Below are 111,918 nucleotides of genomic sequence, written 5' to 3'. Positions count from 1 at the left end.
GTGCCGGCGTCCACCCCGTCCTTCAGCAGCTTGGGGTAGGTCCCGGCCAGCGGGTCCACCGTGAAGACGATGTTCTTCAGGGACCGGTCGATCACATCGGCTTTGAGTTCGGCGCCGGCGGCGTCCTTCAGTGCGGCGTTGATGACGGTTGCCTTCTCATCCGCGGCGGCGCTGTTCAGCCACTCCACGGACTTCACGTGCCCCTGGAGCAGGGCTTTGACGGTGTCCGGGTGGTCCGCCGCGAACTTCCTGTTCACGATCAGGATGGTGGTGGGGAATTCGCCGGCCTTGCCGGCGAGCGAGCCGTCCCACAGTTCCTTTTCGTCCACCAGGACCTTGGCCCCGGCGGTCAGCACCAGGCGGGAGGCCCAGGGCTCAGGCAACCACGCGCCGTCGAGCTTTCCGTCCTGGAACAGTTTCAGGGTCTGGGCGTTTTCGGTCGGGTTGATGGAGACGTCGCCGCTGCCATCGACGTTGGTCCTGTAGCCCTGGGCAGCGAGCCAGGCGCGCAGTGCCACGTCCTGGGTTCCGCCGAGCTGCGGTGAGGCAAGCGTTTTGCCCAAAAGGCCCGCGGCGGAGGTGATTTCCGGCCGGACCACCAGCTGCGCACCGCCCGCGGCGGCGCCGGCGATGATGTTCACCGATTCGCCGCCACTCTTGACGAACGAGTTGATGGCCGGGTTCGGGCCGATGTACGTGGCGTCGATGGCGCCGGCGTTCAGGGCTTCGATCGCGGCGGGCCCGGCGTTGAAAACCTGTGTGCTGAGCCTGGTGTCGCCCAGTTCCTCCGCGATATAATCCTTGCTGATACCCACCAGGGCGGGAGCGTGGGTCACATTTCCGAAGTAGCCCAGCTTCAGCTCCGCCGCGGGGCTGCCGGCCGGGGCAGCGGCCTCGGCTGAGGTGCCTGCACTCGGAGAGTTGGCGGAGACGGCGGAGGCGACGGCGACGCCCCCGCCGACCAGGGCCAGGATGCCCGCCACGATTCCGACCTTCAGGCCGAGCGGGCGCTTGGGCGTGGCGGACTGGCCGGCCACGATGCGGGTGGAGCCTTGCGGGTTCTGCGGACCGTTGTCCTGCGGTGTTGCCATGGCGAATTCCTTTGTTGGGGCGGGTACTGCAGACGAGATTACGGACGGCCCCCAGGGGTCACAACGGCGCAGGACACGGGCGTTCACCGGACGTAGCGGACGCTCAACAGAACGTAGTCCGGCGTCCAATAACGTCGCAGGACGTCTTCTTTTCGTGGAGATGCACCATCGCGGCTTTCGCCATAGTCTGGCCAAGTGGATACAAGCACCGTGAAGCCAGGCGAACAGGGCGAACAGGTTGACAGGCAGTCGCGCATCCTCGAAGCGGCACTGGCACTGCTGTCCCGCCACGGCATCTCAGGTGTCAATATGCGCGCAGTGGCCCGCGAAGCCGGCGTCGCGCTCGGACTCGTGAACTACTACTTCGAAGACAAATCGAGCTTGATCCGTGCGGCCTTGAACCGAATTGACGAGAGCGACCTGAGGCTGGTCGCACCGGACCCGGGATCGCCCCCGGCCGAACAGCTCCAAAAGGCCCTACGGCGCGTTGCTGGCCCCGAATTCCTGACCACACAATATCTGTCCCTGCGCCTCCATCTTTGGGCGCTTGCGCAAGCCCACGAAGACTTTGCCGTGATTAATGCGGCAGCGTTCGACCGGTATCTCGATGGACTCGCGGCCCTGATAGGGAATGCCAAACCCGAGCTTTCCAGCGACGAATGCAGGGAGCGGGCAGCCGACATTGCCGTCGTGCAAAACGGGATGTGGCTCACGGCGCTCCTTGGCATAGACCAGGCGTCCATCCAGCGGAGCATCGCCCGCACTGAGCAGATCGCATTCGCCTCTTAGCGCGAATCCACCCCTTCCCGACCCTTTAGCGGGCGGCGGGCGACCATCCCGGCCACTGACGCACTACGGCGGCCGTCATTTACGCGGCCCGGCACCCCCAAAGTGCCCCGCGACGGCTCGCGTTGCAGTGGACGAAGCCGTGCGGAGCCGATGACCGAGGGAAAATCCGCGGCCTAAACTACAAGCATGAGTCACCCCCCGCTGGCTCGACGGAGGCAACACCTCAATGCCTTGGCCGCTTCGGCTGTCCTGCTGACGCTCCTGCCTTCACTTCAGGGCTGCAGCAGCGATGGCGCGCAGCCAGGGCCCGAAGTGAGCGATACTCCTGCTCTCACCGCCTCCATCAACCAGTTCAGGGACAACTACAACAAGCGGATCATCGAAATCCAGCTCACCAACAACACCCCGAATCCTGTGACGGTGCTGGACGCAGAGCTGGACAGCGCACTGTTTAGCTCTGGCATCAGCTGGCACACTCCCGCCGATGGCACCGTATTGCCGCCCAAGCAGCCAAAGAGCCTTCCCGCCCACCTGCCGGAGCCCCGTTGCATAGACGGAAGCATCGGCACCGGGACCGGCAGCAGCAGTGGAGACGCCCCTCCCACCGTACGGGTGAGCACCCGCCCCGACGGCCACGTGTCCGGGCCGCTCACCGTTGAGGACCCGTTTGGAGTCCTTGCCCGGAACAACAGCGAGATGTGCCTGGATAAGGCAGTTCGGGAGGTTGCCGCCTTCCAGCCCTCCCCGGAGCTGGCGGTCTCAGACGACGGGACAACCGCCGTCGTGCGTGTCCTTATCCTCCCCGGGCCAGCTCGCGGACGGCAGGAGGTGCTGACCATTGACCGGATCGACGGCACAACCCTGATAGCGGAAGACACAGCCCAGCCCTGGCCCAGTGGTGTTCAGGTATCCGCTGGCGGTCCACCGGTGGAGCTGCGTCTGGCCATCCGCCCGGCGCGCTGTGATCCGCACGCCGTGGCAGAGGACAAGATAGGAACGCTGCTGCCCTTCCACGTCAGGGCAGGCGGGCGAAATGGAGTCCTCAAGATAGACACCGGTGACGTGCTCAGGCACCGCATTTATGACTTCGTCACTGCGGCCTGCGGACCTGCCTCGCGATCATGACGTTGCACCGTGCGTGGGGTCAGAACGTAGGCCAGCGTCCCACGATGTCCTGCCCGTCCGGCGACCGGGGGCTTCACAGCGCAGGAAGAGCCGTCCACGCAATCCACGTAGACTGGCATGATGCGGTTGGTAGCAAGTGACATTGACGGAACGATCCTCGGACACGACGGAAAGATCAGCGACCGCACTGTCCGGGCCTTCCACGCCTGCCGGGAAGCCGGCGTCGAACTTGTCTTTGTCACCGGCCGCCCGCCGCGCTGGCTGCACCCGCTGGAAGAACGGCTGGGCCACACGGGCACCGTGATCTGCTCCAATGGCGCCGTTGTCTGGGACCTTGAGGACAACCGCCTGGTATCCGCCCGGGCGCTCAGCATCGATTCGGTCCTGGAGATACGCCGCGTCATCAAGGCACTGCGGCCCACAGCGCTTTTTGCCGCGGAAACCCTGACCGGCTTCCATCTCGAGCCCGGTTTCATCGAAAACGGCTCCAGCGAACTGCTGGCCGAATTCACGCCGGCGCCGCTGGCTGAGACGCTAACGCCGGATGACGCCGTCATTAAGTTCCTGACGATCGTCCGCGAAGGTACCCCGGACAGCTTCCTCGCTGAGGTGAAACCCGCCGTCCGGCACCTGGCCGCTGCCACGCACTCGTCACCGGGAGTGTCCATGCTGGAGCTCTCGCTGCCCGGCGTCAACAAAGCCGTGACCCTGGCCGAATACGCCAAATCCCTGGGCATCGACGCCGCGGACGTGGTGGCTTTCGGGGACATGCCCAACGACGTCGAGATGCTCCGCTGGGCAGGCCACGGATACGCGATGGCCAGCGGCCACCCGGAGGCCATCCGCGCGGCCGGACAACAGGCGCCCCATTTCGACGACGACGGCGTGGCCCAGGTTCTCGAGGCCAGGCTCGCGTCGCTTGGGGTAAAGCTTCCCTAAGTAAAGGGTTTCTTCACAGCTGGCGCTCACCTGCCGTTTACCTTGCCGCCCTACCGTTTGCAGTGGACACCGATCCACGGCTCAAGGGGACATCATGGCAAGGAACGTCAAGCACGATGCGGCCGAGGCACCGCTGCGTCCGGCTGTGCCGGCGGCCCACTGGAAGAAGCTCAAACAGGGCGACCGCGTCCTGGTCCGCCTGACGCCCGGTTTCGAGACGGGCGGCATCGTGGATGCCATCACCTGGGACCATGCCGCCATCTGGGTGGACCTCGACGGCGGCCGGGGCCGTACGCTGCTGCACTGCAGTGACGGCGTGGAGGTTGTCCTCCAGGAATAGGCGGCACCACTGGTCACTGCGCGGAGGGAAAGGCGCGTCGGCGGTACGCTCACACTGTGACTGCGCCCTTTCCGTTCCTGCACCCCGGACGTCCCGTGGCCATGGCCCACCGCGGCTTCTCGCGGGAGGGGCTGGAGAACTCCATGGCCGCGTTCCGCGCCGCCGTCGACCTCGGCTGCCGGTACCTGGAAACTGACGTGCACACGACTTCCGACGGTGTCCTGGTGCTCTTCCACGACGAGACGCTGGACCGGGTGACGGACGCCGTCGGCCGGATCTCCGAGCTCACCGCCGCCGAAGTGGCTGCGGCGCGGATCGCCGGGCGGGAGCCGGTGCCGCTGTTCGACGACCTGGTGCACGCCTTTCCCGGCACCAGGCTGAACCTGGACGTGAAGGACTGGAACTCTGTCCGCAGCCTCGCCGCGGGCATCGAGCGGCACAGCCTCCACGACCGCGTGCTCGTGGCAAGCTTTTCGGACCGCCGACGCCGGGCGGTGCTGAAACTGCTCAGCCGCCCGGTTGCGTCGTCGGGCGGGGTCGCCACGAATGCGCTCTTTGCGCTGCTGCGGCCGCTGCCCGTTGCCCTGCTGCGGCGGCTGCTCCAGGCTCCACTGAAGGACGTCCAGGCACTCCAGGTTCCGGTCAGGTACGGCAGGTTCCGGGTAGTCACGTCCGGCTACGTCAGTCGCGCGCACGCCATGGGCCTGAAGGTGCACGTGTGGACCATCAACGACCCCGCAGAAATGCACAGGTTGCTGGACCTCGGTGTGGACGGCATCGTGACCGACAGGGCCGACCTCCTGAAACAGGTCCTGCTGGAACGCGGGGAGTGGCCGGAAGGCTAAACCCTCCGGCCACTCGTTGAACCTTCCGGCCACTCCCTGAGGCAGAGTCAGCTGCGGCCCATGCCCGTGGACGGATCCTCGTCGCCCTCGCCGGGATCGGCGCGGAGGGCGTCGGGGTCGCCGTCGGGGAGGCCCGCCGGCCCGGGAACGTCCCGGGGCGCGTCCGGAGCGTCCCCGGCGTCTTCGACAGGGGCAGGGCCGGCGCCCTGTCCTGCGCTGCCGGCCGGGGCATCTGAGGCATTTGCCGGCTCTGCCGGCCGGGAGGACACCGGGCCGGTGGCCGAGCCGGTTTTCAGGCCGGGCGCCTTTTCCTTCTCCGCCTCCATCGCATTGGATCCTTCACTGATGGACGAGTGGACTTCAACATCGCTGTTCGGATCCGTCGGTTCCGGAACCTTGGCGCTCTCCGTGGGCGACGAGGTCCCCGCCAGGTCTTCCATGGCGTTTTCCGCTGCTTTGCCTATGCTGTCGCCGATGCCCATGTGGATACTCCTTCTGGTCGGGGGGACGGCCCGTTCTGCCATCCCGGCACCCTTCCAGAATTATCAGCATGCTTACAATTAGTCCAGAGCTGAGGGAGAGGCCGCAGCCCGTCCAGGAAGGAACCAGCACCATGAGCAGCTACCATCCGGAAAATGATCCCGCCAATCCGGACCAGCCCGGCAACCCGGACCAGCCAGCCAGGGAAACCGCCGACGCCGGCACGGGCCGGGCGCGCACGGCGAAGGACTCGGCAAGTACGGCCAATCCCGATCCGCAGGAGGGGAACATCACCGGCCTGGAGCCGGGCGGCGGTGTCCCGCCCGGGGAGACCCCGCCGGCCGAAGACCAGATGAGCGGCGACCAGGGGCACAGCGAATAGTTTGGATTGGTGGTTGGGCTTGTCGAAACCAGGCGGGCTCAGCCACCAGTGCGGTCAGTGGCTGTCAGCTGCACCCGGCGAGCCGTGGGCAGCATTCTCCACCTGGGGGAGCTGCCGGATGAGGCCGTCCGGATCTTTGGCCGTATTCCAGGCCGCCCAGTCCTCGGGCCTGACGGACGGACGGCCCAGGAGATAGCCTTGGCCGGCGCTGATGCCGAGGTCCGTCAGTACTTGGAGTTCCTGGCGCGTTTCCACACCCTCCGCCACCAGAGCTGAGCCGATCTGCTCGGCGAAGTCCACCATGCCGGCAGCCAGCGCCTGCTGGGTGGGATCTACGTCCACGCCGCTGATGATGTCGCGTCCCAGCTTGATGAAATCGGGGCGCAGATGCACCATCCGGCTCAGTGCGCCGGCTCCGGAGTAAGAATCATCGATGGCAATGCGCAGGCCGTGCTCGCGCAGCGGTGTAATTGCGGAAATGAAATGCGGATATTCATCATCCGGAATGCCCTCGGTCAATTCGAGCACAATACGGTTCACCGGCAGTTCGATGTGGTCGAACAATTCGGGTAGCCGCGGATCAATGCAGGACGTCGGCGAGACGTTCAGCGAAACATAGAGGTGCGGCGGGAGATTTGCGGCTGCGGCCGCGGCGGCGCCCAGCGCGGAGAATTCCAGGTTGGCTCCCAGTCCAACTGACGCAGCCTCGGCGAACCACAGTTCGGCACCGGCGCCGTCATCGCTGACGAACCGTGAGAGTGCCTCCACGCCCACCACGCTTTTGCTCGCCAGGCCGTAGATCGGCTGGAAGGCGGTCATCAGCATCTGGTTCTCCAGCAGGGCGCTGATCCTCGAAAGGCTGCGGATGGCGTCGAGGCGTTCAAGCAGCTGCGGCGGCATGGCATCCCGGGGAAACGGCACACGGGCGGTGTCCAGGGTTCCGCTGCCCAGGCTGTCCTCGTGCCGGCTTTCCAGCAGATGTTCCAGCAGGGCTCTTTCAGGTACTCCCGGATTTTCGTCGAGACGGTCACTAAGACGCTGACGCGTGGCTGCCTGGGCAGGGTCCGAACCCGCCAGCACAGCAGCAATTACTCCCCAAGCCTGTATCCGAACCGACATTAACTACGCCCCCAGTTGACGAAGTAATGACCCGTTGGCCCCGTAATTGTTCAATTTCCAGATACCTTCGGAATCAGCCACTTCTGATGAAGTCCGATCTCGCATGCAGTGTAATTACCACACCGCATGATGATCGTATATCGGGCACGGCAAAAGTACAGCCCTTTTCCGCACTAAGTGCCAACATTGCGGACCGGAAATGCCGCCTTGACCAGGCCGGGGATATCTTCTGCCGGCAGGGGTTTGCTGAAAAAGTAGCCCTGCGCACTGAGGCAGCCAAGGTTGCGGAGATGCTCAGCCTGTTCAGCCGTTTCCACGCCCTCCCACACGGCTTCCAGTCCGCACGCCCGCACAAGCTGAAGAACTGCGGCCACCAGGGCGGGCTGGCTGGGATCGGTGCCCAGCCCGACGATGAGGGAGCGATCAACCTTGACCCGGTCCACCGGGAGCCGGCGAAGGTAGCTGATGGACGAATAGCCCGTCCCGAAATCATCGATCTCGATCCCGACACCCAGGCCGCGCAGCCCGGCCAGCGAATAGCGGTCCAGTTCGTTGCCCTTCACGATGGCCACCTCGGTGAGTTCCAGGACAACCTGCTCGGGCCGGACGCCCGTTTCCTTAAGCACCTCCCGGACATCCTCGATGAACCTCAGGCTCTGCAGGTCGGTGGCCGAGATGTTGACCCGGACCGAGAACGTGCTGTCGACCGCGTCGTCATCGACCCAGCGGCGCAGCTGCTCCACGGCGGTAGTGAGGACCCAGCGGCCAAGCTCGGAGATCAGCCCGGCCTCTTCCGCCAGGGGAATGAACTCATCCGGCATGATCCGGCCGCGGGTGGGGTGGTTCCAGCGGATCAGTGCCTCCACGCCCTCGACCCGGCCGGTGGCCAGTTCCACTACGGGCTGGTAATTGAGAACCAGGCCCTCGCCCTTGAGCGCAGACCTGAGGTCATCCACCAGCTGGGTTCGGAGCCGGCGTATCAGCAACAGCCCTGGCTCGAAGACGTGCAGCCTGTTCTGGCCCTCGGCTTTGGACGCGTACATGGCGACATCGGCCTGCATCAGCATTTCTTCGGGCCCCTGCCCGGCATCCCCGACACTCAGCCCAATGCTTGCGCCGCAGCGGATGCTCTGGTCGGGCAGTTCGATGGGTTCCTTCAGAGCTGCCAGGATCCGTTGTCCGACGATGGCGGCCTGGTCGGCTCCGGTGGCCGGCATCACGATGGCAAACTCGTCACCGCCCAGCCGGGCAACAACGTCTGAGGCCCGGACGGCACCCCGGAGGCGTTCCGCCACTGTGATGAGGACCTGGTCCCCGGCGGTGTGGCCCTGGGTGTCGTTGATTGACTTGAAGGCGTCCAGGTCCAGCAGCAGGATGACGGGGGCCTCTCCCACGCCGTCGGACCGCGCAGACTCCAGCGCGGTCAGGAGCGCAGCGCGGTTGGCCAGCCCGGTGAGAGGGTCCTCCATGGCCATTTTTTGCATTTCCAGGTGTGCCTCGTGGAGGAGCTTCGTCCTGACTTCCACACGCTGTTCAAGTTCCTCGTAGATAATCTGCAGGTCTTCAGCAAGGAGGTTTGTGCCCATGATGATGGCGTCGAGCTCATCCCGCGCTGGGGACACTTCAATCCTGGAATTGAGGTCGCCGGAGGCCAGCCGGACGATGCCCTCCAGCAGCTGTGACACCCTCGGGTCATCGTCAGCGAACACCTGGATTGCTCCTTCCGGCGATCAGCTTGCCCGGGGCTCGCCGTTGCCCAGCGGCAGGGTCACGGTGACCGTGGTGCCTGCTCCGAGCTCCGAGGCAACATCTATGCGGCCGCCGTGCCTGCCCACGATGTCCTTCGTGATGGCCAGTCCCAGCCCGGTGCCCGGCACCGCCCCTGCCATCGCGTTGGAAGCGCGGTAGAAGCGGGTGAAGATGTGGGCGATCTCCTCGCTGGAAATACCGATCCCGGTATCCGTCACGCGGACGGTGGCCCAGCGCGCACCATCAGGGTCCGTGTGGGACCCACTGCCCACGTGGATCTTTCCCCCGCTCGGCGTGAACTTGATGGCATTCGAAACCAGGTTGGTGAAAACCTGCTGCAGCTGGACCTCATCCCCCATAAGTTCAGGATCCTCCTGCGCGGGTTCCAGCGCTATGGTGACATTCTGCAGGGTGGCCAACGGACGGAGGGCGCCGGCAACAATTTCCAGCGTGCTGCCCAACCTGACCGGCGTGAGGTGGAGCTGGCCATCGCCGCCGCCGCTGCGGGAAACGCTCAGCATGTCCTCGATGAGCATCCGGAGCCGTTCGGTGTTTCGAACCACGATGTCCAGCATCTGGTGGACCTCGGGCGACACGGGATTGGCGGTACTTTCCTGGATCATGTCGAGGTAGGCCATGATCGACGTCAGCGGTGTCCGCAGCTCATGGTTGACGGTGGCCAGGAAGTCGGTCTTGGCCTTGTCCAGCTCCTGCAACTGCTTGACCACCTGGAGCTGGCTGGTGATCAGGTGGCTCTGGATCAGTCCGTGGGCGGCGTTTCCGGCCACGTGCTGGATGAGCCCCAGTTCGGCACGCGACCAAACCCGGGGGCTGTCCAGCAGGGCGATCCACAAAATGCCGAGGGACGAGTTTCCTTCCCCCATGGGCACTACCACTGATGCCTTCGCGTGCAGGTCCTCCAGTGACTTGGGCAGCCTGACGGAGCCGTCTGAGCCGTCGGTCGTCAGGACTTCAGCCCTGGCCCACAGCTGGTCCGCCGTGGAGCGCGCCGCGGCTTCGTCCTCCAGCGGACCCGCCGCCAGCGGATCCAGCCCTGGCCGGCACCACTGGGCGGTGATCGGAGGTACGCGCTCATCCTCGAACGTGGTCAGCCACACGTGGTCGGCGCCGAATGTTTCGCCAAACCCGGTCACGACGTAGTCGGCGATCTCCTGTGGGTCATTGGTTCCGCGCACGGCGGCCGAAACAAGCCGGAGCTGTTCGCGCAGAGCCTCGGCCTCCTGCCGTGACCGGGTGCGCCGCTCCACGAGGCTGATGAGCGCCGTGGCCCGGTGCACCAGTTCCTTCGGCTCCGGCGGTTTGGCGATGCAGTCGCGGACGCCTGTTCCCTCGATGGCTTCGATCACGTCGCCGTCGTTCAGGTCCACCAGCACCAGCACTGGCACGCGGCTCTCCCGCGGCGAGAGGGAACTGTCGACTACCAGGACAGATGGCCTGCCGCCGTCGAGCACTGAGAAAAGGGTCTCGGCATCCTGTGCCGTACGGACCGCGTAACCGGCCGCGCGGAGAGCCGCGGCGCTGGATTCCAGCCTCGCGGCGTCGGGGTCGGCCACCACAGCTGTGCGTTGCATAGCTGCGACAAGGGGTATGTCCGCTGCCACCATGCTCCCTCCGCTCCTGATTGAGTACATTCTAGGGGGACGCGGCGCCGCTGTTCCTTCATCAATGCGTGCATCGATAAACCGCAGGTTGTAGGTGCCCGTGATCAGCCCACGGCCTGGCGGACGACAGTTACCCGGCAGTAACCGACGTCAACTGAGGATTTGTTGCCCGGGGGACATATATTTGGATCGTGTCGTCCCCACCGAAAACCCTGCGCTCCGCCTTGCGGAAGTACCTGATGATCCCCAAGCTCATCCGGCTGTCCCGCTCTGCGCCGAAGGACAGGACAGTGGCCTGGGACCTGTACTGGGCAGGAATAGCCCAAACCGGTGCGCAGAGTGAAGTGCTGTGGGACTCCGGAAGCGATCACGAGCTGCTTGGCTACGCCGATCTGCTGAAGCGCCATCTGGATCCGGCGCTGCCGGTGGTGGACGTAGGGTGCGGGCATGGCAGCTTCACGCGCGCCCTGGCGCCGTTTTTTCCGCGGGCCATAGGCGTGGACGTGTCCGCGCACGCCGTGGAGCGGGCCCGCAAAGAATCAGCCGGGACAGACAATGTCACCTTCCTGGCGTGCGACATGACCCAGCCCGGTGCCGGTGCCGGGCTGGCCGGCAGCACCGACGCCAACGTCTTCATCCGGGGAGTCCTGCATGTGCTGGAACCGGCCGACCAGGCGGCCCTCGTGGGCAACCTAAGGCAGCTGTTGGGCACGCGCGGCGCAGTGTTCCTGGCCGAAACCAACTTCCAGGGCAACCCGGTGGACTATGTGACCCACCTGGGCGCCACCACGGCGGCCATCCCGGCCCCGCTGGAACGGGCCATCCGCGAGCTGCCGATGCCCGGCCACTTCGGCCCTGCCGAGCGCAGCAAGGCGTTCCCGCCGGAAACCTGGGAACTGCTGGAGGACGGCCCGGCCACTATCGAAACGAACCCCATGACCGGGGAAAGTTCAGCCAGCCGCATCCCCGGGTATTTCGCCGTCCTGAAGCCCTGGAACGCCTGAAGCCCGGAGCTAGGCCCGGGAAGCGAGCAGCCGTTCGACGTCGGCCGTGCCGGGGTAGGCGGCCTGGGTCCCTTTACGCGTTGCCGCCAGCGCCGCCGCAACCGAGGCGAACGCGGCCGCCGCATCCAGGGGGTCTCCCGCGGCCAGGCGGGCCGCCACGGCGCCGGTGAACGCATCACCTGCGCCGGTGGTGTCCACGGCCTTGACAGTTGTGGGCGCAATCCTGGTGACCTTCCGGCCGGCGGCCTGTGAGTCCAGGACTACGGAACCCTGCGGGCCCAAGGTAACCAGGACCCGCTGCAGCCCGCGCTCGGCGAAGCGGACCCGGATCCGGTCCCAGTCGGCGTCGTCCGCCGCGGCGTCAGGCATCCCAGCGCCGGGCTCATCCCCTGAACCGTTCTCGCCTGAACCAAGGAACAGCGACGCCTCGTGGGAGTTGACCAGAAGGACGTCGGCCAGCTCCGCCAGCTGCCGGCTGATCCCGGCGTACGGCGAGAGATTCAGCAGGACTGTGGCGCCGGCGTCGTGCCCGCGGCGTGCCGCAGCCTCCACCGTTTCGGGGCTGACTTCGAGGCAGAGGCAGACCACGGCCGCGTCGTCGAACGCGTCAGCTGACGCGCCGACATCGGCGGGGGACAGTGTTCCATTGGCCCCCGCGGAGATGATGATGTTGTTTTCGCCGTGCTGGTCGACGGCGATGACGGCCACGCCAGTGGCCGCGGACCCGGACGTGCGGACCTGCGAGATGTCCACCCCGGCGCCGGCTGTGGAGGCCAGCAGCATCTCGCCGTTGGCGTCGTCCCCGACGGCGCCGACGAGGCTCACCGAGCCGCCCAGCAGGCTGGCAGCGACGGCCTGGTTGGCGCTCTTGCCGCCGGGATTGACGGTGAAGCCGGAGCCGTGGACGGTCTCGCCCGGCAGCGGGAGGCGCTCGCAGTAGATGGTCAGGTCCGCGTTCAGGGATCCGACGACGACGATCCGGCCGGTCTTTTCGACGGCGGTGCCTGCCGTTCCGGTGCTCATTCGGTCACCTCAGCCTCGACGGGCTTGGGAATCAGGAGCGAGGCGGCGAAGGCCGCCACGGTGATGACGAGGCCGGTGACCACAACGGTCAGGTAGGACGCCTTGGCGTCGCCAAGCCCCGACGTCGCCACCAGCACAGCGGGCAACACCAGGAAGCTGAGGCCCGCGCCGAGGTTGAAGGCGCCCGCGTTCATGCCGGGCAGGAAACCGGGGTTTCCGGCGGGGGAGAGGACTACACCGAGGCCGTTGAGCATGATGTTGACCGTACCGGCGTACATGATGCCCAGCAAGACTGTTCCGGCGATCATCAGCGGCAGGCTGCTGAGCCCGAAGAACGCGATGATGGCCAAAGCGGCGATGCTGCCCAGCATGCCGATGCGCAGCACCTTGGTGTAGCCGAGCACGGGGGCCAGCTTGCCGCTCAGGGGTCCCACCACCCAGCCCAGCAGGGCGTACGGGGTGAGGATGATCAGGGACATCTCGGTGGGGCCGACGCCGAAGCCGGGAGCTGCTGCCTGCACGTAGGCCGGGACGATGCCATTGATGACGGCGAAGATGCCCGTCATGGTCAGGGTGGTGGTGAGCAGCGGCGCCCACGTGGAGCGCTGGCGCAGGTGCACGGTCTCCACCATGGGCTGGCTGGCCCGCTTCTCGGTGCGCCAGAACAGGTAAAACGCGACGGAGGCAACGGCCACCAGCCCGATGGCCAGCGCCAGGGTGCCGGCCGAGAACGCGCCCACCAGCTTGGAGCCTTCGTTCAGGGCCGTGAGCAGGGCGCCGACGGCCACCACGATGAAGAACACGCCCAGCCAGTCCATGGTGGTTCCGGCAGCGGGCTTGCTCTCACCGGCCAGGAGGGCAATCAGGGCGGTGGCCACCAGGGCCAGGACCACCATGAGCCAGAAGATGCTGCGGAAGCCGAAGTGCTCGGCGAAATAGCCGCCCACGAAGGAGTCAACGCCGGCCACGCCGCCGTTGACTGCGGTGATGAGTCCCATGAGCGTGCCGTACTTGCGCGGGTTGGCGACGGCGGAACGCAGCATGATGAGGCACAGCGGCACGGTGGGGCCGCTGACGCCCTGGATGATGCGGCCCACAAAGAGCCAGGTGACGTCAGGGGCGAGGGCCGCGATGACGGAACCGACGGCCATCAGGAGCATCATGCCGATCAGGATCTTCCGCCGGCCGATGATGTCGCTCAGGCGCGGCAGGAAGAGCGAGAACAGGGCAGCGGCGGTGAAGAACCACGTCTGGGACAGCCCGATGACAGCCTGGTCCGTCTTGAGTTCGTTGCCCATGGTGACGAGGGCGGGGCTGAGCATGGAGGCGTTGAGCTGGAACGCGACGCAGGCGGCCAGCAGGGCGACCATCAGGGCGGTGACGTTGCCCCGGGAGGTCCTGGTGTCAGTGACCGTGGCAGTCATTTACTTCATCCCTCCGGCGGTGAGTACCGCGCCTTCGCGGCGGCCGCCGTCGGACGGTTCTCCAATCCGGACCAGCGCATCGGTGACGAGATCCCAGAACCTTTCGTGGTCCAGGTCAACGGCAACGCTGGTGTGGCAGTCCGCCGGCGCCGGGGCGCGGAAGTCCGCCACGGTCATGCCCAGCGTCAGGGTGCCGTGCAACTCGATGTTCACGGGCACTTTGCGGGTGCTGACGATGCTGGGGTCGATCACGTACGCCACGGCGCACGGATCATGCACGGGCGGGTAGTCGAATCCCTGGGCGTCCTTGTAGGTGTGGGCGAAGAAGTCCATCAGCTCCGTGACGAACTTCGCGGGCTTGGTGCCCACGGCGTCGATCTTCGCCACCACGTCCGGGGTGGCCAGTGCCTGGTGGGTGAGGTCCAGGCCCACCATCACCACGGGCCACTTCTCGTTGAACACTATGTGGGCGGCTTCGGGGTCGATGATGATGTTGAATTCAGCCACGGCGCTCCAGTTGCCCACGTGGTAGCCGCCGCCCATCAGGACCACTTCCTTGACGCGTTCCACAATGCGCGGTTCCTTGCGCGCCGCCATGGCGATGTTGGTGAGTCCGGCGGTGGGCACCAGCGTCACGGTGCCGGGTTCGTGCGCCATGACCGTGTTAATGATGAGGTCGACGGCGTGCCGGGGGTCCAGTTCAATGCCGGACTCGGGCTGGGCGGGGCCGTCCATGCCGCTGTCGCCGTGGATGTCCGGCGCGGTTTCGATGGTGCGCACCAGCGGCCGGTCGCAGCCTGCGGCGAAGGGGACACCGGTAATGCCTGCGATGGTGCCCACGGACAGGGCGTTGCGGGTGACCTTTTCGAGCGTCTGGTTGCCCACCACGGTGGTGACGGCCAGCAGTTCGATGTCAGGGTTGCCGTGCGCGAGCAGCAGCGCCACGGCGTCGTCATGCCCAGGGTCGCAGTCCAGGATGATCTTCTTGCGGTTTACGGGGTTGGGGTCCACGTCTGTCTCCACGTCATTGGGGTCTCCCCGGAGGGAGCCTGCTGTGCAGGGCGCCAGCAGGGTAGTCAAGCAATCAAGGGAGATCATGGCATCCTTCACGCATCCACGTCAAGCGCTTAACGCAAAATCCGTTAAGCGCTTGATGCCTAGGGGTGACAGGCGGCGGAGATTGGCGGGTCCGCGCCGACTACCATCGAGGTATGGAAACCGCGGAGCACACCCAGCAGCAGCCAGGCCGGGGACCGCGGGTCACGGCGGCCATGGTTGCGGCCCGGGCCGGGGGCTCCACGGCGACGGTTTCCCTGGTGGCCAACGGCAAAACCCAAGGACGGGTATCCGAGGACAACATCGCCCGGGTACGGGACGCCATCGCCGAACTCGGCTACGTGGTGGACAGCGTGGGCAGCTCGCTGGCCAGGGGAGTGAGCTCCATCGTGATCCTGGTGGCGCCGGACATCTCCAACCCATTTTTCGCCAAGGTGATCGCCGGCGTCAGGGAATCACTGGGATCTGATTACCAGCTCCTGCTGTCCGTGACGGACGCCGGTGAGTTCCCGCAGGCCCACGATGTCCGCAAGCTGCTGGCCCTGCGCCCGGCAGGCCTGCTTGTGGACGCCCCGAACCCGGACTTCCTCGAGGACCTCTCGGCTGCCGGGCCGCTGGTGCTGCTCGACGCCCCGGGGCTGGAATCGTACGCTCCCTCAGTGAACCTCGACGTGGCCTTCGGGGCGCGCCAACTGGCAGCTCACCTGGCCGGCGCCGGACACCGGACGGTGGCCTACGTGGACAGTGTGACAGGCACTGCCACGTTCGATGTGCGGCGCAACGCGTTCCTGGACGAAGCCGCAACACGCGGGATCTCCGTACCTTCGGACTGCATCATCAGCGCCACGATCGACGTGGGCGCTGCTGCTGCCGCCTTTACCCAGGCGTGGCCGAACTGGCAGCGGGCCGGGGTTACCGCCGTCGTCTGCGGCACGGACACCCACGCCTACGGCGTGCTGCAGGAGGCCCGAGTGGCCGGCGTACGGATCCCCGACCAGCTCGCCGTGGCCGGTTTTGATGACCTCCCGTACTCCGCGACCAGCAACCCAGGCCTGACGAGCGTGCATCTGCCGGCAACACCGCTCGGCCAGAAAGCGGGGGAGCAGTTGCGCGCCCTGATGGAGGGCCGTCCGCTCGAGCAGGCCCAGCTGACGCTGGAGAGCTCCCTCGTGGTGCGCGGGTCCACCGGCTGACCGCGCGGACCCAGGTGGCCCGTTGCAGTTGCTCCGGGTGGCCCCCAACTAGGTCGCAGCAGATGTCCTTATGGGCGCTCAGAACAACATCTGCTGCGACCTAGTTGGGCAAGCAGGCGCCAGATGCCTGTGTTACGGACCGGCAAGCGCTGTCCGGCGGCGGGCTGGCATGATGGAGCGCATGCGCATTCTCATTGCTCCGGACAAGTTCAAGGGCTCGCTGACCGCTGCCGAAGCGGCCGCCGCCATCGCCGAGGGTGCGCTCCGCGTCTACCCCGATGCTGTAGCCACCCAATTCCCCATTGCCGACGGCGGCGAAGGAACCTTGGAGGCAGCCGTTTCGGCAGGCTATGAGGAGCGCCTCAACGCAGTGGTTGGTCCCATCCTGGCTCCCGTCGGCGCAGCGTGGGCCATCCGCAAGACCGCCTTCGGCGGCGCCACAGCAGTGATCGAGACGGCGCAGGCTTCCGGGCTGGCCGAAATGGAGCCAACCCCGGAGAATGCGCTCCGCGCCCACAGCTACGGCTGTGGTCAGCTCGTGGCCGCGGCGCTCGACGCCGGAGCAACGGAGGTCGTGCTGGGCCTCGGCGGTTCGGCGATGACCGACGGCGGCAGCGGCGCCCTGCGCGCGCTCGGCCTCAAGCCGCTGGACGCCGCCGGTAACGTGGTGCCGCTGGGCGGCGGATCACTCGCCGATGTGGTGGCCCTGGATACGTCAGAACTGGATCCCCGGCTGTCCGCAGTGCAGTTCCGCATCGCCGTCGACGTCCGGAATCCGCTGTACGGACCCGAAGGTGCCGCCCATGTTTTCGGGCCGCAAAAGGGCGCCGACGCCGACGCCGTTGAACTGCTCGACGCGGGCCTGCGGAACTGGGCATCAGTGCTTCGGGAGGCCACCGGCCGGGACGTCAACATTCCGGGCGCCGGCGCGGCAGGCGGCTTCCCGGCGTCGTTCCTTGCCTTCACTGACTCCAAGCTGGAAGGCGGGTTCGCGCTTGTTGCCGGGCTCACCGGGCTGGCCGAGCAGCTGGCGGACTCGGACCTGGTCATCACCGGCGAGGGTTCCATGGATTCCCAATCCCTGACCGGGAAGGCGCCCATTGCGCTCGCTGACGCCGCCCGCGAACGCGGTATCCCCGTCATCGTGGTGGCCGGCCGCATCCTGGTCACTTCAGAGGACCTCGCCCGGCACGGCGTGGTGGCCGCCGCCCAGCTTTTGGATGTGGCGCCCAGCCCGGCCGAGGCGATCGCCAACGGCGCCAAATACGTCACCTGGGCCACCACGCAGGTGCTGGAAGGCGCCTAAGCGCCCCGGTCCACGCTCAGGGATAGGCTGCGCGGCAGGGGTGTGGCGCCACCACGCTGCTGCTCCTTGCGACTCCGCGTGGGAGCGGCCAACTCAGGCTGCGGGAGGGGCCGTGGAGTCCCGAAGAACCAACTGCGTGGCAAGTTCAACGCGATGGGAATCCAGCACTTCCCCCAGCGCCTGGCGCAGCAGTGCCCGCAGCGCAGCCCGCCCCATCTCCTCCAGCGGTTGGGCTATGGAGCTTAGTGGCGGGACGGATTCCTGGCCCAGGGTTGTCCCGTCAAAGCCGATGAGGCTCATGTCTTCTGGAACCCTGATACCTTGACGGCCGGCTTCGCTGAGAACACCCAGTGCAATGGTGTCACTTCCGGCAAAAACAGCCGTAGGGCGCTGGTCAAGCTGAAGCAGCGCCTTGAGCCCGGTTATCCCACTTTCCCTGCGGAAGCTGCCGCCGGAAATAATAAGCCGAGGATCCACCGGCACGCCTTGAGCCATCAGGGCAGCCATATACCCGTGCAGCCGCGCCTGGTTGCATTCAGCCGCAGGTGTCCCGCCAATGTAGGCGATGCGCCGATGCCCCAACTCCAGCAGGTGCTCCGTCGCGGCCTTGCCGCCGGCCCAGTTGGCCGCTCCTACGCTGACCACATCGGCTGAGGGCGGATTGAGGGGGTCGATGACGACGACGGGGATCCGGCGGCGGCGGAAAGCATGCAGTTGCGCCTCACTGAAGGCAGACGTGACCACAATCATCCCTGCCCTGCCTTCGTCCAGCATGCGCTGGGCGCGGCGCTCGGGACTGCGCAGACTCCCAGGGGCCGGGCCCGTGACGCTCAACAGAATTTCAACATCGGCGCCGGCAGCGAACTGCAGTACCCCGTTGAGGACCTCGACCATGTAGGCGGACTCAAGCACGTCAATGACCACTTCAACCACCGTGCCTGCCTCCGTCGGGGAGCGGCGCGGCGGGCGGGACTGGTACCCGGCCTGCTCCAGAGCGGCCAGAATGCGCGCCCGGGTTTCCGGCGCGACATCCTCACGGCCGTTCACCACCTTCGAGACGGTAGGCGCCGAGACACCGGCCTGGCGCGCCACAGTGGCGAGCGTCGGTCTGGCTCGCGCCGGCCTCTTCATTGCCATTCGCAACCTTTCGAAAGTTTTCGTAAGGTTCATTTTTCAGAAGCGGGCGGCATTGGTCAAGGGAAGACGAGGCGTACTGACGTACCCGCAAATAGAGGGGCTTGCTCTTGACCTCCACCGCTCCACGCCTTTAGTTTAGAGCGTGACCTAAATCAGCCGTTCGAAATGTTTCGACATCGTGGCGCCGAGCTCACACCGTTTGCAAAGAAGCAATTTTAGATGGAGAAGCAATGAAGGAACCCCGGACAGACCCTGTGGCGGCAAGCACCGTAAGTCCTCTTCGGGTCGGCATGGTCGGCTACGCCTTTATGGGTGGAGCCCATTCCCACGCCTGGCGCACGGCACCACGGTTTTTTGACCTGCCGCTGCAACCCAGGCTCACCGCCGTTGCCGGCCGGAACGCCGACGCCGCCAGGGCTGCAGCTGACAAGCTCGGCTGGGAATCGGTCGAGACGGACTGGCGCCGCCTGGTCGAGCGCGATGACATCGACCTGATCGACATCTGCACGCCCGGCGACACCCATGCCGAAATTGCCATCGCGGCCCTCGAAGCCGGAAAACATGTGCTGTGCGAAAAGCCGCTCGCGAACTCCGTGGAGGAAGCGGAAAGGATGACCCTCGCCGCGGAGACCGCCGCCAAGCAAGGCGTTTTCTCCATGTGCGGCTTCAGTTACCGCCGGACACCTGCGTTGGCACTGGCAAAACGGTTCGTGGATCAGGGGCGGCTCGGGGACCTCCGGCACGTCCGGGCGCAGTACTTGCAGGACTGGCTCACGGATGCCAATGCCCCCATGACCTGGCGGCTGGACAAGAACAAATCCGGGTCTGGCTCCCTCGGCGACATCGGGGCGCACATCATTGACGCCGCCCAGTGGGTCACCGGACAAAACATCACCGGCGTCTCTGCACTGCTCGAAACGTTTGTCAGGGAGCGCCCCCTTGCCGGTGAGCTGGTCGGCTTGGGCGGGCACGGTGACCTCAGCAGCAACGCACCCCGCGGGAACGTCACTGTGGATGACGCAGCCATCTTCAGTGCCCGGTTCGACGGCGGCGCTGCCTCCACGGGCGCGATCGGCGTCTTTGAAGCCACGCGTTACGCGCTGGGCCGGAAGAACGCCATGCGGCTTGAGCTGAACGGCACCAAGGGCTCCCTCGCGTTTGATTTCGAGAAAATGAACGAGCTGTCCTTCTACGACGCAGCGGAGTCCCCGGACGCCGGTTTCCGCCGGATTTTCGTTACAGAGCCAGAGCACCCGTACGTCGGCAACTGGTGGCCCACCGGCCACGGCCTGGGCTACGAACACGGCTTCACGCACCAGGTAGTGGATTTGGTGACAGCGATCGGCGAGGGCCGCCAGCCGGAACCATCTTTCTCTGATGCCCTGCAGGTCCAGCGGGTCCTCGCAGCCGTGGAGGCCAGCGCCACGAACTCCAGCCAGTGGCAAAAAGTCTAGGAAACGTGAACACAGGACAAGGAACCCCCATGACACGACCAATCACGCTTTTTACGGGCCAGTGGGCCGACCTGCCGTTTGAGGAGGTGGCCCGGCTCGCCGGCGAGTGGGGCTTCGACGGGCTCGAAATTGCCTGCTGGGGCGACCATCTGGACCCGCGCCGGGCTGCGGAGGACGATGGCTACCTCCAGGGCCGGCTGGACATCCTGGAGAAAAACCACCTCAAAGTCTTTGCGATCGCCAACCACCTCACCGGCCAGGCCGTCTGCGATGACCCCATCGATGAACGCCACCAGGGCATCCTGTCCGCGGAAATTTGGGGCAACGGTGAACCTGAAGGAGTACGACGCCGCGCCGCAGAGTCCATGAAGGACACCGCCCGGGCAGCTGCCCGCCTCGGTGTGAAGACCGTAACAGGGTTCACCGGCTCTTCCATCTGGAAGGCCGTCGCCATGTTCCCGCCTGCCTCCGAGGCAATGATCGACGCCGGCTACCAGGACTTCGCGGAACGCTGGCACCCCATCCTCGACGTCTTTGACGAGGTAGGCGTCCGTTTCGCCCTGGAGGTCCATCCTTCAGAGATCGCCTACGACTACTGGACCGCCAAGCGCACCCTGGAAGCCATCGGGCACCGCAAGAGCTTCGGACTGAACTTCGACCCGTCCCACTTCATCTGGCAGGACCTGGACCCGGTGATGTTCCTTCAGGACTTCGCAGAACACATCCTCCACGTCCATGTGAAGGAATCCGTCCGCCAGCTTGACGGCCGGAACGGACGCCTCGGCTCCCACCTGGCGTGGGCAGATCCCCGGCGCGGCTGGGACTTTGTCACTGCAGGGCACGGAGACGTCCAGTGGAACCGGATCTTCCGGACCCTGAACGCCATCGGCTACGACGGCCCCACCAGCATCGAATGGGAGGACGCCGGAATGGACCGGCTCATCGGCGCGCCACAGGCGCTGGCCATGGTCCAGGAGCTCGCCCGGATCGCCCCGCCCGCAGCCGCCTTCGATGCCGCTTTCGCCAGCCGCTGACCCGACTCCTGCCGGACGTAACGTGCCGGTAGCTAACCAAAGAAGGCCAAAATGACACAACGCAAGAATGCCCTGGTGGTCCGGGGCGGCTGGGACGGACACCAGCCCTACGAGGCCACCGAGCTCTTCATCCCCTTCCTCAAGGACAACGGCTACGACGTCCGGGTAGAGGAATCCCCCAAGGTTTATGCCGACGCCGACTACATGGCAGGGGTGGACCTGATCGTGCAGTGCATGACCATGAGCACCATTGAAAAGGACGAATTCGCCGGGCTGCGCACGGCTGTGGAAAATGGCACCGGGCTGGCAGGCTGGCACGGCGGGATCGCCGATTCGTACCGCAACAACTCCGATTACCTCCACCTGATCGGCGGCCAGTTCGCCTGCCATCCGGGCAAGCACCCGGACGAGTGCATCGGCGAGCAGTCTGACAACTACGTGCCCTACACCGTCAACATGCTCCCCGCGGCCGAGGAGCACCCCATCACCAAAGGCATCAAGGACTTTGACCTGGTCACCGAGCAGTACTGGGTGCTCTCGGACGACTACATCGACGTACTCGCCACCACTACCCAGAAGGTCCGGGAGTGGAACCCCTGGAACCGGGAAGTTACCTCACCGGCCATCTGGACCCGCCAATGGGGTAAGGGACGCATTTTCGCAGCCACCCCCGGCCACCGGGTGGAAATTCTCCAGGACACCAACGTCCGCACCATTATCGAAAGGGGCATGCTGTGGGCAAGCCGTTGAGGGTAGGAATCGTCGGCTGCGGAGCCATCATTGCCCAGTACCTCTCCAACTTCCGCAAACTCAACGACGTCGAACTGGTGGCGGTAGCGGACCTGGATCTGACGCGTGCCCAGGCCGTGGCGGAGCAGTATGAGGGTGTCCGCGCCGTGAGCGTGGAGGAACTCCTCGCGGCGGACGACGTGGAACTGGTCCTGAACCTGACCATCCCGGCTGCACACGCCGAGGTGGCGCTGAAGGCCATCGCTGCAGGCAAGAGCGTATACGGCGAAAAGCCCCTCGCTGCAACAACTGCCGAGGCGCGCCACGTGCTGGACGCCGCACGTGACGCAGGCGTGGCTGTCGGCTGTGCGCCTGACACCGTGCTGGGCACGGGCATCCAGACCGCCCGCAAAGCAATCGATGACGGACTGATCGGAGCAACAATTTCGGCATCCGCCACCATGGTGACGCCCGGCCATGAGCGCTGGCACCCGAATCCGGACTTCTACTACCAGCCCGGCGGTGGCCCCCTCCTGGACATGGGTCCGTACTACGTCACGGCCCTCGTCACGCTGCTGGGTCCGGTCGTCTCGGTGGTGGGCAGCGCGAGCCATACGCGCAATGAACGGACCATCGGCTCCGGACCCCGCCAGGGCGAAAAGGTCCCCGTAACCATCGACTCCCACGTCACAGGCGTCCTGACTCACGCCTCCGGTGCGCTTTCCACCCTTCTTATGAGCTTCGACGCCGTGGCGTCCAAGTCCCCGAATATCGAAATTCACGGCGAACGCGGATCGCTGGTGGTGCCGGACCCCAACCACTTTGATGGCGAAGTCCAGCTGTTTTCCCTCGGGGCTGACGCGTGGGAGACCCTTCCAGTGTCCGCCGGGTACGTCGACGCCGGGCGCGGCTTCGGCATCGCAGACCTCGCCTCCACCCCACAGGGCAACGAGCCCCGCGCGGGCGGCACTCTTGCCTATCACGCCCTGGAAGTCATGGAATCACTGCTCGAATCAGCCCGCAGCGGTACGGCAGTGCGCATCGACAGCACTGTGGAGCGGCCGGAGAGCGTCGAACTGACCGTCCTGACCGGAGGCGTGGACGCACTCCAGGCCCAGGGAACCGCCTCCTAGAAGCCAGCCGATTCAGGGGTGACGCGGCCGGAAGCTACACGATGGTGGTGTTCCGCCGCCGCCGCCAGATGAGGATCACCACCAAGGTGACCAGGGCGATGCCGCCGATCACCCACGGTGCGTAGTCCACCCGCGTTGCTTCTGCCTCGCCCGTTTCACCCGTTCCCGGGTTTGCCGGTCCAGTTGAAGCAGGATCCGTGGGCGAGGGGCTGGTGGTGGAAGCCGCCACCGCTGCCTGAGCCTCTATCGCCTGGCCGGCAACCGGCGCGGCGTAAGCAGCAGCCGCCAGCGGTGCAGCGGTCAGCAGCGCCAGCGCCGCGATGAGGGTCCCAAGTATTCTTCGCATTAAGTTCTCCAGCTCAATTCCGTTGATGGTGTCCTTGGATCTTCTGCCCGTGCTTGGATCATGCCTTGACTGCCGTCGTCCTGGCCCGGTGGTTCAGCCGAAGCGGGACATAGACCAGCAGCACCAGCAGGACGGCCAGCAGGATTCCGCCGGCGGTCAGGCCGGCGGTACGGCCCGCGGTGACGTCAAAGACCAGGGACGCCGTGCCTACGCTGAGCATGGCAATTCCTGCCAGGGCGATCTTGGTGGTGGTGTCGGCGCTGGAAACCAGCGTTGCCTTGAGTCGCTGGCGGAACAACCGCCGGTGCACACTGACCGGAAGCAGGATGAAGGCCGTGGTCAGGGTGGCGATAACTACGTTGACGAGGTAGAGGATGACCTGAAAATCGTCCAGTTCCTCGAAGCGGTCTTGGAAAGGTAGCGTCAAGAGGAAGCCTGCGAGGATCTGGACACCGGTCTGCAGCACGCGGAGCTCCTGCAGGAGTTCGGCCCAGTTCCGGTCCAGCTGCTCCTCCCGGGTTTCGTTGCGGCCCGTGTCCCCGGTGTAGTCCTCCACGCCCGCCATGCTTCTCCTCCTTCGCCCGGTTGCTGCCTGCCCGCGTAGTTCCATCCGCGGCGCCGGGTGCTCCAAAACTAGGCCGAAGTTGCGTCAAGATCAACGTTTGATAAGTTTACTGATTATTCAGCCTGAACGGTGGACTTTGCTTCGCCCGGCGGGATAGTTTCGAAGGGCCGGACGAAGGCACGGTCCTTGGAATTCCGACAGACAGTGAGTAGGTGGACTATGAGCGACACGCAGAAGCAGACCGACCCGCCCACAGACCCCCGGGGTGGCTACCACTCCGGGCCGTTCCCGGAACAGGAACAAAAGCAGCCTGGCCTGACCGCACCCATGGATCCGAAACCGGACCACGGCGAGCACAGTTATGAAGGGCACGGCGCGCTCCAGGGCAAGGCCGCGCTCATCACCGGCGGAGACTCCGGAATTGGCAAGGCGGCGGCCATCGCCTTTGCCCGCGAGGGGGCAGACGTCGCGATCTCCTACCTCCCGGAGGAGGAGGACGACGCCCAGGACACGGCCGGGTGGATCCGTAAAGCGGGGCAGCGGGCCCTTCTGCTGCCAGGCGACGGACGGGAAGAAGATTTCAGCACCCGGATCGTGGAAGATACCGTGGCCGAATTCGGCGGCCTGGACGTCGTGGTGCTCAACGCCGCCTACCAGAAGAACCGCGAGAGTCTTGAGTCGCTTCCCACTGAGGAATTCGACCGGGTGTTCCGGACCAACCTCTACTCGCTGCTCTGGACCGCGCGGGCAGCCGTTCCGCACCTGAAAGCGGGCGCTTCGATCATCACGACTGCCTCCATCCAGGCGTTCAACCCTTCGCCGGGGCTGATCGACTACGCCATGACCAAGGCGGCGCAGGTGGCTTTCACCAAGGCGCTCGCCCAGGAGTTGGGACCTAAGGGGATCCGTGTCAACGCCGTGGCCCCGGGGCCAATCTGGACGCCGCTGATCCCGGCCACCGAGTGGCCGGACAAACTGCCCAAGTTCGGGCAGGACACGCCTTTGCAGCGCGCGGGACAGCCTGCCGAACTTGCGGCGGCTTATGTGCTGCTGGCCTCCGACCAGGGGTCCTACATCTCTGGCGCCGTGCTGCCAGTGACGGGCGGAAAGGGCCTTTAGCCAGAAGTTTGCACGTCAGATTCATCCACATCCACAACAGGAGGAACCATGAGTCAGGACAACCAGCCGGAAGAAGAAGTCGGAGGGTACGGCACGCCGACCGCGGAGCAGGAGATGGGCGGCGCAGACAACAAGCAGTTCGCCCAGCCCCGCGAGGAGGAGGACTTCGACGCCGCGGGACTGAACCAGGACAGCTCCGCCGGCGAAACCTTCCCCACAGGCTCGCCCAACCTGAGCCACCTGGCCGAAGAGGACCAGGACAGCGCAGGGGAACCGGGGGCGGGGCGCTTCGGCGGCACTGACGAGCAGTACCATGCCGAGGCCGACACCAACGATCCCGGGTTCGAGCCCGGGGAACCGCCGGTCCCGCGCGATGCGGACCTCCCCTCCGCTGAGGCCGAGATCAACGAGTCCAACGCAGATGAGCAAGGTTCCGAAGCCTTCTCCTCCGAATCCGGCCAGGAAGCCGCCGGCCTGCCGGACGGCAGCGGCAACGACCTGCCCGCGGATAAGGCACCGAAGGACGACGACGAAGAGAGCTTCGACGCCGGCTGACCCCTGGGTACCGCCCGGCGTTGCGTGGGTGCCGTCCGGCTCCGTGCCGGGCGGCACCTTTTTGTGCCGCAAGAAAGGTACTTTAGGTCTGAACGTGGCCTCTACAGCCAGTTCCGGACGTATCCTGATAACAGGTTTTGAAGTGGGCCTGCGCGAAACGTAGCGAGGCGTGAACCATGGCCGCGGAGACCCCACAGGGCACGGGTTGGGAGTCAGTTCCAGCCCCCCAGGATGTGGTGTTCGACAGCAAGGAAGTGGAGAGCTTCCTTGGTGAGGTCACCTATGAGTTCATGCGGGACATCGACGGCCACCACCGCGGCATCAGCTGGGCCGCTACGTTCTTCCGCATCGGGAACGCCCACACCATCGCCGCAGGCAGCGACGTGGCGCTGGCCGCTGACCAGGAGCAGTGCTCGTTCGAAGACGGACCCGTGCTGGAGGCCATGCGTTCGGGCGAATTCGTCCACCTCGCCGACACAGCCCGCGACCGGAGATGGCCAGGCTACGCCGCCGCCGCCGCTGAGCACGGGGTAAGGTCGCTTCTCTCCATGCCGATAGTGACGACAGCCGGATCAAGTGCCGCCGTCAACCTCTACGCTTCCACTCCGCACGCCTTCACCAGCGAGGATATCGTCCGGACACGCGCGTACGCGCGCGAGGTAGCGAGGGCGCTTCGCGTGGTGCTGAGGGTGACCGAACGGGCCGAAGCCAGTGCTGAACTCGCGGTAGCCCAAAGCTCCATGGTGCTGATGGACCTTGCCGTCAGCGCCCTCATGGCCGACTACGGGCTCAGCCGTGAGGTGGCACTTCAATACCTCCGAACCGTCGCGAAGCACAACAACCAAGGCCTCCGCGACGCTGCCCTGAATATCGTGGCGGCCTCACGCCGGGACCCGGTAACTCCGGGCCGGGATGATGCAGGCTTCCCCGGACTCATGGCAGTGAAATCACCAGCCCTCAAAAAGGGACCCTACAAGACGGGGAGCACGGCATGAACGCCTGGAAGCAGCACCGGCCACCCCGGTACGCCTCTGCGGACCCTGCACCGCATCCTTGGCACCGGTTCGTCGCACTCGGTGACTCGTTCACGGAAGGCGTGGGGGACCCCAAGCCGCAGAGCCAGGGCGGTTTGCGGGGCTGGGCCGACCGGGTGGCGGAGGAACTCAGCGTGGGCCAGCCGGATTTCGCCTACGCCAATCTCGCTGTCCGGGGCCTGATGCTGCAGCAAATCCTCGATCAGCAGATCGGTCCGGCGCTGGCGGTCAAGCCTGACCTGGTTACACTGTCCGGCGGCGGCAACGACATCGTGTTTCGCCGCAGCGACCCGGACAAACTCGCGGCGAAGATCGACGCCGGGGTGGACCAACTCACGCGCTCCGGGGCCACCGTTGTCCTCTTCGCCGGCCCGGACTGGGGTGCCACCCCCGTCTTCAGCCAGATCCGCGGCAAGGTGGCCATCTTCAACGAAAACCTGCACGTTGTGGCTTCCCGGCACGACGCCGTCATGGTGGACCTGTGGTGCCTGCGCGACCTCACCAGACCTGGCATGTGGGATCCCGACCGCCTGCACTTCTCACCGCTGGGGCACCACACCATAGCCATCGCGGTGCTGAACGCCCTGGCCGTTACCCACACTCTCAGGCCGCTGCAGCCCAAGACGCTGCCGCCCCGCAGCTGGAAGGAAGCCCGGGCAGAGGACCTCGTCTGGGCCCGCGCGTACCTCGTTCCCTGGGTGCTCCGTCAGATAAGGCACGCCACCGAGGCTGAGCTGACCCCCAAAAGGCCCCGGCCCGGGCCGGTCTTCGGCACGGGACGTCCGCCGGGGCCATCTCCGGCGGACCTGCCCTCACCGCAGTTCTTCCTGAAGGGGGCCTAGCGCTTTTTCGGCGCGCGCTTCGCCGCAGCGTTGACCGCCGCCTTCACTGCCGGCGGCAGGTCAGACTGTTCCGTTTCCGGCTCTGCCGCCGTGCCCCGGGCCTGCGCGATCGATTTCATGCCGTGGTAGATCACCAGTGCGGCAGCCGAGCCGAGGGCGATGCCGGTGAATTTCAGTTCCCCGATGGTCCACGTGTAGTCGGCGATGCCGATGATCAGGGCCACTGCGGCGGTGGTCAGGTTCACCGGGTTGGAGAAGTTGACCTTGTTCTGCACCCAGATCTTGACGCCGAGGATGCCGATCATGCCGTAGAGCATGGTGGCTGCGCCGCCCAATACACCCGGCGGAACGGTGGCGATCAGTTCGCCGAATTTCGGCGAGAAGCTCAGCACGATGGCGAACGTCCCCGCAACCCAGTACGCCGCCGTCGAATAGACCTTCGTGGCGGCCATGACGCCGATGTTTTCCGCGTAAGTGGTGGTGCCCGAACCGCCGCCCAGGCCTGCCAGGACCGTGGCCGCACCGTCGGCCATCAGCGCCCGGCCGGAGACGCCGTCGAGGTTCTGGCCTGTCATTGCTGCCACGGACTTCACATGGCCGATGTTTTCCGCCACGAGCACAAGCACAACGGGCACAAAAAGGCCCAGTACTCCAAGATGGAACTCCGGCGTCTGGAACTGCGGCAGGCCCACCCAGGCAGCGGCATCCATCTTTTCGTAGTTCACTTCACCGCGCAGCATGGCCACCAGGTAGCCCACCACTACGCCCACCAGGATGCTGAGGCGGCCGATGATTCCGCGGAACAGCACACTGACCAGGATGATGGTGGCCAGCGTGATGACGGCGGTGATGGGGGCGGCGTCAAAGTTCATTTTGGCGGCGGGGGCAAGGTTCAGGCCGATCAGCGCCACGATGGCGCCGGTGACGATCGGAGGCATCAGCCGGTTGATCCAGCCGGCGCCGAACTTCTGCACTATCGCACCGATCAGGGCCAGTGCGACGCCGGCAAGCACCACTCCGCCCAGCGCACCGGGTACGCCGAACTGCTGCTGGGACGCCATGATCGGGGCGATGAACGCGAAGCTGGAGCCCAGGTAGCTGGGCACGCGGCCCTTGGTGATGACCAGGAACAGCAGCGTGCCGATGCCGGAGAAGAAAAGGGTGGTGGCCGGCGGCATGCCGGTGATGATGGGCACCAGGAACGTGGCCCCGAACATGGCCACCACATGCTGCATGCCAACGCCGATGGTCAGGGGCCAGGCCAACCGCTCATCGGGGGCCACCACATGGCCGGGCCGGATTGACTTGCCCGTGCCGTGGAGCTTCCATTTCATTCCGAGCATGCTCATTGGCGTGGGCCTTTCAAGGGGTTGCCGCAGGGGCAGGGATCTTCCGGAGCAAGGATACCGCGCAGCCCGGGTTCCTCAGCTTGTCCGCGGCTCCTAGCCGTCAAGGCGAGGGTCTGCGAACAACGTGCGGTCCGGGCGCCCGTGTTCCGCGAAGCCCAAGTTCCGCGGATGCCGAGGTTTGAGCGGGAGCAAGGCACAGGTGGTTGGCGACGTCCCGAAGTTCCTGGGCGCGAAAGGGCTTGGTCAGGTAGGCGGCGGCGCCGGAAGCCATGCCGGCGAGCAGGTCATCGTTTTCCGCCCGCGCAGTGATGAACAGCAGCGGCGCGGAGTTCAGCGCCCGCACTGCCCTGGCCACGACGTGGCCGTCCATGTCAGGCAGGCCCAGGTCCAGGGTGATCAGGGTGACGGCAGGATCCGCGGCGGCTGCAATGCCTTCGGCTCCGGTTGCCGCGGAACGGACCTCAAAACCGGCGCGGCCCAGTACAGTTCCTATCAGCGCGCGGATGTCGTCATTGTCCTCAATGACAAGGCAGATGCGTCGTTTTTCCATGGAACCCCCCGGCCCTAGCTAGGACAAGATGATAGACCGGATGGACCGGAAGCTCGGCCATCCCGCGCGGGATCCGCACGGCGACCCCATCCCCGGTGCCGACGGCCGGCCCAGCATGACCGAGGGAACCCAGCTCACGGCAACTGCGGCCGGAAACACGGTGGCCATTACGCGCATCTCGGATGCTGACCCGCAGATGCTGCGTTACTTTACTGAACTGGGCCTCGCGCCCAACACCAGGCTCACCGTCAGGGAACAGCGGCCGTATGCGGATGTGACCACCCTCCGGGTACATGAAGCTGAGCGGGACGTCGACCTGGGAGCATCAGCATCCGACGCCATCTGGGTGGTCGCAGTCTAGGGCCAGCACGCGGTGTACCGCGGGCCGCCCTCCGTAACTGCTTCCTAAGCGATGACGCCGTCCACCAGGGCCTTGGCCTCAGCCTGGACCTGCTTGAGGTGATCCTCGCCTTTGAAGGACTCGGCGTAGATCTTGTATACGTCCTCGGTTCCGGAGGGGCGCGCGGCGAACCAGGCATTTTCAGTGACTACCTTGAGGCCGCCGATGGACGCGCCGTTGCCGGGTGCCTCCGTCAGCTTGGCGGTGATCGCCTCGCCTGCCAGTTCGGTCGCCGTGACGTCCGACGGCGACAGCTTGCCGAGTGCCGCCTTCTGCTCCCGGGTGGCTGCGGCATCAATGCGGGCGTAGACCGGGGCGCCGAACTGGTCCGTCAGGCCCTTGTAGAGCTGGGAAGGGGATTTGCCGGTGACCGCGGTGATCTCTGAGGCGAGCAGCGCCAGCAGGATGCCGTCCTTGTCGGTGGTCCAGACGCTGCCGTCTTTCTTGTTGAAGGAGGCGCCGGCTGATTCCTCGCCGCCGAATGCGCCTTCGCCGGACAACAGCCCCGGCACAAACCACTTGAAGCCCACCGGAACCTCCACGAGTCTGCGGCCCAGGCTCTGGGCGACGCGGTCAATGATGGAGGAAGAGACCAGCGTCTTGCCGACCACGGAGTCCGGGTTCCAGCCGCCGCGGTTGCGGTAGAGGTAGTCGATGGCGACGGCGAGGTAGTGGTTGGGGTTCATCAGCCCGCCGTCCGGGGTGACGATGCCGTGGCGGTCGGCGTCGGCGTCATTGCCCGTGGCGACGTCGAACGCGGCTGAACTGCCGCCGTCGGACATTCTGCGGATGAGCGAGGCCATCGCGGACGGCGACGAGCAGTCCATCCGGATCTTCTCGTCCCAGTCCAGGGTCATGAAGGCCCACTGCGGATCCACGGTGGGGTTGACCACGGTGAGGTTCAGGTGGTGGCGTTCGCCGATTTCGCCCCAGTAATCCACTGCCGCGCCACCCATGGGGTCTGCGCCAATGCGGACGCCGGCGTCGCGGATGGCTTCCAGGTTCAGCACGGAGGGGAGGTCGTCGACGTAGCTGCTGAGGAAGTCGAACTTTCCGGTGCTGTCCGCGGCGAGGGCTTCAGCGACGGGAATGCGCTTCACGCCGCGGAGGTCGTTCTCGAGCAGTTCATTGGCCCGGTTGGCGATCCAGCCGGGGGCGTCGGAGTCGGCGGGGCCGCCGTGCGGAGGGTTGTACTTGAAGCCGCCGTCGGCCGGGGGATTGTGGCTGGGCGTGACCACGATGCCGTCCGCCTCGGGCGCGCCGGGCAGCCGTGCCTTGTTGTAGGTCAGGATGGCGTGGCTCAGGGCCGGCGTGGGCGTGTAGCCGTGACGGGCATCGATCAGGACGTGCACGCCGTTGGCGGCCAATACCTCAAGTGCCGAGTTCTGGGCCGGCTCGCTCAGGGCGTGGGTGTCCTTCGCAAGGAACAGGGGACCGGTGATGCCCTGGCCGGCGCGGTACTCCACGATCGCCTGGGTGATGGCAACGATGTGCTTTTCGTTGAACGACGCCTTGAGGCTGGATCCGCGGTGCCCGGAGGTGCCGAACGCCACGCGCTGGCCGGGATCACCCAGGTCCGGAGTGATGTCGTAATACGCGTCAAGGAGCGCAGTGATGTCAACAAGGTCCTGGGGTTGGGCAACTGTGCCCGCGCGGCTAGCCATGGCACCAGCATGCCAGACGTGGGCTGGAGTCAAAACGCAGGGTCCAAAATTCGGTCCCTATGACGCGGAAAGTCACCGGGGGACCCGAAGCAAGTAGTGGGCCTGAGTACTCAGGCCCAAAAGTACTTATATACCGGCCACCCGCGGCGCTGTTACTTTCAAAAAAGCTCGTAAGGACAAAGGACGACGGCGGGACTCGCCGCCGGCGTCGGACGGCGGAAGAGTGGGGGACCGGTCATGGCGGCAGGCGACGGCGCAGCCGAGCAGTCCAGGCTGGCTTCCGAACGGGTGGCACGCCTCAAACGACAGCTCGACCTTGCCGAGCGGGCCACTAAATCCTGGGACGCGGACGCGGTGGGCGGGAGAGTCGTTGCAGACAGGCTGAGCCAGCTCATCCCTCACGGCTGGTACGTGCTCCACGACGTGCACTGGCCCGGGCGGCCCAAAGCCATCCTGGACCACGTGCTCGTGGGGCCGGGCGGCATCGTGGTGGTTGATGCCAAGAACTGGACCGGTGAAGTCCGCGTGTCTTCGGGGGTTCTCTGGCAGGGGCGCTATTCGCGGACGCAATCCGTTGAGGGCGCGTTGGCCCAGTGCGCCGCGGTGGCCTCCGTGCTGGCGCCTCCGCACCGGCGTCTGGTCCGCCCGCTGATCTGCATGGCCGCACAGCCTGACCTCTTTGGCATCACCAGCTCGGACGTGGCAGTGGCCGGTGTGGACCGTGTCGTCGCGGCGGTTGCGGCGCTCCCTGCCATCCTTGACCAGCAGACGGTAGTTGGCCTCTATGCCCACCTGGGGCAGATGCTGACCCAGGAAGCGGAGGAGAGCGCGCTGCTGGGAATGCGCGCGGCGGCCGCAACTCAGGGAGCGGCAGCCGAAGGAAGCCCCCAGACTGGCCGGGCACAGGCCGGCCGCGGACAGGCGGGACGTGGCCAGGCCGGCAGAACCCCAAGCCGCCGGCCCATGGTTGCCCGGCAGGCAGGCCACGGCACTGCGACCAACACGGGCGGCCGGAAGTCCAAGGCCCACGATCACGCGGCCGGGAGCATGGCCAGGCTCGTTCTCCTGGGTGCCTTTGTGATCTTTGCCGTCTATGTCCTGCCCTACTGGGGCTGGTAGGCCCGGCAGCCGGTATACCCATCAACAGTGCCGGCGGTAGGCTGGGGGCAAAGACTTTTGAGGGGGAAATCATGAGTGACCAGCCATCGCAGCGCCCGGATTCACAGGGACCCGGTAGCCACGGTTCAGGCGATTCACCGGCGGGCTATGAACCGCCGCAGTTTGTGCCACCCCAGGGCTCGGAAATCCCCGCGCCGCCTGTCTATGGCCGTAACAACTTCGGACAGGACCAGTACGGCCAGACCCAGTATGGCCAGAACCAGTACGGCCAGAACCCGCAGGGACAGGATCAGGCCCATCAGGGGCAGGGCGCCTACGACCAGCCGCAGTTTGGCCAGAACCAGTTCAGCGCTGGCCAGTACGGCGCACCGTATGCGCAGCAGGCGGATGCGTATGGCCAGCCTCCCAGCCCCTATGCCCAACCCAGTCCGTACGGGCAGCCCGCATACTACGGCGCGCCGGCAGAGCCGAAGGGTCTGAGCATCGCCAGCATGGTGTGCGGGATCGCCTCCGTCATCCTCGGGTGGTTCCTGCTCCCGCAGGTCGCTGCGATCATCACAGGCCACCTGGCGCTCAAGCGTGAACCCTCAGGCAAGGGCCTGTCCATCACGGGGCTGGTCCTGGGCTACCTCTGCCTGCTGGGTTATGGCGCGTTCTGGCTGTTCGTCATGATCGCCGCGACGATGTACGCCACGTCGGGGTATTCGTACTAAGTCCGACCCGGGACTGAGCCGACCCGGGCTGAGCCGCCCCGGGACTGAGCCGACCCGGGGCGGCTTGCCGCAGGCCCGACCGCGCGGGAGTCCGGTCGGATCGGCCGGACCTTCTCCTACGTGGCGGCGATCCGGATCGCCTGTTCGCGCTCGGCGTCGCGCAGCACCGCGGCGTTGCTGCCCTGCAGCGACCAGCGCGTCGTCACTCCATCAGGGCCGGTGAGCGAACCCGACGCCAGGGCTATGCCTATCCGACGGCGGACTTCGCTTTCCAGGGCGGGTTCGGCGGCGAAGACGATCCGCAGTTCGACGCAGCGGCCGTTCCGTTCAGGGCTGGTGTGGTGCGGGGCCAGCGGGCAGGGAGGAACGTGGTCCCAGCTTCCGCATAATTCCAGGGTGACGGCGGCGCCGGGTGCTCCCAGGTCAGCATTCGGGTCCATGTGCACGGAGGCCGCGTGCACGTAGTGTCCTCGCATGCTGTCATTGTCCCAGCATGGTGGAATGGCGCAAGGCAAGCGGACCTGGGCAGCGGAAAGGCCTCCAAGGGAGGCCTTTCCTCGGGAACTTCCGGCCCTGCGGGTCAGACTTTCTCGTGGGCGCGGTCAGCAACCGGTTCTTCAGCTGCGGGCGTCTTCCGGCGATGCGGGAAGGCCCAGAACTTGAAGTCCTGCGCCGTGTAATGCGGCTCGGGACGGTCCGGCGGTGTTTCCTGGCGCGCTTCGGGTTTCCGGTCGGCTTCTTTCTTGTAGCCCCACCCGAAATCCTTGCTCGATGAATAGCACATCACAGACCTCCTCGTAGTGACTGCCCTTTAATCGTCCTCCGGTTGGGGCTTCCAGTCGACACCTGTTCGCCCGCATTTCAGCTCCGTGCCGGGGACTAGCGGCGGAGGATGTCGTCCGCCTCCTGCGGATTGTGGAATTCACACGGCCCGTGGTGCCTGAGCGGCAGCAGGCACGTCCGGCCGGTCGCGAGGTGGACGTTGGCGCAGCGGCCTGCGCGGGCAAGGTCTTCCCGGACATGGATGTTGCTCAGGTCCAGCCGGACCATGTCCGATTCCCAGGTACCCGCGACGGTGCGCTTAGAATTCATGTCCATTGCAGCTCCCCTTTGAGTGCCCACATCAGCGATCAGGGCTGGTGTGTGACTGTCTTCCAATTCTGCTCCTGTCCGGTTACGAATGGGTTACGCCGGCCCAAGGTTTTTTGGGCAATCACGGTCAGGTCCTTGGAAGCTCCCCGTCAGGTGCTTCCCTCTCAGAACCCCAGCTGCGCCGCGACCTGAAGGAGCACCCGTTCAGAACCCGTGGGGCCCACCAGTTGGATGCCCATCGGCAGGCCCTGTCCGTCGGCGCCGCCTGTCCAGTGCACGGGTATGGTGATGGCCGGCAGTCCGCAGACGTTGACCATGGAGGACCAGGGTGCGTATTCGCACTGTTTGCGGTAGTCGCCGTCGGCGTCCCCCGCCCATTCGGCGGCGGGCCAGCGGTCGTCGCCGTGGGAGGCGCCGGTGAACCAGCCCACCGGGCGGGGAGTCTGCGCCAGCGTGGGCATCAGCATAAGGTCCCACTGCCTGTACTGGGTGACGGTGTCGCGCTGGAACTGCCGGAGGAATGCCAGTGCTTCGTTGAGCTTGGCGGCGCTGCGCTGCTGGGCCCGGCGCCGGAACGTCCGCGTGAGCGGTGTCAGCAGCGCCTCCCGGTGGGGACTGATCCTTGCGCTGCCGACGGCGGCCGTCCAGGCGGTGGTGAACGCGTTGGGATAACGGTTGTCATAGCGGACGGCAGCGTCATAGATGCGGTGTCCGGCCCGCTCCAGCAGCCCGATCCCGGCCTGCAGCGCATCCAGGGCCTCAGGTTCGGGCGTGAACGGGAAGGTGGTGGACCAGGGGCTGTCCAGGGTCACGCCGATGCGCAGCGGGCCGGGTTCGTGCCTGACGGACTCGCTGTAGCTCTCTCCGGAAGGAGCCGCCAGCGCGTCCATCATCAGCGCCGCGTCCGCTGCGCTGTGTGCCAGCGGACCGGCCGCCACGAGCCGGGCCGGATCGCCCGAACTTTCCCCCGAGGCCACCACCCCGCGGCCGGGTTTCAGGCCCACCAGTCCGCAGGCCGCTGCCGGTATGCGGACTGAACCGCCGCCGTCGGTCCCGGGCGCGAACGGAAGCAGCCTCGCGGCCACCGCGGCGGCGCTGCCTCCCGAAGAACCGCCGGAACTTCGGCTGGGGGCATGCGGATTGCGCGACGGCGGCGCGACACGGTTTTCGCTGTACGCCGTCAGGCCGAACTCCGGAACCTGGGTCTTGCCCAGGGACACGACGCCGGCCGCCTTCAGTTCCATGACCAGGGCGCCGTCCATCAGCGCCGGTTTGTGCTCCAGAGCGGCGCTGCCGTGCGTGGTGACCACGCCCGCCACATCGGTCAGGTCCTTGAACGCCACCGGCATCCCGTGGAGCAACGGCAGGGTCTCGCCGCCGCCGTCGGCTGTTCCCGCCCCGGACGCCGCTGACGCCGACGTGGACGACGCGCGACGGAGCCGCGCAAACTTCGCATCCGCCGCGGCGGCATCGGTCATGGCCTGCTCGGCAGTGACGGTCACGAATGCGCCCAGGAGGCGGTTGCTGGCCTCGATCCGGGCCAGGAAGTGCGCCGTTGCCTCCCGCGCCGAAAGATCACCGGATCGGAGGCAGTCCCGCAGTTGGACGGCCGTCAGTTCGTGGATCTCAGCCAAGGAAACGTGGCTCCAGGCGCCTCTCGGAAGCGGCGGTGCGGCCGGCGGCATCGGTTTCCGCGGTGACGATATAGGCGCCCTTGCCGCGGACTTCGGCAACCGCCTCCACCAGTTCCGTGCCGTGATAAACCAGGCCCACGCCGTCGTCCGTGCAGTGTGTTTCGCCCAGCGTCCCGTCGGCCACCAGACGGTGGACCAGGGGCCGCCGCCTTTCCTCGGAGTCGTAATGGACGCCGTTGGCGTACGGGAGGAAGGCCAGGCCGTTGGTGACAGCGCGCAGCTCCGGCCCGAACGAGTCGGTGGTTCCGCCCCGGAACCAGCAGATGGACCCGGCCGAAACTCCCGCCAGCACCACACCGCTCTGCCACGCCCGGTGGAGGATTCCGTCCAGCCCGTGGGCACGCCAGACCGCGAGCAGGTTCACCACGGAGCCGCCGTTCACCCAGACCACGTCCTGCTCCAGAAGGTGTGCCTCCGGGTCGGCGTGGTTGGGCATGGTGAAGAGATTCAGGTGGCTGAAGTCGAAGCCGGCCAGCCGGGCGGCCTCGTCCATTTCGGCGTTGAACCACCGCTGGTCCCCTGAGGCCGTGCCCAGGTGGGCTACCCGAGGCGGCCTGCCACTGATGCCGGAAAGCTCCACGGCATGATGCATCAGCCGGTCAAACTCCAGACGTGTCCGGCCCCCCTGCCTGTAGCCTCCGGAGGTGGCCAGAATGGTGGGCTGCTCAGCGGGCAAAGGTCCTCCTAGGGTCATCAACAGCCTAACTTGTCCCTGGTTTCCGGCGTGGCGATCGGCAAGTACTAGGCTGGAAGGAGACCCGTGATTCTCCGAAAGAGGACTCCCATGAGCGATTTCGATTCTGTTCCAGTCAACGATGTCCCGGCCGACGCCGTCATCCTCGACGTCCGTGAAGACTACGAATGGGTAGCCGGACACGCTGAAGACGCGAAGCATATCCCCTTGGAACAGCTTCCGGCGCGGCTCGGCGAACTGGACCCCGACGAGGACCTGTACGTGATCTGCCGGACCGGGGGACGCTCCTTCCGGGCGGCCCAGTGGCTCACCGGCCAGGGCTACACCGCCATCAACGTGGCAGGCGGAATGGATCAGTGGCTTGAATCGGGCCGGCCCCTCGTGTCGGATAACGGCCTGAAGCCTTTGGTCCTCTAGCCAGTCCGCCGCCCTTCATCACCCTTAAGGAATATGCGATGTCCGCGTCCCCCGTTACGTATACCTTCCTGGGGCCGGAAGGTACCTTCACCGAGGCGGCGCTGATGCAGGTCCCGGGTGCTGACACGGCTGTCCGCATCCCCTCATCCACCGTGAATGCCGCCTTGGACAAGGTGCGGGAGGGATCCGCCGACGCCGCCATGGTGCCCATCGAAAATTCCGTGGAGGGCGGGGTGACCGCCACCCTGGATGCCATTGCCAGCGGCCATGAACTGCGCATTATTCGCGAAGTATTGGTGCCCATCAGCTTTGTGCTGGTCACCCGGCCCGGAGTCTCGCTCTCCGAGATCCGCCGGATATCCACGCACGGCCACGCCTGGGCGCAATGCCGGTTGTGGGTTGACGCCAATATTCCCGGAGCGGAATATGTCCCGGGATCGTCCACCGCGGCTTCCGCCGTGGGTCTGTTGGAAGGCGGCGTGCACTATGACGCCGCGATCTGCGCGCCGATCGTTGCCCGGGAACAGCCGCGGCTTTCCGTCCTCGCAGAAAACATCGGCGACAACCCCGGCGCGGTAACGCGGTTTGTCCTGGTCAGCAGGCCCGGGGTCCTGCCGGAGCGTACGGGCGCGGACAAGACCACGGTGGTAGTGCCCCTCCCGGAGGACCATCCCGGCGCGCTGATGGAGATCCTGGACCAGTTCGCTACCCGCGGCGTGAACCTCAGCAGGATCGAGTCCCGGCCCACCGGACAGTACCTGGGCCACTATTTCTTCAGCATCGACGCCGACGGCCACGTGGGCGACGCCCGCGTGGCCGACGCCCTGGCGGGGCTCCACCGGATCAGTCCGGCCACCCGCTTCCTGGGTTCCTATGAACGGGCTGACGCGCAGAGCGCAGATGTGGCCCCGCACACCTCCGACGCGGCTTTCCGGGCTGCCCATGAATGGGTGGGAGCCATCCTGCGCGGGGAAACCCACCCCCTCTGAAACCGCTTCCGGGGCTTCGCCCACAGCGTAGGTCCAAGTACTTCCATGCAGTTAACACTGTGCGTATGCTTACTTGATCCACATTGGGGGATGGCCCCTAACGAAGGGAGCGGGTCATGACTACCAGCAACACGGACAATGACGGCCAGGGAATGATTGTCAACCCCAAGCCGACTGCCGACAACCAGGACTGGGACGGCGACGATGCCGACCGCGCTGACCGCCTGCGCTTCGAAGAGGAGCAGGCGATGATCCGTGAACAGTCCGAAGCCCGGGCTGCTAAAGCTGCCGCCGAGGCCGCGAAGAAGGCGACCGCCTAAGGCTCGAACAACCGGCCGCCATCCGGGCGCAGCCCATCAGGCCGCCGGCTGGCCACTGACCCTGATCAGGAGGGACCGCGGCTCCACGCGAACGGTGAGTTTGGTGGCTTCCCCGGAGGTGTCGCCGTCGAGCTGCGTGGGCAGCGGCTCGGGGCACTTAATGACGACCTTCCCGGACCGGTACATGGTCATGATCGGCAGGTTGCCCCTGTGCTTGAACAGGACCTTGCCGTACATGATGATCCAGCCGATGGCGCTTCGCGGGCTCATCACCACCACGTCCAACATGCCGTCGTCGATCATGGCCTGCGGAATGAAATCGATGCCGCCGGGGACCAGCCCGCAGTTGGCAAACAGGACACTGCGGATATTCCGGGCCTGTTCCGGGCCGTCGTCCAGCGTGATGGATACTTTCCGGCGCCGTCCGGGCAGGTGCCGCATGCCTGCCTCGGTGTATGCGAGCCAGCCAACGGCTTTCTTGAGGCCGTCGTTGGTGTCTGCGAGGATTTCGGCGTCCAGGCCGATACCCGCGATCACCAGGAAGGCGTGTTCGGAGGAGTGCCCGGTGCGGGAGTTCTCGATTCCCATCCGCGCCGTGTCGATGTACCGCTGCTGGCCGAAGAGAGCAGTCTGGACGCTTGAGTGAAGGTCGTTGACGTCCAGGTGCACGTTGCGTGCCAGCAGGTTTCCGGTGCCCAGGGGGATGATTCCCATGGCAACATCCGTGCGCGCGAGGGACTCGGCCACGACCCGCACGGTGCCGTCCCCGCCGCCCACCAGGACGACGTCGGCCTTGTAGTCCAGCGCCGCCCGGGCTTGGGTGTAACCCGGGTCCTCCGCCGTCGTCTCGAGGAAAAGGGGATCATCCCAGCCTGCGGCCAGGCACGCCCGCTGGATGGCCGCTTTGGCCTCGGGGGCGCGGGCCTTCACCGGGTTGAGGATCACCGCCACCCGCTGATGGGTGAGGCCGGCCTCGTGCGCATCTTCGGCCACCGCGCTGCGGAAGTGCAGGGCTTTGAGTCTGCGCACGCCCCACCAACTGGAGACGGCGAAGGCAAGTGCCGCGGCACTCAGGAGGTAAAGCAGCCAGTCGCTCATGGTGCCTCAACACTATCCCGGCAGGAGTGCCCATAACCCCGCCCGCGTTTCCAGCCCGCGCCCGCCTCACTGCCGCCGCCTGATTCGATACTCTTGTCTGGTGATCGACGTAAAAGACCTCAGCGAAAACCCGGACAAGTTCCGTGCCAGCCAGCGCGCCCGCGGCGCGGACGAATCAGTGGTGGACGCGATCATCGCCGCAGACTCTGCCCGGCGTGCCGCCCTGATCCGGTACGAAAACCTCCGCGCCGAGCAGAACGTCTTCGGCAAAAAGGTGGCGCAGGCCAAGGGCGACGAGAAGAAGGCCCTGCTGGCAGAGGTCAAGGAGCTCGCCAACTCGGTCAAGGCTGCTTCGGCCGAAGCCGACGCTGCGCAGGCCAAGCAGGACGAGCTGCTGCGCGCCATCCCGAACCTCATTGAGGACGGCGTGCCCGAAGGCGGCGAGGACGACTACGTTGTGGTCAAAACTGTTGGCACTCCCCGTGAGTTCCCTGACTTCGAGCCCCGCGACCACCTTGAAATCGGTGAGCTGATCGGCGCCATCGACATGGAACGCGGTGCGAAGGTGTCCGGCTCCCGCTTCTACTTCCTGCGGGGAGTGGGGGCTCGGCTCGAGATGGCACTGCTGCAGATGGCGATGGACCAGGCCATTGAGGCAGGCTTTGTCCCCATGATTACGCCCACGCTGGTCCGCCCCGAAACCATGCAGGGCACCGGCTTTGACGTAAAGCACGACGCCGAGATCTACCGCCTCGCCGAAGACGACCTTTACCTCGTGGGAACCTCCGAGGTCTCCCTGGCCGGCTACCATGCCGACGAGATCCTCGACCTGACCGCAGGGCCCATCCGGTTCGCGGGCCAGAGCTCCTGCTACCGGCGCGAGGCCGGCTCGCACGGCAAGGACACCCGCGGCATCATCCGGGTCCACCAGTTCAACAAGGTGGAGATGTTCATCTACACCACGGTTGAAGAGGCGGCCGCCGAGCACGAGCGCCTGCTCGCGTGGGAAGAGGAAATGCTGGGCAAGTGCGAGCTGCCCTACCGGGTGATCGATACCGCCGCCGGCGACCTCGGCATGTCAGCGGCCCGCAAGTTCGACTGCGAAGCCTGGGTCCCCACTCAGGGCGCCTACCGCGAGCTGACCTCCACCTCCAACTGCACTACCTTCCAGGCGCGCCGCCTCAACATCCGCGAGCGGGTCCTGAACGAGGACGGCGCACCGAAGGGAACCCGCGCCGTCGCCACGCTGAACGGTACGCTGGCCACCACGCGCTGGATTGTGGCCATCCTGGAGCACCACCAGAACGCTGACGGCTCCGTCAACGTCCCACCGGCGCTGCAGAAGTACGTCGGCGGCCTCAAGGTCCTCCCGGTCCTCTAGCCCTTCGCCCAAGCTGGTTCGCATCCGCCGCGGATCGTCGGGGAGTCTGACGGGAAGACGAAGTACGTGGACGCTGCTGTCCGAGGCAAGATTACGGTGGAGGAAGCCGTCTATCAGGAAAAACTCCGCGAAGACCGGATCCGCGAACAAGGTTAGGAATTGCCGGTCCGGGCAGGCGCCTATGAACATTAACCAATTGTTCACGGGCGCTGTGGTGTGCGTCCTAGCAGGTGTCCGGGCCGTCTGCTCTACTGGATGAATGACAACATTGACTGAAAACACAGTCGCTGGCAACGATGACCAGCGAAACACCAGCCCGGATGCCGCCACCAAGTTCATGGTGGCCCTGGATGTTGACGGCACGCTCGTGGACCACGACGGCCATATGTCCCCCGGAGTCCGCGAAGCCGCCCGCGCGGTGGTTGCCGACGGCCACGACGTCCTGATCGCCACCGGGCGTTCGCTCAACGCCACCCTGCCCGTGATCGAGCAGATCGGCATGGACCGCGGCTACGCCGTGTGCTGCAACGGCGGCGTAACCCTCCGCCTGGACCCAGCCCTTCCCGACGGGTACGAGGTGATCCACAAGGCCACGTTTGACCCAGCCCCGGCTCTTCGCGCTCTTCGGGAAAAGCTCCCCACGGCCAAGTATGCGCTGGAGGACGAGGCCGGGAATTTCCTGTCCACCGAGCGCTTCCAGGATGCCAGCTTCGGGGTGGAGGCTGTCGGCGTCGACTTCCAGACCCTGCTGGAGTCCACCGCTGTCCGCCTGGTGGTGTTCAGCACCGAGAACACGCCCGAAGAGTTCTCCACCACCATCCGGCAGATCGGCCTGGCCGGCGTTACCTACTCCGTTGGCTGGACGGCGTGGCTGGACATCGCCGCCGCGGGCGTCACCAAAGCCAGCGCGCTTGAGAAGCTCCGCGGCAGGCTCGGCGCGCCGCAGCACCTCACCGTCGCTGTGGGGGACGGCCGGAACGACATCGAGATGCTCGGCTGGGCGGGGCGCGGCGTGGCCATGGGCCAGGCTCCGGAGGAAGTCGTCGCCGCCGCGGATGAGGTAACGCATTCGGTATACGACGACGGCGCTGCGCACGTGCTGCGCAGCCTCCTGTCGTAGGACGGCTTTCGCCCGCTTTCCGGGAGTTTTTGTCCAGATAATGCTGCCTCAGCGCCTGCCAAAGGGCATTATCTGGACAAAAACTCCTTCCCCGGGGTGGCGCAGCAGCGGGCTGGGCAGGCCTGGTTGGGGGGGCTTGGCCGGGGAGCGCAGTCAGTCTTCGCGCAGGACGGAGTGGAACGCGAAAGCGGCGTTGCTCCAGACCACAAACAGCAGCGGAGCCGGAGCCAGGGCCACACCCAGGACCGGCTGAAGCAGCGCTGCCGAGGCGATGATGCCGAGCAGGACCAGCATCGCAAGGCTGAGGTACCAGCGCTGGACGCACAGGTACAGTGACGCCCTGGCCAGGCTCCTGAGCCGGGCGCCAGGGAGAAGTACGACGCCGGCAATCACCAGCACTGCCACGCTCACCGTGGCCGCCGCGGCCACCACGATCACGGGGACCAGCACCGCTGCCGCCGGCATGGACTGGACAGCCACGAGGTCCATGCCGAGGAACAGCAGCAGAGCGACGGCCGCAACCCCCAGCGGCGCGGTGCGCCGGAAGCTGCGCACATAGCCGCGGAGGAAGGAGGCAAACGGCTTGACCGCACCGCCGTCGTCGTTCAGTGCCTGGAAGGCGGCGAACAGGCCGCCGAGCGAGGGCGGCACGGTCACCGAAAGCGCCAGGAAGAACGGCCACGAGGCCACGGGATCGGCCACCAGGGCCAGGCAGAGCACCAGCGGGGCGTTGGCCAGGGCCAGCATCACATTCCCGGCGAGGAACGTGTATATGAATCCGAAGATGCTGCCGAAGGTTTCGAACCCCGGCCCCGTCCAGTGACGCGGCTTCTGCCCGGCCACGGAGATCATCCCTTCATGCCGCTCGTCGCGATGCCCTGGATGAAGTAGCGCTGACCGAGCAGGAAGATGATCAGGATGGGTATCACCGAGATGACGGAACCGGTCATGATCATGGCGTATTCGGCGTCGAACTGGCCCACGAATGAACGCAGGCCGAGCTGCACGGTCCACAGCCTGTTGCTGGTGAGGTAGATGAACGGGCCCATGTAGTCGTTCCACGTGTTCACGAACGTCAGCAGTGCCAGGCTGGCGAGGGCCGGCTTGGACAGCGGCAGGATCACCCTGGCCCAGATGCCGTACTCGCTCAGGCCGTCGATGCGGGCGGCTTCGCAGAGCTCGTCCGGGATGGTCATGTAGTACTGGCGCATCAGGAACACGCCGAAGGCACCGAACGCCTGCAGCAGGATCAGGGCGTTGAAGCTGTTGGTCAGGCCCAGGTTCTGCATCATGATGTACTGCGGCACCATGTAGGCCTGCCACGGCACCGCGATGGTGCCGATGTAGGCCAGGAACAGCACGTCCCTGCCCGGGAACCGGACCTTCGAGAAGCCGTAAGCCGCAAGGGAACCGGTGAGGACCTGCAGGCAGGTGATGATCACCGCGAGGTAAAGCGAGTTCTGCAGGTACCCCATCATGGGGATCCGGGTCCAGATGTCCGTGTAGTTGCTCCACACGAACTCGCTCGGGATCCACTGGATGGGAACCGTGAGGACCTGGTTGTTCTCCTTCAGGGAGGAGGAGACCATCCAGATGAACGGCACCATGAGCGCCACGACCAGCACAACCAGCACGGCATAGATCACCACGTCCGTGGTGCGCTTCTTCCGTTCCCGCGGGGAACGGCTGCGCTGGGTACGACGCCGGTCTTCCGGAGCGGGTGCCAGGCTGGACCCGATGAACGGTGCCTCGGCCTTGAGGTCTTCGGCCATGTTGGTCATCAGCGTTCCCTCCGCTGTTGGATCTTGAACTGGAGGACGGTAACCGTCAGCACGATGATGAACAGCACCAGGGAGATGGCCGATGAATAGCCGAACTTCCCTTCGCCGATGCCCTCCTGGTAGATGAGCTGGGACAGCACCGTGGTGGACCGGCCCGGTCCGCCGTTGGTCATCACCACGATCAGGTCAAAGACCTTAAAGCTGGAGACCGTCAGCATCACCACAACAAAGAAGGTGGTGGGCCGCAGGGACGGGATGGTGACATTCCAGAAGCGCTGCCACGGGCTGGCGCCGTCCACCTCCGCGGCTTCGTAGAGTTCGGTGGGGATGGCCTGGAGCCCGGCCAGGTACAGGATCATGTAATAGCCCATGTCCCGCCACACACTGGTGATGATCACGGCGGGCATTGCCCAGTCGGAGCTGGAGGTCCAGCCCGGCGCCTCGGCGATGCCCACGGCGTGCAGGAACTGGTTGATGGGCCCGCTGTCCGGGCTGAAGAGCATGTTCCAGACGACGGCGACGGCCACCAGGGAGGTGATGTAGGGGAAGAAGATGGCAACCCGGAAGAAGCCAATGCCCTTGAGTTTGCGGTTGAGCAGCAGGGCCAGAACCAGTGCCAGCGCCATGGTCAGCGGGACGTGCCCCAGGGCGTAGACAACGGTGTTGCGCAGCGCTATCCAGAAGGTGTCGCTCTGGAACATCCGCTGGAAGTTCTCCAGGCCAACCCAGCGGGGCGCCGTGAACGAGGTCCACTCCATGAAGGACAGGGCGAAGGCGGCGAGGACGGGAATGAGGGTAAAGGCCAGGAAGCCCACGAAGTTCGGAAGGATGAAAGTCCAGCCGATCAGCGTGTTGCGCCGTGCCTGCTTGCGGTTGCCCCGGCTGTGGACAGCCGGGGCCCGCTTGAGTGTCTCTGTTGTCACTGGCCGAGAACTTCGCTCTTGACGCGCTTGCCCATTTCCGTGATGCCGTCGTTTACGGAGCGCTCGCCGACCATGATGAGGTCGTGTTCCTGGTTGAGGATCTTGTCCGTGGCTGCTGACTTATCGCTGACAGGCATTTCCAGCGCGGTCTCATCCGGAGTGAAGGCCTTCTTGGACAGGTCGTCGGCGGGGAGGCCCTCCAGCTTGAAGTAGGCGTCCGTCACGGCATCATTCTGCAGGGCAGGGACGACGCCGATCTTGGAGATGGCTTTGGCGCCCTCTTCGCCGGCTGCCCATTCGATGAACTTCTTCGCTTCCTCGGAGTGGGAGGCGTTCTTGTTGACGGCGAAGGCCGTGGGGGAGCCGAAGGTGGTGACGTCACCGCCGGACTTCTTCTGCGGCATCGGGGCCAGGCCCCAGTTGACGTTGGTCTTGCCGTCCTTCTTCGCCTGGAGGATGCCGGCGATGTACCAGGTACCCATCGGCATCATGGCGGCCTGGCCGGTTTCGAACATGGTGCGGTAGCTGGTCTTCTGGCTCTTGGCCGTTCCGAAGTCCAGGGTGGCGCCGCTCTTCTGCAGGTCCAGGGCGGTGTTGTACTGGTCCTCGAAGAAGCCGTAGTCGCCGCCGATCTGGTCGCCGTCGTTCTGGGCGGCGGCGATGGCCTGGACAATGGAGCGCCAGCTGTGGTGGTACGTGCCGTAGACGGCCTTGCCGTCGGCTCCCTTGGTGGTGAGCTTCTGGGCGAGGGCTGCGTACTCGTCCCAGGTGAGGTCGGCGGGATCCTCCACCCCGGCGGCCTTGAAGAGGTCCTTGTTGTAGTACAGGAGCCAGAAGTCCTGCCGGTACGGGGCAGCGAAGTACTTTCCGTCGACGTCGAACGCGTCCAGGCCGGCGAGGTTGTCCTTGTCCAGCGAGTCCACCACGCTGTTGATCTCCTGGAGCTGGCCGTTGCTGGCGTACCGGGAGTAGTCGATGACGTTCTTCATGGTCAGGACGTCGGTGGTATCGCCGCCTGCCAGCATGGTGGTGACCTTCTGCGGGTAGTCATCGGCCAGGATGTCCACCGGTTCGATGTCCACGTTGGGGTTGGCGGCCTCGTAGCCGTCGAAGAGCGCCTTGAACTCGGGCGTTCCTTCGTAGTTCCAGACGGACACCGTCAGGCGGGTTTTGCCTTCCTGTGCTTGCGGCTCGGCCGGGCCGGCGGCTCCTGCGCAACCGGTCATGCCAAGCCCGGCCGTTACGGCCAGGGCGATTGCGGCGAGGGTCGTGCGCTTCATTGCGTTCTCCTTAGGTGGGTGTTAAGTCTGCCGTATGGTGGCGTGTGTTCTGGGTCAGGCGCTGAGTGAGAGGTCTTCGGGGACCACTTGGGCGAGCAGTTGCTGCCCGGTCAGATACCGTTCAAGGTCATCCAGGGCGGCGTCGGACATCCTGCGGGTTTCCGTTCCGAGGGAGCCGGCGATGTGCGGGGTGATGGTCACGTTGGGGAGGTCATACAGCACGGAGGTTGCGGGCAGCGGCTCGGGCTCGGTGACGTCGAGGAGGGCGTTAATCCGGCCGGTGGCGCACTCGGCCTCCAATGCCGCGGTGTCCACCAGCGATCCGCGGGCCGTGTTGATAAGGGTTGCGTGGTCCTTCATGGCCAGAAGCTCGGCAGCTCCGATCATGTGCCGGGTTTCGGTCAGGGCCGGCGCATGGACGGTGACGATGTCCGACGCCGGGAGGAGTTCCTCGAGCGGAACGAGCCGGCCGCCGGCCGCCGTGACGGCGAGCGGGTCAGCGTGCGGATCGCACACGAGGACGGTGACGTCCTGCAGTTGCTGGGCGAGCTGGACCACCCGGCGTCCGATGCGGGAGAAGCCGATCACGCCGATGACCCGCCCGATGTTGCCGAGTTCGCCGCGCTGCGTGGTGTAGCTCCAGTCCTCCCGGTGTGCCCGGGCATCGTTGGCCAGGACGTGGGCCTTTTTTCCCGCCAGGACAATGGAGGCGAACGTGAACTCCGCGACGGGGATGGCATTCGCGTCGGCGCCGTTGGTGACCAGGATGCCACGTTCCCACAGGTCGTCGGTGGCGAAGCTGCGTACTGTGCCGGCGCAATGGAAAACTGCCCGCAGTTTGGGCATCCGCTCAAGCCGCTCCAAGGTGAGCCGCGGAACTCCCCAGCTGGTGAGCAGGATTTCCACCTCTGCCAGGCGCGCGGGAAGCTCCGGGGTATCCAGCGAATCCGTCCACGGCTGGCCACCCAAGTCAACGAGTCCAGCCAGCCGGCGCAGGCGCGTCGAATCAAATTGGTCTGCAAAGGTTCCGCTATTCATGACCAGCAGCGCCTTGGGCTTGGGTGACATCAGGGATCCTCCTTTCACATTTTCTTGGTGTTGCCCCAAGGGGCCGATCCATGTCTTGCATCACATCTAACAATCAGTAGATACTCATAAACAAGACGGATCAATCAGATCATCCAGGGTCGATCATAAATGATCAGACTCGAACAAAACGCGGAAGAGGTTCCCATTGAACGCAGCGCTGGCCTCAGGCGTGACTGCCCCAGCACCCGGTGCCGGGCCACTGGCCCATGCCTGGGGCAGCCCCGCGCGCTCCGGCCTCGGGGAGTTGCTGGCACACGGCCTTGAAGGCCTCAGCGTCCGGCCGGAAAGCGACGCCATCTGGGCCGCCGTCGACGATGCCGCGTTCCCCGGCCTGGCCGCCCAAGCGCGGAAGGAGCAGGGAACCGCGTGGCCGCAGCCCCTCGTCTCGCACTACGCCCGTTATTTTCGCGATGGCAACCGTACGGCCTACGAGGGCTTGGTGGCTGCACGGCAGGAGCGCCTGACGCGTGCGGCGGTGATGGCCCTGCTGGACGGCAGGGGCGCAGGCAGCGCCCGCCAGGGCATCGCCGCCCAGGGCGGCCCCGCTTCCGGCGCCGAAACGCACGCCTGGATCGACGAGGTGATCGACGGCGTCCTTCTCCTCTGTGAACAGAGCTCCTGGAGCTGGGCAGCGCACGACGACGTCTACAGCCGCAGCGGGGAGGTGGTGCCGGACAGGTCCAGGCCCTACCTGGACCTTGGCGCCGGCGAAGTCGCTGCTCAGCTTGCGTGGATTGACTACGTGCTCGGCAACTCCCTGGACGCCCGGGCACCAGGCCTGCGCCGCAGGATCCGGCAGGAAACAACGGAACGGGTCATCACGCCGTTTCTTGAACGGCTGGACTGGCACTGGCTCGGGCTCGACGGCGACGTCCACAACTGGAACCCCTGGATCCACACCAACCTCATTGCGGCGGCCCTGTTCCTCGTGGACGACCCCCAACTCCAGGCAGCCACGGTTGCCCGCTGCATTGAGGGCCTGGACCGGTTCCTCGCTTCCATTCCCGCGGATGGGGCCATCGATGAAGGCTTCGCCTACTGGTGGAACGGGGCAGGCAGGGCATTGGAAGGTCTGGCGCTGCTGGAGGAAGCCAGCGGCGGGGCGCTCGACGTCGACCTCCCCGTGGTCCGCCACCTCGTCGCCTTTCCGCACCGCATGCACCTGGGTGGCAGCTGGTTCCTCAACGTTGCAGACGGCCCGGCGCGGATGGACGGCGGCCTGCCATGGGACATGCTGCACCGCTGGGCAGTGCGCCTGGGGGACCGCGACGCCGCACGGCACGCCGCCGCATTTCTGCCGGACGGGCCGGAGGCGGCGGCGGGACTGGGCCGGGTTCTTCACACTCTCTCGGGCGGAGCTGAAGAAGCAGGAGGCCGTGCGCCGCTGGTGCCGTTCACCTACCTCGCGTCGGTGCAGATTATGGTCACCCGGGAAACCGCCGGCAGCACCCGGGGCCTGCTGCTCGCCGCAAAAGGCGGGCACAACGGGGAACACCACAACCACCGCGACGTCGGCTCCGTAGTGGTTGCTGTTGACGGCGTTCCGCTGCTGGTGGACGCAGGCCAGCCCACCTACACGGCCAAGACCTTCGGCCCGGACCGCTACGAAATCCGTGCCATGCAGAGTGCCTGGCACAGCGTCCCGGCACCGTTCGGGCTTGAACAGGGCACGGGCAAGGCATTCGCGGCGGATGTGCTGCATCCACCCACGCCTGAAGAACCAATGCTCCGGCTGGCACTCGGAGCGGCCTACGGCCTGCGCCCGGAGCAGTGGATCCGGACGTCCTCGCTGGACAGGGCAGCACGGCAGGTGGCCGTCACCGACCGGTGGGACCTGCCGGATCTGAGCGACCTGCGGGTTCCTCCGGGAACCGCAATTTCGCCGGAAAGCAGAACGCCCGACGTCGGCATCACCTACCTCGCGGCAGGCACCGTCAGCGTCGGCCCGGATGGTTCCGCGACCATCCTGCCCGCGGGCATACCGTCAGCCGACAAACAGCTGGGTGGGCACGGCAGGGGAGCGGTGCTGCGCTGGGAGCCGGCCGCCGCCGTCGTCCTGGTGGATGAGTGGCCGCTGGATGACCCCCTGCTCTCGGACGTGTGGGGCGCGCGGCTGACCCGCCTGCGCTTCCGGCTGCCCGAAGAATTCCGCGCCGCCGGCGCATTCACCCTCACAGTGGAGGCAACATCATGAGCCCCGAACAACCAGCCGAGGGCACAGGGAAATCCTTGTTCTCGCTCCAGCGCCGCGAGCGCCTGATGGAGGAATTACGGGCCCACGGAGCCATCACGGTCCGGGGCATCGCCGCGAAACTGGGCGTCAGCGAGCTGACCATCCGGCGGGACGTGAACCTCCTCGCCGACGAGGGCCTGGTGTCGCGGGTCCACGGCGGCGCCACGCTGCCCAGCCCGCTGGACCGGTCGGGTGCGGCGGGCCGGCCGCCGCAGCACAGCTACTCCATCGGCATGGTGGTTCCCTCGCTGGACTACTACTGGCCCCAGGTCATCAGCGGCGCCAGGGCCGAGGCCGAGGAACAGAACCTCCGGATCCTGGTCCGCGGCTCGGCCTATGACGCCGCCGACAACCGCCGGCAGGTCCAGGCCCTCCTCGACACCCAGAACATCGACGGGCTGATCGTCGCACCGGACATGACCGGCGAACGCGGGCAGGAGCTGCTCCGCTGGCTCAACGCCCTGCCCATTCCCGTGGTGCTGGCCGAGCGGCGCTCGCCGGTGGAAAACCCGGCCCACCGCCTCGAATGGGTGGCCACCGACCACGCATTCGGCGCCGGCATGGCCGTCCGGCACCTGTGGCAGGAAGGCCACCGGAAGATCGGCTGCCTGGCCGATTCGTCGAGCCCCACCACCCCCCACGTGGTCCGCGGGTGGCGGCAGGCCATGGCAGCCCTGAAGATCCCGGTGGAGGGTTCCGTCCATGAGGACTCGGCCAAGCTGGACAACGGCGACCGGGCCGCGCATTTTGACCACGTCCTGGAGCTCTGCAAAAAAACGGGAACCACGGCCCTGCTGGTCCACTCGGACACCCAGGCGGTGGCGTTTGTGCAGCACTGCGTGGACAAAGGCGTGCAGGTGCCTGGCGACATGGCGATCGTGGGCTACGACGATGAAGTGGCCTACCTTGCAGAGCCCGCCATTTCCGCCGTGCGGCCGCCCAAGCAGTATGTGGGGAAGGTGGCCGTCCAGTTGATGGCTGCCCGCCTCGCCGAGGGACGGATGCGGCCGGTGCACCGGGTCGAGCTGAACCCGGAATTGATCCTGCGCGAATCATCGATCGGTGCGCCGCGGGTTCCCGCGACGGGTGTGCTCCAGGAATCCCTGTGACGGCGGCAGGGTTGACGGCTCCAAGGGCACTGCTTCTGAGCGGCGTCGGGCGGTATGCGGACCCCTGGCACCCGTTCGCCGAGACATCCGCGGCGTTGGAGGGCCTCCTCCTGGAGGCGGGGTTCGGCGTCGACATGGCGGACGACGTCGATGCCGCCCTGGCGCGTCTGGCACCTGGCGGACCGGCCGGCGGGGCAGCACCCGGCGGTACGGCCGGCGGCGGCCTGCCGGACCTCTTGGTGGTGAACGTGGGACTGCCGCGCGATGACCGGCCCTCTCCCGGGACATCCGAGGCCTCCGCAGGGCTGCGGCGCTGGCTGGCTGACGGCCTGCCGCTGCTGGTAAGCCACGTCAGCTCCACCAGCTTCCTCGATTCCCGTGAGTGGGCGGAAGCGCTGGGCGGCCGCTGGATCCGCGGGACCTCCATGCATCCCGAGTACGGACCTGCGGCGATCCACGTCCTTCCTGAGTCCGGGGCCCTGGTTGAGGGCATCGCCGACTTTGAACTGATGGACGAGCGCTACAGCCACCTGCAGACAGCACCGGCCATCACCGTCCATGCGGCCCACACCCATGAGGGCCTGGAGCATCCGGTGATGTGGTCCCTGGACCGGCGGCCGGGACGCACGTTCTATGACGCCCTGGGTCACGACTCCGCCTCCTACCAATCTCCCGAACACCGCGAAATCCTGTTGCGGGCCATCACCTGGCTCACCGCCGGCTAGCCTCCCTGACCTCCAAGGAAACCCATGCCATCCACAGCGACTCCCCTTGCGTTGACCCTGCCCGCCCTGGACCGAAAGCTCTCGCCGTACACCGGCCTGACCCGCGGGCACTGGTGCGCCTACGCCGACCACCTCCTGCGATCAGCCCACCGTTACGGCACCGCGGATCACGCCAACATCCACCTTCCCGGTGCCAACAGTGCCTACGGCCCACGCAGCGACTCCCTCGAGGCATTCGCCAGGACGTTCCTGCTCGCCTCTTTCCGGATCGCCGGTGACCCCGAAGGCACGGGCTGGATCGCGGAATGGTACGCGAAAGGCCTCGACGCCGGTACTGATCCGGGCAACCCGGACCGCTGGCCCACTCCCGGCGAGCTGGGCCAAGCGAAGGTGGAAGCGGCGTCCCTCGCCGTGGGGCTGGCGCTGACCCGCGGCGTGCTGTGGGACAACCTGCCCCAGCGGGTCCAGGAGCAGCTGGTTGCCTGGTTCGAAACGGTGATCGGCGGGGAGTATCCGCCCATCAACTGGGTCTGGTTCCAGATTGTGGTGGAGAGCTTCCTGGCCAGCGTCGGCGGGCGCTACTCGGACGAGGACATCGACGCCGGATTGGCCATCCACGACTCGCTCTACCGCGGGCGCGGCTGGTTCGCCGACGGTCCGGAACGTGCCTACGACCACTACGTGGGCTGGGCCTTCCAGGTCTACCCGCAGCTCTGGGCGCTGATGGCGCCTGAGGATCCCCGGGTCCAGGCCCGCAAGGCCGTCGACGGCGAACGGCTCGCCGACTTCCTGGACGACGCCGCCCACCTCGTCGGCGGCAACGGGGCTCCGCTGATCCAGGGAAGAAGCCTCATCTACCGCTTCGCCGCGGCGGCGCCGTTCTGGGTGGGTGAGCTCTCCGGCCACACCAGGCTGGCTCCCGGAATGAGCCGGCGCGCCGCGTCCGGCATGCTGGACTATTTCACCCGGCACGGATCGGTGACCGATGACGGGCTGCTCTCGATCGGCTGGCATGGCGAGTTCGCCGGCATGAAGCAGTCGTACTCCGGCGCAGGCTCACCGTACTGGGCTGCCAAGGGGTTCCTGGGGCTGGCGCTGCCGGCGGACCATGGGGTGTGGACCGCCGTCGAAGAGCCCTTGCCGGTGGAAGCCGGCGACACCCGGCGGCTCATCGCCGCGCCCGGCTGGCAGGTGGAGGGAACAGCGGCCGACGGCGTTGTCCGGATCCGGAACCACGGGACGGACCACGCCAACGCCGGAGTTGCTGTGGCCGATTCCCCGCTCTACGCCCGGCTCGGCTACTCCACCCACACCTTCCCGGACCTTGAGCCGGAATCCCTGGACAACGGCGTCGTGATGGTCGACGCCGGGGGCCGGCTGACCCACCGCACGGGTTTTGAGTTCCTCGGCCAGAAGGACCTCGGCGGCGTGCAGGCGGGAGCCTCCCGGGCCACCGTGAACTGGATCGAGGTTGATCCCGACGGCGGCCCGGACCACGGCAGCGGGGCTACGGGCACCGCGACGCCAGGCCCGGAAGTCACTGTGGTGTCGCTGACGCGCGGCGCGGTGGAGCTGCGGCTGGTCCGGGTCCGGGGCACATCCCCTGGCGCGCCCGCGAGGCTGCGGATCGGCGGCTGGCCGGTGGATGCGGAGTCCGCGGTGGCGAGCGAAATCCGGCCGCTTTCCGGCTGGGGCGTACCCCTGGACGACGCCGGAACCTGGCGCCGCGAAGCCCCGCACCCGATGGGGGAGCGGCTCACGGTTCCCTGGATCGGCACGCCCGGCGCGGCCGACGACGGCGACTATGCCGCCGTCGTCGTCCTCGCGGGGGAGGGAAGCGCGGACGCTGCCGACGCCGTCCGGTTTGTCCCGGCCGGCGGCGGATGCTTCGAGTTCGCCGACGGAACCGCAGTCGACCTCGCCGCCGCCCTGGAGTTTTTGTCCAGATAATGCGCCCAAAACGCCTTCAAACGGGCATTATCTGGACAAAAACTCCTAGGCCTCCTCGAACCAGCCCCGGGCTGGGTTGCTCACGTCCGGGACCGCACGGTGGAGAGCGGGCTGGGCGGCCCAGCGCACGCCGTTCGCGAGGACCCGCTGGATCTGCGGGTGGTGGTACACCGGGTATTCCTGGTCGCCAGGACTGAAGTAGAAGATCCGTCCTTTGCCCCGGGTGAAAGTGACGCCGGAACGGAACACCTCGCCGCCCGCGAACGAGCTGATGAAGATCAGGTCGTCCGGGTCCGGGATGTCGAACAGCTCGCCGTACATCTCCTGCTCGGGGATGACGATGGGGCTGTCCACACCTTCGGCGATGGGGTGCGACGGCTTCACGGTCCACACCAGCTCGCGTTCGCCGTCGTTCCGCCACGCCAGGGAGCAGCTCGTGCCTAGCAGCCGGGTGAAGACCTTGGCGAAGTGCCCCGAATGGAGCACGATGAGCCCCATCCCGCCAAGGACGTGCCGGTGGACGCGTTCGACGACGGCCTCGCTCACCTCAGCGTGGGCCATGTGGCCCCACCAGAGCAGGACGTCTGTGTCGGCGAGGATCTCCTCGTCAAGGCCGTGTTCATCGTCGGTGGCCAGAACCGCCGTGGTGATTTCGGCGTCCGGGTAGTAGGAGCGCAGTCCTGCCGCGATGGCACCATGGATGCCGTCAGGGTAGATCTCCCCGATGTGGGACGGCTCGTTGAGGGCCTCGTGGACGCCCTCGTTCCAGACCAGGATTCTGAGCTTGTCGTTCATTAGAGACGGACCTCCCTCTGTTCGCGTGCCGACAGATAGCACGCATCAATGATTTGTGCGCGGTACAGCGCCAAGGATCCATCATGCTCACCCCAGACCTGCTCACCGCCCCGCACGGCTGTTACGAAGTCTTCGATCACTGCGTCGTGGGCGCGGCCCGGCACCACCGGCGGCACGTAATCGGCGCCTTCGCCGTCCTTTTCCGTGAAAACCCTGAGCTGGCCAACGGGCGGAAAAGGTGCGCCCTGCACCCTGAGCTCGGCCCCGCCGTCGGTCCCGTAGACCGTGAAGTCAAGCAGGTCGTCCGTCTCCCGGTACGTCGCCCAACTCGCCTCGATCAGCAGCGTTCCGCCGCCCTCAAGCCGGAGGAACGCGGACGCGAAGTCCTCCACCTCGAACGCGTGCTTCGAGGCCAAGGCAGAGTACTGGCTTCCGCCGCCCCGCCCCTGCGGGCCCAGCTCTGAATGTGTGGCGGCTGACACGGCCACCACTTTCGGTTCGCCGAGAAGGTGCAGGGCGTAGTCGAGTGCGTGGACGCCGATGTCCGCGAGCGGTCCGCCGCCTGCGAGCTCGGGATTGGTGAACCAGCTCCCGAGGGTGGGGATGCCCGAGCGGCGCAGCCACGATGCCTTGGCGTGATACGCCCGGCCCAGGCTGCCTCCGTCGATAACTTTCTTGAGTGCCTGGATGTCGCCGCGGCGGCGGTGGTTGAAGGCGACGTCCAGGACACGCCCCGCCTTGCGGGCCGCGTCAACCATGGCCTGGCCTTCGGTGGCGTTGCGCGCGATCGGCTTTTCACTCAGCACGTGCAGGCCCCGCTCCAGGGCGGCAACGGCGATGGGTGCGTGCAGGAAGGTGGGCACAGCCACGCTGATCGCATCCAGGCCGCCATGCTCCAGCATCTCTTCCCAGTCGGCAAAGCCGTTGGGAATGGAGTATTCGGCCTGCAGCGAGTCGCGGAGATCCCGCTCCATGCCTGCCAGCGACACGATCCTGACGCCCGGCAGTGAATCATAGGCCTTGAGGTGCTGCTGTCCGGCCCAGCCGATGCCGACGACGCCCACCCTCAGTTCTTCTATTGCCTCGCCTTCCAGCGGAACGGCGTGCTGTCCTGACGGCTGCTCGTTGTTCACAGATGTTTCCCTTTTCCTTGGGTTTTTCGTGACGGTTTGGATGCGTTTGGAATCGATTCCAAACGGCGATACGCTGCTGCCAAACATGTTGGAATCGATTCCAAAAAGTCTGGCACCGACACCTCAGGCTGTCAACCCTCGTACTAATTCCTTGTAGAGTCGCGAACCACGAGTTCGTGGGGGAGGAACGTGCGGCCGCGGCGGTGCACCCCAGGCACCGTCATCCGTGCGAAGAGGGCATCGAAGGCCAGCCGGCCCATGTCATACGCCGGCTGCCGGATCGTGGTCAGTTCGGGGACGCACATCTCCGCCTGTACCGAGTCGTCAAAACCTGCCACGGCGATGTCGTCCGGAACCCGCAGACCGGCGTCCGTGATTTCACGGACGCAGCCCGCGGCGACTGTGTCGCTGCCGCAGAACACGGCGTCCGGAAGGCGCTTTGCCTTCAGCAGTTCCCTGGTGAGGCTGCGCCCGGTGTGGAAGTCGAAGTCTCCTTCTGCGAACAGCATCTGGTCCGGCGACAGTTCCGCTTCGGCAACTGCCAGGCGAAAGCCTTCCTCGCGCAGCCGGCCGGAGCGGGCTGCCCGGTTGCCGATCATCGCCAGCCGGCGCCCTCCCGTCTCTATGAGGTGCCGCGTAATGTCGAAGGCGGCCTTACGGTCGTCGATGGATACGCCGAATGCTGCCTCGGCATCGCCGATCTCGCAGACCTGGACAACGCTGAGCAGCTCGGCCATTTCCTCGACATCGTCATCGGACATCGTTGGCGAAAACATGATCAGCCCGTCCACTGACCCGTTGCGCAGCATGTCAACCAGCTGCTGTTCGCGTTCGAGCTCCCCGGACGTCGGTGCGATGAGGCTGACATAGCCCGACAAGGCCGCGGCGTCGCCGACGCCCCGGAAGGCTTCGCTGATGACGGGCGAGTTCAGGTTCTTGGCGAGGGCCAGGATGCGCATGGTCCGGTCGCGGCGCAGGTCGCGGGCGGAGGCGAGGGGCCGGTAGTTGAGCTGGCGGATGGCCGCCGTGACCTTTTCCTTGCTCGACTCGCTGACGGCCGGACTCTTGTTCAGGACGCGTGACACCGTCCCCACTGACACTCCCGCTGTTTTAGCGACGTCCTGGACTGTCGCTCGCGCCATTCCGTTGTCCTTCCGCGACCAGCGTTGGTGGTCCTGGCCGTCATGCCTCTGCCGTGCCGTGCTGCGGCCGGTTTTCCTCAGCTTAGCCGCACGCCGACCCGCCGGTGCTGGCGGCCTGATGGCCCGCGGCTGTCAGGCGTGGGCGGTCTCCATGGTCGGCTCGCCGTTGAAGTACTCAAGCTGCCAGCCGTCAACGGTGTGGTGGTGGGCCAGGTTGAGCACCGCGTTGTCGACGCTCTGTAACGTGCGGCCGATGGCACGGCTGAGGCTCACGCGCAGGAGCGAGCCGTGGGCGACCACCAGGACGCGGCCGCCGCGGAACTCCTCGGCCAGTGCTTCCAGCGCGGACAGTCCACGGCTCGCTGCCTCATCCTCGCTTTCGGCGCCACGAAAGCCGCCCTCGATGCGCAGGGCGTCCAGTTCGGGGCCGTCCTGCAGGCCCTCGGCGGGCCCGAAGCTGCGCTCGCTGAGTTCGGACAGCCGCCGGGCCACGGTGAGCCCCAGTCCGGCGGCGATCAGGTCCGCGGTTTCCGCGGCACGGCTCAGCGGCGACGACACGATCGCGTCCCATTCGTAACCGGACACGACGGCGACGGCGTCACGCGCCTGGCCGCGGCCGACGTCGTTCAGTGGAATGTCAGTGGATCCCTGCAGCCTGCGCTGCGCATTCCAGTCGGTCTGGCCATGGCGGATGAGGGCGAAGGTCGTGAGGGTCATGCCCTTCATTGTCCCCGACAGTGGCCAGCCTCGGGAAACCGCGGGAGCCTGCACAGAAGGCACGGCCGCCGCAGCATCCGTTCATACCGGTGCTGCAACGGCCGTGCCTGTGGTTCCCGCTGACGGTACCGGCTGGACTGTTACCTTGAAGCGAAGTAGCTTACGCATGCCCCTTCATTGCGGAAGCCGGGCTCGATGTTGGTGCCCCAGCCTTCGTCTGAACACGCGGCCTTTCCGGTCGCGAACGCCACTGTGTAGTCCTTCGTGGTGCCATCGGGCGCGGTCACGGTGACCACCGCGGCCGGGGTGCCGGCTGTTGCCTGGACGATGGATACGTTGGCATTTGTGTCCAAGGGGTATGCCGCCACGGTTGGAAACGCCGTCGACGTCGTCAGCACCTTGTAGCCGGTGCCGTTGGACGGGAAGCCGGCCACTGATTTCTGGTCCACGAGCAGGCGGCCGAGGTCGGCAAGGCCAGCCTCGCCCAGCCGCGAACCGGCGATCGCCACCTCCGCCACCTTGGTGTATGAGCCCGGAGTTGCCAGCACCACCCGGATGCCGCGCGTGGTGACCGGGCTGAAGGACACCTTGGCCGGCGAAGCAGTAGTCAGGCCGGTGACGGTTCCGGCCGTCGTGTCTTTCCAGGTCCCGGTTGCATCCTGGTACTGGACCGTCAGGTTCTGCGCTGCTTTCTCAGCCAGGGTCACAGTCACCGAATCCACCGTGTAGTCCCGGCTGAAGGCGTAGCCCAGGGTGTCCCCGCCGCGGCCGCCGCTCACCCAGTTGGACCAGCGGGTTGAGGCGTTGCCGTCGCACGTGTTTTTCGCAATGTAGGACCCTTCCGTGTAGCTCGCCGTGACAGCGGTGGCGGTGTCGTCCTTGCAGATGTGGCTGCTGGGGACACGGTCCACCACAAGGACGGTCAGCCGGGCGTCGAGCGGCTTGTCGCCGTCAACGCCGGTGGCTGCTTTGCCCTGCACGGTGGCGGTTCCGGGGGCCTGCAGCACGGCCTGGTCAAGGGTGCTCCAGTCCCAGGTGACAGCCAGGCTGTTCCTCGCAGTGCCGGCGCCGATCTGCCCCGGTACGGTAGCCGGTGCCGCGGCCTGGACCTCGGCGAGTGTTGCGCCGGTGCCCACGGTGGCGGACACGGGATCCGTGGCCGTGTACTTTCCGACGGTTACGGTGGCCTTGGCGTTGTTGAAGGCCTGTCCGTACACGTCGGTGCCGGAACCGGTGACGGTCACCTCGCCGCGCTTCTTCCAGACGGCCGGGTCAACCGCGTCCCACTGGACCGGCACGGGCCGGCCTTCACCGTTTTCGTAGAGCGGGGTGACGGTGGCGGGAAGGGGAGGCGCGACGCCGATGGGCGTGCTCAGTTCCACGGGCTTGGTACCGAGCAGCACCAGGTCCGCAAGGTCAGTGAATCCCCAGGACTGGTGGGTGCTGCCGGTGGCTGTGGCGGTGGTGCCGGTGGAGGAGGCGAGGGCAACGGCCGTTCCTGCCGCAGCCTGGTTCCCGGAAACCTGCAGGGCGAGGGCGGCCGCGGCGTTGAGCAGGGACCACTGCCTGCCGTTCTCGGTGGTGACGATCCATTGAGCGGACGGTCTGGCCTTTGCTTGCTCCAGGCCCATGGCGGCCAGGGATGCGGCTCCGGACTGGCTCGCGTTCAGCACTCCGCCGCTGCCGGTCAGGACGCGTCCGTCCTTGTTGGTGAGCACCCAGCGGCGGTCATTGGCGAACTCGTCGTCGCTGTTCACGGCGTGGAAGGTCCACAGCTGGGGGGTGACCTCCGCCGCCGTCGTTCCCGGCTCCTGGATTGAGGCTGCCCCGTCAGGCCGCGCCGTGAGGTACTTGCCGCTGGCATCGCCGGTGAGGTGGTAGCTGTGGCCGTCCTGAACCGGTGCGGCGTCTTCCGCGACCCCACTGACGCCGTCGACGACGAACGTCACCACGGAGGCGGCGGGAACCTCCAGCGTCGCGGACTTCGCCGATGCGTCGACGGCGGCCGGGGCACCCTTGACGAGCGCGTTGCGTTCGATGTCATCCAGCGGCGACTTGGTGGTCACCACAGGTGTAACTGTGGCGCCCGGCGCGATGGCCCCGAAGCGGCTGAGGTCCAGGGTGACCGTTTCCGCCGTCGGGGTGTCGTTGAAGTGCACCAGGGTGGCGCCGTTGCCGTCCGCACGGATGGCGCTGGCGGTCTTGGCGTTGTCGTTCTGGATGAGGAAATCCCCGGGCCGGATGTAGTGCGTGAAGTTCCGCGTGGTGTTGTACTTCTGGTTGGTCAGGACCTTGCACTTGGCCTGGTCCTGGCCGGCGCCGTCGTTGAGCCTGCGGTTGGAGAAGCCCTCGCGGCCCTCGTAGTTGCAGTCGAAGTCGATGTAGATGGAGCCCCAGCCCTTGTCGGCTTTCTCCTGCTTGTAGGTGTCCTCCACAGGCTGCCAGAAGACCCAGGCGTCAGGTTCGAGTTCGCGGAGGTCGTTCACCATGCGGCCGGCGATACCGAGGCCGTTGGTGATGTTGGAGCGGTCCCAGCCGCTGGTGGAGTCGCCGAGTGCGGGGTTTCCGGTCCAGAAGCCGCCCACCTCGCTCATCCAGAGCGGCTTGTCCGTGGAGTTCGCCAGGTCGCGGACCCGGCGGCGGTCGTTGGTGCCGTACGTGTGGACGTTGAGCTGGGCCACGGCGTCCTTGGCTTCCTGGCTGTAGCTGTTCCAGTTGGTCATGAACCTGGCGGGATCGGTCTCGTCCATCGCGGAGATGACGGCGTCCGTTGTGGTGCTGCCCTTGGCAAGTTCGGCGGCAAGGAGCTTGGTGACGCGGTCCTGGGCGGCCGGGTAGATCAGCGCACCCTCCTGCTTCTGCGTGTAGCTGGTGGGCGGCTTCCCGGTTGCCGGGTCGATCGCAGTGCCCCAGTAGCCGGAGTTGGGCTCGTTGAAGGGGTCGATCGTGTCCACCGTGATGCCGCTGCCTGCCTCGAGGAGTTCGACGGCGTGCTTCATGTATGCGGCGAATTTGGCTTCCGCCTGGGGCAGCAGGTTCTCGCCCTTGTTGGAGTTGACCTGGCCGGACACGTACCCGCTCTTGGTCATGAACCAGGGCGGGGAGTTGCTGAAGGCCTCCCAGTGGGTGATCTGCCGGTCGGCGGCCAGCCGTTCCACCCACCAGCGCTGGTTCTGATCGGCGTCGGGGTTGTAGGAGGCGGGATCGTCCGGGTTCCACTGGTTCAGGAAGGCCAGTTTGTTGGCCTGGGACGGATCAACCGAACCGTCGGGGTTGTAGAGGTGCGATGCGACGGTTCCCGTTGCGGGGTCGGTGACCGGTTTCCACCAGCCTTCCACCGCGCTGCCGTCGTGGAGGTAATCGGCCACGTCCGACGCGTTTCCGCCGCCCACGTTGTACCGCGCGATGTTAAGGTTCAGTCCGTCCTCGCCGAACACCTTTTGGTACAGCTCTTCGCGCAGCTCGGGGGAGTATCCCGCCGTCGCGTTGGCGAACCAGACCAGGCTGGTGCCCCACCCTTCGAACGCCTCCCCGCGGCTGGCAGGGTTCGGGGTGATCGTCACCGGGGTTGCTGCATCTGCTGCCGCAGGGAGTGCGGCCGGCAGCAGCGCCAACCCTGCCACGGCCGTAACGGCTGCTGCCAGCGCGGCCACCGGCCTTCGGATTCTTTGCGCGGAAAACGTCATTGTTGTACCTCGTGGTCTCAGGGTGCGGTGCTGATCCGGCGGGTGTTCGCTGGTCCGGTTTGCGGATCCGGAGAAGCCGGTCCAGCGAGACTATGTTCGAGGTGTTGCCGCTTCAAGGGATCCGAACACGTTCGTTCGTGCTCGGTCAGAGGCGTTCAGCGGCCAGCCTGCCTGGCGCTGCACCGTCCGGCACGCCGGGGGACCGTAGACTGCACGTGTGCTCTACGAGGAGTGTCCCGCCCCCGCCCGGCTGCGGCCGTATGTCAGCCATTTGTGGTTCGTGCGCGGCGCCCCTGCAGCCAAGTACGAGAAGATCCTTCCCGGCCCGTTGGCCCACCTGGTCCTCAATCTTTCGTCGCCGTACCGCCTCATCGATCCGTTTGCGGTGACCCCGGAGACCGCGGCCACGGAAGTCGCGGCGGGCTTCTACTCGGGCATCCAGCGCAGCTACCTGATCAGCGAGAACCCGCCGCAGCTGTTCAACATCGGTGCCGCGCTGCAGCCCTACGGCATCGCGGCACTCACTGGAGTGCCGCCGTCGGAACTTCAGGGAAAAGTGACGGACACCGACGGTTTCCTGCCCGGCTTCACTGCCCTCCGCACCCAACTCGTGGACGCTGGTCCGGCCGCCGCATTCGATGTCCTGGAAAGCTTCCTCGCTTCCAGCCTCATTGGCGGGGCGGACCAACGGATCCTTGAGGCTGCAGGCCTGCTGGCTGAGGAAGACATCCCCGTGGCTGAGCTCGCCCGCCAGCTCGGCCTCAGCCCGTCGACCCTCCAGCGGATCATGCTCCGCGGCTGCGGAATCGCGCCCAAAAGCTACGCCGATGTGTGCCGTTTCTACCGCTTCGCCAATGCAGCCGCCAGGCTGCCCGCGGACGGCGCAAGCGGACGGGAGTTGCTGGCACTCGCCGACTACTACGACCAGCCCCATCTGATCCGGAGCTTCAGGCGCTTCAGCGGCTTCACGCCGTCGGAATATTTGCGCCTCATCCGGGAACACGGACCGGAATTCGCCACCTTTGTCCCGCTGGACAGTGTGGGAAGCCCGACGGCGGCACGCTGAGTAAGTGCTGATCCCGCCGCAGCGCGGTGCGGCTTTTGTACAAGACCCCGCAGTCGGCCCGGCGTAGGCTCCAGCCAAGGAGGCCGCCGATCGGCTCCGGGAAGGGTGGCAGTAGTGGAACTGGACATCAACTGGCTGGGTGTATTGCTGGCGGCGCTCGCGACGTTTGTGGTGGGCGGGCTGTGGTACTCGGTGCTTTTTGCCAAGGTGTGGCAACGGGAGTCCGGCGTGACGGATGAGCAGCTGAAGCGCGGGACCGTCCGGGTTTTCGTTGGGTCGTTCCTGCTCGCCCTGGTCATGGCGGTGGTGCTGGCTGCGTTCATCGGCAGCGCCGGCGCGGGCTTTGGGACGTTGGCCGGGCTGGCCGCCGGCGCGGCCTGGGTGGCGGCTGCCCTCGGAATCAACTACCTCTTCGAACGCCGCAGCCTGGCCCTGTTTGCCATCAACGCGAGCTACAACATCGTGGCGTTCACGGCGATGGGGGCCATCATCGGCGCGCTGCAGCAGGCATCCCTGCGCTGACGGTCCGCCGTATCAGCGGGCCAGCGTCCGGGGTTCAGCGCACCTCGAGGATGAGCGCGAGCAGCCGTGCGGCGGCGGGCCGGGCTGCGTGTTCCTCGGCCCACTGCGACCGGGCAACTGCCTTGCTCACGGCCTGGGTGGTGATGCCGAGTTCGTGGGCCACCGCTTTCTGTTGCCCGCGGACGCCGGGGGTCATAAGGTCCAGGACCCGCCACTCGGCCCCGGACCTGTCCCGCACAATATGGCCCAGGAGCCGCAGCACGGCCTCGGCCTCATGGGCCACGTCGGCCAGGGGTCCCTCCACGGCCACGGGGACCCGGTCCTTGCCGTTCCGCAGCCGGTCCACTGCACGGCGGGCGTAGACCAGGCCGTGGCCGGACGCGTCCTTGATCAGGTTCGGCAGCGGCTCATTTACCGGACCCACTCCAAGGCCCACGTACCAGGAACCGGCACGCAGCGCGATCAGCGCAGCCTCCACCGCCTGGTGCGGGCAGTCAACAATGCCCTGCACCTCATCTTCAACCGAACGGTCGAAGTCCAGGCGCGCAGGGATATGCCGCAGGGCCTTGAGCAGCTGCGGCACCCGGTCACCATCGCGCCGGCTGTCCGTTTGATTGATGGTCAGCGTGAACATTCTGGGTACACCCTACCCGGTGGTACGGGTCACGGAAGTACCCCTGTTTCAGGCCTTCTCGAGCCTGGTGGCAGAGCTGATCCGCACGGGCGGCAGCGCCTGCAGCCCGGCAGATCCTGGCCGCGGGTGGCCGGCATCCACCATGGCCCGCTGAATCTCAGTAACAAGCCTGTCCGGGATCCGGGCGGTGCTGAAAGTGAAGAATCCCGGCACAGGGGCCGCAGTCCCGGTCCCTTGAGCGGCATTGGCACTGGCACCGGATGCGAGTCCGGCCGGGGCACCGGCTGCGAGGGCAGTGGATATGCCGTGGAACACCACGGCGTACCGCCCGCGCACGCCCAAAGAGGTCTTGCCGCCTTCGTCCAGGGTTTTGAGCAGGCGGTCCGCCTCCACGCCGGCAGGGGCCTCGACGGTCCGCAGCGACTCTGGGGCGAGGTCCGGCCAAAACACGGCGCGGGCCGTGTGTTTCCGGGCGTATCCGTATAAAAGTCCGCGGTCGAACACCAGGACACGCCGGAAGCTCCAGAAAAGGGTGAGGGACCACAGGACCAGCCCGGTGAGGATGCTCGTCGCGAGAAAGAGCGGGATGTCAGAGAAAAAGGCGGGCTCGCGCTGGGATGAGGGGCGCCCCGTGAACTGGAGAACCGTGCCATAAATAAACCCGACGACGATGAGGGCCGGCAGCCACTTCCAGGCGATGTGCCACGAAAGCCCGCTGTGCCGCAAGTGCCCCAGCCTGTCACCGTAGAGCCGTTCGGCCCGGCGGACCAGCCAGGTTCTTCCTTGCTCACCCACGCTTGCCCCCATGGTCGTAGAGTCCGGGCAGCTGTAAATGCCTGGCCGCGGCTTCGTCCGCTGCGGCACGCACGGCATCCGGGCAGTCGGGCGGTGGCGGCACGGGAAACCTCCGGTCAAGCGTGATGTGGCGGGTCTTTGGACCGTCTCCCGAGGGGCCGGAGCCGCCGGCGGCCGCAAAGACGATGAGCAGGATAACAACGGGAAACAGCACCATCCTGGCGAACATCACCCATCCGGCCCGCCAGGTCCCCGGGCGTCCACCGGTGTCGAACCGCACCACCACGGTGCTGGAAGCCAGTGAGCCGAGGGAGAGCCCGGTGGGACAACAGAACCCGTACAGCCAGGGTGCGCTCATCCAGGCTGCGACGGCAGCCGCTGCAGTCTGGCCTGCTGATCCGGAAAGGGAAACAGCAACGGCAGCAGTAACTGCAACTGCGAGCAAGGACACGACGCCGAAATCCACGGCCCACGCCGCCAAGGTCTGCCAACCGCTGGATTCGACCACCGGATAACCGTTCCCCAGCTTTTCCGTCCGCTTGCGTGCGCTCTCCACGGGCGCAGGATCGACAAATGTTCCTGTTCCTGCCGCTCCCTGGGCTCCTGCCACGGTGGTCCCCCTTCCCGCTACAAATCAACCCTTACGAACTTACCCGCATGTTTGCCCGGGGGGACCGGCCTGAAACCACTCGGAACCGATGCCAGGAGTTGCCAGTGCGGCCCTCATCTGTTCGGATGGAGCAACGGCCGCAGCGGCGGCGGTGCGACCTAAAGGATGGTTATGGCCGGCAACGTGGCGCAGGACGAACTTGAACTCGTGGACCGCTGGTGGCGGGCCGCTAACTACTTGTCAGTGGGCCAGATCTACCTGCGCTCCAACCCGCTGCTCCGAAAGCCGCTTGCCGCCGAGGACACCAAATCCCGGCTCCTTGGCCACTGGGGCACCACGCCCGGGCTGAACTTCGTCTACGCCCACCTGAACAGGCTGATCCGCCGGGACTCCCAGGAGATGCTGTTCGTGGCCGGCCCCGGCCACGGCGGCCCGGCAGTGGTGGCCAACGCCTGGCTTGAAGGCACCTACTCCGAAATCTATGGGCATGTGGGCAACGACGAGGCCGGCATGGCTGAGCTGTTCCGTCAGTTTTCCTATCCGGGCGGCATCCCCAGCCATGCGGCGCCGGAAACACCCGGGTCCATCAGCGAGGGCGGCGAACTGGGGTACGCGCTGGCGCACGCCTACGGGTCGGTGTTCGACAATCCCCAGCTGGTCACCGCCGTCGTCATTGGGGACGGCGAGGCCGAGACCGGACCGCTGGCGGCGAGCTGGCATTCGCACAACTTCCTGGATCCTGCCGCGGACGGCGCCGTGCTGCCCATCCTGCACCTGAACGGCTACAAGATCGCCAACCCCACCATCCTCGCCCGGATGCCGGAAGAACAGCTGGAACAGCTGCTGCGCGGCTACGGCCATGAGCCGTATTTTGTGACCGTCGCCGACCCGGACAACACCGCCCAGGCCCACCGGGATTTCGCCGCGGCACTTGAGGACTGCCTGGCCGGGATCCGTGCCATCCAGGATTCCCGCCGCGGCTCTGTTGAAGCGGGTCCGGAACCCGGACGACCTAAAGCCGGCGCTGACTCGGAGGCAGCGCCCCGCTGGCCCATGATTGTGCTGCGCTCGCCGAAGGGCTGGACGGGTCCAAAGAAGGTGGACGGCCAGCAGGTCGAGGGCACCTGGCGGAGCCACCAGGTCCCGCTGTCCGAGGTCCGCACCAATCCCGAGCACCTGCAGCAACTTGGGGAGTGGCTGGAGTCCTACCGCCCGGACGAGTTGTTCGACGGCGACGGCCGGCTCCGTCCCGACATCGCAGAGGCTGCACCCACCGGCAATTTCCGAATGAGCGCAACACCCCACGCCAACGGCGGACTGCTGCGCCGGACACTGGAGCTGCCCTCCTATGAGGCCCACGCCGTGGAAGTACCGGAGCCCGGTACGGAGCGGGTCAGCCCCATGATCACCCTGGGTTCCTGGATACGTGACGTGATCTCGCTGAACATGGAGAACTTCCGCCTGTTCGGGCCGGACGAGACGGCATCCAACCGGCTCCAGAACGTTTACGAAGTCACCGACAAGGTGTGGCAGTACCGGATTGACGACGCCGACGAGAACCTTGCGCGTTCGGGCCGGGTTCTGGAGGTGCTCAGTGAGCATCTGTGCCAGGGCTGGCTCGAAGGCTACCTCCTGAGCGGACGGCATGGCGTGTTCAGCTGTTACGAGGCCTTCATCCACATTATTGACTCGATGTTCAACCAGCACGCCAAGTGGCTTAAAGTGCACCGCAAGCTTCCATGGCGCCAGCCCGTGGCTTCACTGAACTACCTGCTCTCATCGCACGTCTGGCAGCAGGACCACAACGGGTTCTCGCACCAGGACCCCGGGTTTATAGACCATGCGGTGAACAAAAAGGCCGAGGTCATCCGGGTTTACCTGCCGCCGGACGTCAACACGCTGCTCTCCGTCATGGAGCACTGCCTGGCGTCCACGGACTACGTGAACATTGTGGTCAGCGGCAAGCAGCCGTCGCCCACGTGGCTGGGGCCGGCTGATGCCGCGAACCACTGCCGCAGAGGCCTGGGGATCTGGGAATTCGCGGGCTCCGAAGTGGCCGGGGAGGAGCCGGACGTTGTGCTGGCGTGCGCCGGGGACGTGCCCACGGTGGAAACGGTGGCGGCCGCCGAGCTGCTCAAACGGGGGGCTCCGGGGCTGAAGGTCCGCGTGGTCAATGTGGTGGACCTGATGCGGCTCCAGGACGTGAGTGAGCACCCGCATGGCCTCCCGCCGTCGGACTTTGACGGAATTTTCACCTCGGACAAGCCCATCATCTTCGCTTACCACGGCTATCCGTCGCTGATCCACCGGCTGGCCTACCGCCGGACCAACCAGGAGGGCCTGCACGTGCGGGGCTACAGGGAGGAAGGAACCACCACCACGCCGTTCGACATGGCCATGCTCAACGGAATCGACCGCTTCCAGCTGGCCATCGATGCCATTGACCGCGTGCCCGGCCTCGCCGAGAAACACTCCCTCCTGCGGCAGGCGCTGCAGGACCGCCGGATCGAGGCCCGCGAACACACCCGTACACATGGCGAGGACCCGGAGGACATCCGGAACTGGTCGCTGGGCGGCTAAACCCCGCCCGCCCTCCCGAGTTTTTGTCCAGATAAAGGGACCTTGGACCGCCTTAAGGCCCATTATCTGGACAAAAACTCGGCTAGCCATGCCACGTGACACCCGGAGAGAGTTCTGTAACGCTAGGCTGCGGGAGGGCCGAACGACGGTCCGATGCCCGGAGGGAACGGTCGCATGCCATGGCTTGATGTGCTCGGCAATGACATCCACTACACCGACTCAGGCTCCGGCCAACCGGTGGTCCTGCTGCACGGCCACGCCTCCGCGGCGGCGTGTTGGGAACCGATCAGCGCGGAGCTGGAGCGGGACTTCCGGGTGCTGGCGTACGACACCTACGACCACGGCTGGTCCTCGAACTCCCCGCGGGAAGGGCCGCTGGTTGACCGGGCGGCAGAGCTGGAACACTTCATCGGTTCCCTCGCCTTGGAGACCCCGATCATCGTAGGACAGTCCATGGGCGGCATGACTGCCCTGCGCTGGGCCGTCCGTCACCCCGACGATGCAGCGGCGCTCGTGATTTGTGGCATGGGCTGGCCGCTGGTGATGCCGCCGCCCGGGCAACCCGGCCAGCCGGAGAAGTTTGAGGTGTTCAGCTCGCTCGACGCGGACGAGCGGATCTGGCTGGGGGTGGGGAACTCCTTCACGGAGGAGTGGATCGCTGCCAACCCTCTGGACTACGCACGCTACATCCGGGTGCGGTCCACAGCCGCCGCAATCGAAGCAGCGCGCCACCCGCGCAGCCTGGAGGCAAGCCAGGGCGAGTTCCTCAGCGCCGCCGCCGAGGACGTTGACGCATTCCAGAACGGCCTGGCGTCAATCACCAGCCCCCTGCTGGTGTTCATCGGGGACGCCGAGAGACCGCGTATCTGCCGCGGCGCCGAACATGTCGCTGCCACGGTTCCCGGCAGCCGCCTGCTCGTCGTGGAGAACGCGGGCCACAACGCCTACTTCCAGCGCCAGGACCTTCTGGTGGAGGCCATCCGCAGCACTGTGGCCGGCACCTGAGGCCCCTACCCAGGAGTTTTTGTCCACTTACGGCGACTTCCCGCAGGCAAAGTCGCCGTAAGTGGACAAAAACTCCGAGGGCTTAGAGCGCCTTGTAGTGGAGGGCGCCAGGAATGCCCCCTGTGTCGTCGAGGCGATCCCCGCGGGCGAACGCGGCCCACAGGCTGCGCAGCTCGCGGCCCACGGAGTTGGTCTCATCCCAGGTTGCACCCGCGAGGAGGCCGGCAGCTGCCCAGATCCGCTGATTTCCAAATAGCAGCGGCAGGTCAACGGTGTGGGCGGCGCGATAGTAATTCCCCGGAGCGCCCCAGGTGAGTACGTACCTGTGGGCCTTGCCGCCGGCGCGCGCATGGCGCCGGGCAAACTTCCGCGCCGCCCGCCCGTACACCGCCTCCGTCACAGCCCAATTAATGGCTATGACTGCGGCGCCGCCGATGCCGCGGACTGAGCCCAGCCGGCTGACCAGCGGACTGCGGGGAAGGAAAAGCCGTGCTTCGTCGGCCGTATGCCCGATCAGCACCTCGATCTCCGGGGCCGTCGCGTTCCAGGCGGCTTCAATTTCGGCTTCCGGCGGAAGCGGAGCGTGCCCGTACTGAGTGCCGAACGGCATGCCGGCCATCAGCCCATACTTCCGGGCTACCTGCGACACGCGGTCCTCAACGGCCACAACGTCCATGGCAGGTGTGTCCTCGGTGACGGCTCCTGCCGCAATGCCCATGGCGTGGTTCATTTTGGCGCGCCCGCGGGAGATGCCCAGGGGTGCGCTTTGGATAATGGCGCGCTGGAAAAGGGAAGGCGCTTCCGGAGACGCCATCAGGTGGGCAATCGCGTCTCCGCCAGCGGACTGGCCGAACGCGGTGACCCGGCCGGGATCCCCGCCGAAGGCAGCGATGTTCCGCTGCACCCAGCGGAGTGCCTCCAGCTGGTCCAGCAGGCCCAAATTGCCGGGCCGGCCGGTGTGCGTCGCCAGGAAGCCGAACAGTCCAAGCCGGTACGTCACCGAAACCACTACTACCCGGTTCTCGGCCACCAGCACAGCGGGATCGAAGATGGCGAGGTCGCCCGAACCCGTGGTGTAGGAGCCGCCATGGATCCAAACCATGACTGGCAGCTGTTCGCCGGCACCGATGTCAGCCGGCATAGTGATGGAGAGGTTCTGGCAGTCTTCGCTGCCCGGAAGTTCGCCGTACCGCGTGCCCAGGATGTCGTCGAGGAAGGGCACCGGGCCCTGCGGGCAGGCCGGCGCGGGCGATGTTGCGGCGAAGGCCGTGGTCCATTCCGGGGCGCTCACCGGGGGTTGAAAGCGGCGGGCGGTGGCGTAGGGGATTCCCGTGGCACGCACCACGTCCCCGTCCCGCCATCCTCTGACCGGACCGCACGGGGGATTAAATGAAGGCTCGGAATTCACACGGCAACGATTCCACAGTTTCCTGATGCGCCGCTGACAACGCGCGAACGTACAGTTGTGGCCCCAAAATCTTAGGATTCAGGGGCCATAAGTGTACGTTCGCGCGAGGGGGAGGGCCATAAGTGTACGTTCGCGCCAGGGGGAGGCTGGTTAAACGTCGACGGCGGGTGGCGCGGTTCCTGAAGAAGCGCGCCACCCGCCGTCGGGCTGGCTATTAGTGAGCGGCCGGAACGTAACGCTTGATGGAGGCTTCCAGCTCGGCTTCGGCGGCGGCGCGGTCGCCCCAGCCCTCGGCCTTGACCCACTTGCCCGGCTCCAGGTCCTTGTAACGGGTGAAGAAGTGCTCAATTTCCTTGATCAGGAATTCGCTGACATCGCTCACTTCCTGGATGTGGTCGAAGCGGGCGTCAACCGGGACGCACAGGACCTTGGCGTCGCCCCCGCCGTCGTCGGTCATGTTGAAGACGCCGATGGGGCGGGATTCGACGATCACGCCGGGGAGCAGGTCGAAGTCCTGCAGGAGCACCAGTGCGTCCAGCGGGTCGCCGTCTTCGCCCAGGGTGTTTTCGAAGAACCCGTAGTGCGTGGGGTACTGCATGGAGGTGAAGAGGACGCGGTCCAGGCGGACGCGGCCGGTCTCGTGGTCAACTTCGTACTTGACGCGTGATCCCTTGGGGATCTCGATGGTCACGTCATGCTTCATGGAATGCTCCTCGGCAATTGCAGGGGGTGCGCGGCACAGTAGACGCCCAGCAAAAAGGAGCGTCGGTGCCGCCGACTACTATTGAGGATATAGCGAGAGGCCCAGGTTTCAGGAACTTGCGGGGTAATTTCAGGACTTGAGGACCAGCACCAACATGAAGGAAACATCGGGCCCCGCAGGGTTCAGGGCGGCGTTACAGGACGCCGTCCGGCGCACGTTCCACCGCGGACTGCAGGTTTGGCCCACGGCGCTGCTGCTGGCTTTGATCCTCATTCTGGCGCTCCCCGCCGCCTGGCTGCTCGCCCCGGCTTTCGTTGGCCCGCCCACCGTGGCGGCGCCGGCCGTACCCGCCTGGCAGCAGGCTCCCGCGTCGCTGTCCGCCCGGCAAGGCCTGTCGCCGCTTACGGACAGTGCCCCCGTACCGCTGCCCTCGGCCGTCGCGGAACAGCTCGAACCGGTGTTGAAGCCCGACGGCGGCGGCACCTTTACGGGGCTGGTCCAGGATGCCCTCACCGGCCAGGTCCTGTTTGACCGTTCCGGTTCCGAGAACCGGATTCCCGCGTCCAACATGAAGCTGCTGACCGCGGTTGCGGCCTTGCGGGCCCTTGGGCCGGACGAGCGGTTCACCACCAAGGTGGTCGCAGGTAGCTCCCCGGACCAGGTGGTGCTGACCGGCGGCGGCGACGTCCTCCTTGGAACAGGGGAGTCATTACCGGACGAGGTGATGGGCCACGCCGGTCTCGCCACCCTCGCCGCTTCCACGGTGGCTGCCCTGAAGGAGGACGGCGCAACCGGCGAGTTGAAGGTCCTGGTGGACGATTCCCTGTTCAGCGGACCGCCGTTGAATCCAGCGTGGGCGGAGGGCGACGTGCAGGCCGGCGAGGTGGCCCCGCTGTTTCCGCTGGCGCTGAACTCGGCACGGTTCGATCCCGCCATCACCACCGGCCCGCGCCCTCAGGATTCCGCCGTCACGGCTGCGGAGGCGTTCGCCGCCCAGCTCAAGGCGAGGGGCGCCGCAGCGGGACTGACAGTGGCAACCGGCGTCGGGCGCTACACCGCCACCGGAACGGAACCTGATACTGGGACCGCCGCCCCGGCCGTCCTGGCCGAAGTCCAGTCCGCCACCGTGGGGGAGCAGGTTGACCTGATGCTGCAGACCTCGGACAACTACCTCGCGGAGGTCCTGGGCCGGATGGCGGCCGCGGCACAGGGGCAGCCGGCCAGCAACGAGGGCGCCACCGCCACGGTCCGGGCCCAGCTCGCTGAACTGGGGATTCCCACCGACACCATGCACCTCGCGGACGTGTCAGGGCTGGCGCTGGACAACCAGGTATCGGCCCGCCAGTTCGCCGAAGTGGTGCGTGCCATTACCTCAGGAACGGACCTCAGGCTGCGGGCCGCGCTGGCCGGATTCCCGGTGGCCGGCGTGACCGGAACTCTCGACACCCGCTACGGCGACAGCTCCACCGCACGCGGTGCCGGGCTGGTGCGCGCCAAAACCGGAACGCTGAATTCGGTGATCGCGCTCAGCGGCTACGTGGTGGACGCCGACGGCCGGCTGCTGGTGTTCTCATTTATCGGCAACGGCCTCACTCCCGGGGCCGGCGGAAACAAGGAGGCCCTGGACCGGGCTGCCACGGCGCTCGCGGCCTGCGGCTGCCGCTAGGAAGAATGGGCCCGGTCGCAGGCAAAGCTGCCGCCGGTCCTGCCCCGCACAAGCGGTCCTGCCCCGCACAAGCGGTCCTGCCCCGCACAAGCGCTCCGGCCCCGCACAAGCGGTCCTGGGCAGCGCCGTCCGTGCTGGCCAGAACCGTCCGTGCGGGCCGGGGGCCCTGTTCGCCGGTCAGCGAACTTAAGGGCTATCCGCGGCCCGCTGTGTTCTGATGGGAACTATGGAGTCCACTGCACGTGATTCGTCAGCACCGGCGTCGTCCAGCCCCGCCCAGGCCCTGATCAACTGGGACCTCGCCGCTTCCACCGCCGCGCGGCTGGCACCGGCGGGGCCAATATTGTCTTCAGCTGAGATCGGCGAGGCCGTGGACAGCCTGCGGCGGCTCGCAGACGCCTCCGTGCACCACGTTCACCACATCACCGGCCTGGAGGCAGCGCGGGACCTGCGGGACTCGTCGGTCCTGGTGGTGGACCGGGCATCCTGGGCCAAGGCCAACACCCAAAGTTTCGCCGTGATGCTCAAGCCGGCCATGGAGAAAATGCTGGAAAGCCGGCGCGGAACGGTCAGCCCCGCCGCGGCGAGCGTCAGCGGTGCCATCACCGGCAGCCAGCTGGGCGCCGTCCTGGCCTTCCTCTCCAGCAAGGTCCTGGGACAGTATGATCCCTTCGCTGCCCTGGCCGAAGGCTCCAAGGCGCCGGCCGGCGGCAGGCTGCTGCTGGTGGCCCCCAACATCGTGGCGGTTGAGCGCGAACTTAACGTCACGCCGGAGGACTTCCGGCTGTGGGTCTGCCTGCACGAACAGACCCACCGCGTGCAGTTCGCCGCCGCGCCCTGGCTGCGCCACCATATGTTGTCCGAGATCGATAACCTCAGCGGGCACCTGCTCGGAAACGTTGACTCCCTCCTGGAGCGTGCCTCCGCCGCTGCGCGTTCCCTCAAGGACAGAAGCGCCGCTGGCAGCACGCCCGGCCGCGGCGCCATCCTGGACCTGCTGCAGAACCCGGAAGAGAAGGCGTCCCTGTCCCACCTCACGGCCGTGATGAGCCTGCTGGAAGGCCATGCGAACGTGGTGATGGACGCCGTCGACGCCAGCATTGTGCCCTCCGTGAAGACCATCCGGCAGCGCTTCAACGACCGTGGCAAGGACCGCGGCGTGATCGAAAAATTCATCCGCAACCTGCTGGGCCTGGACGCCAAGATGCGACAGTACTCCGACGGCGCCAAGTTCGTCCGCGCCGTAGTGGATGTTGCCGGGATGGAGGGTTTCAACAGGGTCTGGGAGTCCGCCGACAACCTGCCCACCGAACCCGAAATCCATGACGCCAGGATCTGGCTTGACCGGATGGGCCTCTAATTGCCCAAACCGTCCCACCCTGATTCTGCCGCGGCTCCTGACACCGGTTCCGGTTTCCACAGCGGACGACGGCGGCCCGGCAGGCTGGCGCCCATCGTTGGCACGGCGCGCAAAGCACTCCGGAACGCCCTGGCCGACGCCGGCTATCCGGCGCACGTGGTGGTGGCCTGCAGCGGCGGGCCCGACTCCCTGGCCCTCGCCGCCGTCGCAGCCTATTTTGCCCGCCGCGGTCATGTGGACGGGCATCCCGTGACGGCGGGAGCGGTAGTGGTGGACCACCAGCTGCAGGCCGGCTCAGCCGAAGTGGCCGCCCGGACCGCACACACCCTGGGGGAGCTGGGCCTCGCACCGGTGGAGGTCCGGACGGTGGTGGTTGCACCCACCGGCATGGGACCCGAAGCTGCCGCCCGCGACGCGCGCCACGCTGCCCTTGAGGCCGCCGCGGCTGAACAGGCGGCCGATGCGATCCTGCTGGGGCACACGCTGGACGACCAGGCCGAACAGGTGCTGCTCGGGCTGGCCCGCGGCTCGGGAACCAGGTCCCTGGCCGGGATGAGGCCCGCCCGCGGAATCCTGCTGCGGCCGTTCCTGGGACTCCGCCGTGCAGACACGCTGGAGATCTGTGACGTCGAGGAACTTGAGCCCTGGCATGACCCAAGCAACGCCGACCCGTCGTTTGCCCGTTCCAGGACGCGGGTGGAAGTGCTGCCGCTGCTCGAAGAGAAGCTCGGGCCCGGCGTCGCAGAATCCCTGGCAAGGACCGCGTCCATCCTCCAGTTGGATGCCGATTACCTCGAGGACGTGGCGGAAAGCACTTTTGCCGCCCTGGCGGAGCGCTCCGGCCCTGAAGTGAGCCTTCCGGAGGTGGCGCTGGGGGAACTGGCGCCGGCCATCAGGTTCCGGGTCATCGCCAAGGCCGCGGCCGACGTCGGGGGCCAGCAGCCCAGCTACCAGCGCCTTTTGGCGGCGGAAGCGCTGTTGCGGCGGCAGGGATCGGCCGGGCCGGTTGAGCTTCCCGGCGGCGTGAGTGTGTACCGGCTGTCGCTGGCCCAGCTGGGGGTGGCAAACCGGCCGGACGCGGACGCTGGCCTGCCCGGCGGCGGCAGTCCCGTTCCCCGGGAAGGCGCCCGCTGTGGGAAGCTAGTATTCCGGCCTCAAAAACCGCCCCAAAAATAGTCGCACCCCGCATCTACACAGGAGCCATTGGTGGATTCAAACGACGTCCAGGCAGACCTCAAGCACGTTCTCTACACCAAGGAACAGATCCAGCAGCGGATCTCCGAACTCGCTGCCGAGATCGACAAGGACTACGAAGGCCGTGAAATCCTCATTGTTGGTGTGCTCAAGGGTGCGGTGATGGTCATGGCAGACCTCGCACGGGCACTCCACAGCCACATCTCCATGGACTGGATGGCTGTTTCCTCGTACGGCTCCGGCACCCAGTCCTCGGGGGTTGTCCGCATCCTGAAGGACCTGGACACAGACCTCATGGGCAAGGACGTCCTGATCGTCGAGGACATCATCGATTCCGGCCTTACCCTCTCCTGGCTGAAGACCAACCTGGAGTCCCGCGGCACCGCCTCCGTGGAAGTCTGCACCGCCTTCCGCAAGCCCACCGCCGCCAAGGTGGAGATCGACGTTAAGTACGTGGGCTATGACATCCCCAACGAGTTCGTCGTGGGCTACGGCCTGGACTACGCCGAGAAGTACCGCAACCTTGACTTCGTGGGCACCCTGGCGCCGCACGTCTACGAGTAACCGCTCTCCCCACGAGATGGCATTTCGCGGCAGTCCCAGGACTGGACATTGCCGCGAAATGCCATCTCGCTGCATTTAAGGCGCTGCCCAAGCCTGAAGCACAGGACCACATAACCAGAGGACGTGGGAGACCGTTGAGCAACAAGAACGTAGGCATCAAGGACGTAGCCTTCGCAGCCGGAGTGTCTGTGACCACGGTCTCCCATGTCCTGAATGATGTGTCGTACGCACGGATCAGCCCGGAAACCAGGGACAAGGTAAAGTCCGTGGCCGAGCAGCTCGGCTACGGGCCCAACCGCCTTGCCCAGGCGCTGCGCACACAGCGCACCGGAATGCTTGGCCTGGTCAGCGAGGATATCGCCACCACACCCCATGCGGGCAGGATAATCCTGGGCGCGGACGAGGCCGCCCGCGCCCGCGGCTACAACCTGATGATCATCAACACGTCCGGGAACGCGAGCCCCGAATCCCGGGAGGCCGACGTCGAGGCCCTCCTTGAGCGCCGCGTGGACGGCATTCTCTATGCCACCATGTACCACCGGCACATTCAGGTGCCCTCCAACCTTGGCGGCGTGCCGGCGGTGCTTGTGGACGCCGTGAGCACCGGTGGCAGCGTCACCGCCGTGGTGCCGGACGAGGAAGGCGGTGCCCGTGCCGCCGTCGGATGCCTCCTGGCCGCCGGCCATACCCGGATCGGCTTCCTCAACAACACCGACGACGTCCCGGCCACCCGGGACCGGCTCCGCGGCTTCCGGGCCACGCTGACGGAGGCAGGGCTCGACGGCGGCGCGGCACCTGTCGAGTCGGAGCCCTCCGAAGTGCAGGGAGGCTATGAGGCGGCCCGCCGGATCCTGGCCCGCCCGGGCCGGCCCACCGGGCTGTTCTGCTACAACGACCGGATGGCCATGGGCGCATACAGGGCCGCGGCGGAACTCGGATTGTCCATTCCAGGGGACCTGTCCGTGGTGGGCTTCGACGACCAGGAACTCATCGCGGCCAACCTGCACCCGGGCCTGACCACGGTGGCCCTGCCGCACTACGAAATGGGCGCGTGGGCAACCCAAAACCTGATCGACGCCATCGAGGGCAAAGCGGACCTCGGCCTGATGGCGTTGCGCCCCACCGTCCTGGACTGCCCGGTGGTGGTCCGCGACTCCGTGGCGGCGCCACCACTGTGATTCCGGTTCCGGGCATTCGCAGGGGGCGGCGCGGCCACCCGTCGGAAACTGGCTGTTTACCCGGCCGGCTGACCTGCGGCGTCCGCGTCCTGACGTCCTCAGGCAGCTACGCCCACAGGGAACTTTTGTGCCATACCGTGCGTGATTTACTCCGAACGGTGTATAGCTAGAAGCTGACGCAGCACCACACGCGCGCAGACCACTCGCCGTGCAGCACTACCAGGAGGGACGGGGCGGATCCCCGAACAGATGAAAGCTAAGAGTTTCTTCAAGGGCCCGGGCATCTGGATCGTTGTTGTGATTGGCATGCTCCTTGTCGCCTTTGCAACCCTGGCTCCCGGCGGTGCCGCCCGGATCGACACGGACAAGGGCCTTGAGCTGCTGGCTGACAACCAGGTTGAGCAGGCGAAGATCTTTGACGGCGAAAACCGCGTGGACCTGGTGCTCAAGGAAAACCTGCAGCTCGACGGGCAGGACAAGGGCAAGAGCGTCCAGTTCTTCTTCGTGGACGCCCGCGCAGTGGACGTGGTCAAGGCCGTCACGGACGCCAGGCCCGCCAGCGGCTACACGGACCAGCCAATCGAGAGCAACTGGTTCTCCGGCCTGCTCTCGCTCCTGATCCCCGTGATCCTCCTCGGTGCGCTGTTCTGGTTCCTGATGACGCGCATGCAGGGCGGCGGATCCAAGATCATGCAGTTCGGCAAGTCCAAGGCCAAGATGGTCAGCAAGGACATGCCGCAGGTGACCTTCGTGGACGTCGCCGGTGCCGATGAAGCCGTGGAGGAACTGCAGGAAATCAAGGAGTTCCTGCAGGAACCCGCCAAATTCCAGGCAGTGGGCGCCAAGATCCCCAAGGGTGTGCTGCTCTACGGCCCTCCCGGAACCGGCAAGACCCTCCTGGCCCGCGCCGTCGCAGGCGAAGCAGGCGTCCCCTTCTTCTCCATCTCCGGCTCCGACTTCGTGGAAATGTTCGTCGGCGTCGGCGCCTCCCGGGTCCGTGACCTGTTCGAGCAGGCCAAGGCCAACTCGCCAGCCATCATCTTCGTTGACGAAATCGACGCCGTCGGCCGCCACCGCGGCGCCGGCATCGGCGGCGGCAACGACGAACGCGAGCAGACCCTCAACCAGCTCCTGGTTGAAATGGACGGCTTCGACGTCAAAACCAACGTGATCCTCATTGCCGCAACCAACCGTCCGGACGTCCTGGACCCGGCACTGCTGCGTCCGGGCCGTTTCGACCGCCAGATCGGCGTGGAAGCGCCGGACATGATCGGCCGCGACCAGATCCTGCAGGTCCACGCCAAGGGCAAGCCCATGGCCCAGGGTGTCGACCTCAAGGCAGTCGCCAAGAAGACCCCCGGCTACACCGGCGCCGACCTCGCCAACGTGCTGAACGAAGCCGCCCTGCTGACCGCCCGCTCCAACGCGAACCTCATCGATGACCGCGCCCTGGACGAGGCCATCGACCGCGTCATGGCGGGTCCGCAGAAGCGCAGCCGCGTCATGAAGGAGCACGAGCGCAAAATCACCGCGTACCACGAAGGCGGACACGCCCTGGTGGCCGCTGCCCTCCGCAATTCGGCCCCCGTCACCAAGATCACCATCCTGCCCCGTGGCCGCGCCCTGGGTTACACCATGGTGGTGCCGGATAACGACAAATATTCGGTCACGCGCAACGAGCTGCTGGACCAGATGGCCTACGCCATGGGTGGACGTGTTGCCGAAGAAATCGTCTTCCATGATCCGTCCACGGGCGCTTCGAATGACATCGAGAAGGCCACCGGCACGGCCCGCAAGATGGTCACCGAATACGGCATGAGCGAACGGGTGGGTGCTGTGCGCCTGGGGCAGGGGGGCGGCGAGCCGTTCCTGGGCCGCGACGCCGGGCACGAGCGCAACTACTCCGACCAGATCGCCTACGTGGTGGACGAGGAAGTGCGCCGCCTGATCGACCAGGCGCATGACGAGGCTTACGCGATCCTCACCGAGAACCGTGATGTCCTGGACCAGCTGGCGCTCGAGCTCCTGGAACGCGAAACCCTCAACCAGGCCGAGATCGCGGACATCTTCACGAATATCCGCAAGCGTGACTTCCGCGAAGTGTGGCTCTCCAAGGAGACCCGGCCGGTCCAGAAGTCCGGACCTGTGGAGTCGCGCCTGGAAAAGGCCGAACGCGAGGCCCAGGAGGAAGCCAAAGAGGCCCGCCTCGAGGAGCCGCTGGACGCGCTACCCCCACACCCGCAGGGCGTTCCCGAGGACGCAGCCTTCCAGGGCGGCGTCCCCGACTCGGGGCCTGACGGCGTCCACGGCTAAGCTTTCTTCTGTGAACCACTTCGACGACGACACCCACTCCTCCGCCGGACACCCGGCGGTGGACGGCCACCACCACAAGAAGCACGAGAAAGTGGACCGGCCGCGGATCGAAGCTGCCGTCCGCGAAATCCTGCTGGCCATCGGCGAGGACCCGGACCGCGGCGGGCTGCAGGACACCCCGAAACGGGTGGCCAAGGCCTATGCCGAAGTGTTCGCCGGGCTGCACCACGATCCCGCGGAAATCCTGTCCACCACGTTTGACCTGGACCACGAAGAACTGGTCCTGGTCAAGGACATCCCGTTCTATTCCACCTGCGAGCACCACCTGGTGCCGTTCCACGGGGTGGCGCATGTGGGCTACATTCCCTCGCACGACGGCAAAGTGACCGGACTGAGCAAGCTGGCACGGCTGGTGGACATCTACGCCCGCCGCCCCCAAGTGCAGGAGCGGCTCACCACCCAGATCGTCGAAGCGATGGTCAGCCACCTCAAACCCCGCGGCGCAATCGTCGTGGTTGAATGCGAACACATGTGCATGTCCATGCGCGGTATCCGCAAGCCCGGTGCGAAGACCGTCACCAGTGCGGTACGCGGGCAGCTCCATGACCCGGCCACCCGCGCCGAAGCCATGAGCCTCATCCTCGGAAGGTAATTATCAGACCATGGACTCACTAGCTGCAGCCCCGGGAACCGGGCCCGCAACATCCCCGCTGCCCATCCTGCGCAAACCGCGTCCGGCCGCGAAGTTCGCCGACCTGCCCGCCGACCGCACCCTGGTCATGGGCATCCTGAATGTCACGCCGGACTCCTTCAGCGACGGCGGCAAGCACCCGACGCCGGACACCGCCATCGCGGCCGGCCTCCGCATGTTCTACGCAGGGGCGGACATCATCGACGTCGGCGGCGAATCGACCCGCCCCGGCGCCGAGGACGTCAACCCGGACGAGGAACAGCGGCGGGTCATCCCGGTGATCGAAGCCCTGGTCAAGGCGGGCGCGCTGGTCAGCATCGACACCACGCATGCCTCCACCGCAGCTGCTGCCGTGGAAGCCGGAGCAGCCATCATCAACGACATCTCCGGCCTCACCATGGAGCCGGAAATGGCAGAGCTCGTGGCCGCTTCCAAGGTTCCCTACATCCTTACGCACCGCCGCGGTGACGCCCGCACCATGAATTCGCTGGCTGAGTACAAGGACGTTGCAGGCGAAGTCGTGGCCGAACTCGCAGGGGTGCGGGACAAGCTCTACGCAGCCGGGGTCAGCCAGGACCAGATCATCGTGGACCCGGGCCTGGGTTTCGCCAAGAACGACGCCCAGAACTGGGAGCTCCTGCAGCACCTGGACCAGCTGGAAAGCCTGGGCCACAAGGTCCTGGTGGGGGCCTCCCGCAAGCGCTTCCTGGGCACGCTGCTCACGGTGGCCGGGAAGTCCGCCGCGCCCGAAGAGCGGGACGCCGCCACCGCGGCCATCACCGCCATCAGCGCGTTCCGCGGGGCCTGGGCGGTCCGCGTGCACGACGTCGGCCCCAGCCTTGACGCCGTCAAGGTAGCCTCACGGTTGGCTGCTGCCCGCACCGCACACTAGGGCCGGGGGACCCATGGACAGGATTACGCTGAGCGGTGTCACAGCCGTCGGCCATCATGGCGTGTTCGATTTCGAACGCCGCGACGGCCAGCCCTTTGTGGTGGATGCAGTGCTGCACCTCGATTTTTCCCCGGCTGCCGCCTCGGACGACGTCCGGGACACTGCGCACTACGGCGAGGTGGCGGAGCGCATCACCGGCTGGATCACCGGCGAGCCGCTTAACCTGATCGAGGCCCTGGCCGTGCGGATTGCGGATGACCTGCTCAGCGAGTACCGGCTCCATGCCGTGGAGGTCACCGTCCACAAACCCAAGGCGCCCATCGAAGTTCCCTTCGGTGACGTGTCCGTCAGCGTATACCGGGAGCGGAAATGACCACCGGCTACACCAAGGCGGTGCTCGCGCTCGGCAGTAACCTGGGCGAACGGAACGACACCCTGTCCGAAGCCGTTGCCGACCTGGTGGATCCTCCGGAAGTCCGGCTGCTGGCAGTCTCCCCGGTGGTGCAGACCAAGGCCGTGGGCGGCCCCGCAGGCCAACCGGACTTCCTGAACATGGTCATGACCGTGGAAACCACCCTGTCCCCGGCGAAGCTCCTGCAGCACTGCCAGTCCGTGGAGAACAAGCATCACCGCGTCCGTGAGGTGCGCTGGGGGCCGCGGACACTCGACGTCGACATCATCACCTACGGGGACTTCACCAGCGACGACCCCGTCCTGACCCTGCCGCATCCCCGCGCTGCGGAGAGGGCTTTTGTGCTGTATCCGTGGTCCCTCATCGAACCCGCAGCGACGCTGAACGGTGAACGCATCAGCGCCCTGGCTGCCCGAGCCCCGGACTTTGACGACCTGGCACCCTTCGACGGCTTCGGCGACTTCGATGGCGTCCCCACGGCCGGGGCGGTTGAGTAGGCCGTGAAACCCATCAACCCGCTGCGCCTGCTGCTCATCGGCCTGATCCTGGCCGTTGCCGGCTGGGCCGCCACCGTCGTAACCAACCGGTACAGCATGGCCACGCCAGTCCTGCCCGCCACGGCACTGGCCACCATGGGCGTGATCGTGGCCATCACCCTGGTCCTTGGCGTCCGAATCCTGCGGTGGCGCAGTGCCAACAAGGACAGGACCAAGAAGAAGACGGTCCTCGACCCGATCCTCGCCGCCCGGACACTGGTCCTGGCCCAGGCCTGCGCCTACGCCGGCACGGTCCTGCTGGGCTGGCATGCCGGCATCTTCCTTGACCAGCTGCGGGTCTGGAGCCTGCGCAGTGACCAGGGCATTACCTGGCTGGCGCTTGCCCAGACCGGCGGCGGCCTCGTGATGATCGTGGTGGGCCTGCTCGTGGAGCGCTTCTGCAAGATCCCGCCGGAAGACACCGAAACACCGGGCGAGGGCCAGCGCGGCCGCAGCCCGCGCGGCGAAGCCGCAGGGGAAGGCGAATATGCATACCGAGGCGATTGATCCACCGGGCATCAGCTGGCAGCGGGTGTCGCCCAAATACGTGACCGTCCGCCTGGTGCAGTGGGCCCTCGGGAACCTCATCACGGTGCTTGTCCTCTGCCTGCCGCTGGTGCTTGTGCTCCTCGGCTGGTGGCGGTGGCCGCCGCTGTGGCTCGCCATCCTGGTGCCGGCGGCAGCGCTCGTCCTGGCGGTCTGGCGGCTGGTCCTGATCCCGCGCCAGGTACGCGCCATAGGCTACGCCGAGCGGGACGATGACCTCCTGATCCGGGGCGGCATCTTCTTCCAGCGCACCATGGTGGTCCCGTACGGGCGGATGCAGTACGTGGACATCGGCGTCGGACCCGTGGAGCGCGGGCTCGGGTTGTGCACCCTGAAGCTGCACACAGCATCGCCGGGAACCAACGCCCTGATCCCCGGGCTGCCGGCCGCCGAAGGCGCACGCCTGCGTGAGCAGCTGTCCGCCCGTGGCGAAGCCAGGCTGGCTGGGCTGTGACGGTTGACGGCCCCGTTCCGGAGCCGGGAACGGCGCCCCTTCCGGGGAAACCGGACGCCGGGTCCGCGCCCGTCGTGCCGGCGCCCGCAAAGCTGCCCGCACCGGAAACGCACGACGGCGAGTGGCTGCGCGTGCACCCGGCGTCGCCTTTTGTGCGCGGCTGGGTGGCGCTGGCCGCCATCGGCTTTTTCTTCGGCCGCGACTTCTTTGAACGCATGCTGCAGGGCAGGCCCATCCTGGAGGACGGCTTCGCCGGGCGGATACCCTGGCTTCTTGCCGGCGGCGGGACGGTCCTGCTGGTAGCAGTGCTCGGCTTCATCCTGACCTGGTATTTCACCCGGTACCAGGTGGCCGGCGGCTACGTCCGGGTCAACACCGGCTTCATCTTCCGGCAGCAGCGCCAGGCCCGGCTGGACCGGGTCCAGGCCATCGACATCGTGCAGCCGCTGCTCGCCAGGATCTTCGGCCTGGCCGAGCTCAAGTTCGAAGTGGCCGACGCCGGCGAGTCAGCCGTCCGCCTCGCCTACCTCCGGATGGACGACGCCCGGCAGCTCCGTGCCACCATCCTCGCCCGCGCCGCCGGCGTGGTCCGGGACCCGGAGCGCCCGGAGGAGGCCGCACCCGAGGCGCCGGAATTTCCGGTCCTGTCCGTGCCGCCGTCGCGCCTGGTCGGTTCGCTGCTGCTCAGCGAGCAGAGCTTCTTTGTGGTGCTGGGCGGCATCGCGTCCGCGATCTTGTCCGCCGTAACGGAGAACCGCGGGTTCTACTTCTACCTGATTCCGGCCGCGCTGGGCCTTGCCGCGAGCTACTGGGGCTCCTTCAACAAGGGGTACAACTTCACTGCTGCGATATCCCCGGATGGAATCCGGCTGCGTTACGGGCTGCTGGACACCCAGGCCCAGACGCTTCCGCCCGGGAGGATCCAGGCACTGCGGGTTGCCCAGCCTCCGCTCTGGCGGATCTTCGGCTGGTACCGGATCCAGGTCAATGTGGCCGGGTACGGTGCTGCGGGAAGCAACGGCGAGACGGCGTCCCGCACCACCCTGCTGCCCGTCGGAAAGCTGTCCGACGTGATGAGCATGCTGTCGCTGGTACTGCCGGACCCCGGAACTGCGGAGCCGGGAAGGGTCTTCACCGCAGGGCTCGCCGGGCTCGATTCCGACGGCGGCTTTGTCACCACACCGCGTCGTGCCCGGCTCCTGGCGCCACTGGGATGGCGCCGCAACGGATACACCGCCACCTCCACAGCACTCCTGATCCGCTCCGGCCGCTGGTGGCGGCAGCTCGTGGTGCTGCCGCACCAGCGCACACAGTCCATGGCACTGCACCAGGGCCCGCTGGCCAGGCGGTTCGGCGTGGCCGACCTCGTGCTGCACACCACCGCCGGTCCCGTTTCGCCCCGCCTGATCCAGGCCGGCGTCGACGAAGCCAGGACCCTTTTTGACGAACAGGCCGCCCGCGCGAGGCTGGCCCGCAAACGCCAAACCAGCGAACAGTGGCTGGCCCAGGTGGCTCCCGCCCCGGTTGTTCCCGCCCCGGTTGTTCCCGTCCCGGTGGCAGGGCATGAAACCGGGGCATCCACGGTGGCTGAGCCTGAAATGCCGGCTGGACCCCAACAACAGGAAGGCCAGCAGCATGGCTAAGCCGGGACGCCTCGGCGTAGGAATCATCGGTGCCGGCAAGGTGGGAGCCGTGCTCGGTGCGGCGCTCCGCTCGGCCGAGCACGCCGTCGTCGGGGTTTCCGCAGTGTCCGACGCGAGCCGCGACCGGGCGGAAACGCTGCTTCCCGGAGTGCCGGTCCTGGAGATCCAGGACATCGTGGAGCGTTCGGAGCTGGTGCTGCTCGCCGTTCCGGATGACGCCCTGGCCGGGCTGGTGGACGGGCTGGCCAAGCTGGGAGCCTGGCAGCCGGGGCAGCTTGTGGCACATACGTCGGGCCGCTTTGGCGTCGGCGTCCTGCATCCCGTGCGGGCGGCAGGGTCCATCCCGCTGGCCCTGCACCCTGCCATGACATTCACCGGCATGAGCCTTGACCTCACCCGGCTGCTGGACTGCACCTTCGGCGTCACCGCGGACGCGGCCATGCTGCCCATCGCCCAGGCGCTGGTGGTGGAGATGGGTGCCGAGCCCGTGGCCATCGCCGAGGGGGACCGGACCCTGTACCACGCTGCCCTTGCCCACGGCTCCAACCACATGGTCACACTGGTGGCGCAGGCGTCCCAGCTGCTCCGGGACGTGGGCGTGGACTCGCCGGAACGGATGCTGGGACCACTGCTGCGGGCCACCCTGGAGAACGCCCTCGCCTCAGGCGAAGCCGCGCTGACCGGACCGGTGGCGCGGGGCGACGTCGGGACGGTGGCCGCGCACGCCGAGGCCCTGCGGGAGTTCGATGGCGGCGCCAACGGCGATGTGCTGGAGGCGTACCTGGCCATGGCCCGGTCCACGGCCCGCCGTGCGGAAAGCCGCGGGCTGCTGAAGGCGGACCAACTGGACGGGCTGCGCCTCGCCCTCGAACCTAAGGAAGACTGACGATGGGCATCAAACTCGTGACGACGGCGGCCGACCTTCGGTCGGAGAGCGCCCGCCTGCTGATAAAGAAGCCTGGGGCCTCGCAGGGGCTGGTACCCACCATGGGTGCCCTCCACGAAGGGCACTCGCAGCTGGCGCGTACCGCCGTCGAACAGAACGACGTAGTGGTGGCGTCCATCTTTGTTAACCCGCTGCAGTTCGGCGAAGCCGGGGACCTGGACCGCTATCCTCGAACGCTGGACGCCGACCTTGCCCTGCTGGAGGCCGAAGGCGTGGACCTGGCGTTCGCACCGTCGGTGGACGAGGTGTATCCCGGCGGGGAGCCATTGGTCCGCGTGACCGCCGGCCCGTTGGGGGAGAAATGGGAAGGTGCCTCCAGACCCGGTCATTTCGACGGCGCCCTCACCGTGGTGGCCAAACTCCTGCACTATGGCTTTCCCGGGTCAGGATTGCCGCCGTCGGGTGCGTTTGCGTCCTCAGCAGGCGGAGGGCTTCCCGCGTACCGTGCGTACTTCGGCCAGAAGGATGCCCAGCAGCTGGCCCTGGTACGGCGCATGGTGTCCGACCTGAACTTCCCGGTGGAGATCGTGGGGGTGCCAACGGTGCGGTCCGCCGACGGGCTGGCACTCTCCAGCCGCAACCGCTTCCTCTCCGATGGGCAACGGGAAGCCGCACTGGTTCTGTCCCGGGCGCTGCGGCTCCTCGAAGACCGCGCCAACGCCCACGAACCGCTGGACCTGGAGTCTGCCCAGGAGCTGGTGGCGTCCCAGGGGCTCGTCGAGCTGGACTACTTCGAAGTCGTGGACCCGCTCACGCTGGAGCCATTGGCCGAGAACTGCCGGGAGACGCCGTTCCGTGGCGAAGCCCTGGCGATCATCGCGGCCAGGGTTGGCCAGGTCCGGCTGATCGACAACGTGCCGCTGAATTCCTGAACCCCGGCCTGCCTGTTGGGCCGGACGGCGCCGGTTAGGGGGCACTGATCCCTGTTGGTGGGCCTGCCGGTCGGCTATGCTCGAATTGTTGCCCCAGACCCTGGCATCGCCTCACTTCGGCGAACCCGCGTAGCGACCACACATCAAGGCGGCACCCACACAACACTCCCATTTTCGGCCTTGGCTTTTTTGAGCTTTCCGGCGGCCGGATGCCCGGCCCAGCCCGTGCAGCCGTGCCCCAGGCACCCCTGCACCCCCCACAACATTTCACGGCCGCAGTGCCACACCCAGACCAGGAGCCAGTTTTCGATGATCAGCACAACAGAGGACGGACTGTCCTATGTCGTCAAAGTGACGGACGCTTCCGTCCTGGACGACTACTTGAATTCCGCCGTGGACCTGGCGCGCCAGCACGCCACCAAGGGCGGGAACTGCGGGATTCTCGTAACACGCCACGCACCGGACACCTTCACGGTAGCGGTCAGCGAGGCCGTACCCTTCGGCGAGACCCATGAACGGTTCGACCTTGGCGGCGGCGCTGATGTATGACGGACACACGATGATGACGCTCAACCCGGAAACTGCGGCCCCCGCACAATTCCCCTCATTGTCCGGGGCCACTCCAATCGGAGTGCAGGCGCTGGACATCATCAATTCCATCCTTGAAGATGCCTCGCCCGGGCTGGCAGGGATCAAACTGCACCTGCGCCGATGCCTGGCCGACTACCCGGGTTCGCCCGAGCGGGCCTTGCTCGCCCACTTGATGGAGACCTCCAGCCGGGTGAATTCGGAATGGGGGGATGACAGCCCTGAATGTGGCTGAGGATGATTCCTGGGAAGCCGGTGGGTATCCTAAGGTGACGACTCCGCGGTCCCGGTTCAGCAGCCGGTCCTGCCAGAGCGGATTGAACCAGGGATCAGAGGCTCAGCATGGATGTTGCACCCGGACTGGTTGCGGGTGGTGAAGACCTGTGTGGGCCCTATTTGGAGAAATTGCCCATCACGGGCGCAGCGGTGTCGCTGTTTGGCGGCGCCACTGCTGAAACCCTTGTGTGTGCGTCCGACCCCTTGGCCGCCCGCCTTGATGAGCTGCAGTTCAGCCTCGGCGAAGGACCGCGTTGGCGGGCGGTCCGGACCCGGCTGCCCGTGCTCATCCCCGATGTACAGGCCGTAGAACACACCGACTGGCCCATCTTCCACAAAGCCATTAGCGGCACGGAAGCTGCCGCCATGTTTGTCTTCCCGCTGACTGTCGGCGCGATGGACCTGGGTGTAGTGGAGCTGTATCACTCTGTGCCGGGAGCGCTGGGCCGGTCCGGACAGGCGACAGCCGCAGGCCTCGCATGGCAGACGTCCTGGCACCTCCTCCGCAAAATCCTCACGATCAGCTCACCCGACACGGAGCCGGCACTGGAGGCGGCCCTCATGTCGCGCCGTGAGATCCATCAGGCTACGGGAATGGTCCTTGCCCAGTCCGGCGCCACCGCAGCTGACTCGTTGCTGTTGCTGCGCGCTTATGCCTTCGCCCATGACCTCACGCTTCGGCAGACTGCAGACGCCGTTCTTGAAGGCCGAATAAGTTTCGCCCCCGACACCGGCGGCGGGCGCCCGGGTGGCCCGCTGCTGCAGTAAAATGGCGCCCATGGCAACGACTACCCGCGCGGAGCGCGTCAGCGTGGCGTTCGTAAAACTCACGGACACCTTGGTTGCGGACTACGATGTCCTGGACCTGCTGCACACCTTGGTGGAGGAAACCGTGGGGCTCCTCGACGTCGCGGCCGCCGGCCTGGTGCTGGCCGATCCCAGCGGCGAACTCCAGGTCCTGGCATCCACCAGTGAACAAAGCCAGCTTGTGGAAGTCCTGCAACTGCAGGCCGGTTCAGGGCCGTGCGTGGAATGCTACGCCACCGGGCGTGCCGTCGTCGTGGAGGACATTGGTGCGCTTGAGCGCTGGCCGGACTTCAAGGCCGCCGCGCTTTCCCAGGGCTTTCATTCAGTACACGCGGTGCCGATGCGGCTTCATGCCCGCATCATCGGCGCGATGGGGCTTTTCGGCGCCACCCCCGGTCCCTTGACGAGGGAGGATGCCGCCATCGGCCAGGCGCTTGCCGACGTCGCCACCATCAGCCTGATGCAGGAGCGCACTATCAGGGAATCGGTCCTCGTTAATGAGCAGCTGCAGCGTGCGTTGAATAGCCGCGTGCTGATCGAGCAGGCGAAAGGTGTCATCGCCCACACGGCCGGAGTGGGCATGGAGGAGGCGTTCAACCTGCTGAGGAATCACGCCCGTGCCCACAGTGAAGGCCTCCATGAAACCGCCAGCCGGATCGTGGACCGCAGCCTGACGCTCTAGACCGGAAGATCCCGGTTGAACATCAGCTGTTCAAGCAGGGCCTGCTCCGGCTCTCCGGGATGCCGTGCCACGCAGCGACGCAGCCTTGCCCTGGCCAGTTCCTCCCCGGGTGATTTTCCGCAGAGCACTTCGTCGATGATCTCCTGTGCCTGCCATCTCAGTGACTCAATCGCAAACTGCCGGACATCGGCAGGATCGAAGTCTTCGTTCAACCAGAGGTCCGGATCCGAGGGCACGCTTTGGAACATCCGCTCTGCTGACATAGGGGCCTCCTTGCACCAGACCGGCCGGGCCAATAATGGTCCAACCGGCGTCGAAGCACTGCGCGTAGGAGAAACATTACAACGAGTAAGACCAGTCTGTCTCTACCTCGCGTAAACTGGTGAACACGATGAGTTCAGGTCCGGAATCTGTTCCGTCCCTCGTGGAAACACAGGTGGGTGCGGCAACCGGCCACGCCGATGCGGTGGGCCGGATCCTGGCCGTGGCCTACGAACTTTTCTCCCGCCGCGGGGTTCGCGACGTCGGCGTCAATGAGCTGATCGAACGGTCCGGCGTTGCCAAAGCCACCTTTTACCGGCACTTCCCCTCGAAGGATGCCCTGGTGCTGGCCTTCCTCGAGCAGCGCGATCAGCAGTGGACCGTGAATGCAATCGTCTCCGAAGCGCGGCGCCGCGGGAACACGCCCGCTGAGCAACTGCTGGCGATCTTCGATGTCTTCGGTGACTGGTTCCTCCGGGAGGACTTCGAGGCCTGCTCCTTCATTAACATCCTGCTGGAGATGGGCCCGGCGCACCCGCTGGGCCAGGCCAGCATCGACTACCTGGCCAGGATCCGCGGCCATGTCCAAGGCCTGGCAGAGGAAGCCGGGCTTGCCCGAACCGAAGATTTCGCCCGGTCCTGGCACATCCTCATGAAGGGATCCATCGTTTCGGCCACCGAGGGTGACATGCAAGCCGCCAAGCGTGCCCAGCAGATGGCAGCCTGGCTGATCGAACACCACCGCAACTAAGCCCCAACAGCGCGAACGTACACTTGAGGCCCCAAAATCCGCAGATTCCAGGGCCTCAAGTGTACGTTCGCGCTGCATTGTGGGGGGGGTGGGCGCTGCCTCAGGCGTTAGCGTTTGACGGCGTTCAGCTTGAGCCATTGCAGTCATCACGCCGGAAGTTCGGGACTGTCACGCGCGGTGTCATAAAGCCTGTCCGGTGGGTCCGGTGTCGTCCACATCGCCACGCCAGGCCCCGGTCTCGGTGCCCCGGGATTCGATGAAGTCCTTGAATTTGCGCATGTCGGACTTCACCTGCATGTTGTCGATGTTGAGGGCGGCCCCGGCTTTCTCGGTGAGATTCTCCGGTCCCCATTCAAAGTGGACTGAGATTCGGGTGTTGCCGGCATCCAGCGGTGTGAAGTGGATGAGGCCGGCGTGGGAGGTCCCGTCGACGCTGCGCCATGCGATGCGTTCGTCGGGCGTCTGGTCGACTATTTCGGTGTCGAATTCACGCTCCACGCCGCCGATCCTGGTGACCCAATGATTGGTGGTGTCGGTCAGTTGGGTGACCGATTCGACGCCGGACATGAACTGCGGAAATGTCTCAAACTGCGTCCATTGGTTGTACGCCGTCCGCACCGGAACAGCGACGTCGATGGTCTCTTTAACGGATTCCATGCTGCTTCCTCCTCGTTTTAGAGGCGCGCCATAACGGACCCGGGCGGTCCGAGTCCGTCAACCGACGTCCTCACTTGAACACTAAGCCTGCTGACTTTTAGTGTCCAGAACCGGACCTTCCTGCCAATCCGAGAGCGATTAGTCAGCTTGCTTATCACTTTGGGTTTTTCTAGGCTGGGTGCTGTCAGGCAAACAACTCTCCAGGCGGACACCGGCGTGCTTCCATCTGCCCCGACCGCCCCACCAGAGGAGGAAAAATGTCAGAACACAGCATCACGGGCAAGAAGGTCGCATTTCTGCTGACGGATGGCGTGGAGCAGGTCGAACTCACCAGCCCCTGGCAGGCAGTCAAGGACGCCGGCGGCGAGCCCACGCTGGTAGCACTGAAAGACGGGAAGCTGCAGGGATTCAAGGGCACCGACAAAGGTGACACGTTCGACGTCGACCTCAAGGTCGCGGACGCCAACGCATCGGACTTCGACGCCCTGGTACTCCCCGGCGGAGTGGTGAATGCCGACCACCTCCGGGTGGACAAGGACGCCCAGGCCTTCACGCGCGCGTTCTTCGAGCAGCACAAGCCGGTGGCCTCGATCTGCCACGGACCGTGGCTTCTGATCGATGCGGGCGTGGTCCGCGGCCGGAACGTCACCTCGTACCACACGCTCCAGACGGACCTGAGGAATGCCGGTGCCAACTGGAGCGACCAGGAAGTGGTAGTGGACCAGGGCCTGGTCACCAGCCGGAGCCCAAAGGACCTGCCGGCGTTCAACAGCAAGCTGGTGGAGGAAATCTCGGAAGGCCAGCACGCCCGCCAGACTGCCTAAGCCTTAGTGTTCCCTCAGGGTTAAGAAAAATACCCGGCGGAGGAATTACTCCACCGGGTAGAGTGTTGGAATCTGCAGCGACGACGCTCGGCTGCCACCAAACTCACACTCCCTGAGGGAACACTTATGTCTACTAAAGTCTCTTCTGACGCCCACGGCGAGCCCGTGCAGGCCGTTGAGGCGAAGCCGTCCGCTCCAGCGAAGATGTCCCGCGAGTCGGTGACCATCATCGCCACGCTGCTGGTGGCGACATTCGTGGTGATCCTCAACGAAACCATCATGAACGTTGCCCTGCAGCGTCTCATGGTGGACCTGGGTGTGGACGCGCCCACAGTGCAGTGGCTGGCTACCGGGTTTATGCTCACCATGGCCGTGGTCATTCCCACCACTGGATTCATCCTGCAGAGCCTGTCAACGCGGGCCGTGTTCATGCTGGCCATGGGCCTCTTCACCGGCGGCACCGCGCTGGCTTCCGTGGCCCCCGGTTTTGAGGTTCTGCTCCTGGCCCGCATCGTCCAGGCCGGCGGTACGGCCATCATGCTGCCGCTGCTGATGACCACCATCCTTACCTTGGTTCCGCTCGCGAAGCGCGGTGCCGTGATGGGCAACGTCAGCATCGCCATCTCCGTAGCTCCGGCCATGGGCCCCACCGTCTCCGGGCTCATCCTGGAGCACTTTACCTGGCGCTTTATGTTCGTGTTCGTCCTTCCGGTGGCGCTTGCGGCTCTGGCGATCGGCGCCAAATACCTCACCAACATCGGCGAAACGGAGAAGACCAAGCTCGACTTCTTCTCCGTTCTGCTGACCGTTCCGGCCTTCGGCGGGCTGGTCTATGGCCTCAGCCAGATCGGCGGCGGACACGGAGGCCAGGGCGGTCCCAGTCCCGTGGCCATCGGTGCCCTGGTTGTCGGCGTCGCCAGCCTGGCGGTTTTTGTGCTCCGCCAGCTCCGGCTGCAGAAGGCCGAGGCTCCGCTGCTGGACCTCCGTGCCTTCAACTTCCGGATGTTCACCGTCTCGGTCCTACTGATGGTGGTGGCCATGATGGCGCTCTTCGGCGGCGTGATCCTGCTGCCTCTTTACCTGCAGGAGATCCGCGGCCTCGGTTCGCTGGAGACCGGGCTGGCCTTGCTCCCGGGCGGCCTCGCCATGGGCCTGCTGGGCCCGTTCATCGGCCGGCTTTTCGACAAGGTGGGGCCGCTGCCGCTGACCGTGACCGGTTCGGTCCTGATGGTGCTGTCCCTGTGGCAGTTCTCCATGCTCGACGCCGGCACGCCCGTGTGGTGGATCGTCAGCCTTCACGTTGTGCTGAGCTTTGGCCTGGCGCTGTTGTTCACCCCGGCGTTCACCACCGGCCTGAACCCGCTGCCACCGCATCTCTATTCACACGGCTCGGCGATCATGAGCACCATGCAGCAGGTGGCCGGTGCCGCCGGCACGGCGCTGCTGGTGTCCATCTTCGCCGTGGTCTCTGCCTCTTCCGGCCTCGTCGCCGGGATGAGTGCCGCGTTCCTCACGGCAACCGTGATAGCCGTTGCCGCCGTCGTACTCTCAGCGATGATGCGCAAGACAGAAGGTGCAGCCGCGGGTCACGGAGGCCACTAACCCCCTCCGCTTGGCGCGAACGTACAGTTGAGGCCCTTGTTTCCTGGCGAAACAAGGGCCTCAACTGTACGTTCGCGCGGGACGCTGGTGTGCGCGGGATGGTGGTGTGGGGGTTCGCTAGCCGGCGAAGAAGTCGCTGAGTTCGGTGATCAGCTTGTCCGGGGCGCGGAGCACGCCGTCGTGGCCGGAACCCTGCAGGATGGTGTAGCTGGAGCCGGACAGGACGTCGTGGATCTGGCCGCACGCCACACCGAAGTGTGCCGGGCTCTTCTCGCCCACCACGATGAGGGTTTCCAGCGGCAGTTCCAGGAACGGCTCGGCCGGCATGTCCGCTGCGATGATCGCCTTGATTTCCCGGACGCCGGTGCGCATGAGTTCACGCATTTGTTTGCCCACGTGCGTGCCGGCGGTGAGCTTGTTGGCGATGGTGAGCATGGACAGCGGCATCCGCGAGAACGCGCCGCCGGTTTCCAGGCCCTTGCTGAGCACGGCCAGTGCGCGGTCGTCGTCCCCGGCGGCCGTGGCCCGTTCGTATTCCGCTGTCCAGTCAGCCTTGACGCTGTGGTTCACGGACACGGCGGGATCGTAGACGGCCAGCCGTTCCACGGGAAGCGTGCGGGCCGCGTGCAGGGCCACGGCACCGCCAAAGCTGTGGCCGAAGACGTCGGTGCTGGACGTGTGCTTCATGACGGCGTCGAGGTCGCGGATGTCCGCGTCAAGCGTGTAGTCATCCGCCTGCGGCGACGAGGAACCGCGGCCGCGGCGGTTGAAAGTGTGCACCGGGCGGCCCAGGGCTGCGCTGAGTTTCTGCGCAAACTTGGTGTAGTCGGCTGCTGTCACCATGGAGGCCGGCACCACAACCACACCGGAGCCTGCGGAGGCCAGTTCGGCGCCCGTGGAGAAGAGCTCGAGCGTGCCGCCGTCGGGGGTCTTGATGTTCTCGCGCGTCATGTTCCGAGCCTAGCGGAGGTACCTGAGTGCTGGCAGCAGGAGGGCCTTCCTCAAAGGTAACGGGTGTCGGCCAAGATCAGCCCCGAAAGTACTCCGAGATGTCGGTCACAAGCTCTTTGACGGCGGCCGGGATGGAGCCATGGAAACCCTTGGGCGACAGTTCGAACGTGCTTCCGGGCACGGCGGCGTGAAGACGCTCGGCAGTAGCCTTGTAGTAGCTTGGGCTCTTTCCTCCCACCATGAAGTGTGTGTTGGCAGGAAGGACGCTGAAATCCCTCGCATGGTCCGCCTCGTTGTAGGCAGCACGCAATTCGCCCACGCCGCTGGGCATCACCTCGCGGAACAACCTGTTCACCCTGGTGCGGGACAACAACGCCATCAGCCCCGCCAGGACCGGCTCCGGTATCTTCGCCAAAGCCGAGCCGGGGCTCGTGGCCTTCTTCATGTGGGCGAGGGCATGGCCCACGTTGCCACTGTTCACGGCGTCTTCGAACCCGGCCAGCCACGCGGTGTCAATGCTGCCATCGATGTTCACGGCGGCGTCGTACACGGCGAGCTTGTCCGGCACGTAGGGGGTTCCCGCAAACTCCTGCACTGCGTTCAGGGCAACCGATCCGCCCAGGCTGTGGCCCAGGATATTCCGGGCACCCGTGGCGTCCAGGACTGTGCGGACGTCAGCGATCTCCGTGGCCATGGAATAGTCCGCGGGCTGTTCTGAGGAACTGCCGCGCCCGCGGCGGTCGTAGACATCCACCGCCCAGCCGTCGCCAAGGCCCTCAGCCAGCGCCACCGAAAACGGGCGGTAGATCAGCGCGGTGAGGAAGGCGCCGCCGATCAGCACCACCCGGCGCTCTCCCGGCGCGTCCTCGGTGCCGTAGCTGTACAAAGCCAGCCGGCCGCCGTCGTGCGTTGGCACTACCTGTTCTTTCACCTTCACCATCCTAGGGTGGGGCAGGGGTGCGGGCATCCGGGCCGGGCGAGGGGCAGGACCGCGGCGAAGCCGGAGGGCCGAACTGCCGGTAAACTTGGGGATTGTGACTTCCCAAAACACCCCCGCACCCAAGAATGCCCCAGAGCCGCTCGACGCCAGCGAACAGATGCGCATCCGCATGGAAAAGCGCGCCAGGCTGATCGAACGCGGAACCGAGGCATACCCGGTGGGTGTTGAGCGCACGCACTCCCTCACCGAGATCCGCGAAAAGTACGCGCACCTCGAAGCCGACGACACCACCGGCGACGTAGTGGGCGTCACAGGCCGGGTGGTTTTTGTGCGCAACACCGGCAAGCTCTGCTTCGCCACGTTGCAGGAAGGCGGCGTTGACGGGAAGGGCACCCGGCTCCAGGCCATGCTCAGCCTCGCCAATGTGGGCGAAGAAGCGCTCGCGGACTGGAAGGCCCTCGTGGACCTGGGTGACCACGTGTTCATCAAGGGCGAGGTGATTTCCTCCCGCCGCGGTGAGCTGTCCGTGATGGCCCAGTCCTGGTCCATGGCTTCCAAGGCACTGCGCCCGCTGCCTGTCCTGCACGCGGAACTGAACGAGGAAACCCGCGTCCGCCAGCGGTACGTGGACCTTATGGTGCGCGATGAAGCCCGTGAAATGGTCTACACCCGCGCCGCCATTACGCGGTCCATCCGCGAGAGCCTGCACCGCCACAACTACGTCGAGGTGGAAACTCCCATCCTGCAGCTCGTCCACGGCGGCGCCCTGGCCCGGCCGTTCGAGACGCACATGAACGCGTTCGACCAGAAGATGACGCTGCGGATCGCCACCGAGCTTTACCTTAAGCGCGCAGTGGTGGGCGGCATCGACCGCGTCTACGACATGGGCCGGGTCTTCCGCAACGAGGGTGTGGACTCCACCCACAGCCCGGAATTCACTACCCTCGAGTGCTACGAGGCCTGGGCTGACCAGTTCGTTATGGCGCAGCGCATCAAGGAGATCATCCTCGACGCCGCGGATGCAGTAGGCGCCGGCCGCACCCTTCAGACCGAGGCCGGAGAGATCAACCTCGACGGCGACTGGGCCTGGGTCTCTGTCTACCCCGGGCTGTCCGACGCCGTTGGCCAGGAAGTCACGCCGGACACTTCGCTGGAGGTGCTGCGCGAAATTGCACAAAAGCATGATGTGAAGGCCGACCCGAAGTGGGACGCCGAAAAACTGGCTGTGGAGCTGTTCGGTGAAATCGTGGAGCCCACGCTCCTGAATCCGACGTTTGTGTACGACTACCCGCCGTCCGCCCAGCCGCTGGCCCGGCCGCACCGCGAGGACGGCCGGCTGATCGAGGCTTGGGACCTCATCATCGGCGGAATGGAACGTGGCACGGCCTTCTCCGAACTGATCGACCCCGTCATCCAGCGCGAGCGGCTCACCGAACAGTCGCGGCACGCGGCGGCGGGCGACGTCGAAGCCATGCAACTGGACGAGGACTTCCTGCGTGCCCTCGAATACGGCGCACCGCCCATGGGCGGCATTGGCCTGGGCATCGACCGGCTCGTCATGCTGTTCACCGGTGCGGGCATCCGCGAAACCATCCTTTTCCCGCTCCTGAAGCCTGAGGGCCACTGACCATGGAATATGTAGCCGTATTGCTGCCCTCTCTCGTAGTCGGCCTGCTTTTCTGGTTCGCCATGAAATCGATCTTTAATGCCGATAAGTCCGAACGCCAGGCTGAAGCGCGCGCCCAAGCCGAGGCCGACGCGCGTTCTGCCCAGCCATTGAACCGGCCAGACGCTGAAACCGATAAATAAATCGAAAGCACTTTCGCGAATATCCCCCGGAACCATTTGCCGCTTTGACGCGTTGCCATAAAGAGGGCCATACTTTTTACAGGAACATCCTGCTTTTCTGACAACCCGAACCTTCCCCAGAGGACTATTAATGGCACAGAAAGTAAACATCATCCTCGTAGATGATCTGGATGGGGGATCCGCGGACGAGAATGTCCGTTTTGGCCTCGATGGGGTCAGCTACGAAATTGATCTGTCCTCGGCCAATGCTGCCGAGCTCCGTTCATCCCTGGAGCGGTTTATTGCCGCTGGGCGAAAGACATCCGGCGGCCGTGCCACGCGTGCCAAGGCAGTTGCAGGCGCCCGCAGCAATGACTCCGCCCAAATTCGCCAATGGGCGCGGGACAACGGCTACACGGTTAACAGCCGGGGCCGAATTCAGGCCGAAATCCAGGAAGCCTACCAAAAGGCAAATTCCTGATAACTGCCCCATCCGGGGCAATAGACCCTGTCTTCACCCGTGGGCGGAGGCAGGGTTTTTTGCTGCCGTTTGAAGAATGCGCAACGGGCACGCGTGTATGCCGCGAAAACCCCTTGCCGGCTAACAGTCAGCAAGCGTGCGCTGAGCTAATCGCCGCATGATTTCCCCGGGATGGGCCCGTGATTGGGCTTTTGAGGTTCCTGACGGGGGACGCCTACCCTAATTCGCCCTCTCGAACTCATGCGCGGGGGAGAACCTAAATGTCCGGAAAATCACATGTCCGGGCGGTTTAGGTCAGTCCCTTGGCAATTTTGTGATCGTCCTGGACCCTCCGTCACGCCGCCCAGAGACCCCTGCAGGGTATTCCCGAACCGGCCACGGTTTCCCCTGTGGCGAACACGCTCCACAAGTCTGGGTCTGCCACGTAGCATCAAAGTACGTCGTAGCTAGGAGTGTGGCGAAATGTTTGAGCGATTTACGGACCGTGCCCGTCGCGTAGTTGTGCTTGCCCAAGAAGAGGCACGCATGCTGAACCACAATTACATTGGTACCGAACACATCCTCTTGGGGCTGATCCATGAAGGTGAAGGCGTTGCCGCCAAGGCTCTTGAGTCCTTGAGCATTTCGCTCGACGGCGTGCGCGAGCAGGTGCAGGAGATCATCGGCCAGGGCCAGCAGGCCCCGTCCGGCCACATCCCCTTCACCCCGCGCGCCAAGAAGGTGCTGGAACTCTCCCTGCGGGAGGCCCTGCAGCTGGGCCACAACTACATCGGCACGGAGCACATCCTGCTGGGACTCATCCGTGAGGGTGAGGGCGTTGCAGCCCAGGTGCTGGTGAAGCTCGGCGCAGACCTCAACCGGGTCCGCCAGCAGGTCATCCAGCTCCTCTCCGGCTACCAAGGCAAGGAAACCACCGGCGCCGGCGTCGGCGCGGGCCAGCCTGAGGGTACTCCGGCCGGTTCAGTAGTCCTGGACCAGTTCGGCCGCAACCTGACCCAGGCTGCCCGGGAGAACAAACTGGACCCTGTCATTGGACGCGAATCCGAAATGGAACGCGTTATGCAGGTCCTCTCGCGCCGTACCAAGAACAACCCTGTCCTGATCGGTGAGCCCGGCGTTGGCAAGACCGCCGTCGTTGAAGGCCTGGCCCAGGCGATCGTCCGTGGCGACGTCCCGGAGACCATCAAGGACAAGCAGCTGTACACCCTGGACCTCGGGTCCCTGGTGGCAGGCTCGCGGTACCGCGGTGACTTCGAGGAACGCCTGAAGAAGGTCCTCAAGGAGATCCGCACCCGCGGCGACATCATCCTCTTCATCGACGAGATCCACACCCTTGTGGGTGCCGGTGCCGCCGAAGGTGCCATCGATGCAGCCTCCATCCTGAAGCCCATGCTGGCCCGCGGAGAACTGCAGACCATCGGTGCCACCACCCTGGACGAGTACCGCAAGCACATCGAAAAGGACGCAGCCCTGGAGCGCCGCTTCCAGCCGATCCAGGTCAAGGAGCCGTCGGTTGCGCACGCGATCGAGATCCTCAAGGGCCTGCGTGACCGCTACGAGGCGCACCACCGCGTCACCATTACCGACGGCGCCCTTGCCTCGGCCGCCAGCCTCGCCGAACGCTACATCTCGGACCGCTTCCTGCCGGACAAGGCCATCGACCTGATCGACGAGGCCGGCGCCCGGCTGCGCATCCGCCGGATGACCGCACCGCCGGAGCTGAAGGCCATGGATGAGCGGATCGCGAAGCTCAAGATGGAGAAGGAGTCCGCGATAGACGCGCAGGACTTCGAAGGTGCTGCCGCACTCCGCGACAAGGAGCAGAAGCTCATCACCGAGCGCTCGGAGAAGGAACGCCACTGGAAGTCCGGCGGCATGGACGACATCTCCGAGGTGGATGAGGATCTCATCGCCGAGGTGCTGGCCAACTCCACCGGCATCCCGGTCTTCAAGCTGACCGAGGAAGAGTCCTCGCGCCTGCTGAAGATGGAAGATGAACTGCACAAGCGCGTGGTGGGCCAGAACGAGGCCATCCGGTCCCTGTCCCAGGCGATCCGCCGCACCCGTGCAGGCCTGAAGGACCCCAAGCGTCCCGGCGGCTCGTTCATCTTCGCCGGCCCCACCGGCGTCGGCAAGACCGAACTGGCCAAGGCTCTCGCCGAGTTCCTCTTCGGTGAAGAGGACGCCCTCATCACGCTGGACATGTCCGAGTACTCCGAGAAGCACACGGTCTCGCGCCTCTTCGGTGCACCTCCGGGCTACGTCGGCTACGAGGAAGGTGGCCAGCTGACCGAGAAGGTACGCCGCCGTCCGTTCTCCGTGGTCCTGTTCGACGAAGTGGAAAAGGCCCATGCGGACCTCTTCAACTCCCTTCTGCAGATCCTGGAAGACGGCCGCCTGACTGACTCCCAGGGCCGTGTTGTGGACTTCAAGAACACCGTGATCATCATGACCACGAACCTCGGTACCCGGGACATTTCGAAGAGCGTTGCCACCGGCTTCCAGTCGGGCACGGACACGCAGACCGGTTACAACCGGATGCGGGCCCGCGTCACGGAGGAGCTCAAGCAGCACTTCCGCCCCGAGTTCCTGAACCGTGTTGACGACGTTGTGGTCTTCCCGCAGCTGACCCAGGACGAGATCATCGAGATCGTGGACATGTTCGTTGGCCGCCTGGAAAAGCGCCTCAAGGACAAGGACATGGGTATCGAGCTCACGCCCGCGGCCAAGGTGCTCCTGGCCACGCGCGGCTACGATCCCGCCATGGGCGCCCGGCCGTTGCGCCGCACCATCCAGCGCGAGATCGAGGACCAGCTCTCGGAGAAGATCCTGTTCGGCGAAATCCACGCCGGCGACATCGTTGTGGTGGATGTGGACGGCGACGGAGACGACGCCAAGTTCACGTTCGCTGGCAACGCCAAGCCGCGCATCCCGGAAATCGCCCCGAGCGCCTAGCACCAAAGCACAGGCCCCGCCCGCTCCCACCAAGGAGCGGGCGGGGCCTTCGCTTTGCGTTTCGCACCCAAAGGTTCCGCCGGGCGCTGGCCGGGGCGCTCCGGTAGCAGACGCCGGCAAATGTCTGGGCCGACGGCGCCAGGCCCGCCCAGGCTCCGTCCCTGCGTAAGAAAACGGCGCGGAGCCGTTCGTCGGTTGCGGGGTTTGTGATGCGGGGCACAGTCGGGTTGAATCGGGGCATGGCAACTGAGAATCCGGCGATCCCGGACGAGCAACCTTTGACCCCCTTCCATGATCTGGACCATTACCTGTCTATCCCGCGCGTAAGCGGCCTGTCCCTGAGCCCGGACGGCCGGAGGCTGGTCACCACCGTGTCCACCCTCAACGGCAAGGGCACCGAATTCGCCACGGCACTCTGGGAGCTTGATCCCGCGGGCGAACGACAGGCCCGGCGCATTACCCGCAGCGCCAAGGGCGAGGCCGGGGCTGCCTTCGCGGCCAACGGCGACGTCTACTTCACGTCTGCCCGCCCGGATCCGGACAGCCCGGAGGGAGATCCTGTCAGTGCCCTGTGGCTCCTGCCGGCCGACGGCGGTGAGGCCAGGGTGGTCCTTTCCCGTCCTGGTGGTGTGGGAAATGTTCTGGCAGCCCGGAAGGCGGACGCCACTTTTGTCACGGCAGAGGTCCTGGCAGGGTCAAAGGACGAGGAGGACGACGCCGAGCGGCGCAAATCCCGCAAGGACAACAAGGTCGCAGCCATCCTGCACAGTGAATACCCGGTCCGCTACTGGGACACCGACCTGGGGCCGGGGCAGCCCCGGATCTTCGCCGTCGAACCGGGCCAGGACAAGGAGCCCGGTAAGCCGGCCACTGTTGACGCGGCGGCGCCGTTGCAGCTACGCAACCTCACCCCCGACGCAGGTTCCCGGCTCCGCGAGGCCGAAACGGTGGTCAGTCCGGACGGTCGGACCATCTACACGAGCTACACCAGGCCGCTGGCCAAGGCTGACAGCCGATCCGTCCTGGTCGCCGTGGACGTGGCCACCGCGAGCCAGAAGGTACTTCTCGACGAGGAGGGCATAAGCTACTTCCCCGGCCCGGTTAGCCCCGACGGGAATACACTGGCGGTGGTCAGCGAGAGCGACACCACTCCGCACGAGGCTCCCGAGGTCAAGCTGCACCTGCTGGACGTTTCCGGCAACGCGGCCGATTCGGGCAGCAACACCGGCCTCACCCCGCTGGTGCCGGATTGGGACCGTTGGGCCAGGCCGGCAGCATGGCTGCCGGACGGTTCGGCCCTCCTGGTCACCGCGGACGACGACGGCGCGTCGCCCGTTTTCCGCATCAGCGTTCCGGCGTCTGCCGCGGAAGTGAGCGTCACCCGGGTGACGCAGGACGCGGCGGCCTACACCGACGTCGTGGTTTCACCCGAGGGGCGAAGTGCCTACGCGCTGCGCAGCTCCTACGAGTTCCCGCCCGAGGCAGTCCGGATCGACTTGGAAACAGGTGAAACCACCCGGCTGCCAGCCCCGGCCGAACGGCCAGGCTACCCCGGCCGGCTGGAGCGGTTGGCCGCAACCGCGGCCGACGGCAGCCGCGTGCCGGCGTACCTGGCGCTGCCGGACGGCGCGTCGGCTGAGTCACCTGCTCCCATGCTGCTGTGGATCCACGGCGGACCGCTGGGATCCTGGAACGCCTGGACGTGGCGGTGGAACCCGTGGCTGCTCACGGCGAAGGGTTACGCGGTGCTGCTGCCCGATCCGGCGCTGTCCACCGGCTACGGCCAGGCGCACATCCAGCGGGGCTGGGGCGAGTGGGGCAAGGCCCCGTTTACGGACCTGATGGCCGTCACCGACACCGCCGTGGCACGAGCGGACATCGATGAGACCCGGACCGCAGCCATGGGCGGGTCCTTCGGTGGCTACATGGCCAACTGGGTGGCAGGCCAGACGAACCGCTTCAAGGCGATCGTCACGCACGCCAGCCTCTGGGCCCTGGACCAGTTTGGCCCCACTACGGATGCCTCCCAGTACTGGCTCAAGGAAATGACCGAAGAGATGGCGCTGGAGAACTCGCCGCACCTCAATGTCGAAAAGATCAGCACCCCCATACTGGTGATCCATGGTGACAAGGACTACCGCGTACCCATCGGCGAGGGCCTGAGACTCTGGTACGAACTCCTCTCCAAGTCGCAGCTTGCCGCGGATTCGGACGGCCAGACCCCGCACCGGTTCCTCTACTTCCCGGACGAGAACCACTGGGTCCTGCAGCCGCAGCACGCCAAGGTCTGGTACGGCGTCGTGGCGAGTTTCCTCGCCAAGAACGTGTTGGACCAGGACGTGCCGGTGCCGGCCGAGCTCGGGCTCTAGTCACGTCCGGCCCGGGTCCGGCTTGGAGGCTGGGACATTTACCGCGTGCTGCTCGTACCTCCCTTTGACGCACGCTACATAAATGTCCCAGCCTCCTTCGCCTCGTGCCGGGCCGGACGCAGGCGCGCTTCATGCGAAGCGAGGGTGCCGGGGTCATTTGTGTAGCTTGCGTCAGAGCGACGAAGGAGCAGCAAGCGGCAAATGGCGCCGGTGCCGGAGCGTTCCCACCCGGCACCGTGCTTGGCCCGGCACCGTCCCACGGGCAGCCCCCTCGCCTCGTAGGATTGAACCTGTGACTGACTCCTTCCATATCCGTCCTGCCCGCACCGGCGATGTGGCCGCCATCAAGAGACTGGTGGCGCCGCTTGCGGAGCAGCGGATCCTCATGGCCAAGGAGACGGTGGCCTATTACGAGAGCCTGCAGGAATTCCGGATCGCAGAATCAGAAGATGGCGAAGTCATCGGCTGCGGCGCCCTCCATGTGATGTGGGAAGACCTGGCCGAGGTGCGCACCCTCGCTGCGTCCGACGCCTGGCGCGGCAGGGGCGTGGGTCACGTGCTCGTCGAGAGCCTGCTCGACGAGGCCCGCGCGCTCGGCGTTGCCCGCGTTTTCTGCCTCACATTCGAGGTGGACTTCTTCAAACGGCACGGGTTCGACGTCATGGCGGACCAGTCTGCGGTGGATCCGGTCGTCTACTCCGAACTGCTCCGCTCCCACGACGAAGGTGTTGCCGAATTCCTTGATCTGGCCCGGGTCAAACCCAACACACTGGGCAATACGCGGATGATCAAGTTCCTCTAGGAGGGCCCGGCTGGGACCGGGAATTATGGATGATTTTTGAAGTCTTTTCGTTGATCGATTCGATGGATAAACTGGGTTGACTTGCTGGGGAGCAAACCCCGACTAATGAAAGCACCTCATGCACATCCTTTCCTCCCACACGGAAAAAACCGAACTTCAGCTTCTGGTCCGCGGGCTCGTGTATGCCCCCGGCGACGCCCACTACGACGCCGAAGTCGCAGCTTTTAACCTCGCAACCCGCCACACCCCGGACCTGGTCCTGAGTGCCGTCAATGCCGACGACGTCGTTGCCGCAGTCAGGTGGGCAGCGGCCCGTGGCATGTCCATTTCAGTCCAGTCGACCGGCCATGGCGCCGCCAACGCCATCATCGGAGGCCTGCTGATCAGCACCCGCCTCATGCTGGAACTGTCCATTGATCCCGAAGAGCGGACGGCCCGGGTGGGCGCCGGCGTGCGCTGGCGGGACGTGCTCCAGGCTGCCGCCCCATATGGGCTGATGGGCCTGCATGGCTCCACCACCGACGTCGGCGTGGTTGGCTACACCCTCGGCGGCGGCATCCCCCTGCTGGGACGGAAGTACGGCTTCGCCTCGGACCATGTCCTTGCCTTCGACCTGGTTACCCCGGATGGCGTGCTGCGCCGAGTGGACGCCCACAGTGATCCACGGCTGTTCGCACTGCTGCGGGGCGGTAAGGGTAACTTCGGCGTTGTAACGGCGATGGAGTTCTCGCTGTTCCCTGCGGGCGAGCTGTTCGCCGGCGGCATCTTCTACGAGGGTGGCCATGCCAGGGCCGTGCTCGGGGCATTCCGTGGCTGGAGCAGGCGGCTGCCATCGGAAGCCTCGGCGTCGCTGGCCTTCCTGCGCCTGCCGGACATGGAGGAAGTGCCCGGCTTCCTCCGCGGCAAGTTTGTGATGCACCTGCGGTTTGCCTGGCAGGGCAATGCAGAGGAAGGGGCGCGGTTGCTTGCGCCGATGCGCGGTGCCGCTCCGGTCCTCGTCGACGGGGTGGGTCCACTTCCTTATCTGCGGGTGGACGAGATCCACGCCGACCCGGAGCATCCGGTGCCTGTCCACGAAGGTGGCCTGCTGCTGAAGGAGCTTGACGACGGCCTGGAGGAAGCGTTGCTTCAGTTGGCCGGACCTGACAGCACCGCTCCGCTCCTGCTGGCGGAGATCCGGCTGATGGGTGGCGCACTGGCCGTTCCGCTGAGGGGCGCCGTTCCCGACGCCGACTGCGTGGGCGGGCGCGATGCCGCACTGTCGTTCTTCGCCGTGGGCATCATGGCTCCGCAGATTGCCCATCTGGTTCCGGCCGCTATTGCAGCCGCGCGTTTGGCACTCGAGCCATATGGAACGGGCGGCGCAGCCGTCAACCTGTACGGTCATCTCACCTCGCCCGAACTGGCAGCCAGCGCCTGGCCGGAGGCTGCCCGGTTACGGCTCAGCGAGGCGAAGGCGGAGTTGGATCCGAAGAACCTCTTCCGCCACGGCCACGCCATCTTGCCGGCGCCTGCGGTCGTGCCCGCCGCCTGAGGCGCGCAATCACCTCAGCACATCCGGCGCGAACGGACACTTAAGCACCGCCAGTCAGCGCGAGCGTACACTTCGGGCCCTGCGCTGGGGCCTGAAGTGTACGTTCGCGCGCTGCGCTGGGGCCTGAAGTGTACGTTCGCGCGTCATGTCAGGGACTTTTCCTTGCATTAGTCGATTTGATGGATAAACTATGGATTGCCTGTGTTTGGGGGCACGTGCGCAAGGGACTGTCATTGGGGGCCGTCCCTTTCGTCGTTCCCGGCAGGACTCGCGGCAAGCGGACAGAAGCTACCGCAGTCCGGGCGGCGGTAGTAGGGTCAAACTGACATCCTCCAGGAAGCACGGACCGGCCGGGAGCCGCCTTGAAAAAACTCATCAACGATCCCCGCGCTGTGGTGGACGAATCACTGGACGGCTTCGGCCTGGCCCACGCGGACCTTGTCACGGTCAGTGCCGATCCCCGGTTTGTCACCCGCAAGGACGCGCCGGTGGCAGGCAAGGTGGGGCTGGTTTCCGGCGGGGGAAGCGGCCACGAGCCGCTGCACGCAGGCTTTGTGGGACGCGGAATGCTCGACGCCGCCGTCCCGGGGGCGGTGTTCACGTCACCAACGCCGGACCAGATCCTTCCGGCGACGCAGGCAGTGGACTCCGGCGCCGGCGTCGTCCACATCGTCAAAAACTACACCGGCGACGTGCTGAACTTCGAAACGGCTGCCGAGCTGGCCGAGGCGGAAGGTGTGCAGGTCCGGACCGTCCTGGTCAATGATGACGTTGCCGTGGAGGACTCCCTGTACACGGCCGGGCGGCGAGGCGTGGGTGGCACAGTGCTTGTGGAGAAGATCGCCGGAGCGGCAGCCGAGAGGGGCGACAGCCTGGACGACGTTGCCGCCGTCGGCGAGAAGGTGAACAACAATGTCCGCACCATGGGCGTGGCACTGTCGGCGTGCACCGTGCCGCACGCCGGCTCGCCCAGCTTCGACCTCGAAGACGACGAGATCGAGATCGGCATCGGAATCCACGGCGAACCCGGCCGGCACAAAATCCCCCTCGAAAGTGCGGACGCCATCACCGACGCGCTGCTGGAGCCCGTATTGACCGACCTGGGCATCGTCGCCGGTGACAAGGTGCTCCTGTTCGTCAACGGTATGGGCGGGACGCCGCTGAGTGAGCTTTACATTGTGTACCGCCGTGCCGCCCGGGTAATCACGGACAGAGGTGCCACCGTGGAACGCTCGCTCGTGGGGAACTACATCACGGCCCTGGAGATGCAGGGTTGCTCCATTTCCGTACTCCGGCTGGACGATGAAATGACCGGGCTGTGGGACGCTCCGGTGCACACGGCGGCCCTGCGCTGGGGAGTGTAGCCATGGTGCTGGATGCGAACTGGGCCGTGAAGTGGCTGACGCTCTGCGCGCAGGCCATGGCGGAACATCGGGTGTGGCTCATTGAACTGGACCGCGCCATCGGGGACTCTGACCACGGCGAGAACATGGACCGCGGTTTCCAGGCGGTCCTGGACAAACTGGCCGAGGTGCCGCCGGAAACGCCCGGAGCCGCGCTTAAGCTGACGGCCATGACGCTGATGTCCAAGGTGGGCGGTGCCGCCGGCCCGCTGTACGGGACAGCCTTCCTCCGGGCTGCAGCATCGCTGGGCGATTCGCCGGAGGTGGAACCTGCTGCCTTCGCCCGCGCCGTGGTGGCGGCCCGGGACGGGATTGTGGCCAGGGGCAAGGCCGAGGCGGGCGACAAAACCATGGTGGATGCGTGGACACCGGCCGCCGAAGCGGCCATTGCAGCCTCAGCCGACGGGGCCGGCACGGCCCTTGAAGTCCTTGTGGCCGCGGCCGAGGCTGCCGAGGCAGGCGCCGTCGCCACGGATCCCATGGTGGCGCGCAAGGGCCGTGCCAGTTACCTGGGGGAGCGGAGCGCCGGCCACCGCGACCCGGGGGCCGCCTCCACTGCCCTGATCCTCCGCGCGGCAGTTGGGGCCGCGGCGTGACTGTCGCCTTGGTGGTGGTCTCCCATAGTGAAAAGCTTGCCGACGGCGCCGCAGAACTTGCCGCGCAAATGGCTCCGGATGTTTCGATTGTGGCCGCCGGGGGAACCCCGGATGGGCGGATCGGCACCAGCCTGGAAAGGGTCATGGCCGCCCTGGAGCAGGCTGCCGGCGGGGATGGCGTGGTGGTTCTCACCGACCTGGGATCGGCCGTGATGACAGCGGAATCCGCGCTGGAGTTTGCGGGGGAGCCGGAGGGCGTGCTGCTGGCGGATGCTCCTCTGGTGGAAGGGCTGGTGGCCGCTGCGGTGGCAGCCCAGGGCGGCGCGGACGTGTACGCCGTCAAGCGTGCAGCCGAAGGGGTGTTCGGCTCCGCAGCGGGAGTGCCGGCGTCGTCCTCCCTGAGTGCCGTCGAGGAGGGCTCCGTCACTGGGGCGGGACCGGAGTTCACCGGCGACTTTGAGCTCATAAACCAGGCCGGAATGCACGCACGCCCGGCTGCGAAGATCGCTGGCGGACTGTCGTCCCTGGACGCCCGGGTGACAGTCAACGGCCTGGACGGGACCTCGATGGTGGCACTGATGACCCTGGCTGCCGGCAAAGGCTCGGTCCTCCACGTGGAGGCCTGGGGTGTGGACGCCGAGCGGGCGGTGAACTATGTCGGCGGGCTGGTCCAGGCCGGATTCGGGGAGCCGTAGGGCCCTCTGGCATGTGTTTGGGCACTCCGCGGTGTGTTCACCCTGTCCTGTCCGGGCCTGCGAATAGGCTCTATGCCATGGAACGGCTCTCCTTCGATGACAACTGCCCGCCACTGGTGGTACTGGACGGGCAGACATCCATCGAGGAGCTCTTCGCAGAACTCGGCTTCGAGTGGCGGGTGGAGGCGGGCCTGTCCGGCGCGGACGCGGGCGGCTGCGGGGACGGAGTGATGGGCCAGGCCACCCTGTTCTGAGCGGGCGCGAAACCGCAATCCTCAGTTCACCTGCCGTTAAAGGTGGTGCCCTAGATTGTCCCTTCAGGCACTCTCTGCTCGAAGGGACCCATCATGGCCAATATTGCTGAAATTCTGGGCAGGCTAACCCCTGAGGAACTTGACGTCCTGCGCGGCCTTGGGCCGCAGGGCCACCTGACCAAGCCCCTGGTGGAAGCCCTGGACCGGGCTGCCGGCGGGCCCGGCGCCGGCCGCGGCTACTACGTCCCCAGCGGCAGCGTAAGTGATACCGGCGGCCCGCACCTTGTCCTCCGCAGCGACGTGTCCGCGTGGCTCTTCGGGACAGCCCGGCAGGTTTCCCACACCGGGGCAGCTGACCCTGCCGCGCAGCCCTAGCCGGGCATTAGGGAGCCGGGCGCAACCCCTCGGCGTCGAGCACCACCGATGCGGTAACAAACCTGCCGCAGTGCTCGCCGTAGGGGAATTCACCGCGGGGAACGAAGTCCAGCGTCCGCACCGGCAGAGCAGACCCGTCCGCCGAGGTTCCGGTGGCCGTCACCGCCATGGGCGATTCGGTCAGGGCGTCCAGGAACAGCGTCCCGATCATGGTTCCGTCGGGCGACGCCGTGGCCGAGCAGACGCCGTCCGGAGTGCAGCCCTGGTCAATGGAAACACTGCCCTGGCGCAGTTCCAGGTCATCTTCGGTGCACACGCCGTCCTGGCAGGCCTTCAAGTGCAGGGCTGCCACCTGGGGCACGTAGGGGGCCGCCACGGTGACGGAAACCACCGACGCCTGGCCGATCGCCGGGCACGGCGTCTCGTAAGGGTAGTAGTAGCAGCCAGAGGTGAGCGCCGTCGTCGTTATCAGTGCCAGAAGTACCCCGGACTTGCGCATACTTCAGGGTAGGCGTGCGGGCCGAAGCCCGCACGCCTACCAGGAAAGTGAGGCAAACATCGTTATGGCCAGCACGCAGAAGGTCACCAGAACGAGACCTGTGGCCATCCTGCCCTTGGCAACGATGAAGACCGGCAGCGTGGACTCGGCCGGGTTGGCCGGGTTGTAGGCCACCGGAATGGTGGTTCCAATGATCGCCTGGTCGCGGCTGTAGATGTCGGACTGCCCCAGCCATCGCTGGCCCGCGGCGTCGGCGAATTCATAGGACGGGGCGAACCGGTTGCGGCCATTGCTGGCTGGGCCGTCTTCCCCGTGGAGGTTGCCAGTGACAGTGGCGGACGTGTGTGACCACCCGGCCATCGAGCGCCGACGGCGGAAAGACGCGGACAGGGAGAGGCCTGCCAGGATCAGGCCAAGCACCAGGGAGAGTCCGGGCAGGACAACAAAGAGCAGCTTCAGGAAATCCATGGGTCAGCCCACCGGGAAGATGCCGATAAACCAGAACGAGCCCAGGGCGAACAGCGCGAAGACCGGCATCAGGCAGCCGATCAACTTTTTTGATTCGTACGCCACTTGGAACGACTGGTTGGGATTTGCCGGGTTGTACGCCACTTCGAGGAGCGATCCGGGCGCCTGCTGGTTTACGTACGAAACCTCGGATTCGCCGGCGTACAGGGTTCCGTTGGGATCAGCGAACTGGTAGGTGGGGTAGAAGCGCCTGTTCCGCGTCGAGCCGCCTCCGCCATGGCTCCAGCCCGCAACGTTGCCGGTCACCGTTGCGTGCGCCTTGGGCCAGCTGGTGATCAGGTTCTCGTGGCGCTTGGCCTTGCGCAGCATGTGGACAAGCGAAAAAATGACACCGGCCACAAACAGCGCCCAGATGACGTACAGCATTATCTTCATGGAATTCCCCCGGTTCCGGTCACCAAGAAGTATGCCACCCCGGCAGGGGAAGGCTTGTCAAAGTCAGGCCGGCAGCCGGTAGCCGCCGTGGTGCAGCTCGGCCAGGCCGTCGCTGAGCAGCCCTGCCAGTGCGCGTTCCAGCTGTTCCGGGGCGGAGTTCAGCCTGTGCAGAGCCGCCAGAGGGACGCCGATCCCATCCGGCGCGAACCCGAGATCGGCAGGTTCCTGCGCAAACAGCTCCGGCAGCACCGGCGCGTCTGCGAGGCGCAGCACGGCCATCACGGCTCCGCGGACCTGGCGGTCCGTGCCGTGCCACGCCTGCCCCTTCGGAACGTACGACGGCGGCGGCTCGCCTGCCGCCAGCCAGGCACACGAATCCCGCACGGGACAAACGGCGCATTTCGGCGCCCGCGCCGTGCACACCAGCGCTCCCAGCTCCATCACCGCAGCGTTCCAGCGCACGGAAGTGTCGTCGTCGTCCGGCAGCAGTTCCGCCGCGAGCCGCATCTCCGCTGCCGTCAGGGAAGGGGAGGGAAGCGCGACGCCGGAAATGAGCCGGGCATGGACCCGGCGGATGTTGGTGTCCACTACGGTTTCCCGGCGGCCGAACGCGAACGCCGCCACCGCCGCGGCCGTGTAGCTGCCTACGCCGGGCAGATCCAGCAGTTCGGCGTACGTGCCGGGAACCTGGCCGCCGTGGTCGCGTCCGATGGCAGCCGCCGCCGCGTGCAGCCGGAGCGCCCGGCGGGGATAACCCAGCCGGCCCCAGTGACGGACGGCTTCGCCCGCCGGCTCGGACGCCAGGTCCCCGGGAGTGGGCCAGCGATCCAGCCATTCCTGCCATACCGGCAGGACCCGCACCACCGGCGTCTGCTGCAGCATGATTTCGCTGACCAGCACTCCCCATGGCGAGCAGTCGGGTTCACGCCACGGGAGGTCCCGGGCGGTTTCCGCGAACCAGCCGTTGACGCGGCTGTGCAGGTGGACAGGCAAGGACCCGCGCGCGGGCGTTGGCTGTAATTCTTGAGGCGGGGTTTCAGGGGAAAGTGCTGGGGCGAGGGCTGTAGCGTCGATCCCAACACTGTAATGGATCCTCGGCTTGGGAAGCCAAGGCAAGGAGACCAACGCAAGGGAAGCCACCGGTCCGAAAACCCCGCAGCCGGAAACCAATCCGTGACCATAGCGTTGGCGGAGCGCGCGGCGTGGTGGGCCGGCAGAGCACCGCCGGTTCTCTAGCCTAGAAGGATGGGCAGGCAAGGCAATTCATCATCACGCAGCAAGGCATCCGCATCCGGTCCCGGCGCCGGACGGAAGCCGAGCCCCGCCGTGTACCGGCGGCGTCGGCTGTTTGTGGGAGCTGCCCTGCTGATGGTGGCTGCCATGGTGTTCGGCGGGTTTGCTGTGGCCGGGGCTTTCAGCGGCAGCTCCGACCAGGTTTCCTCCACCGGCAGCCCCACGGGCAGCGCCACCTCAGCTTCGCCGTCGGCAAAGCCCACAAGCACGCCTACCCCGACCCCGACCCCGACGCCAACGTGCAACCAGAACCTGGTGACCGTTTCGGCGTCCACCGACAAAGCTGCTTACGGCCCGGACGAGAACCCGCTGCTCAGCCTCAAAGTGACCAACGGCGGCACGATGCCCTGTGAAGTGAACATCGGTACCTCCCAGATGGAGTTCCTGGTGACCAGCGGCGCGGATAGGATCTTCTCGTCCAGGGACTGCCAGGCCAAGAGCGAGGACCTGGTGAAGATCATCCAGCCTGGTGCGAGCGAGACGGCGAACTTCCCGTGGACGCGGAACCGCACGCTGGAAGGCTGCCAGCCCATTGAAGCCAAGCCGGGTGCCGGCGGGGCTTATTACATCTTCACGGCAAAGCTTGGCTCCAGGGCCAGCCCGAAAGCTGTTTTCCAGCTCAACTGACTCTTGTCCTCCCCACCGGCCCCCTTGCCTCGCAAGCTCGCCCAGGGAACCCTGCCGCGTGGGCCCCACGGCCCTTTTGAGCCGCTCAAGGCCGGTGGGGGAGCGCGCGATGGGGTTTAGAGGAAGCGGTCGAGCAGGCTGGCTTCGGCCATGCGGCTCAGGCCTTCGCGGACGGTGCGGGCGCGCTGGTCGCCGATGCCGTCCACGGTCATCAGGTCATCGATTGTCGCTGCCATCAGGAACTGCAGGCCGCCGAAGTGGTCCACCAGGCGGTCGGCAACAGCCTTGGGCACTGCCTTGAGGCCGGACAGCAGCCGGTACCCGCGCGGTTGCACCACGGCGTCGAGATTGGCCTCACCGCCCGCGAATCCGACGATCCCGGAGATTTTTCCGAGGTCTATCAGCTCAGTGGGGCCCAGATTGACCAGGGCGCTGACGGCCTTCTCAATGTCGTCGGCGGAAGCGTCCGGCCCGCCGTAGTCGCGGATGATGACGTCGCTGCCGGGGCCGCGGCCCACCGTGAGCTCATCCAGCTGGAGCGACAGCAGGCGGCCGTCCTCACCGAGTTCCAGCACGTACTGCGAGATTTCCTCAGAAATCCGGCGGACCATTTCCTGGCGCTGCAGGGTGACGGCGACGTCGCGCACGGTCACCATGGCTTCGATCTCGAGGGCAGACAGCGAGCTGGTGACCTGGTCCAGCCGCGAACGGTACCGCTCAAGGGTGGCGAGGGCCTGGTTGGCGCGGGCCAGGACTTTCTCGGAGCCCTCCAGGACGTGGCGCAGGCCGTTTACGTACAGCGCGATGATCTGCATGGACTGGCTGACGGAAATGACGGGCACGCCGGTCTGGATGGCCACGCGTTCCGCGGTGCGGTGCCGGGTGCCGGATTCCTGCGTTTCAATGCTGGAGTCGGGGACCAGCTGGACGGCGGCGCGGAGGATGTTTCCGGCGTCCTTGTCGCAGATGATTGCGCCGTCCATTTTGGCAAGTTCGCGCAGGCGCGTGGGGGAGAAGTCGATGCCGATGTCGAACCCGCCGGAGCAGATGGAGTCAATGGTCCGGTCCGAGCCTAAAACGATGAGTGCGCCTGTGCGTCCGCGGAGGATGCGTTCCAGCCCATCACGCAGCGGCGTGCCTGGAGCCACTCTGCCCAGAGTCGCCTTGAGCGATTCTTCGGGGCTCCGAGCCATAGTGTTCCCTTCAAAGGTGCGGACTGCCGCCCGCAGGTACGCCGGTTTACACTTCACCGACGGGATCAAAAAGTGCGCAGTTTCCCGCAAGCTCAATGATAGAGGTAAGGACAGGCAACAACCGCACGGACAAGCCCTAAAGTGCCCCATTAGGGGGTGCTGTGGAATGCGCCGTTATTGGGTTCGACGGCGGTTGGCCGGGAGGCACTTTTGGCCGGTTTGGATGAAGGGATGCCCAATGCGAAAGGCCAGCGCCTCGACCGCCACCCTGTCACTCTCGCCCTCGACCAACACCGTTGTCGCCTGCATGAACCAGTATGGCGAACGCCAGCCAGGTCGGCACGTGCTCGACTGCACCAGCCTGAATCAGGCGTTTCAGTGGCGTTAAGTGCTCAGATGGCGCCACCTTCGGCGCGGGCCTGCCGCTGCGATAAACTTGGAACTTGGCGCTCAGCCAGTCCCCTTCCCGTCAAGCGATGTCCCCTCCAGCGCCCAGGGTTATCCCCACCGCAGCGAAAGTAGCACCGTGTCCCAAGATGTCCTTAGCCCCGCCCGGGTCTCCGAGATTCACAAACAGGCGGCCCGGCGTCGGACGTTCGCCGTTATTTCGCACCCTGACGCCGG

113 protein-coding genes (2 of these 113 cut by a window edge) are annotated in these 111,918 nt (G+C 66.2%); 69 read left to right on the top strand and 44 right to left on the bottom strand.

The features are described from left to right. Positions 1–1,091, bottom strand: partial view of an ABC transporter substrate-binding protein gene (locus AU175_RS09740; protein WP_066288009.1) — the 5' portion only. It extends 97 nt beyond the left edge of the window; the window shows 1,091 of its 1,188 coding nt (coding positions 1–1,091); its start codon is at positions 1,089–1,091; its stop codon lies off the left edge, out of view. A 195-nt stretch (positions 1,092–1,286) separates the two neighbouring features. Here AU175_RS09740 and AU175_RS09735 point away from each other — a divergent pair, with 195 nt between their 5' ends. The 5 genes from AU175_RS09735 (at position 1,287) to AU175_RS09715 (ending at position 5,129) form a co-directional block, all read left to right on the top strand. After that, entirely contained in the window at positions 1,287–1,880 is a 594-nt protein-coding gene (locus AU175_RS09735; RefSeq protein ID WP_066288006.1) for a TetR/AcrR family transcriptional regulator, read from the top strand. 186 nt (positions 1,881–2,066) lie between these two features. Next, a complete protein-coding gene (locus AU175_RS09730; protein ID WP_066288004.1) occupies positions 2,067–3,005 on the top strand; it encodes a hypothetical protein in 939 nt (312 codons plus the stop codon). 120 nt (positions 3,006–3,125) lie between these two features. Beyond that, positions 3,126–3,944 (top strand): HAD family hydrolase, encoded by an 819-nt coding sequence (locus AU175_RS09725; protein WP_197497064.1) that lies wholly within the window; start codon positions 3,126–3,128, stop codon positions 3,942–3,944. Between the two features lie 94 nt (positions 3,945–4,038). Continuing rightward, positions 4,039–4,284 carry a hypothetical protein gene (locus tag AU175_RS09720; protein WP_066288001.1) on the top strand — a complete coding sequence of 82 codons (246 nt, stop codon included), beginning with the start codon at positions 4,039–4,041 and terminating at the stop codon, positions 4,282–4,284. A 101-nt stretch (positions 4,285–4,385) separates the two neighbouring features. After that, the gene (locus AU175_RS09715; protein WP_082979214.1) at positions 4,386–5,129 is read left to right on the top strand and encodes a glycerophosphodiester phosphodiesterase; all 744 of its coding nucleotides are present in this window, start codon (positions 4,386–4,388) and stop codon (positions 5,127–5,129) included. Positions 5,130–5,176: 47 nt separating this feature from the next. Here the strand turns inward: AU175_RS09715 and AU175_RS09710 are convergent, their stop codons facing one another. Next, entirely contained in the window at positions 5,177–5,611 is a 435-nt protein-coding gene (locus AU175_RS09710) for a hypothetical protein (RefSeq protein ID WP_066287993.1), read from the bottom strand. Positions 5,612–5,742: 131 nt separating this feature from the next. Between AU175_RS09710 and AU175_RS09705 the strand changes: the two genes are divergently transcribed. Beyond that, positions 5,743–5,991: a DUF6480 family protein gene (locus AU175_RS09705; RefSeq protein WP_066287992.1), complete on the top strand. Its 249-nt coding sequence runs from the start codon at positions 5,743–5,745 to the stop codon at positions 5,989–5,991. Positions 5,992–6,045: 54 nt separating this feature from the next. Here AU175_RS09705 and AU175_RS09700 read toward each other — a convergent pair whose 3' ends face one another. The 3 genes from AU175_RS09700 to AU175_RS09690 all read right to left on the bottom strand — a co-directional run bounded on the left by AU175_RS09700 (position 6,046) and on the right by AU175_RS09690 (position 10,484). Beyond that, complete coding sequence (locus tag AU175_RS09700; RefSeq protein ID WP_066287990.1) at positions 6,046–7,110, bottom strand: EAL domain-containing protein; 1,065 nt, start codon at positions 7,108–7,110, stop codon at positions 6,046–6,048. Between the two features lie 173 nt (positions 7,111–7,283). Continuing rightward, positions 7,284–8,819: a putative bifunctional diguanylate cyclase/phosphodiesterase gene (locus AU175_RS09695; RefSeq protein ID WP_066287986.1), complete on the bottom strand. Its 1,536-nt coding sequence runs from the start codon at positions 8,817–8,819 to the stop codon at positions 7,284–7,286. Positions 8,820–8,840: 21 nt separating this feature from the next. Then, on the bottom strand, positions 8,841–10,484 hold the full coding sequence (locus tag AU175_RS09690; RefSeq protein ID WP_082979080.1) for an ATP-binding protein: 1,644 nt from the start codon (positions 10,482–10,484) through the stop codon (positions 8,841–8,843). A 236-nt stretch (positions 10,485–10,720) separates the two neighbouring features. Between AU175_RS09690 and AU175_RS09685 the strand changes: the two genes are divergently transcribed. After that, the gene (locus AU175_RS09685; protein WP_197497144.1) at positions 10,721–11,485 is read left to right on the top strand and encodes a class I SAM-dependent methyltransferase; all 765 of its coding nucleotides are present in this window, start codon (positions 10,721–10,723) and stop codon (positions 11,483–11,485) included. A gap of 9 nt (positions 11,486–11,494) precedes the next feature. Here AU175_RS09685 and AU175_RS09680 read toward each other — a convergent pair whose 3' ends face one another. Genes AU175_RS09680 through uriH form a run of 3 tightly spaced genes read right to left on the bottom strand, consistent with a single transcriptional unit; the run spans position 11,495 to position 14,955 of the window. Further along, on the bottom strand, positions 11,495–12,508 hold the full coding sequence (locus AU175_RS09680) for a ribokinase (protein WP_066287985.1): 1,014 nt from the start codon (positions 12,506–12,508) through the stop codon (positions 11,495–11,497). Further along, positions 12,505–13,932, bottom strand: a complete 1,428-nt coding sequence (uriT, locus tag AU175_RS09675; protein WP_066287983.1) for a uridine transporter UriT — start codon at positions 13,930–13,932, stop codon at positions 12,505–12,507. The genes AU175_RS09680 and uriT overlap by 4 nt, the downstream gene beginning before the upstream one ends. After that, positions 13,933–14,955, bottom strand: a complete 1,023-nt coding sequence (uriH, locus tag AU175_RS09670) for a uridine-preferring nucleoside hydrolase UriH (protein ID WP_066290882.1) — start codon at positions 14,953–14,955, stop codon at positions 13,933–13,935. Between the two features lie 248 nt (positions 14,956–15,203). On the opposite strand from uriH, the gene AU175_RS09665 reads away from it, so the two are divergent. Together AU175_RS09665 and AU175_RS09660 are read left to right on the top strand one after the other, a co-directional pair. Further along, complete coding sequence (locus tag AU175_RS09665) at positions 15,204–16,181, top strand: LacI family DNA-binding transcriptional regulator (protein WP_156642378.1); 978 nt, start codon at positions 15,204–15,206, stop codon at positions 16,179–16,181. A gap of 181 nt (positions 16,182–16,362) precedes the next feature. Beyond that, on the top strand, positions 16,363–17,487 hold the full coding sequence (locus tag AU175_RS09660) for a glycerate kinase (RefSeq protein ID WP_066287978.1): 1,125 nt from the start codon (positions 16,363–16,365) through the stop codon (positions 17,485–17,487). Between the two features lie 93 nt (positions 17,488–17,580). Here the strand turns inward: AU175_RS09660 and AU175_RS09655 are convergent, their stop codons facing one another. Further along, the gene (locus tag AU175_RS09655) at positions 17,581–18,618 is read right to left on the bottom strand and encodes a LacI family DNA-binding transcriptional regulator (RefSeq protein ID WP_156642376.1); all 1,038 of its coding nucleotides are present in this window, start codon (positions 18,616–18,618) and stop codon (positions 17,581–17,583) included. 236 nt (positions 18,619–18,854) lie between these two features. On the opposite strand from AU175_RS09655, the gene AU175_RS09650 reads away from it, so the two are divergent. Genes AU175_RS09650 through AU175_RS09635 form a run of 4 tightly spaced genes read left to right on the top strand, consistent with a single transcriptional unit; the run spans position 18,855 to position 22,974 of the window. Further along, a complete protein-coding gene (locus AU175_RS09650; protein ID WP_066287971.1) occupies positions 18,855–20,078 on the top strand; it encodes a Gfo/Idh/MocA family protein in 1,224 nt (407 codons plus the stop codon). A gap of 29 nt (positions 20,079–20,107) precedes the next feature. Beyond that, positions 20,108–21,112 carry a sugar phosphate isomerase/epimerase family protein gene (locus tag AU175_RS09645; protein ID WP_066287969.1) on the top strand — a complete coding sequence of 335 codons (1,005 nt, stop codon included), beginning with the start codon at positions 20,108–20,110 and terminating at the stop codon, positions 21,110–21,112. A 51-nt stretch (positions 21,113–21,163) separates the two neighbouring features. Continuing rightward, positions 21,164–21,862, top strand: a complete 699-nt coding sequence (locus AU175_RS09640; protein ID WP_066287967.1) for a ThuA domain-containing protein — start codon at positions 21,164–21,166, stop codon at positions 21,860–21,862. Then, the gene (locus AU175_RS09635) at positions 21,847–22,974 is read left to right on the top strand and encodes a Gfo/Idh/MocA family protein (protein WP_066287964.1); all 1,128 of its coding nucleotides are present in this window, start codon (positions 21,847–21,849) and stop codon (positions 22,972–22,974) included. The genes AU175_RS09640 and AU175_RS09635 overlap by 16 nt, the downstream gene beginning before the upstream one ends. 34 nt (positions 22,975–23,008) lie before the next feature. Here AU175_RS09635 and AU175_RS09630 read toward each other — a convergent pair whose 3' ends face one another. Both AU175_RS09630 and AU175_RS09625 read right to left on the bottom strand, forming a co-directional pair. Then, on the bottom strand, positions 23,009–23,320 hold the full coding sequence (locus AU175_RS09630; RefSeq protein ID WP_066287962.1) for a LuxR family transcriptional regulator: 312 nt from the start codon (positions 23,318–23,320) through the stop codon (positions 23,009–23,011). Between the two features lie 58 nt (positions 23,321–23,378). Beyond that, positions 23,379–23,885: a DUF6328 family protein gene (locus tag AU175_RS09625; RefSeq protein ID WP_066287959.1), complete on the bottom strand. Its 507-nt coding sequence runs from the start codon at positions 23,883–23,885 to the stop codon at positions 23,379–23,381. Positions 23,886–24,104: 219 nt separating this feature from the next. Between AU175_RS09625 and AU175_RS09620 the strand changes: the two genes are divergently transcribed. From AU175_RS09620 to AU175_RS09605, 4 genes are all read left to right on the top strand, one after another. Next, on the top strand, positions 24,105–25,004 hold the full coding sequence (locus AU175_RS09620) for an SDR family oxidoreductase (RefSeq protein ID WP_066287958.1): 900 nt from the start codon (positions 24,105–24,107) through the stop codon (positions 25,002–25,004). A 48-nt stretch (positions 25,005–25,052) separates the two neighbouring features. Next, positions 25,053–25,559, top strand: a complete 507-nt coding sequence (locus tag AU175_RS09615; RefSeq protein WP_066287956.1) for a hypothetical protein — start codon at positions 25,053–25,055, stop codon at positions 25,557–25,559. A 176-nt stretch (positions 25,560–25,735) separates the two neighbouring features. Then, positions 25,736–26,554: a GAF and ANTAR domain-containing protein gene (locus AU175_RS09610; protein WP_066287953.1), complete on the top strand. Its 819-nt coding sequence runs from the start codon at positions 25,736–25,738 to the stop codon at positions 26,552–26,554. After that, complete coding sequence (locus tag AU175_RS09605; RefSeq protein WP_066287951.1) at positions 26,551–27,435, top strand: SGNH/GDSL hydrolase family protein; 885 nt, start codon at positions 26,551–26,553, stop codon at positions 27,433–27,435. The genes AU175_RS09610 and AU175_RS09605 overlap by 4 nt, the downstream gene beginning before the upstream one ends. Here the strand turns inward: AU175_RS09605 and AU175_RS09600 are convergent. Both AU175_RS09600 and AU175_RS09595 read right to left on the bottom strand, forming a co-directional pair. Further along, positions 27,432–28,784, bottom strand: coding sequence for a uracil-xanthine permease family protein (locus tag AU175_RS09600; protein WP_066287950.1), 1,353 nt, complete (start codon positions 28,782–28,784; stop codon positions 27,432–27,434). The genes AU175_RS09605 and AU175_RS09600 overlap by 4 nt on opposite strands. 100 nt (positions 28,785–28,884) lie before the next feature. Continuing rightward, positions 28,885–29,334 carry a response regulator transcription factor gene (locus AU175_RS09595; protein ID WP_082979079.1) on the bottom strand — a complete coding sequence of 150 codons (450 nt, stop codon included), beginning with the start codon at positions 29,332–29,334 and terminating at the stop codon, positions 28,885–28,887. Between the two features lie 40 nt (positions 29,335–29,374). Between AU175_RS09595 and AU175_RS09590 the strand changes: the two genes are divergently transcribed. Further along, on the top strand, positions 29,375–29,695 hold the full coding sequence (locus tag AU175_RS09590) for a FeoA domain-containing protein (protein WP_231938511.1): 321 nt from the start codon (positions 29,375–29,377) through the stop codon (positions 29,693–29,695). A 44-nt stretch (positions 29,696–29,739) separates the two neighbouring features. Here AU175_RS09590 and pgm read toward each other — a convergent pair whose 3' ends face one another. Further along, positions 29,740–31,398, bottom strand: a complete 1,659-nt coding sequence (gene pgm / locus AU175_RS09585) for a phosphoglucomutase (alpha-D-glucose-1,6-bisphosphate-dependent) (RefSeq protein ID WP_066287946.1) — start codon at positions 31,396–31,398, stop codon at positions 29,740–29,742. 237 nt (positions 31,399–31,635) lie between these two features. Here pgm and AU175_RS09580 point away from each other — a divergent pair, with 237 nt between their 5' ends. Both AU175_RS09580 and AU175_RS09575 read left to right on the top strand, forming a co-directional pair. Continuing rightward, a complete protein-coding gene (locus tag AU175_RS09580) occupies positions 31,636–32,517 on the top strand; it encodes a nuclease-related domain-containing protein (RefSeq protein ID WP_066287943.1) in 882 nt (293 codons plus the stop codon). A gap of 71 nt (positions 32,518–32,588) precedes the next feature. Continuing rightward, positions 32,589–33,230, top strand: a complete 642-nt coding sequence (locus AU175_RS09575; protein WP_066287942.1) for a DUF4190 domain-containing protein — start codon at positions 32,589–32,591, stop codon at positions 33,228–33,230. 116 nt (positions 33,231–33,346) lie between these two features. On the opposite strand, the gene AU175_RS09570 is transcribed toward AU175_RS09575, so the two are convergent. From AU175_RS09570 to AU175_RS09550, 5 genes are all read right to left on the bottom strand, one after another. Further along, on the bottom strand, positions 33,347–33,706 hold the full coding sequence (locus AU175_RS09570; protein ID WP_066287941.1) for a hypothetical protein: 360 nt from the start codon (positions 33,704–33,706) through the stop codon (positions 33,347–33,349). Positions 33,707–33,810: 104 nt separating this feature from the next. Further along, positions 33,811–34,014, bottom strand: a complete 204-nt coding sequence (locus AU175_RS09565) for a hypothetical protein (protein WP_066287939.1) — start codon at positions 34,012–34,014, stop codon at positions 33,811–33,813. Positions 34,015–34,109: 95 nt separating this feature from the next. Further along, complete coding sequence (locus AU175_RS09560) at positions 34,110–34,328, bottom strand: hypothetical protein (protein WP_231938510.1); 219 nt, start codon at positions 34,326–34,328, stop codon at positions 34,110–34,112. Between the two features lie 158 nt (positions 34,329–34,486). Next, positions 34,487–35,956, bottom strand: a complete 1,470-nt coding sequence (locus tag AU175_RS09555; protein ID WP_066287936.1) for an amidase — start codon at positions 35,954–35,956, stop codon at positions 34,487–34,489. Next, positions 35,949–36,692 carry a peptidase E gene (locus tag AU175_RS09550; protein WP_156642249.1) on the bottom strand — a complete coding sequence of 248 codons (744 nt, stop codon included), beginning with the start codon at positions 36,690–36,692 and terminating at the stop codon, positions 35,949–35,951. The genes AU175_RS09555 and AU175_RS09550 overlap by 8 nt, the downstream gene beginning before the upstream one ends. Positions 36,693–36,800: 108 nt before the next feature. Between AU175_RS09550 and AU175_RS09545 the strand changes: the two genes are divergently transcribed. From AU175_RS09545 to AU175_RS09535, 3 genes are all read left to right on the top strand, one after another. Then, positions 36,801–37,127, top strand: coding sequence for a rhodanese-like domain-containing protein (locus AU175_RS09545; protein ID WP_066287932.1), 327 nt, complete (start codon positions 36,801–36,803; stop codon positions 37,125–37,127). Between the two features lie 38 nt (positions 37,128–37,165). Next, positions 37,166–38,116 carry a prephenate dehydratase gene (gene pheA / locus AU175_RS09540; protein WP_066287930.1) on the top strand — a complete coding sequence of 317 codons (951 nt, stop codon included), beginning with the start codon at positions 37,166–37,168 and terminating at the stop codon, positions 38,114–38,116. A 116-nt stretch (positions 38,117–38,232) separates the two neighbouring features. Beyond that, the gene (locus tag AU175_RS09535; RefSeq protein ID WP_066287927.1) at positions 38,233–38,436 is read left to right on the top strand and encodes a hypothetical protein; all 204 of its coding nucleotides are present in this window, start codon (positions 38,233–38,235) and stop codon (positions 38,434–38,436) included. Positions 38,437–38,472: 36 nt separating this feature from the next. Here the strand turns inward: AU175_RS09535 and AU175_RS09530 are convergent, their stop codons facing one another. After that, positions 38,473–39,534: a diacylglycerol/lipid kinase family protein gene (locus tag AU175_RS09530; protein WP_066287920.1), complete on the bottom strand. Its 1,062-nt coding sequence runs from the start codon at positions 39,532–39,534 to the stop codon at positions 38,473–38,475. A gap of 100 nt (positions 39,535–39,634) precedes the next feature. Here AU175_RS09530 and serS point away from each other — a divergent pair, with 100 nt between their 5' ends. Further along, positions 39,635–40,915, top strand: a complete 1,281-nt coding sequence (serS, locus tag AU175_RS09525; protein ID WP_066287917.1) for a serine--tRNA ligase — start codon at positions 39,635–39,637, stop codon at positions 40,913–40,915. A gap of 259 nt (positions 40,916–41,174) precedes the next feature. Next, a complete protein-coding gene (locus AU175_RS09520) occupies positions 41,175–42,035 on the top strand; it encodes an HAD family hydrolase (RefSeq protein ID WP_066287911.1) in 861 nt (286 codons plus the stop codon). Positions 42,036–42,188: 153 nt separating this feature from the next. Here the strand turns inward: AU175_RS09520 and AU175_RS09515 are convergent, their stop codons facing one another. Genes AU175_RS09515 through AU175_RS09495 form a run of 5 tightly spaced genes read right to left on the bottom strand, consistent with a single transcriptional unit; the run spans position 42,189 to position 47,087 of the window. Further along, positions 42,189–42,878, bottom strand: coding sequence for a hypothetical protein (locus AU175_RS09515; RefSeq protein ID WP_231938509.1), 690 nt, complete (start codon positions 42,876–42,878; stop codon positions 42,189–42,191). A gap of 5 nt (positions 42,879–42,883) precedes the next feature. Next, the gene (locus AU175_RS09510) at positions 42,884–43,816 is read right to left on the bottom strand and encodes a carbohydrate ABC transporter permease (protein ID WP_066287906.1); all 933 of its coding nucleotides are present in this window, start codon (positions 43,814–43,816) and stop codon (positions 42,884–42,886) included. After that, positions 43,816–44,739, bottom strand: a complete 924-nt coding sequence (locus AU175_RS09505) for a carbohydrate ABC transporter permease (RefSeq protein ID WP_066287903.1) — start codon at positions 44,737–44,739, stop codon at positions 43,816–43,818. Before AU175_RS09505 ends, AU175_RS09510 begins: the two co-directional genes overlap by 1 nt. Beyond that, entirely contained in the window at positions 44,736–46,019 is a 1,284-nt protein-coding gene (locus AU175_RS09500) for an ABC transporter substrate-binding protein (RefSeq protein ID WP_066287902.1), read from the bottom strand. Before AU175_RS09500 ends, AU175_RS09505 begins: the two co-directional genes overlap by 4 nt. A 54-nt stretch (positions 46,020–46,073) precedes the next feature. Then, positions 46,074–47,087, bottom strand: a complete 1,014-nt coding sequence (locus AU175_RS09495) for a hydroxyacid dehydrogenase (protein ID WP_066287899.1) — start codon at positions 47,085–47,087, stop codon at positions 46,074–46,076. Positions 47,088–47,277: 190 nt separating this feature from the next. Between AU175_RS09495 and AU175_RS09490 the strand changes: the two genes are divergently transcribed. The 4 genes from AU175_RS09490 to AU175_RS09475 are packed head-to-tail and all read left to right on the top strand — an operon-like array spanning position 47,278 to position 53,125. Then, a complete protein-coding gene (locus tag AU175_RS09490; protein ID WP_231938508.1) occupies positions 47,278–49,302 on the top strand; it encodes a heparinase II/III family protein in 2,025 nt (674 codons plus the stop codon). Further along, positions 49,299–50,450 carry a LacI family DNA-binding transcriptional regulator gene (locus AU175_RS09485; RefSeq protein WP_066287897.1) on the top strand — a complete coding sequence of 384 codons (1,152 nt, stop codon included), beginning with the start codon at positions 49,299–49,301 and terminating at the stop codon, positions 50,448–50,450. Before AU175_RS09490 ends, AU175_RS09485 begins: the two co-directional genes overlap by 4 nt. Next, the gene (locus AU175_RS09480; RefSeq protein ID WP_231938507.1) at positions 50,447–51,175 is read left to right on the top strand and encodes a ThuA domain-containing protein; all 729 of its coding nucleotides are present in this window, start codon (positions 50,447–50,449) and stop codon (positions 51,173–51,175) included. Before AU175_RS09485 ends, AU175_RS09480 begins: the two co-directional genes overlap by 4 nt. A 24-nt stretch (positions 51,176–51,199) precedes the next feature. Next, positions 51,200–53,125 carry a DUF2264 domain-containing protein gene (locus AU175_RS09475; RefSeq protein WP_066287894.1) on the top strand — a complete coding sequence of 642 codons (1,926 nt, stop codon included), beginning with the start codon at positions 51,200–51,202 and terminating at the stop codon, positions 53,123–53,125. A gap of 45 nt (positions 53,126–53,170) precedes the next feature. Here the strand turns inward: AU175_RS09475 and AU175_RS09470 are convergent, their stop codons facing one another. From AU175_RS09470 to AU175_RS09450, 5 genes are all read right to left on the bottom strand, one after another. Beyond that, positions 53,171–53,920 carry a ThuA domain-containing protein gene (locus AU175_RS09470; RefSeq protein ID WP_066287889.1) on the bottom strand — a complete coding sequence of 250 codons (750 nt, stop codon included), beginning with the start codon at positions 53,918–53,920 and terminating at the stop codon, positions 53,171–53,173. Next, the gene (locus AU175_RS09465; RefSeq protein WP_066290869.1) at positions 53,920–55,014 is read right to left on the bottom strand and encodes a Gfo/Idh/MocA family protein; all 1,095 of its coding nucleotides are present in this window, start codon (positions 55,012–55,014) and stop codon (positions 53,920–53,922) included. The genes AU175_RS09470 and AU175_RS09465 overlap by 1 nt, the downstream gene beginning before the upstream one ends. Before the next feature lie 182 nt (positions 55,015–55,196). After that, positions 55,197–56,195, bottom strand: a complete 999-nt coding sequence (locus tag AU175_RS09460) for a LacI family DNA-binding transcriptional regulator (RefSeq protein WP_066287887.1) — start codon at positions 56,193–56,195, stop codon at positions 55,197–55,199. A gap of 132 nt (positions 56,196–56,327) precedes the next feature. Beyond that, positions 56,328–56,912, bottom strand: a complete 585-nt coding sequence (locus AU175_RS09455; RefSeq protein WP_066287885.1) for a histidine phosphatase family protein — start codon at positions 56,910–56,912, stop codon at positions 56,328–56,330. A 140-nt stretch (positions 56,913–57,052) separates the two neighbouring features. Then, on the bottom strand, positions 57,053–60,598 hold the full coding sequence (locus AU175_RS09450) for an Ig-like domain-containing protein (RefSeq protein ID WP_082979077.1): 3,546 nt from the start codon (positions 60,596–60,598) through the stop codon (positions 57,053–57,055). A gap of 217 nt (positions 60,599–60,815) precedes the next feature. Between AU175_RS09450 and AU175_RS09445 the strand changes: the two genes are divergently transcribed. Then, positions 60,816–61,664, top strand: a complete 849-nt coding sequence (locus tag AU175_RS09445; protein ID WP_066287878.1) for a helix-turn-helix domain-containing protein — start codon at positions 60,816–60,818, stop codon at positions 61,662–61,664. 105 nt (positions 61,665–61,769) lie between these two features. Beyond that, positions 61,770–62,186: a DUF1761 domain-containing protein gene (locus tag AU175_RS09440; protein WP_231938506.1), complete on the top strand. Its 417-nt coding sequence runs from the start codon at positions 61,770–61,772 to the stop codon at positions 62,184–62,186. A gap of 34 nt (positions 62,187–62,220) precedes the next feature. Here the strand turns inward: AU175_RS09440 and AU175_RS09435 are convergent, their stop codons facing one another. Genes AU175_RS09435 through AU175_RS09425 form a run of 3 tightly spaced genes read right to left on the bottom strand, consistent with a single transcriptional unit; the run spans position 62,221 to position 64,225 of the window. Further along, positions 62,221–62,820 (bottom strand): hypothetical protein, encoded by a 600-nt coding sequence (locus tag AU175_RS09435; RefSeq protein WP_066287876.1) that lies wholly within the window; start codon positions 62,818–62,820, stop codon positions 62,221–62,223. A gap of 48 nt (positions 62,821–62,868) precedes the next feature. Continuing rightward, the gene (locus AU175_RS09430; RefSeq protein ID WP_231938505.1) at positions 62,869–63,627 is read right to left on the bottom strand and encodes a hypothetical protein; all 759 of its coding nucleotides are present in this window, start codon (positions 63,625–63,627) and stop codon (positions 62,869–62,871) included. Continuing rightward, on the bottom strand, positions 63,608–64,225 hold the full coding sequence (locus AU175_RS09425) for a hypothetical protein (protein ID WP_156642247.1): 618 nt from the start codon (positions 64,223–64,225) through the stop codon (positions 63,608–63,610). Before AU175_RS09425 ends, AU175_RS09430 begins: the two co-directional genes overlap by 20 nt. A 171-nt stretch (positions 64,226–64,396) precedes the next feature. Between AU175_RS09425 and AU175_RS09420 the strand changes: the two genes are divergently transcribed. Together AU175_RS09420 and AU175_RS09415 are read left to right on the top strand one after the other, a co-directional pair. Further along, positions 64,397–66,805: a phosphoketolase family protein gene (locus tag AU175_RS09420; RefSeq protein WP_066287864.1), complete on the top strand. Its 2,409-nt coding sequence runs from the start codon at positions 64,397–64,399 to the stop codon at positions 66,803–66,805. 174 nt (positions 66,806–66,979) lie between these two features. Beyond that, positions 66,980–67,810 carry an alpha/beta fold hydrolase gene (locus tag AU175_RS09415; protein ID WP_066287862.1) on the top strand — a complete coding sequence of 277 codons (831 nt, stop codon included), beginning with the start codon at positions 66,980–66,982 and terminating at the stop codon, positions 67,808–67,810. Positions 67,811–67,892: 82 nt separating this feature from the next. On the opposite strand, the gene AU175_RS09410 is transcribed toward AU175_RS09415, so the two are convergent. Beyond that, a complete protein-coding gene (locus AU175_RS09410; protein ID WP_066287859.1) occupies positions 67,893–69,218 on the bottom strand; it encodes a carboxylesterase family protein in 1,326 nt (441 codons plus the stop codon). 214 nt (positions 69,219–69,432) lie between these two features. Then, positions 69,433–69,921 carry an inorganic diphosphatase gene (locus AU175_RS09405; protein ID WP_066287853.1) on the bottom strand — a complete coding sequence of 163 codons (489 nt, stop codon included), beginning with the start codon at positions 69,919–69,921 and terminating at the stop codon, positions 69,433–69,435. Positions 69,922–70,075: 154 nt separating this feature from the next. Here AU175_RS09405 and dacB point away from each other — a divergent pair, with 154 nt between their 5' ends. From dacB to AU175_RS09310, 19 genes are all read left to right on the top strand, one after another. Further along, positions 70,076–71,587 (top strand): D-alanyl-D-alanine carboxypeptidase/D-alanyl-D-alanine endopeptidase, encoded by a 1,512-nt coding sequence (gene dacB, locus AU175_RS09400; protein ID WP_066290866.1) that lies wholly within the window; start codon positions 70,076–70,078, stop codon positions 71,585–71,587. 226 nt (positions 71,588–71,813) lie between these two features. After that, positions 71,814–72,947: a zinc-dependent metalloprotease gene (locus AU175_RS09395; RefSeq protein WP_066287851.1), complete on the top strand. Its 1,134-nt coding sequence runs from the start codon at positions 71,814–71,816 to the stop codon at positions 72,945–72,947. 93 nt (positions 72,948–73,040) lie between these two features. After that, complete coding sequence (gene tilS, locus AU175_RS09390) at positions 73,041–74,123, top strand: tRNA lysidine(34) synthetase TilS (RefSeq protein ID WP_066290863.1); 1,083 nt, start codon at positions 73,041–73,043, stop codon at positions 74,121–74,123. Between the two features lie 30 nt (positions 74,124–74,153). Further along, positions 74,154–74,705 carry a hypoxanthine phosphoribosyltransferase gene (gene hpt / locus AU175_RS09385; protein ID WP_066287849.1) on the top strand — a complete coding sequence of 184 codons (552 nt, stop codon included), beginning with the start codon at positions 74,154–74,156 and terminating at the stop codon, positions 74,703–74,705. Between the two features lie 134 nt (positions 74,706–74,839). Beyond that, positions 74,840–75,883, top strand: coding sequence for a LacI family DNA-binding transcriptional regulator (locus tag AU175_RS09380; RefSeq protein WP_066287846.1), 1,044 nt, complete (start codon positions 74,840–74,842; stop codon positions 75,881–75,883). Positions 75,884–76,132: 249 nt separating this feature from the next. Then, on the top strand, positions 76,133–78,196 hold the full coding sequence (ftsH, locus tag AU175_RS09375; RefSeq protein WP_066287844.1) for an ATP-dependent zinc metalloprotease FtsH: 2,064 nt from the start codon (positions 76,133–76,135) through the stop codon (positions 78,194–78,196). 10 nt (positions 78,197–78,206) lie between these two features. Then, positions 78,207–78,848, top strand: coding sequence for a GTP cyclohydrolase I FolE (gene folE, locus AU175_RS09370; protein ID WP_066287841.1), 642 nt, complete (start codon positions 78,207–78,209; stop codon positions 78,846–78,848). 10 nt (positions 78,849–78,858) lie between these two features. After that, a complete protein-coding gene (folP, locus tag AU175_RS09365) occupies positions 78,859–79,779 on the top strand; it encodes a dihydropteroate synthase (protein ID WP_066287836.1) in 921 nt (306 codons plus the stop codon). Between the two features lie 13 nt (positions 79,780–79,792). Next, positions 79,793–80,152, top strand: a complete 360-nt coding sequence (folB, locus tag AU175_RS09360; RefSeq protein WP_066287834.1) for a dihydroneopterin aldolase — start codon at positions 79,793–79,795, stop codon at positions 80,150–80,152. Further along, positions 80,149–80,688: a 2-amino-4-hydroxy-6-hydroxymethyldihydropteridine diphosphokinase gene (gene folK, locus AU175_RS09355; RefSeq protein ID WP_066287832.1), complete on the top strand. Its 540-nt coding sequence runs from the start codon at positions 80,149–80,151 to the stop codon at positions 80,686–80,688. Before folB ends, folK begins: the two co-directional genes overlap by 4 nt. A gap of 3 nt (positions 80,689–80,691) precedes the next feature. Further along, positions 80,692–81,234 carry a DUF3180 domain-containing protein gene (locus tag AU175_RS09350; protein ID WP_066287828.1) on the top strand — a complete coding sequence of 181 codons (543 nt, stop codon included), beginning with the start codon at positions 80,692–80,694 and terminating at the stop codon, positions 81,232–81,234. Further along, entirely contained in the window at positions 81,215–81,727 is a 513-nt protein-coding gene (locus AU175_RS09345) for a PH domain-containing protein (RefSeq protein ID WP_066287825.1), read from the top strand. The genes AU175_RS09350 and AU175_RS09345 overlap by 20 nt, the downstream gene beginning before the upstream one ends. Then, on the top strand, positions 81,724–83,370 hold the full coding sequence (locus AU175_RS09340; RefSeq protein ID WP_066287822.1) for a PH domain-containing protein: 1,647 nt from the start codon (positions 81,724–81,726) through the stop codon (positions 83,368–83,370). The genes AU175_RS09345 and AU175_RS09340 overlap by 4 nt, the downstream gene beginning before the upstream one ends. Then, positions 83,363–84,256 (top strand): Rossmann-like and DUF2520 domain-containing protein, encoded by an 894-nt coding sequence (locus AU175_RS09335; protein WP_066287820.1) that lies wholly within the window; start codon positions 83,363–83,365, stop codon positions 84,254–84,256. Before AU175_RS09340 ends, AU175_RS09335 begins: the two co-directional genes overlap by 8 nt. Before the next feature lie 2 nt (positions 84,257–84,258). Then, the gene (locus AU175_RS09330; RefSeq protein WP_066287818.1) at positions 84,259–85,188 is read left to right on the top strand and encodes a 4-phosphopantoate--beta-alanine ligase; all 930 of its coding nucleotides are present in this window, start codon (positions 84,259–84,261) and stop codon (positions 85,186–85,188) included. Between the two features lie 309 nt (positions 85,189–85,497). Beyond that, positions 85,498–85,737 carry a hypothetical protein gene (locus tag AU175_RS09325; protein WP_066287815.1) on the top strand — a complete coding sequence of 80 codons (240 nt, stop codon included), beginning with the start codon at positions 85,498–85,500 and terminating at the stop codon, positions 85,735–85,737. After that, positions 85,715–86,011 (top strand): hypothetical protein, encoded by a 297-nt coding sequence (locus tag AU175_RS09320; protein WP_156642245.1) that lies wholly within the window; start codon positions 85,715–85,717, stop codon positions 86,009–86,011. The genes AU175_RS09325 and AU175_RS09320 overlap by 23 nt, the downstream gene beginning before the upstream one ends. A gap of 107 nt (positions 86,012–86,118) precedes the next feature. Next, entirely contained in the window at positions 86,119–86,820 is a 702-nt protein-coding gene (locus tag AU175_RS09315) for a GAF and ANTAR domain-containing protein (RefSeq protein WP_066287811.1), read from the top strand. Between the two features lie 10 nt (positions 86,821–86,830). Continuing rightward, on the top strand, positions 86,831–87,541 hold the full coding sequence (locus AU175_RS09310; protein ID WP_066290861.1) for a GAF and ANTAR domain-containing protein: 711 nt from the start codon (positions 86,831–86,833) through the stop codon (positions 87,539–87,541). Here AU175_RS09310 and AU175_RS09305 read toward each other — a convergent pair. Next, entirely contained in the window at positions 87,538–87,804 is a 267-nt protein-coding gene (locus AU175_RS09305; protein ID WP_066287807.1) for a hypothetical protein, read from the bottom strand. The two genes, AU175_RS09310 and AU175_RS09305, sit on opposite strands and share 4 nt — an antisense overlap. Before the next feature lie 128 nt (positions 87,805–87,932). Between AU175_RS09305 and AU175_RS09300 the strand changes: the two genes are divergently transcribed. Beyond that, on the top strand, positions 87,933–88,553 hold the full coding sequence (locus tag AU175_RS09300; RefSeq protein WP_066287805.1) for a TetR/AcrR family transcriptional regulator: 621 nt from the start codon (positions 87,933–87,935) through the stop codon (positions 88,551–88,553). A 180-nt stretch (positions 88,554–88,733) separates the two neighbouring features. Here the strand turns inward: AU175_RS09300 and AU175_RS09295 are convergent, their stop codons facing one another. Next, entirely contained in the window at positions 88,734–89,210 is a 477-nt protein-coding gene (locus tag AU175_RS09295) for an SRPBCC family protein (RefSeq protein WP_066287802.1), read from the bottom strand. Positions 89,211–89,467: 257 nt separating this feature from the next. Here AU175_RS09295 and AU175_RS09290 point away from each other — a divergent pair, with 257 nt between their 5' ends. Together AU175_RS09290 and AU175_RS09285 are read left to right on the top strand one after the other, a co-directional pair. Next, a complete protein-coding gene (locus tag AU175_RS09290) occupies positions 89,468–90,034 on the top strand; it encodes a type 1 glutamine amidotransferase domain-containing protein (protein WP_066287799.1) in 567 nt (188 codons plus the stop codon). A gap of 126 nt (positions 90,035–90,160) precedes the next feature. Next, the gene (locus tag AU175_RS09285) at positions 90,161–91,636 is read left to right on the top strand and encodes a DHA2 family efflux MFS transporter permease subunit (RefSeq protein ID WP_066287797.1); all 1,476 of its coding nucleotides are present in this window, start codon (positions 90,161–90,163) and stop codon (positions 91,634–91,636) included. Positions 91,637–91,753: 117 nt separating this feature from the next. Here the strand turns inward: AU175_RS09285 and AU175_RS09280 are convergent, their stop codons facing one another. Further along, the gene (locus AU175_RS09280) at positions 91,754–92,587 is read right to left on the bottom strand and encodes an alpha/beta fold hydrolase (protein ID WP_066287795.1); all 834 of its coding nucleotides are present in this window, start codon (positions 92,585–92,587) and stop codon (positions 91,754–91,756) included. A 76-nt stretch (positions 92,588–92,663) separates the two neighbouring features. Then, entirely contained in the window at positions 92,664–93,527 is an 864-nt protein-coding gene (locus AU175_RS09275) for an alpha/beta fold hydrolase (protein ID WP_442855291.1), read from the bottom strand. Positions 93,528–93,621: 94 nt separating this feature from the next. Between AU175_RS09275 and lysS the strand changes: the two genes are divergently transcribed. The 12 genes from lysS to AU175_RS09220 all read left to right on the top strand — a co-directional run bounded on the left by lysS (position 93,622) and on the right by AU175_RS09220 (position 106,779). After that, a complete protein-coding gene (gene lysS, locus AU175_RS09270; protein WP_066287792.1) occupies positions 93,622–95,154 on the top strand; it encodes a lysine--tRNA ligase in 1,533 nt (510 codons plus the stop codon). Between the two features lie 2 nt (positions 95,155–95,156). Beyond that, positions 95,157–95,336 carry a hypothetical protein gene (locus AU175_RS09265; protein ID WP_066287790.1) on the top strand — a complete coding sequence of 60 codons (180 nt, stop codon included), beginning with the start codon at positions 95,157–95,159 and terminating at the stop codon, positions 95,334–95,336. A 130-nt stretch (positions 95,337–95,466) separates the two neighbouring features. Next, the gene (locus tag AU175_RS09260) at positions 95,467–95,796 is read left to right on the top strand and encodes a histone-like nucleoid-structuring protein Lsr2 (RefSeq protein WP_066287788.1); all 330 of its coding nucleotides are present in this window, start codon (positions 95,467–95,469) and stop codon (positions 95,794–95,796) included. 462 nt (positions 95,797–96,258) lie between these two features. Further along, positions 96,259–98,751, top strand: coding sequence for an ATP-dependent Clp protease ATP-binding subunit (locus tag AU175_RS09255; RefSeq protein ID WP_066287786.1), 2,493 nt, complete (start codon positions 96,259–96,261; stop codon positions 98,749–98,751). Positions 98,752–98,990: 239 nt separating this feature from the next. Continuing rightward, positions 98,991–101,120, top strand: a complete 2,130-nt coding sequence (locus AU175_RS09250; RefSeq protein WP_066287781.1) for a S9 family peptidase — start codon at positions 98,991–98,993, stop codon at positions 101,118–101,120. Positions 101,121–101,412: 292 nt separating this feature from the next. Further along, the gene (locus tag AU175_RS09245; RefSeq protein WP_066287778.1) at positions 101,413–101,922 is read left to right on the top strand and encodes an amino-acid N-acetyltransferase; all 510 of its coding nucleotides are present in this window, start codon (positions 101,413–101,415) and stop codon (positions 101,920–101,922) included. A gap of 118 nt (positions 101,923–102,040) precedes the next feature. After that, positions 102,041–103,456: an FAD-binding oxidoreductase gene (locus tag AU175_RS09240; protein ID WP_066287775.1), complete on the top strand. Its 1,416-nt coding sequence runs from the start codon at positions 102,041–102,043 to the stop codon at positions 103,454–103,456. 362 nt (positions 103,457–103,818) lie between these two features. Further along, the gene (gene dhaK, locus AU175_RS09235) at positions 103,819–104,820 is read left to right on the top strand and encodes a dihydroxyacetone kinase subunit DhaK (protein ID WP_066287773.1); all 1,002 of its coding nucleotides are present in this window, start codon (positions 103,819–103,821) and stop codon (positions 104,818–104,820) included. Between the two features lie 2 nt (positions 104,821–104,822). After that, a complete protein-coding gene (dhaL, locus tag AU175_RS09230) occupies positions 104,823–105,455 on the top strand; it encodes a dihydroxyacetone kinase subunit DhaL (RefSeq protein WP_066287770.1) in 633 nt (210 codons plus the stop codon). Beyond that, positions 105,452–106,150: a dihydroxyacetone kinase phosphoryl donor subunit DhaM gene (gene dhaM / locus AU175_RS09225; protein ID WP_066287767.1), complete on the top strand. Its 699-nt coding sequence runs from the start codon at positions 105,452–105,454 to the stop codon at positions 106,148–106,150. The genes dhaL and dhaM overlap by 4 nt, the downstream gene beginning before the upstream one ends. A 77-nt stretch (positions 106,151–106,227) precedes the next feature. Continuing rightward, complete coding sequence (locus AU175_RS21700) at positions 106,228–106,404, top strand: hypothetical protein (RefSeq protein WP_156642243.1); 177 nt, start codon at positions 106,228–106,230, stop codon at positions 106,402–106,404. Positions 106,405–106,497: 93 nt separating this feature from the next. After that, a complete protein-coding gene (locus AU175_RS09220; protein ID WP_066287765.1) occupies positions 106,498–106,779 on the top strand; it encodes a hypothetical protein in 282 nt (93 codons plus the stop codon). Between the two features lie 7 nt (positions 106,780–106,786). On the opposite strand, the gene AU175_RS09215 is transcribed toward AU175_RS09220, so the two are convergent. The 4 genes from AU175_RS09215 to AU175_RS09200 all read right to left on the bottom strand — a co-directional run bounded on the left by AU175_RS09215 (position 106,787) and on the right by AU175_RS09200 (position 109,174). Beyond that, positions 106,787–107,278, bottom strand: a complete 492-nt coding sequence (locus AU175_RS09215; RefSeq protein WP_066287764.1) for a hypothetical protein — start codon at positions 107,276–107,278, stop codon at positions 106,787–106,789. 36 nt (positions 107,279–107,314) lie between these two features. Further along, positions 107,315–107,746 carry a DUF3592 domain-containing protein gene (locus tag AU175_RS09210; protein WP_066287763.1) on the bottom strand — a complete coding sequence of 144 codons (432 nt, stop codon included), beginning with the start codon at positions 107,744–107,746 and terminating at the stop codon, positions 107,315–107,317. Positions 107,747–107,749: 3 nt separating this feature from the next. Beyond that, positions 107,750–108,181, bottom strand: a complete 432-nt coding sequence (locus AU175_RS09205; protein ID WP_066287758.1) for a DUF3592 domain-containing protein — start codon at positions 108,179–108,181, stop codon at positions 107,750–107,752. A 63-nt stretch (positions 108,182–108,244) separates the two neighbouring features. Then, a complete protein-coding gene (locus AU175_RS09200) occupies positions 108,245–109,174 on the bottom strand; it encodes a Fe-S cluster assembly protein HesB (RefSeq protein WP_066287755.1) in 930 nt (309 codons plus the stop codon). A gap of 252 nt (positions 109,175–109,426) precedes the next feature. Here AU175_RS09200 and AU175_RS09195 point away from each other — a divergent pair, with 252 nt between their 5' ends. Further along, positions 109,427–110,101 carry a hypothetical protein gene (locus AU175_RS09195; RefSeq protein ID WP_066287752.1) on the top strand — a complete coding sequence of 225 codons (675 nt, stop codon included), beginning with the start codon at positions 109,427–109,429 and terminating at the stop codon, positions 110,099–110,101. A 116-nt stretch (positions 110,102–110,217) separates the two neighbouring features. Here AU175_RS09195 and disA read toward each other — a convergent pair whose 3' ends face one another. Continuing rightward, complete coding sequence (gene disA / locus AU175_RS09190) at positions 110,218–111,294, bottom strand: DNA integrity scanning diadenylate cyclase DisA (protein ID WP_066287750.1); 1,077 nt, start codon at positions 111,292–111,294, stop codon at positions 110,218–110,220. A 526-nt stretch (positions 111,295–111,820) separates the two neighbouring features. On the opposite strand from disA, the gene AU175_RS09185 reads away from it, so the two are divergent. Beyond that, a protein-coding gene (locus tag AU175_RS09185) for a peptide chain release factor 3 (protein ID WP_066287749.1) crosses the window boundary here: on the top strand, positions 111,821–111,918 show its 5' end (the start). 1,516 nt of this gene lie beyond the right edge of the window; 98 of the gene's 1,614 nt are visible here — the first part of the coding sequence; the start codon lies at positions 111,821–111,823; its stop codon lies off the right edge, out of view.

The organism is Arthrobacter sp. B6 (assembly GCF_001663775.1).
In the GTDB taxonomy this organism is placed as follows: Bacteria; Actinomycetota; Actinomycetes; order Actinomycetales; family Micrococcaceae; genus Arthrobacter.
The sequence above is the reverse complement of the archived record's forward strand: the minus strand, read 5'-3'. Positions and strand labels throughout refer to the sequence as shown.

What these genes read in the sequence shown, in the direction of transcription:
- pheA (WP_066287930.1), top strand. Translation starts at nt 37,166, where the DNA reads ATGTCCGCGTCCCCCGTTACGTATACCTTCCTGGGGCCGGAAGGTACC.
- AU175_RS09630 (WP_066287962.1), bottom strand. Translation starts at nt 23,320, where the DNA reads ATGCGAAGAATACTTGGGACCCTCATCGCGGCGCTGGCGCTGCTGACC.
- AU175_RS09395 (WP_066287851.1), top strand. Translation starts at nt 71,814, where the DNA reads ATGGAGTCCACTGCACGTGATTCGTCAGCACCGGCGTCGTCCAGCCCC.
- AU175_RS09195 (WP_066287752.1), top strand. Translation starts at nt 109,427, where the DNA reads ATGGGCAGGCAAGGCAATTCATCATCACGCAGCAAGGCATCCGCATCC.
- AU175_RS09280 (WP_066287795.1), bottom strand. Translation starts at nt 92,587, where the DNA reads ATGACGCGCGAGAACATCAAGACCCCCGACGGCGGCACGCTCGAGCTC.
- AU175_RS21700 (WP_156642243.1), top strand. Translation starts at nt 106,228, where the DNA reads ATGGAACGGCTCTCCTTCGATGACAACTGCCCGCCACTGGTGGTACTG.
- AU175_RS09215 (WP_066287764.1), bottom strand. Translation starts at nt 107,278, where the DNA reads ATGCGCAAGTCCGGGGTACTTCTGGCACTGATAACGACGACGGCGCTC.
- AU175_RS09500 (WP_066287902.1), bottom strand. Translation starts at nt 46,019, where the DNA reads ATGAAGCGCACGACCCTCGCCGCAATCGCCCTGGCCGTAACGGCCGGG.
- AU175_RS09600 (WP_066287950.1), bottom strand. Translation starts at nt 28,784, where the DNA reads ATGAGCATGCTCGGAATGAAATGGAAGCTCCACGGCACGGGCAAGTCA.
- AU175_RS09475 (WP_066287894.1), top strand. Translation starts at nt 51,200, where the DNA reads ATGCCATCCACAGCGACTCCCCTTGCGTTGACCCTGCCCGCCCTGGAC.
- AU175_RS09725 (WP_197497064.1), top strand. Translation starts at nt 3,126, where the DNA reads ATGCGGTTGGTAGCAAGTGACATTGACGGAACGATCCTCGGACACGAC.
- AU175_RS09655 (WP_156642376.1), bottom strand. Translation starts at nt 18,618, where the DNA reads ATGAAGAGGCCGGCGCGAGCCAGACCGACGCTCGCCACTGTGGCGCGC.
- AU175_RS09710 (WP_066287993.1), bottom strand. Translation starts at nt 5,611, where the DNA reads ATGGGCATCGGCGACAGCATAGGCAAAGCAGCGGAAAACGCCATGGAA.
- AU175_RS09685 (WP_197497144.1), top strand. Translation starts at nt 10,721, where the DNA reads ATGATCCCCAAGCTCATCCGGCTGTCCCGCTCTGCGCCGAAGGACAGG.
- AU175_RS09660 (WP_066287978.1), top strand. Translation starts at nt 16,363, where the DNA reads ATGCGCATTCTCATTGCTCCGGACAAGTTCAAGGGCTCGCTGACCGCT.
- AU175_RS09530 (WP_066287920.1), bottom strand. Translation starts at nt 39,534, where the DNA reads ATGAGCGACTGGCTGCTTTACCTCCTGAGTGCCGCGGCACTTGCCTTC.
- AU175_RS09705 (WP_066287992.1), top strand. Translation starts at nt 5,743, where the DNA reads ATGAGCAGCTACCATCCGGAAAATGATCCCGCCAATCCGGACCAGCCC.
- AU175_RS09730 (WP_066288004.1), top strand. Translation starts at nt 2,067, where the DNA reads ATGAGTCACCCCCCGCTGGCTCGACGGAGGCAACACCTCAATGCCTTG.
- AU175_RS09595 (WP_082979079.1), bottom strand. Translation starts at nt 29,334, where the DNA reads ATGGAAAAACGACGCATCTGCCTTGTCATTGAGGACAATGACGACATC.
- AU175_RS09700 (WP_066287990.1), bottom strand. Translation starts at nt 7,110, where the DNA reads ATGTCGGTTCGGATACAGGCTTGGGGAGTAATTGCTGCTGTGCTGGCG.
- AU175_RS09275 (WP_442855291.1), bottom strand. Translation starts at nt 93,527, where the DNA reads ATGGTGAAGGTGAAAGAACAGGTAGTGCCAACGCACGACGGCGGCCGG.
- AU175_RS09620 (WP_066287958.1), top strand. Translation starts at nt 24,105, where the DNA reads ATGAGCGACACGCAGAAGCAGACCGACCCGCCCACAGACCCCCGGGGT.
- AU175_RS09455 (WP_066287885.1), bottom strand. Translation starts at nt 56,912, where the DNA reads ATGACCCTCACGACCTTCGCCCTCATCCGCCATGGCCAGACCGACTGG.
- AU175_RS09305 (WP_066287807.1), bottom strand. Translation starts at nt 87,804, where the DNA reads ATGTCAGCAGAGCGGATGTTCCAAAGCGTGCCCTCGGATCCGGACCTC.
- uriT (WP_066287983.1), bottom strand. Translation starts at nt 13,932, where the DNA reads ATGACTGCCACGGTCACTGACACCAGGACCTCCCGGGGCAACGTCACC.
- AU175_RS09470 (WP_066287889.1), bottom strand. Translation starts at nt 53,920, where the DNA reads ATGAACGACAAGCTCAGAATCCTGGTCTGGAACGAGGGCGTCCACGAG.
- AU175_RS09570 (WP_066287941.1), bottom strand. Translation starts at nt 33,706, where the DNA reads ATGCGAGGACACTACGTGCACGCGGCCTCCGTGCACATGGACCCGAAT.
- AU175_RS09720 (WP_066288001.1), top strand. Translation starts at nt 4,039, where the DNA reads ATGGCAAGGAACGTCAAGCACGATGCGGCCGAGGCACCGCTGCGTCCG.
- AU175_RS09420 (WP_066287864.1), top strand. Translation starts at nt 64,397, where the DNA reads ATGGCCGGCAACGTGGCGCAGGACGAACTTGAACTCGTGGACCGCTGG.
- AU175_RS09650 (WP_066287971.1), top strand. Translation starts at nt 18,855, where the DNA reads ATGAAGGAACCCCGGACAGACCCTGTGGCGGCAAGCACCGTAAGTCCT.
- AU175_RS09590 (WP_231938511.1), top strand. Translation starts at nt 29,375, where the DNA reads ATGGACCGGAAGCTCGGCCATCCCGCGCGGGATCCGCACGGCGACCCC.
- AU175_RS09405 (WP_066287853.1), bottom strand. Translation starts at nt 69,921, where the DNA reads ATGAAGCATGACGTGACCATCGAGATCCCCAAGGGATCACGCGTCAAG.
- AU175_RS09260 (WP_066287788.1), top strand. Translation starts at nt 95,467, where the DNA reads ATGGCACAGAAAGTAAACATCATCCTCGTAGATGATCTGGATGGGGGA.
- ftsH (WP_066287844.1), top strand. Translation starts at nt 76,133, where the DNA reads ATGAAAGCTAAGAGTTTCTTCAAGGGCCCGGGCATCTGGATCGTTGTT.
- AU175_RS09640 (WP_066287967.1), top strand. Translation starts at nt 21,164, where the DNA reads ATGACACAACGCAAGAATGCCCTGGTGGTCCGGGGCGGCTGGGACGGA.
- AU175_RS09285 (WP_066287797.1), top strand. Translation starts at nt 90,161, where the DNA reads ATGTCTACTAAAGTCTCTTCTGACGCCCACGGCGAGCCCGTGCAGGCC.
- AU175_RS09560 (WP_231938510.1), bottom strand. Translation starts at nt 34,328, where the DNA reads ATGGACATGAATTCTAAGCGCACCGTCGCGGGTACCTGGGAATCGGAC.
- AU175_RS09205 (WP_066287758.1), bottom strand. Translation starts at nt 108,181, where the DNA reads ATGAAGATAATGCTGTACGTCATCTGGGCGCTGTTTGTGGCCGGTGTC.
- AU175_RS09450 (WP_082979077.1), bottom strand. Translation starts at nt 60,598, where the DNA reads ATGACGTTTTCCGCGCAAAGAATCCGAAGGCCGGTGGCCGCGCTGGCA.
- dhaL (WP_066287770.1), top strand. Translation starts at nt 104,823, where the DNA reads ATGGTGCTGGATGCGAACTGGGCCGTGAAGTGGCTGACGCTCTGCGCG.
- AU175_RS09315 (WP_066287811.1), top strand. Translation starts at nt 86,119, where the DNA reads ATGGATGTTGCACCCGGACTGGTTGCGGGTGGTGAAGACCTGTGTGGG.
- AU175_RS09240 (WP_066287775.1), top strand. Translation starts at nt 102,041, where the DNA reads ATGCACATCCTTTCCTCCCACACGGAAAAAACCGAACTTCAGCTTCTG.
- dacB (WP_066290866.1), top strand. Translation starts at nt 70,076, where the DNA reads ATGAAGGAAACATCGGGCCCCGCAGGGTTCAGGGCGGCGTTACAGGAC.
- folB (WP_066287834.1), top strand. Translation starts at nt 79,793, where the DNA reads ATGGACAGGATTACGCTGAGCGGTGTCACAGCCGTCGGCCATCATGGC.
- disA (WP_066287750.1), bottom strand. Translation starts at nt 111,294, where the DNA reads ATGGCTCGGAGCCCCGAAGAATCGCTCAAGGCGACTCTGGGCAGAGTG.
- AU175_RS09610 (WP_066287953.1), top strand. Translation starts at nt 25,736, where the DNA reads ATGGCCGCGGAGACCCCACAGGGCACGGGTTGGGAGTCAGTTCCAGCC.
- AU175_RS09485 (WP_066287897.1), top strand. Translation starts at nt 49,299, where the DNA reads ATGAGCCCCGAACAACCAGCCGAGGGCACAGGGAAATCCTTGTTCTCG.
- AU175_RS09460 (WP_066287887.1), bottom strand. Translation starts at nt 56,195, where the DNA reads ATGGCGCGAGCGACAGTCCAGGACGTCGCTAAAACAGCGGGAGTGTCA.
- AU175_RS09220 (WP_066287765.1), top strand. Translation starts at nt 106,498, where the DNA reads ATGGCCAATATTGCTGAAATTCTGGGCAGGCTAACCCCTGAGGAACTT.
- pgm (WP_066287946.1), bottom strand. Translation starts at nt 31,398, where the DNA reads ATGGCTAGCCGCGCGGGCACAGTTGCCCAACCCCAGGACCTTGTTGAC.
- AU175_RS09605 (WP_066287951.1), top strand. Translation starts at nt 26,551, where the DNA reads ATGAACGCCTGGAAGCAGCACCGGCCACCCCGGTACGCCTCTGCGGAC.
- AU175_RS09665 (WP_156642378.1), top strand. Translation starts at nt 15,204, where the DNA reads ATGGTTGCGGCCCGGGCCGGGGGCTCCACGGCGACGGTTTCCCTGGTG.
- AU175_RS09680 (WP_066287985.1), bottom strand. Translation starts at nt 12,508, where the DNA reads ATGAGCACCGGAACGGCAGGCACCGCCGTCGAAAAGACCGGCCGGATC.
- AU175_RS09495 (WP_066287899.1), bottom strand. Translation starts at nt 47,087, where the DNA reads ATGTCACCCAAGCCCAAGGCGCTGCTGGTCATGAATAGCGGAACCTTT.
- folP (WP_066287836.1), top strand. Translation starts at nt 78,859, where the DNA reads ATGGACTCACTAGCTGCAGCCCCGGGAACCGGGCCCGCAACATCCCCG.
- AU175_RS09565 (WP_066287939.1), bottom strand. Translation starts at nt 34,014, where the DNA reads ATGTGCTATTCATCGAGCAAGGATTTCGGGTGGGGCTACAAGAAAGAA.
- folK (WP_066287832.1), top strand. Translation starts at nt 80,149, where the DNA reads ATGACCACCGGCTACACCAAGGCGGTGCTCGCGCTCGGCAGTAACCTG.
- AU175_RS09625 (WP_066287959.1), bottom strand. Translation starts at nt 23,885, where the DNA reads ATGGCGGGCGTGGAGGACTACACCGGGGACACGGGCCGCAACGAAACC.
- AU175_RS09310 (WP_066290861.1), top strand. Translation starts at nt 86,831, where the DNA reads ATGGCAACGACTACCCGCGCGGAGCGCGTCAGCGTGGCGTTCGTAAAA.
- AU175_RS09335 (WP_066287820.1), top strand. Translation starts at nt 83,363, where the DNA reads ATGGCTAAGCCGGGACGCCTCGGCGTAGGAATCATCGGTGCCGGCAAG.
- AU175_RS09615 (WP_066287956.1), top strand. Translation starts at nt 25,053, where the DNA reads ATGAGTCAGGACAACCAGCCGGAAGAAGAAGTCGGAGGGTACGGCACG.
- AU175_RS09535 (WP_066287927.1), top strand. Translation starts at nt 38,233, where the DNA reads ATGACTACCAGCAACACGGACAATGACGGCCAGGGAATGATTGTCAAC.
- AU175_RS09430 (WP_231938505.1), bottom strand. Translation starts at nt 63,627, where the DNA reads ATGGGGGCAAGCGTGGGTGAGCAAGGAAGAACCTGGCTGGTCCGCCGG.
- AU175_RS09645 (WP_066287969.1), top strand. Translation starts at nt 20,108, where the DNA reads ATGACACGACCAATCACGCTTTTTACGGGCCAGTGGGCCGACCTGCCG.
- AU175_RS09250 (WP_066287781.1), top strand. Translation starts at nt 98,991, where the DNA reads ATGGCAACTGAGAATCCGGCGATCCCGGACGAGCAACCTTTGACCCCC.
- AU175_RS09330 (WP_066287818.1), top strand. Translation starts at nt 84,259, where the DNA reads ATGGGCATCAAACTCGTGACGACGGCGGCCGACCTTCGGTCGGAGAGC.
- AU175_RS09255 (WP_066287786.1), top strand. Translation starts at nt 96,259, where the DNA reads ATGTTTGAGCGATTTACGGACCGTGCCCGTCGCGTAGTTGTGCTTGCC.
- AU175_RS09715 (WP_082979214.1), top strand. Translation starts at nt 4,386, where the DNA reads ATGGCCCACCGCGGCTTCTCGCGGGAGGGGCTGGAGAACTCCATGGCC.
- AU175_RS09575 (WP_066287942.1), top strand. Translation starts at nt 32,589, where the DNA reads ATGAGTGACCAGCCATCGCAGCGCCCGGATTCACAGGGACCCGGTAGC.
- AU175_RS09325 (WP_066287815.1), top strand. Translation starts at nt 85,498, where the DNA reads ATGATCAGCACAACAGAGGACGGACTGTCCTATGTCGTCAAAGTGACG.
- AU175_RS09545 (WP_066287932.1), top strand. Translation starts at nt 36,801, where the DNA reads ATGAGCGATTTCGATTCTGTTCCAGTCAACGATGTCCCGGCCGACGCC.
- AU175_RS09690 (WP_082979080.1), bottom strand. Translation starts at nt 10,484, where the DNA reads ATGGTGGCAGCGGACATACCCCTTGTCGCAGCTATGCAACGCACAGCT.
- AU175_RS09580 (WP_066287943.1), top strand. Translation starts at nt 31,636, where the DNA reads ATGGCGGCAGGCGACGGCGCAGCCGAGCAGTCCAGGCTGGCTTCCGAA.
- AU175_RS09415 (WP_066287862.1), top strand. Translation starts at nt 66,980, where the DNA reads ATGCCATGGCTTGATGTGCTCGGCAATGACATCCACTACACCGACTCA.
- AU175_RS09290 (WP_066287799.1), top strand. Translation starts at nt 89,468, where the DNA reads ATGTCAGAACACAGCATCACGGGCAAGAAGGTCGCATTTCTGCTGACG.
- AU175_RS09435 (WP_066287876.1), bottom strand. Translation starts at nt 62,820, where the DNA reads ATGTTCACGCTGACCATCAATCAAACGGACAGCCGGCGCGATGGTGAC.
- AU175_RS09210 (WP_066287763.1), bottom strand. Translation starts at nt 107,746, where the DNA reads ATGGATTTCCTGAAGCTGCTCTTTGTTGTCCTGCCCGGACTCTCCCTG.
- AU175_RS09510 (WP_066287906.1), bottom strand. Translation starts at nt 43,816, where the DNA reads ATGACCAACATGGCCGAAGACCTCAAGGCCGAGGCACCGTTCATCGGG.
- AU175_RS09300 (WP_066287805.1), top strand. Translation starts at nt 87,933, where the DNA reads ATGAGTTCAGGTCCGGAATCTGTTCCGTCCCTCGTGGAAACACAGGTG.
- AU175_RS09345 (WP_066287825.1), top strand. Translation starts at nt 81,215, where the DNA reads ATGCATACCGAGGCGATTGATCCACCGGGCATCAGCTGGCAGCGGGTG.
- AU175_RS09520 (WP_066287911.1), top strand. Translation starts at nt 41,175, where the DNA reads ATGACAACATTGACTGAAAACACAGTCGCTGGCAACGATGACCAGCGA.
- AU175_RS09265 (WP_066287790.1), top strand. Translation starts at nt 95,157, where the DNA reads ATGGAATATGTAGCCGTATTGCTGCCCTCTCTCGTAGTCGGCCTGCTT.
- AU175_RS09295 (WP_066287802.1), bottom strand. Translation starts at nt 89,210, where the DNA reads ATGGAATCCGTTAAAGAGACCATCGACGTCGCTGTTCCGGTGCGGACG.